This is a genomic window from Streptomyces sp. NPDC086023, assembly GCF_044540325.1.
Lineage (GTDB): Bacteria > Actinomycetota > Actinomycetes > Streptomycetales > Streptomycetaceae > Streptomyces.
The window spans coordinates 57,421-139,757 of sequence record NZ_JBITRX010000020.1 but is presented as its reverse complement, the minus strand read 5'-3'; the positions used below and the strand labels follow the sequence as shown (position 1 = coordinate 139,757).

The window sequence follows — 82,337 nt, the reverse complement described above, 5'->3', positions numbered from 1 at the left end:
TCACGGCCAAGCACTGCTTCGCCGACAACCCGGCCGACACCACCACCGTCACCGCCGGCGCCCCCAAGGACAAGACCACGGTCACCGTCGGCCGCGCGGCCCGCTGCCGGGCAAGCGGTCAGGGGCCCGCCGAGGCCGCCCTTGCCGCGCCTCCAAGCGGCATACGTGCGTCGGTCGGCGCCGCCGCGCAGGTGCGCGATGCGCGCTCTGGGGCGGGTTTTCGGGCAGTCGGAATCGGCGCGCCCTGCTTTGGTCCCGCCGCCACCCGTGCACGCTCCGGCAGGTGGAGCCGGCCGTCAGCGCGAGACGACGGCCGAGTCGTCAGTGGGGGATGTCGTCGATGAGTTCGCGGGCGCCCTGGCGCAGGAGGGCGACGGCCACTGAGGTGCCCAGGGTGGCGGGGTCGAGCGGTCCGGCCCATTCGTGGGCCCGCAGGGCGCGCTTGCCGTCGGGGGTGAAGACGGTGGCGTACAGGCTGAGCTGGCCGTCGCGCTCGGTGCGGGCGTACCCGGCGATGGGGCTGTTGCAGTGCCCTTGGAGGACGTGCAGCAGCATCCGCTCAGCGGTCGCCTCCCGGTGGGTGGCCGGGTCGCCCAGCGCGCTGACCGTCTCGATCAGGTGCGTGTCGTATTCCCGGCACTGCAGGGCGAGGATGCCGGCGCCGATCGGCGGGCACATCGTCTCGACCGGCAGCACCTCGGTGATGACGTCGGTCCGGCCGATGCGCTCCAGGCCGGAGACCGCCAGCAGCAGGGCGTCCGCCTCCCCCGCGGCGAGCTTGTCCAGGCGGCGGTTGGCGTTGCCGCGGATCGGAACGCAGGCGAGGTGCGGGTGCGAGGCGGCCAGCTGCGCGATGCGCCGTACGGAGGAGGTGCCGATCCGGGTGCCGGCCGGCAGCTCGTCGAGGGTCAGTCCCCGGGGGTGTACGAGCGCGTCGCGGATGTCGTCGCGCGCCAGGAACGCGGCGAACACGGTCCCGGCCGGCAGCGGCCGGTCCGCGGGGATGTCCTTGACGCAGTGCACGGCGAGGTCCGCCGTGCCGTCCAGCAGCGCGGCGTCCACCTCCTTGGTGAACGCCCCCTTGCCCTCCACGGCCGCGAGGTCGCCCATCCACCGGTCTCCGGTCGTCTTCACCGGGACGACCTCGGTCGTCGTGGCGGGGTAGAGCGTGCCCAGCTCTCGGCGGACACGCTCCACTTGGGCCAGGGCCATGGGCGAGTCGCGGGAGACGATGCGGATGTGGTCAGGGGCGGACATGCCGCCCACCATAGACCCTCAGACCCTTGCTCCGACGACAAGCCCGGAAGCCCATCTCAGCGGCGTGGCACGCAAGTTGCGCTGTTCGGGCAGGCGTGCGAGGAACCCGTCGACGCGCGGCTGGTGGTCGTCCGGCCAAGTGTCCTGGGGCAGCAGGTCGTCCACGACGTAGATGCCACCGGGGGCCATGAGGGACAGCAGGCGGTCGAGCAGGTGGAACTTGCCCGGCCGGCAGTCGACGTAGGCCAGATCGATCGCCGGGCCGCGGTACGCCCGCAGCCACCGGTCGGCGGAGAGCGCCTCGAACCGGACGCGCCGGTCGTGGCCGAGGTGCCGTACGGCGACCATCTGCGTGCCGGGGTCGATCTCCACACTGGTCAGGCGGGCGGTCGGGGCCATGCCGTGCAGGAGCCACGCCGCGCCCGCGCCGACACCGGTCCCCAGCTCCACCAGGGTCCCGCCCGGCTTGGTGGCGGCCAGGGTGGCCAGGAGGGACCCGGTCCGCTCCTCGCACGACATCGCGAAGCCCGCGCGGGCCGCGTCGGCCAGGATGCCGTCGAGCGCGTCGGGGCGGGCGAAGGGCGCGTCATCCACGGCGGGCCTCCAGGAAGGCGGCGACGGTCTCGGCGGCGAAGGTGAGGATGCTGTCTGCGCCGGCCCGCCTGAGCATCACCAGGTACTCCGTCATCCCCTCCACGCCCAGGGTCTTGAGGGCCGCCCACTCGCCGGAAGTCGAGTACGCCGTGATGGGTACGTCCTGGTCCGCGCGCAGGCGTACGAGCAGGTCGGCGGCCGTCATCACCGGCTGCAGGGTGAACGAGTCCGCCCCCTCCGCGACCCAGGCCCGCGCCTGCACCAGGGCAGAGCGGTCGCAGCGGCCCGGCTCCAGTTGCAGGCCCCGGCGGTCGCCGCCGGCCGGCTCGGTGTCCATCACCGTCTTGAAAGCCCCGTACAGCGTCGTCCGGATCGCGAGGTTGGGGTTCACGCCGACGTCGCGATGGCCCTGGTCGTCCAGGGCCCGCCGTACGGCGTGGACGGATCCGGTGAGCATCGCGGTCGGCGAGACGACGTCGGCCCCGGCGTCGGCGTGCTGCACCGCCATGCCCTGCATCAGCGCGTACGTGCCCTCCGTGTCGATGCTCCCGGCGTCCGTGCGCAGGACGCACTCGTGCGCGGTGGTCCAGGAGCAGCCGCAGACCTCGGTGGTGACGGCCAGGCCCGCGGCCGCGGTCTTGACCGCCTCGATCGCGCGGATCATCAGGTTGCCCGGCGCCAGGGCCGCACTGGCGTCCGGGCTGCGGTCCTGGCCGTGGGCGAAGATTTTCACCCCGGCGATGCCCATCGCATCCCAGCGGCGGACCGTGGCCGCGACGTCGGAGAGGACGACGGCCCCCGGCAGTGCCCCGGCCGACGGATGCCCCTCGGGCAGGACCAGGAGCGGGGCCGTCAGGTCGGCCGGAGTGAGGGCGGTGCGCGCGTACAGGTTCCGTACGGCCTCCCTCGCCCGGGAGGGGTCGACGCCCTGCGGGCCCCCGGGCGGTAAGGCCGCTCGGGGCGCGGGGATCGTGGCGGTACGAGCACCAGCACGCGCGCGTGCAGGGGACGTCGGGGACGTGGGATTCATGCTGGCTCCTCGGGGGTGGATGGCGAGGGGTGCCGCCCTGTTGTGGGCGACCGGCGCAGGGCCGACCGCCCCCGGCAGGGCAGGGGGTGGGAGTGCCTCGGTCGGGTTTGACGTTGCTCGGGTCGATCGGCAGGGCTGCGGCGGTACGGGCAGGCTGCCTACTCCGGCGTACCGGCCGCGCCGCGGTCTTCGGCGTCGCTGCGGTCGACGCGAGCGCGGTCGACGCGGTCGAGGAAACGGGCGAACCCGCGTTCCGCACGCGCCCGCAGCTCCGGGGACGGTGCCCCGTACGGGGGCTGCTCACCGCGGCGCGCAGCGAGGGCGCGGGGCGCGCTCGGAGCCCCTGACGGGGCGTCCGGAGCGTGAGCGGGCATGCGGCACCACCTCACTGTGTCGTCGGCCACGGGATTCATCCCACCAGCCGCAGGTTCTCGGGGGAGGTGGGCAGCTCGCGCCCGCCCGCCTCCGGGCGGATGTAGGCGCGGCGGGCCTCGTGGGTGCCCGTGTGCGTGGCGATCTCCTCACGGACGACGGCCATCAACCGGCCTTCCGTGCCGGAGGCGATGTCGCGGACCCGGCGGCCGAGCCACGGGTGCCGCTCGTGCCCGAAGGAGTCCGGAGCCGTCACGGCCTGCCCCCGCCGGTCGGCTCGCCGGCGACGACCGCGGGCTCACTCGGGAACGGGAACTGGAACGGGGTAGCCAAGAGGTCCTCCTCCGCCGCTGTTATGCCTTGGTGCCAGGCCAGGTCAGGCCTCGCACCAGGGACCGTACGAGCGGGCCGGCGAGTCAACGAGGACACTTCACCGGACATTTCAACGAGGAGTACCGTCGGGGTACGCCGCTACCGCTCCGGCGACGGCCGGGGGCTCGCGCATCTCCGACGGGGGGCCTGATGCCCGCGATGGGAAATCCCAGATTCACCGCTGCCTGCCGTGAGCGCGGCTGGCACACCCAGCTCGACGTCGTCACGGCCTACGAGCACCACGCCACGCTGCTGGGCGAGCCGGCCACCATCACCGTGCGCCAGGTCCGCCGCTGGCAGTCGTCCGCGCCGGGCTGGCCCCACACCCTCTCCCGCAGGGTCCTGCACGCCATGTTCGGCCTGCCGTTGCCGGAACTGGGCTTCACCCCGCCCCACACCGCCCGACAGCCGCCGCTGCCCGGCCGGCCGGGCACGACCGCTACCGAGGAGGATCCGGTGCGCAGGCGCTCCTTCCTTCAGGGCGTGCTCGGCGCCGCTCCGCTGCTGAGCCCGCTCGGCCGTGACCATCTCACCGCGGCGCTCGCCAATGCCCGCCGTTACAGCGACCAGGCCCTGGTCGCCCACCTCCGCAACGCGCTCGACGCCGCCGCCCGCACCGACGGACGTACCGGCCCCCGCCACACCCTGCCCACGGCGCTCGGCCTGCTCGGCGTCATCGACGAACTCGCCCGCGACGCCTCCTCGCCCGTACGACGCGAGCTGCTCGCGCTCGGTGCCCGGGCGGCGGAGTTCACCGCCTTCCTCCACCGCGACGCCGGAGCTCCCCCGCAGACCACCGCCTATTTCCACGACCGGGCCGCGGAATGGGCCACCTTCGCCGGCGATACGCCCATGCACGCCTACGTCCTGCTCCGCAAGGCCCAGGCCACCGACCGGGACGACGCCACCCGCATGCTCGACCTCGCCCACGCGGCCGCACACGGACCGTGGACGCTCCCTCCACGGGCGCGCGCCGAGGCTCTCCAGCAGGAGGCCCGCGCCCTGGCGCTGACCGGGGCCGCTCCCGACACCGTGGCGCGCACCCTCGACGAAGCGCACGCCGCCCTCGACGGCGCGCCTCCCGCCGAGCCGCCGACCTGCACGGGACCGCTGTGCGCGGCCTACAGCCTGGACCGGCTCATGGCCCAGGCGGCGATCAGCCACCGCGAGGCCGGGCAGCCCGCCCGGGCCGTCGACATCCTCCAGCGTCACCTCGGCCACGGCACCTTCGCCCCGCGCGACCGGGCCTTCTTCACCGCGCACCTTGCCGGTGCCCTGGCGGCGGCGGGCGAGCCCGAGCAGGCCGCCGCCACCGGTCTGTCCGCCTTGAGCCTGGCGGCGCGCCCCGGCTTCGGCCAGGCCCTGGGGGAACTGCGGCGAACCGCATCCCAGCTGCGCCCCTACGCCCGCCGGCCCGCCGTACGCGAGCTCCGGCAGGCGCTGACCGGGCTGACGGTCCCCCCTGCCTAACCGACCGTCAGGAAGCCCCGTACCCGCTCGATCACCGCCGCCTGCCAGGCCTGGGACTGGGGGTGGAGGTACTGCGGGTCCTCGTGCACGGCGAACCCGTGCTGGGCCCCCTCCAGCTCCATCAGCTCGGCGGGGCCGGGGAAGACCGGCAGGTACCGGCGCGAGGACTCCACCGGTACGAAGGTGTCCTTCGTACCGTGGACCAGCAGGACCGGGGCCCGGACCGCCCGGAGGTAGAGGTCCGGGTCGAGGTGGAACGCCTCGTTGTGGAGCGCCCGGCCGAGCTCGAACGGCGATTTCTCCGTGAAGCCCCGCTCGTCCAGGTCACGGGCCGCGTCCGCGCTGATGTAGTCGCCCTCGAAGTACGGCCGACTGTCCACGTAGCGCTCGCGGTAGTCCAGCCGCGGGTTGAGCAGCACGAGGCGTCCGACGTCCGCGGGGCGGTGCCCGGCGTGCAGCGCGGCCGCACCGCCGGAGAACGACGCGGCGACCACGTGTACGGGGCGCCGCGCGCCCGTCTCCTCGAGCAGCCGGTCGCAGGCGGCACGGATGTCGTTGGCGATGGCGGCCATCGTGATCTCCTCGGGCCGCCCACCGCTCTGCCCGTGGGCCCGCAGGTCGAACCGCAGGCAGTGCAGCCCCTCTGCCGCCAGCCCCGCCGCCAGCCGCGTGAAGAACCCGCCCTCCTCCCGCGTCACGCCGGCGCCGTGCACCAGCACGACGGCTGCCCCAGGCCCGGCCCCCGGCAGGGCCGAGGGAACCGTCACCGTCCCCGACAACGACGTACCGTCCAACGAACGGAACCGCACTTCCAACTCATCGGCCATGCCCCGATGGTAGGGAGCCGCTCGTGTCGGGGTGGGGGACATCGTGGAGTACACGGCCGCCGGCCACGCGCCTGCTTTCACGCCGATGCGTGGCTCCCCGCTCCCCTAGCTCGCCATCGCGGCCCGGAACGCGCTGCTGCCGTCTCCGAAAGGCACACCGCTACCCCAGGGGGACGGAGTCTCCGGAACTCAGAGTCCACCGGGGGGCGACGGCGCATTCGGGGGGTCTGGAATGCTCGGCTGCATCTGTTGCTGAGCTCTGTCTATGGCCTCGTCTATCCCCAGTTTGGGCTGCGGTTTAGGCTCCGGCGGCTTCGGCTTTTGCTGTTCCTTTGGTGGTTCCTTTGGTTCCGATGGCTTCGGCTTGTCGGGAGCTGGATCTTTTGCACCCTGCTGCCGCCCCCAAGGAGTTGGCTGCGCTCCTTCGTAGAGCTTTTTTCCGTACGGCGTCAGATCCTTCGGCGGCCAAGGTTGCTTGGGCTGCTCCTTGCCGGTGCCGGGCTTGGGCTGCTCCTTCCCGGTGCCGGGCTTGGGCTGCTCCTTCCCGGTGCCCGGCTTGGGCTGCTCCTTCCCGGTGCCCGGCTTGGGCTGCTCCTTCCCGGTGCCCGGCTTGGGCTGCTCCTTCCCCGTACCGGGCTTGGGCTGCTCCTTCCCCGTACCGGGCTTGGGCTGCTCCTTCCCCGTACCGGGCTTGGGCTGCTCCTTCCCCGTACCCGGCTTCGGCTGCTCCTTCCCCGTACCCGGCTTCGGCTGATCCTTGCCCTCTGGGCGCTTCGTCTGGTCCTTGGGTTTGCCGTGGTCAGACCGCTGGGATCCTTCTTTCCCGTCTTGTTTGTCTCTCGTGTGATCACTCATCGCCTTGTTCCCGTTGCGACTCGGGAGACGACTCGTCTATCAGCGAGTGGGTGATTCGTCTGACAGAACGGGGGAGTTCCCCTCCGTCCGCAGCGAGCATGTGCTGGGCAAAGCAGAGGCCCACCCGTCGTCTCGCGTTTTCGATCCGTGCGGCCTCTTCGGGCGAGGCATTGTCCTGGGGGTACTCGAACAGCTCGTACGCGGCCGTGTCGCAGACCTGCCAGGTCGCCTGCCGGTTTCCTTCCGACCGGTCGGAGGCATCCGCCTCGGCCCACATGTCGGCGAAGCGGTCCGCTGCCACGACGTCGGCTACCGCACCCCGGAAGGGGCAGGCGTGATCCGGGCTGATGATCGTGCAGCCTGGGAACGGCGGAACTCCATAGGCGTGGCGCTCCATCGCGAAGGCCCGGAAGGCGTCCCTGGCGGGTGCGTCCTGGGCGAGTAGGGCTCGGCGCAGATGCTCGGCGTAGTCGAGGGTGGCGGTGTACTCCCAGCCTGCTTGCGCGCCGCGACGTGCGGCGTACCAGTCGGCGCCGTGCGCCTTGAGGGAGAGCAGGACCGCCGTCTCGTCGTGGAACGGCTGCAGGCGTGCGCGGACCACCTGCACGAGATCCGGCTCGGTGCGTTCCAGGCTGTTGACGTCTGCCAGCAGGGACAGCACGGTGCGGGTGAGGGCTCGACGAACGGCGGCGTCGTCGAGCAGGGAGCGGGCCGCGGCGCATTCCGCCGGGTGGTTCGTGCACGCCACGGCACACGAGGGTGCGGGCATCCACAAGCTGTCCCATCCGCCGGCCGTGCGCCAGGCGGCCATCAGGTCGCGCACGGCCGCATCGTCGGTGCTGCGGATCAGGGCGTCGTCCTTCGCTGGCGGGACCTGTGCCAGTACGGGCGCGTCGGCTCCGTAGCCGAAGACGGCGGCCCTGCCCACCTCCAGTGCGACCAGTGCCTCCGACTGCGCGGCGTCCATGCCCATCGTGGTGGCCAGGGCGAGTCGGTCGTCCGCGGCCACGGTGCGGTGGGCGATCTTGAGCTGGGTGTTCTTCAGTACGTCCGGGGCCAGGCGGGTGGGTACCTGGTCTGCGATGACCACGCCCTGGCCGTAGGCGCGGATCTCGGAGAGGAGATGGGCGAAGGTTTCCACCGCGCCGCCTCGCGGGTCGGCGACGTTCTCCTCACGGATACGGGGTGCCGCCCCCAGGAGCCTGTGGGCCTCCTCGACGACGAACAGGTGCGTGAGACCCGGCTGCTGCCCCTGGGCCCGTCGGTATTCGGCGAGCCGGATGAGCAGGAGCCCGATGACGAATGCCTTGTCGTCGTCGCTGCCCATGGCCTCGAGTTCGACGACCGTGGGGCCCGCGAGCAGCTCCGACATGGGAAAGGAGCGCGGAACGTCGAGCAGTGCCCCTTTGCCCCCGAGGCGGAGGCTTCTGACGCGGGTGCTCAGCGCCGCCTCGATGTCCGCGGCGATCTTCTCTTCGTAGCCGAGGGAGCGGGCGACGACGGGGATCTTCGCCGCGAGGTCGCTGAGTGTCGGGCAGGCTGCCCAGGTCGGTGCTCGGGCGTCCAGGCGCCGGTTCGCCTCCGTCCGAAGCTCCCAGCCGCGGTCGCTGTAGATCTCGTGGAGGCAGCGTTCCAGTACGTGGGGCAGCGGCACCCACATGCCGAAGGCGGCCTCGAAGGTGGCGCGCAGCAGGTCCACGTGCTCTGCGACCGACGCGCCTTCCGGTACGTCGAACGGGTTGAGCCGCAGCGGCGCGACGGTCTCCCGGCCCAGGGTGAACACCCGAAGGCTTGGGCCGATGGCCGGATCCTGCAGCAAGGCCCGGTACTCCGCCTTGGCGGGTTCGACGACCAGGAACGGTACTCCGGCGGCGGCGACCTGCCGGATCAGGTGCAGGACCGTGTTGCTCTTGCCCGACCCCGTCACGCCCCCGACGAAGACGTGCCGGGAGAGCGAGTCGAGCGGTACGGAGAACTCGACCGGGCTCCTGCGGTCTCGTTCGATGACCGTTCCGATGACCGCGGCGGGCGGGGCCGCGGGAGGGGACAGCACGTCGAAACGCGGCACGGTCCGGACTCCGAAGCCGGCCGTCTCCACGGTCGGCAGGTGCACGTAGCCCGCCAGCTGAGGCGAGCTCAGAATCGTCTGGGCGGTGTAGGGATGCCGGTAGATGCCCGGCCCGGGCTGCTCCGGATCGCCCGGCAAGGCCCACTGCACCGCCAGGTCGGCCGTCGACGGCAGCGGGACGGTGCGAATCGGTTCGGATACGGAATGCGGGCCGGAGAACACCGCACGCCATGCACTGCACAGTGCGTTGAGGTCGGGGCCGGTTGGTCCCAGGAGGTAGACGCCCGTACGCCAGCCGCCGCGGGCATGCGCATCGGCCAGGGCATCCAGGCGGGCTTGCAGGAGGGCGAGGTAGTGCTCGGCCAGAGGGCTTCGCAGACCGGTGGACTGGACAGCGGCCGCGACGGCCCGCATCTCGTTCAGCACCCGATTCCGGTCCGACGCCAGCTCCGTCACGCCGACCGGTACCGCAAGGACGAGCGCAGCCCAACGCCTGCCTGCCATCGACCGCAGAAAACGGTCCATGGGGAGTTCGCCGTCGCGAGCCGGCTCCGTCCGTGCGGTCGGTACGCCCAACGCGAGCGCTCCGTGGGTGAACTTGGGGGTCGCGACGCTGGCCGGGGCGAGGTCGACGGCCGGGTAGCAGCCGTCGAGTACCGACAGGAGCATGGACTGCTGCGCGTCGAGCCCCGCGCCGTCCGTGCTCTCGCCGCCCCAGGTCCCGATGCGGATGGCGACTCCCTGGCCTTGGCTCTCCATCAGGCAGGCGACCGGCACGCCGGCACCGGCGAGGCCGACGAGGAGCGACGTGGTCGGCAGCTCCAGTTCCACGCTGTCCGGCCGAGGTTGCAGCAGCCGCGCCGACCGGCCGACTCCCGCGATGCGCGCGGCACGCCGGGCAGCCATGGAGGAGGTGAGTGCCGGGCCGCCCTGCAGCAGGGGGACCAGGCGGTTGCGCTGCAGGTAGTCGACCGCGTCCGTGCTGACCGGATCGACGCTCATCGCAACACCTCCTCCACTTGCGTCAGGGCTCAGGTGTCCACCAGGTCGGGGGCGTGGGCTCCGGCGGCCAGTCCGGCGGCGGTCCCCCGGGATCGGACATGGCGCTGATGACGAGGCTGACGATGCCGATCAGGATGCCCACCGCGATGAGGGCGATGATCACCCGGGCCGCCATCATCTGGCCGCGGTAGGCCTTGTTGTGGACGCGGGCCTGGGTCGTCAGGTTCTGGAGCTCGTCGGCCCGCAGGGTCCCGTCCTTCCACCGGCCCGCAACCTGCACCTGGTCGCCGTTGCTCACCGAGCCGGAGAAGGAGAGTGCCCGCATCTCCACCGGGATGGGCCGGAGTGCGTTGCCGTCCGCGTCGTGACGGGCGAGACGGAAGTGCCAGACTTCCTCGCTCCCCCCATTGCCCCACTGCTCCCGCTGCGTACGGAAGCCGTTCACTTCCCCGGTGTACTCCCCGCGGCTGCCTCCCCTGGGTTGCTCCTGCTGCCTCCCGTCCGTGCCCCAGCGCGGCGGATCGTCACGGGGAGGCTGTCCGCGCTGCGTTCCGTCGGGGTCCGCTGGCTGCTGGTCTCTCCCGTCGGAGGTGGTGCGCGGGGACCAGGCGGGCGGTGGGTCAGTATCAGTCGGAGGCGGGCTTGGGGGCGGCGGGGGCGGGCTTGGAGGCGGGGACGGGCCCACCGTCGTTCCACAAGCCAGGCAGCTCGGGGCCCCTGCCGGCACTGGCTCACCGCACGCCGCGCAGGGGCGGGTCAAAGGCCTCTGGCAGCCCTGGCAGTAGATGGCGCTGGGCGGGTTCTCGTACCCGCAGTCGATGCAACGCATGGCATCGCTCCTCCGACTCCACGCTAGTTCAGCCCGTGGCCGGACGCGCGCCGTGGCGAAAGAGCTGAAGGTCAGAGGACGGGCCGGCCGTCGTGGAGGTAGAGCGGCCGCTGGGACTGTGCGGCCTGGAGGGCTGCGTCCAGGCGGGTGCGGGTCCTGTCCCCCAGGAGCTCTCGGGCCCGGGCCGGGGTCACGAAGGCCGCCTCCGAGAGTTCGTCGTCGTGGGGCCGCAGGTGCGCCGCTCGGTCGTCGTCGAGGGTGCCGGCGTCGAAGATGAAGGCGAGCTGGTCGTCCCAGGGGCCGTGCGGGGGGACCCAGTCGACGACCAGGAGGGCCCGCAGCGTGATGTCGAGGTCGAGCTCTTCCTTCAGCTCGCGGGAGAGGGCCTCGTCCGGCGGCTCGTTGGCCTCCGCCATCCCGCCCGGGAGGTCCCAGCCGGGCTTGTAGGTGGGGTTCACCAGCAGGACGCGGCCGGACCGGTCCCGGATCAGGGCGTCAGCCGAGACGCGCTTGCGCGCCTGGGTGCGGTTCCCCTCCGCGAGGTACGCGTTCCAGGCCTGCGGGTCATCAGGCGTGGGCCTCATGTGTGGTGCCTCTCCGGGGCGTGACGATGTCGGCCATCAGAAGCATTCTGGCCCGCCTGGCGTCGTCGAAGCGCACCAGGTACTGCTGGACGGGACGGTAGGCCCGGTGGGCTTCCAGGGCCCGGCGGAGGTCGTCGAGTTGGTGGGCCACCCGTACCGAGCCGAGCGTGGGGCTGGTGGTGAGCAGGTCGTGGCCCACGTCCAGGGCGGCGTCCACATCGGCGCGGCGGAGGTGGGTGGCGGCCAGGGTGATACGGCTCATGGCCAGGGAACGCGCGGCGCCGGCCTCCCGTAGCGCGATGGCCTGCTCGGCGTGGTCGAGTGCCTCGTCGTAGCGGCCGAGGTCCTTGAAGACGAGGGCCGACTCGCTGGCGAGCGCGGCGTGGTCGAACGGGCTGAGCCAGGGATGGCCGGCCGCCCCGGCAGGGGCGTCGAGCTCCCGGCGTGCGGCCTCCAGCGCCTGCTCGGCGGCGGGCCGCTGGGAGGAGGCGGCCAGCGCCCGCGCCTTCATGGTGTGGAGTCTTGCGGTCAGGGAGGGCGTACGGGGGGCCTGGGCCGCGAGGCCGAGTCCGGTCTCCGCCCAGCGGGCCGCGCCGGCCGGGTCGCCGGTCTGGAGGGTGAGGTGGCTGCTGCTGGCGGTGATGTTGGCCGCGAGCGGCGCGTCACCGGAGGCCCTGGCCAGGGGCAGCGCGCGGGTGAGGTGGCGCAGGGCGAGTCCGTCGTCGGCCGAGTCGTGGGCCATCCAGCCGGCCATCTCGGTCAGGGCCGCCGCGGCCGCGAAGATCTGGGGGCCGCTGTCGGCGTCGACGAGGCGGGGCGCGATGTGGGTGGTGAGGTGGCGTACGACGGCCTGGTAGAGGCGGCTGCCGCCGGTCTGGCGGTCCGCGCTGCGGAAGGCGTCGATGGCGGCCAGGTCGTCATCGTCTGCGGGCGGGACGTCGGGGGTCGGGTGCGGCGCGAGTGCGTCCGGCTCGGGTTCCCAGGGGCGGCGGGCGAGTCCGAGGAGGTGGCCGGGGATGTGGAAGCCGTCCGCGATCTGCTCGAAGAGCGACAGCTTCTCCACCCGGCTGTTGTTGTGCATGTAGTCGTAGACGCGGCCCTGGGTGATGTCCGCGGCGGCCGCGATCCGGCGGGTGCTGACGCCCCGGGCGTTCAGCAGACGGAAGACGGCTCCGACGTCCCGCTCGGCGCAGGCCTTCAGCAGCCGCTGGTCGCCGAGTAAGCCCGTGAGAACGGCGCGCGGATCCGGCTGACGGTTCATCATCGGCCCCTCCCTGTGACCGCTTTCGATGCTACGGGCGCGGGGCCGTCCTGGGTGCCGTACTGACTCCATCTCGGGGTCACCCGCTGGAGTCTCCTGAGCGGGCGTGTGCGGCGTTCACTGGGCTTCAGCCGCTCGGACGCCGCTCCACCAGGGCGTTTCGACCGCTCCGGCTGCACGGACGTACCCGCTCTGCCCCCGCCATGGATTCGAGGAGGAGCCATGCCCGGCCACACCCTGCCGCCCCCGCCCGAGCAGCCCAGCCGCAGCCTGCTTGCGCGGGCCGAGTCGGGGTGGAAGCGGTTCCTCGGCGGTGAGGACGAGGCCGAACGGCCGGCGGAGGACGAGGAGGGCGGGTCGTGACGGCCGGTCCTGCTGGTGCGTACGGCCGCGAGGAGCACCCGTGGCTCGGCCGGCGGGTGACGGACATCGCGTCCAAGGGCCGCGGCGAGCTGACGGCCGTGGGCGAGGAGACGGTACGCGACCACCGCGGGCGGTGGATCACCGTACGGCTCGCCCACATCACACCGGACCGGGGCGTGCCGTGGAGCACGGCCGTCGAGAACGTCGCGCTCATCCCGTGACCGTGACGGGCCGTGCCCCTGACTTCCCGCCCGGCCCCGGGCGGGGGCGGGTCCCCTGAGGGCCCGCGTACACCCTCGTGCGAGCCGGCCGGCCCGCACGACTCATCGCGAAGGGAAGCAGCATGCACCAGTCCAAGTCCGAGGCCGCCGCGCAGGCAGCACCCGTACCGGCGCAGGGCGACATCGGCGAGATCGCCGACCCCGCCGCCGTCGTCCGCATCGAGGACGTGGAGAACGAGGGTCCCTGACCCTCCGCCGCGCGCCCGCGGGCGTGCCCCCTCTTGAACGCGCTGCCGGAGGCCTCGTCACGGCCTCCGGCACCGCTCTGCTCCGCTCCCCGTGGACGTCACCAGGAGGACTGGAAGTGATTCACGTGTACGTCGGACCGACACTGAACCGCGGAGAGGAACCGCTGCTGCACGCGCCGGGAGTCCGGGCCCTGCCCCCAGCCCGGCACGGAGACCTCTTCGACCCTGCGATCGCCGCCGGCGACACGGTCGTACTGATCGACGGGCTCTACCACCAGGCCCCGGCACTGCGGCACAAGGAGATCCTGGCCGCGCTCGCCCGCGGCGTACGCGTCATCGGCGCCGCGAGCATCGGCGCCCTGCGGGCCGCCGAACTGCACGCCTTCGGGATGACGGGCGTGGGCGCCGTCTTCCGGTCGTACGTCGAGGGGCTCGTCGACGGCGACGACGAGGTCGCGGTCGGCCAGGAGCCGGACGCCGGCCTGCGAGCACTGACCTGGGCCCTGGTGAACGCCGCCCACGTGCTCCGCCTCGCCGAGGGTGAGGGGCTGGTGTCGGGCCGGACGGCGTCCGAGCTGCTCGCCCACCTGCGCCAGGTGTACTACCCGCAGCGCACGACGGCCGCGGTGCTCGCGGTGTTCCGGCGGTACGGGTCGCGGGAACTGGCCTCGTGGTTCGAGGAGCGCCTCCGCGCGGACCGGCACTTCGGGAACCTCAAGCGGCTCGACGCCCTGGACGCCGTCCGGGTCGCGCTGCGGCCCGCCGCCCCCGGGGGCTTCGTACCGGCGGACGCGCAGTGGGACACCGGCTACTACCGACTGTGGGCCAACCGCTTCGCGAGCCGGCGGGTGGACGGCACGGAGCTGCCGACGGCTCAGCGCCTCGCGTACCAGCAGGTCTTCGACCCGCACTTCCCCGAGGTCTGGCAGGACCACCTCGATCACCTCTCGCTCCATCCGGGGGACGGCGGCGAGGGGATGCCGCTGGCCGAACGGATGGCACGCCTGACCGGCGGGCAGCCGGCCCCGCCCGTACACGCGGTGTTCCGGCCCCGGCCCGACCTCCGCGACGACGAGTCGGTGGCCCGGCTCCTGAGGAGGGAGACAGCCGCCGACCGGCTGTCGATCACCCGATACGGGGCCCTCAACGAAGCCCTCCGCCGCTCACGGCCGGGCTTCTCGCCCGAGGCCGTGCGGGACGACGTCACCGGCACCGCCCTATGCCGGCTGTGGGGGTGCCGGCCCGAGCGGCTGGACGCGTACGCCGCCGCCCGCGGGTTCGGCGGAGGCGCCCGCGCCGTCGACGAGACGAAGCCCTTCATGGCCGGGCTCCTCCAGGACCAGCCGGACGCGACCGCGAAGGAGCCGGCCCCCGATGCCGCTTGAACGGATCCACCTGGACGGCACCGTACGGGCCCGGACCCCCGAGGAAACCTGGTCCGTCCTCGCGCCCCGACTGGCCGGCTGGGGGATCACCCGGGTCGCCCGCCTGACCGGCCTCGACCAGCTCGGGTTGCCCGCCTGGACCGCCATCCGGCCGGGAGCCCAGACGTTGACGGCCTCTCAGGGGAAGGGCGCCACCGACCTGCTGGCCAAGGTCTCCGCGGTGATGGAGGCCGTCGAGCTGTGGCACGCCGAGCTGCCGATCGAGCCGACTCGGTACGGGCCGGCCCGGGAGGCCGGCCTGCCGTACCCGCTGGAGGCGCTCCCGGTGCACACCTGGCACGAGGCCCTGGTCGACGTACCGCTGGACTGGGCGACTGCCCGCGGGGTCCTCAGCGGCCGGGAGGTACTGGTTCCGCTCGGCCTGGTGCTGCGCCGCGCGCGGCGGCCGCTGTGGCAGCCCGACGTGTTCCGGGCCACCAGCACCGGTCTGGCCTGCGGCAACACCCGCGAGGAGGCGGTGCTGCACGCGCTGTACGAGGTCGTCGAGCGGGACGTGCTGGTCGCCGACGAGGCGGGCGACAGGGCGTGCCGGGTGCTGGTCGACCCGGGGTCGGTGGACGATCCGTACGCGGCGTCGCTCGTCGGCAGGGTGCAGGACGCGGGCTTCGCGCTGGAGCTCGTACTCGTGGACAACGCGTACGGCATCCCTGTGTGCCTGGCGTACCTGTGGTCCGAGGACTTCCCGGTCTGGTTCGCGGGGGCCGGCTGTCACACCCACCCGGACATCGCGCTCACGCGTGCCGTCACCGAGGCCGCTCAGTCCCGGCTGACCTGCATCGCCGGCACCCGCGACGACCTGGTGGCCACGGAGGCGGACTTCGGGGCGCTGCCGCCCCGGCCTCCTGCTGCCGTCGGCGGGCTGCGTCCGTGGGGACAGCTCGTCTCCGGCTTCGGTACCTGGCAGGGCGGCTTCGGCGACCACGTCCGGGCCGTGGCCGGACGGATCGAGCGCGTCACCGGCCACGAGCCCCTCTGCCTCGGCCTCTCCGGGCCCGGCGATCCCGTGGCCGCCGTGAAGGTCGTCTGCCCCGGTACGCGGTCGCGGACGCGGCGGGCGGTGCCCCGGTGAGCGCACTTTCCTCCGCCGAATCGGCGCAGCAGCGGCACTTCGACGCCTTCCACGCCGCCCGCGCGCGTACGCCGCTGGTCTCCCGGCTCTACGCGGAGGCGATGGGTGAGGCGTATCCCGTGGAGGTGGATGCGTCCAGTTCGGCGGACTGGACGCTGCTGGGGACGATGCTGGCCCGCCTCGGGCTCGCACCCGGGCAACGGCTGGTCGATCTGGGCTGCGGGACCGGCGGCGTCGGGCTGTGGCTGGCCCGCGCGCTCGGGGTGGGGCTGACCGGCATCGACGTCTCCAGCGTGGCGGTCGGCCTCGCCGCGGCCCGCCGTGAGGCCTTCGTCCCTCCGGTACGTACGGAGTTCCGCGTCGGCAGCCTGGAGGGCACCGGGCTGCCCGACGCGTACGCGCACGGTGCGGTGTGCGTGGACGCCATGGGGAACGCCGCCGACCGCGGCGCGGCCCTGAGGGAGCTGCGGCGAATCCTCGTACCGGGCGGCCGGGCCGTCGTCACGCGGGCGGTGCGCGGTACCGGCGAGGGGGCGTTGCGGGAGCAGGCGGAGGAGGCGGGCCTGGTGGTCGAGCACGTCGACGTACGCCCCGACGAACCTGCCATGTGGCAGCGCCTGTACGAGCTGTGGCTCGCCCACGAGGAGGCCCTGCGGCGCGACCTCGGCGACGTACAGGCGGAGAACATGCTGCGCGAGGCCCGGCGGGTTCTTCCGCTTCTGCCGTCCCGGCGTGCGTACGCGCTGACGCTGCGGCGACCCGGCCCCGCGCTCGCTCCGCGGCCGATAGGCTCGCGTTCGCGTCGGCGGTGAGGAAGGCAGCGGGAATGACTCGGGTTGCGGTGCTCTCCGCCGGCTCATGGGGCACGGCATTCGCGGCCGTCCTGGCCGATGCCGGTACCGATGTCGTCCTCCACGGCCGCCGGGCCGAGGTCGTCGACGCCGTCAACACGCTCCGCGAGAACCCCTTCTACCTGCCGGGCCAGCCACTGCCCGAGCAGCTGCGCGCGACCACCGACCCGGCCGAGGCGCTGGCCGGCGCGCAGTACGTGGTGCTCTCGGTCCCGGCGCAGTCGCTGCGCGGCAACCTGGCCGCGTGGGCGCCGCTGATCGGGGCCGATGCGGTGGTGGTCAGCCTCATGAAGGGCATCGAGACCGACACCGGGCTGCGCATGAGCGAGGTCATCAGCGAGGTCGCCGGTATCCCGCAGCGCCGGGTGGCGATCGTGTCGGGCCCGAACCTCGCCCGCGAGGTGGCCGCGCGGCGGCCGGCGGCGTCGGTGATCGCCTGCTCCGACGCGACGGTGGCCAAGGCGCTGCAGGACTGCTGCGCGACGCCGTACTTCCGCCCGTACACGAACACCGACGTCGTCGGGTGCGAACTGGGCGGGGCGGTGAAGAACGTCATCGCCCTCGCCGTCGGGCTCGCCGCCGGCATGGGCCTGGGCGACAACGCCCGCGCACTGCTGATGACGAGGGGCCTGGCGGAGACCGCGCGGCTGGGCGCGGCGCTCGGCGCGGACCCGCTCACGTTCTCCGGCCTGGCCGGCGTCGGCGACCTCATCGCCACGTGCTCTTCGCCGCTCTCCCGGAACCGTACCTTCGGGGAGTACCTGGGCCGGGGCATGACGCTGGCGGAGGCCACTGCGGCGACCAGTCAGACGGCGGAGGGCGTGAAGTCCTCGCGGTCCGTGCTGGCGCTCGCGCGGGAGCACGGGGTGGAGATGCCGCTGACGGAGGTCGTCAGCGCGGTCCTCGACGGCACGGCCTCCGTGCGGGAGGCGGCGGACATGCTGATGTCCCGGAGCCCTAAGCCGGAGCGGTACGGGCTCTGACGAGTCATCCCCGCGGGCGCGGGGAGCAGTACCGGCTGTACGTGGACGAGACCGCGCTGTGGGGTTCATCCCCGCGTACGCGGGGAGCAGAACGCCTCTGGGAGGAGAGTGGCCTCATCCACCGGGCCATCCCCGCAGTCGCAGGGGAGGAGCCATCATCCTGACCGCGGAATCTCGGCTTGTGGGGGTCATCCCCGCGGGGAGCGGGAGCAGGTCGCTATCGCCGTCGTCGCTGCGATCAAAACGGGGTCATTCCCGCGGGTGCGGCGGGCGTGATCATCAGCCAGGCTAACGGCTCATTCCGAGTACAGCTGGATTCGAGTCACGACGATCTGCGGCGGATCGGCGTGCTCGGCTATCACGTACTCAAGGACCCCCAGCGAACCGCCGGCTCCGAGGGCCATGCGCCGTTGCTCGGGCCACTTCACCGAGGCGGTGCTGCCGGGCACCAGGCCGCGGGTCTCGTTGATCGTCACGATGGTGGCCACGATGGCGCTGAAGACCTCGGTGGACAGCGCAGGGTCCATCAGCAGCTGCGAGACCTCCTCGGACAGCACGCAGGGAAGGCCGTCGGGCTGCTCGTGCGGCTCACTCAACGGGCAGTCCCGCCTTGTGGCGTCGGGTGAGGAGTTCGTCCACCGTGGTCGTAGGCAGGGTGCCGTCCAGCGCGGCCGCGGTGAGCCTGTCCCCTGCCGGGTCCACGTCGAGCATCGCCTCGCACCACCAGCGGCGTAGGACCGCTTCCGCCTCCTCGGGCGCGGCGGCCAGGAGCTGACGCAGGAACTCCATGCGCTTGACGGGCTCCAGCGCGGCGGCGATCCCGTCGGCATTGCGCGGCACCCGTTCCGCCTGAGGCTGGTGTGGGTGGATCGGCTGCGCACTCATGCGACGCTCCTTCGGTCGGTTGCTCCCCTGAGTCTGCCTGCTGGCTGGTGATGGGTCGACCCTCCGGGTGCTGAGGGACGCGGGGTGGCGAGTTCATCCCCGCACACGCGGGGAACAGGAAGCGGACATCGTCGCGGACGCCCTAAAAGAGGGTTCATCCCCACTCACGCGGGGTGCAAAAGTTCCCGACCCGGCACTGTAGACCGGAACGTGGCCATTCATCAGCAGATTCGGTGACACCGGCTATCTGGCCGTAGCACTCGCCGGCGAACGGACCGACGCGGATCATCCGCGCCCTCGAAACGCTCGGAACCTCCTGGCGGTCCTCCCAACCCCCACCACGCCCTGTCGCACCCCCGAGACCCCCCGTAATGTGCCCGTAGTGATCACCGAAGACGGGAGCGGGCGTGGTGGGGGGCGAGTTTCGGCGGCGCAGTGCGGTCGTCGGGTACTGGCGGGCCGTGGAGTTGTTCAGTCCGCAGAAGGTTCCGGGGCTGTCGGTGCGGGAGCACGTGTACGCGGTCGAGGCCGGGCGCCCCGCGCCCTGGGAGGCCGGGCATCCGCTGCGGTCCGTCCCGCTTGAGCCTGGGTACGGGTGGCAGCACGTCGTCTACGGCGGGACGTACGAGCTCCGCTCCGTACGCGACGCCCTCTTACGCGTCTTCGGCGAGAGCGAGGAGGACCACGACGGCCGGATGGACGGCGAGACCGCGCTGTTCGCCCTCACCGTCACCGACGACGGCCGGCTGTTGCCGGACTCGCCGGTCTTCTCCTCCTGCGCCTGGGCGACCGGCCGGGCGATCCACCCCGGCCCGGCCACGCGCGGCTGGCTCGACGGCTTCGAGGAGGAGGCCCGGGCGTGGGAGCAGCGGGTCGCGTCCCTCGGTAGTGATGTCGAGGGATGGCCGAAGGCCGGGCAGGCCGACGAAGGCCGCGGTGCCGAGGACACGGAGGACGAGGCGCCTGCCGGGGCGGGAGTAGTCACCGCCGGCCATCTGCTCGAGTTCACCCGGGAGCTCGCCCTCGCCTGGGGCGTCGACACCGCCCTCAGCCCCACCGGCGTACGCGTAGAGAGCGTCGCGGTCCGCCTCGACCGCGCCGCCGACGCGAACGCCGACCAGCAGGACTTCCTCAACAGCTTCTACGCCGCCGACCTCGACCTGGTCGCCCGCTCCCTCGCCGCGCACGACCCCGGCGCCTGCCTCACCGCCTACCTCACCCCCGAGGCGGACTTCAACAAGTCCCTCCGCACCGACCTGCGCCTCCACCCCGAAGCCGCACTCGCCGGCGTCGCCCCCGCCCGCACCCCCGCCGGCCGCTGGCCGGCCAACCCCGAGCACCCGCTCGCGCTCAGCCAGCAGTTCGCCGTCAACGCCGTGCACGCCGAGCTCGCGCCCGGCGCCGGGATCTTCGCCGTCAACGGGCCCCCGGGCACCGGCAAGACCACCATGCTGCGCGACTGCTTCGCCGCGGCCATCGTCGAGCGCGCCCGCCGCCTCGCCGGGCTCCGGCTGCCCTCCCAGGCCTTCGCCGACGGGAAGCCGTACACCTGGAAGAGCGGCGACCACACGCGTACGGTCACGCCGCTGCGCCCGGAGTTCACCGGCTTCGAGATGGTCGTCGCGTCCGCCAACAACGGCGCGGTCGAGAACATCTCCACCGAGATCCCCGCCCGCGCCGCCCTCGGCGACACGTGGCGCAAGGACGCCGACTACTTCGCCGAGCAGGCCACCCGGCTCCTCAAGGGCGAGCCCGCATGGGGCGCGGTCGCCGCGCGCCTGGGCAACAAGAAGAACCGCATGGAGTTCTTGAACCGCTTCTGGCACGGCAAGTACCGCCGCACCGACGCCGGCGCCCCTCCGCCACCACCCGTCCCGCCCCAGGCCGGTGGCAGTGACCGCCGGTCCCGCGACACCTGGATCGACAGCGGCAGCGGACTCTCCCACCTCCTCCGCCAGTGGCGCGACACCCCGCAGACCGGCGTGTGGCGCGAGGCGAAGCAGCGGTTCGAGGCGGCGCTGGCCGAGGTCGAGCGGCTGCGCGACGAACGTGCCGCTGCGGCCGAGGCGTACGCCGCCCTCCCCACCGCCCACGAGACGCTGGGCCGGGCCCGTCGGGCCGCCGAGCAGGGTGCGGCCGAGCTGGACCGCGTGCGCGAGGCGGTCCCGCCGGCCGAGGCGGCGCTGGCCCGCGCCGCGCAGGACCTCGCGGCGGCCGAGCGTACGCACCAACAGCACCTGGCCCGCCGTCCCGGCTTCACGGTGAGCCTCTTCACCCTGGGCCGAGCCGCCCGCACCTGGCACGAGGAGGAGGCCGAGGCCGCGGGCCTGGTGTCCGCCGCCCGGCAGGAACACGCCGCCACCCGCGCCCGACTCGACGGCGCCCGGGGCGCCGTGGGCGCGGCAGCCGCGCGCCTGCACGAGCACCAGCGGGCCCAGCACGCGGCGCGCGCCCGGGCCGAAGCAGCCGAGCAGGCACTCGCGGCCGCGGCCGCCCGCTGGGAAGGCTTCGTGCCGGACGAGTCCTGGCTCGCCGACGACTCCGCACGCGAACTCTCCGCCCCCTGGTCCGACCCGGAGATCACCACGGCCCGCTCGGAGCTGTTCCTCGCGGCCCTCGACCTCCACCAGGCCTTCCTCCGCTGCACCGCCCGCACGATGTACGCGAACCTGATGGCCGCGATGGACGCCGTGGCCGGCGGCGTGCCGAAGACCGTGCCGGAGACGCACCTGCGCGCCGCCTGGCAGAACCTGTTCCTCGTCGTGCCGGTGGTGTCGACCACCTTCGCCTCGCTCGACCGGGTCTTCGGCCGGCTCGGGCAGGAGTCGCTCGGCTGGCTGTTCGTCGACGAGGCCGGGCAGGCGACCCCGCAGATGGCGGTCGGCGGCATGTGGCGGGCCCGCCGCACCGTCGTCGTCGGCGACCCGCTGCAGCTGGAGCCAGTCGTGGTCCTGCCGTGGACGGCCCAGCGGGCGCTGCGCGACGACTACGGCGTCGCGGAGGAGTGGGCTCCGGGACGTACGTCGGTGCAGCAGCTCGCCGACCGCGCCAACCGCTACGGCACCCTGCTCCCCGCCGACCTCCCGGACGGCGGGCACGAGGTCTGGGTCGGCGCACCGCTGCGGGTGCACCGCCGCTGCGACGACCCGATGTTCTCGGTCAGCAACGCCGTGGCGTACGACGGCCTGATGGTCCAGGGCACGGATACGGACGCCCGCGGCCTGTACGCGTACCGGCCGGCCAGCAGCTGGGTGAACGTCGCCTCCACCGAGGCGGACGGGCACTGGATCCCGGAGGAGGGCCGGGCCCTCCGGCGCGTCCTGGAACGGCTGCGGGACGAGGGCGGCGTGGACCTCGGCCGGGACGTCTACGTCATCAGCCCGTTCCGCCAGGTCGTCGCCGGCGCGAAGCGGGCCTGCCGGGACCTGGTGCCCGCCGACCGGGTGGGCACGGTGCACACCACCCAGGGCAAGGAGGCGGACGTCGTCATCCTGGTCCTCGGCACGGACGTACGCCGCCCGGGCGCCCGCGCCTGGGCCGCCACCCGCCCGAACCTCCTCAACGTCGCGGTCAGCCGCGCCAAACGCCGCCTCTTCGTCATCGGCAACCTGGACTCATGGCGCGACCAGCGCTTCTTCAACACCCTGGCGGACTCGCTGCCGGCCCACACGTGGCAACCTCAGCGACGGGCATAGCGATCGTCCACCGCCCTGCGCGCGTTTCCTCCTCTCGTACGCGAGTGGGGCGGCCGGTTTTCGGCCGCCCCACGGGTCACCTCACGAGCCTACGGTCAGCAGGCGGTGGTGCTGCTGTACTTCCGCGCGGAGCTGGCCTCGTCGGAGTCCTGGAAGCTGAAGCTGTGGTTGCTGCTGTAGGGCTGTTCATGCACACGCGGCGGCCCGCGTAGTTGGCGTCGGTGAACCACGCGGAGTCGTACTTGTAGTTGCTGTAGAACGAGTCCGCGTTGCCGTTGAAGCCGTACGAGCTCAGGTGGGATATCGCGGTGGTGGTGTTGGTCAGGCTGACCTGACCCCCCTTGTCCCACGGCCACCTCCACGCCGTCGCCGCCCAGCCCAACAGCCGCCCACGCAAGACGCTCGGCTGGGGTTTCCCAGCCGAGCGTCTGCACAAAACTGCTCACGGCCTGATCAACACGACCACGTGTTGCGACGACCCCGGAAAGCACCAGAACGGGAGGGGCCGCTCAGAGTGCTGCGGGGTCCGCGGGGGCGTCCGGAGCCGCGGTCTCGGTGGGTGGTTGTTCCAAGGGAACCCAGCCCAGGCACGAGGGCAGCGGTGCCAGGCGCGACGCCGTGAGGACGTAGGCGGTGGTGCCCTGGTAGTCGGCCGGGTCCTTGCTGAAGCCGCCCGTCTGGTAAGAGACCAGCAGTTTGTCACCGTTGGCGTGCGGTACGCCGTCCTGGTTGAGGCGGGTCATGGAGTGCGACCTGAGGTCGGCGGCCCACAGCCCGGACTCGTCCTGCCACGTGATGAGGTTGCCGGCGATCTCCATCTGGTCGAAGAACTGGCCCTCGCCCAGGGTCGCCACCAGGGCGGAGGTCTTCCACCCCTTCTGCCAGGCGTACAGCTTGCGCATGTCGGGAGAGGTCCAGGCCCACGTGCTCCCGTCACTGCTGCCAGTGACGAAGGTCGTCCCCTTGATCTTCGCGAGCTGCTCCGGCAGCTTCGCACCGCGGCCCGTGGTCAGCGATGCCGCCTGCACCTTGACGGGAGCCGTGGCGGAGAACGCCTCCCGCCACACCACGAGGTCGCCGGACACGGTCACAGGGGAGACCATGCCGGTACGAACCACCTGGTCGTGACGGGACCGCAGGTCGTAGACGTGGACCTGCTTGCGTCCAGCCCCGCCACCTCCCTGTGTCCAGGCGGCCTTCCCACCCTGGGCGCGTAGGAAGAGGAAGGGCCCGTTCGCGGTGTTGCGAGTGATCCGGAACGGCTTCTCCCCGGTCTCCGAGTCCCAGGCGTAGATGGCCCAGTCGTTCATGTTCTCGGCGTCGTAGGACACCTGGTAGACGAGCCACCGGCCGTCGAAGTCCCACAGGACGAACTGCTGGAGCTTCTTGGACCGGGTCTGCGGCATCTGGTCGATGACCTTCCGGCCGCCTCCCGGCGTCCGCAGCACCACCCTGGTGAGGCGGTCAGTGGACTCCTCGGCGAAGATCTTCTTGCCGTCCGGGCTGACCACGCCTTCATAGGCGCGGGGGCTGGGAGGAGTCTTGTAGGTGGTGCGGGCGCGGTGCTTCTTCCAGGCGTCCGGAGTCCCCACCTTGCAGAACGCGTGAGTGGTGCGACCTGTGCGTCGCTTCTCGCCGCCCTTGCTCCCGGAGACGCCCGGTGCGCATGCGCCGATCGTGAGGGCCGCTATGGCGCACAACGCCGCGATCCGCTTACCACTGGTAGCCACGGCCGCCCATCATAATGACCAGATTGTCAGACGGGACAGGCGAGTTGGCCTTGACGCCGGGCCACACGCTGGTGGCCGGGTCCTGGACCTGGCTGTCGTTACCGCTGTTCTTGTAGCCGCGGATGTTCACCCAGTGGTAGATGGTCTGGTTGATCGGGTGGCCGGCCAGGCGGATCCGGCTGCCCTTGGGCTCCAGCACGTTCCCGGCGATGGAGTCGCTGTACCTGGCGATGTCGATCCGGAGGTGGGCCTTGTACTCGGCCTTGTCGCGCGCGCTGGGGCTGTACGCCAGGAAGGTGCCGGCGTAGTTGCCACCCGTGTAGGCCTTCAGCGTCCTGAGCATCGCGTCCCAGCTCGTGCCACCGTTGCCGGGGGTGATGCCGAAGCGGGTGGCGAGGCTGGCCTGCGAGAGGTTGTAGCCCTGGTGGCCGAGGGTCATCTTCGCGGTAGCGGGACCGCAGTAGTTGTTGTAGGCCTGAGCGACGTGGTTGTTCGCCAGGTACGAGTAGGACGGAAAGCCGGGCTGCGGTTCGAACGCACCCGGGTCGTCGAGGACGATGCGGCGCTCCTTCGCTGCCGTGTCGAGGGTGATGTCACGCAGGCGAGTCACTGGAAGGCTCCTTCTCCGAATGTGTTGACCGGCAGTGACATCGATCTTGCAGTGACGTCATGGTCATGGTCATGACGTACCTTTCGGTCAGCTCAGCGAAACGCGCGTTATCGATCACGCTCGGGGGTGGGCGGCCGCGTTTGCTCCGGATGTCCCGACGGGGCGTGAAAGCGGAACGCCGTCACGTGACCGGCCTCACGTTTTCGCCGCTGCCGCAGCGGTGAAAGGGGGACGGATCACTCCGCAGTTTGACGGAAAACGCCAGCTCCAACCCCTCTCGCCGACAGCGGGGTTCGGGGTCGGACCGTGTTCGCCAAGCACCGCCTCTTGTGATCGGCAACCTGGACTCATGGCGCGACCAGGCCGCCGCCGGAGTGACGGAGGTCGCTCCGGCGGCGGGACCGGACGGCGAGTGGACCGCACACCTCCGCCGTACTCGTAGGCCCGCTAGGTCCTGTCCGGCGGATCATGTGACTGTCGGATGGTTGGCTCGTTGTTCCCGGCATGGGGCGGGGTGATCTGACGAATGGCGAGTGGGGCCGATTGGAGCCGCATCTGCCGGTGCCCGGACAGCGTGGCGGACGTTGGAGCGATCACCGCAAGGTGATCAACGGGATCCTGTTCCGTGTGCGAACGGGCATACCGTGGCGGGACCTTCCCGAGCGTTTCGGCAGCTGGAAGACCGTCTATGAGCGGCACCGGCGCTGGTCGGCGGACGGCACGTGGGACCGGATCCTGCGGGCCGTCCAGGCCGACGCCGACCTCGCGGGCCGGATCGACTGGAGCATGGTCAGCGTCGATTCGACATCCTGCCGTGCCCATCAGCACGCGGCCGGGGCCCGCAAGAGGAAGCCGCGCGTCCCGAAAAAAGGACAACGCCCCGGCACCACCGGCCCGACGAGGGACTCGGACGGTCCCGGGGCGGCCTGACTTGCAAGATCCACCTCGCCGGAGAAGGCGGTTGCCGCCCGCTGGCGTTCCTGGTCACGCCGGGACAGTGGGGCGACGCACCGCAGATGATCGAGGTCCTGGAGCGGGTCCGGGTCCCCCGCCCGCATGGCGGACGGCCGCGAACACGGCCCGACCACCTCGGCGGCGACAAGGCATACAGCTCACGCCGCAACCGCCGCTACCTGCGAAGACGCCAGATCAAGCACACGATCCCCGAACCGAAGGACCAGCGGGACAACCGCAAACGCCGCGGCAGCAAGGGCGGCCGGCCCACCGGCTTCGACAGCGAGATCTACAAACGCCGCAACGAAGTCGAACGGGCAATCAACCGGCTCAAGAACGCGCGTGCCGTCGCCACCCGCTACGACAAGCGGGCCTATGTCTTCCACGGCACCGTCACCACCGCGGCCGTCCGGCTGTGGCTCGGGGGCTGAGGCAACCTGCTGTCTCAGTCCCCGAGGAACCACAAGTACAGGTGTTGTCCGCCGAGAACCATCTGGCACAGCTCGATGAGCTCGCGCGCGAACTCATCGGTGAGCACGCCCGGGGGCAGCCGCGGCATCTCCTCCAGCAGGGTGGACACCTGCCGGTGGTTGAAAACGGTATCCGCGTACGGCAACAGGTGCCCCAACATCGGAAACACCGACTGGTCGAGACCGGCCAGCTCTGGACCCCAGACCACACCATGCTTAGCGCGGGCCTCGATCGTGCCGCTCTCGCCGCGGACCTGCACATTAATCACGGTCAGATCCTATTGATCTCATGATCCGCCGGACAGGACCTAGCCGCGCTTCCTGAGTTGCTGAACGGCTGTCACGGTCGCCAGGCACAGGCCCGCCGCCGTGATGAAGCCGGTCCCGCCGGACCGGACCACTTCCAGCGGTCCACCGCCTGCGAGGCTCTCCAGGAGGCCGGCGGACAGGGCGACGACCAGGGAGAACAAGCCCATGATCAGGAGCCAGAGCACCCAGGTGGGCGAAGCGCTGCTCGGCGGTACCTGGGCGGAGTCGGGCGTGGCGGTCACAGCAGTGATTCCTCTCGAGCTGGTGGTGGGCTGAGACGGGCGAACGGACGAGAGCGGTCGGACGGGTAAGCAGCCCGCCGCGGGCTGAGAGCCCCTGAGTGCCGTCACTCCGCGGACATGAACTGCTCGACGAACAGGCCGCGGGTGCGAGCGACTGCCGCTGCCAACTCCTGGTGGACGTGCGCCTGCTCCTCCAAGGCGGTGAGGAGCGCGGCGATCCTGCGCTGCTCCGCGAGCGGGGGCAGCCGCACCTCCAGACGGCCGAGTGCCGTCGTGCTGATCGACGGGACCGCGGTGGCCGCGGACCGGTCCTTGATCCAGGCGAGTACGTGCGGCCGGTGCAGCCAAGCCAGCAGGTAGTCCGGCTCCAGTCCGGCGCCCTCGCGTCCCCGCAAGCGGATGAGGTTCTGGCTCATCAGCCAGCCCGCCTGCTGCCCCCGTACGATCGCGGGCGGCGCGGTCTTGCCGGCGCGGACGCACACCACGTCCCCCTCCTCCAGCCAGAAGCCCCGAAGACGGTCGGCCAGCTCCAGGGAGACACGTTCCTCACCCGTGTCGGTGACGCGCCCCTCCCTCAGGTGCTGCGGGAACACCATCGGCACCACACCGTCCGGCCCCCGGTCCTTCTTGCTCACCCGCGTGTAGGAGGGGCCGGCCTTGATCTCGCAGAGGTCGGCGAGCTTCTCGACGCGCCATGTGCCCCCGCTCGTCTCCGCGGGCGGAACCTCACCGCGCAAGGCAGCCACCACCGCGTCCGCCTCCCGGGCGCGCTCCGTCAGAAACGTCATGTGGTCCCAGGCCTCTGCCGCCGGGTCCTCATCGGAGCCAGGCACCACCTGTCCGTCCTGCTCCGTGGGCCGGATGTGGTCAAGAGGGTTGAGCGACCAGCCCTGTGCCTGGATCTCCTCCCTGCCCACCAGTGCACTCGGCACGGCCCGTTGCGGGTCCGGGGTCTCGGACGAGCACGCATTCGGCTGGCCGCTCTCCCCCGGCCTCCGGGACACGTACGCGTCGCGAACGGCGAGGACGTCTTCTTCCCCCAGTACGCGAATCCGCGCCCGCTTGGTGCCCAGGTGCCCCGCATCGAGGAAGAGCACTCGGTCGCAAGGGTCGCTCGGGTGCCGGAGCAGCCATACGGACACGGGCACTGCCGTACCGGTGAACAGGTTGGCGGGCATGGCGACGACACACTCCACGACACCCGCCTCCACCATCGCCCGGCGGATCTCCGTATCGGCGCGGCCGCCCGAGTTGCCGGCCTTGATCGGCATCACGATCGCGGCACGCCCACCTTCGCGGAGCGCGGCCAGCGCGTGCTGGACGTAGGCGAAGTTGTCGTTGTCCAGGGGTGGCGCCCCGTAGGCCCACTCTCCGCCCCGGCGGGTGTCCCCGGCGGAGTCCTTCATGTTGAAGGGCGGGTTGGTGAGGACGAGGTCGGTCTTGCCCAGGACGTTCGCCGCGTCGGCCCAGGGCTTCGCCTGCGTCAGCCGCACTCCGGAGCCGACGCCGTGCAGTGCCAGGTTGAGGCTCGCCAGCACCGCCGCGTCCCGGCCGCTCGTCTGACCGAACACCTTGGGTGGCGTGTGCCCGGGGCCGTGCTCCTGAGTACGGCTCGCCGCCGTCAGCGCGTGGGCGAGGAACTCTCCACCACGCACGTACGGGTCGTAGACCGTCCGCACCTCGCCACCGTGGGAGGCCGTCGCGAGTACGGCCATGAGCGCGACCGCTCCGTGGGGGGTGAAGAACTCGCGACTGCCCAGCCGGGCGTGCTTCTCGTACTCATCGATGATCATTTGGTACGCGTCACGGCTGAGCTCTCCGACCAGGTCGACGACCGTGACGACGTCCTGCGCGCTCCTCGGCATCAGCCGCGACAACACTTCCTTGAACCTGGGAAGTCCCCCCATGCGCCGGAGCTCACCGTCCAGTACGTCGCCGACGCGCCCCAGCAGCTCTCCCGGCGGCCGCTCGTCCGCCGCATCCTTCGCCGTGCGGGCACGTACCGCGGCCCACTGGTCGCGCCGTGCGACCCTCAGGAAGAGGAGACCGAGAAGGAGCTGCAGATAGTTCACCTCCATGCCGGGACCGCCCACACGGTCGGCCAGGGTGCCCATGAGTTCCTGGACCACTCCTCGGCGCTGCCGGGCGTCCTGCGGTCTTGGCGCCGTCGTCGGTCCGGGCGCCTCGGCGCTGGAGGGGGTTGCCTGGGGCGAGGCCTTCTCGCTGCCTCGGGCCAGGGACCGCCGGGCACGACTGCCGTAGGTGGTGTTGTCGCCCTCGCCCGACTGCCTGAGATGCAGTGGTACGGGGCGGAGGTCGAGCCAGTCGAGTACCTCCGACCGCAGGAAGTAGTCCATCTCGCCTGCGCTCCTGGGCGCCGGGAACCCGTCGGACTGCCGCTCCCATGACGTGACGGTCGGCCGTGACACCCCGGCCAGTTTCGCGATCTGTGAACGCGTGATGTGTGGGTCCTCGGTGTCGTACAGCTCATCGCTCATGCCCCTGCCGCCTCCCTCGAACTGCGCCCGTTGGGCGCCCCGTTGAGGAACAACCTAGGGCCTTGCAAGCTGTCGAACCTAGCGAGTACCTCAGGTACTCACAAAGCTGGTTGGCTGGCACGCGGACACGACGCCTCAAGGAGGCTGGGTCTTCGGGCTGGAAAATCAACACGGTCAGGTAAGTCCAGCGTCGGATCGGCCCCCTTCTGCTCACAAGGGGCTTAGGGCTTGCTCGTTGACGAGTGGTCAGCAGGCACAAGGGCTGAGAGGTCACGCTGCCCACTCCACAGAGCCATACAGGCCCATTTTTGAGCGTGTTCAAATATGCTGAGTCCGGCGGAGACGGGCGTCGGGCCAAGGGGGGTACTTCTGTGGGACGTACGAGTTGGTGGCGCACCGGGCTGGTGACGGTGGTCGGCGCGGTGATGGTTGCCTGCAATGCGGCGGCGTACCACGCGGTGGCGCTCTCCGCCGACGAGCTGGCGGGTCAGTGGCGTAGCCGGGAAGGGACGCTCTTGGCCTTCCGAGCGGACAGCACCTTCACCGGAGAGGACGTGGCCCGGCTGTCGGCGATGAAGTCCTGCGGAGGCGGCGTCTCCCAGTCGTCCTCCGGCAAGTGGACCTTTGGCAGCGCCGGCGAGGCGGCGGAGAGCGGGGCCATCCTGAGCCTCACGTTCCCCGATACCGACTGCAGGGTCTTCGTCTGGCTCTTCGGCGACGTGGACGACCCCGTCATGTGCGCGCCCGACGGTGATCCGGACGCCGGTTGCGAGTACGACGAATACCTGAACCGCGTCGCGCCCGCTCCCCCGGGAACGGAACCTCAGTTCCGGCAGGAGCGGCGGTGACGCTGGCGGTCGAGGCGCCCGCGAACCTGCCGGCGGTCAGGTCTGGTAGGGGTGGAGAGTGACGCATGCCGATGCGACGCGGATCTCCACCCAGGACTCGTCCACGCCGCTGGGAACCGGTGATGCCAGATCGAACAGCACCGGCCAGTGGCTCACCTGGAGGCAGGCCGCACCGTCCTCCGTGAGGCGGAGCAGGCCTCGCATGATCACCCAGTCGCCTTCCTGGCGTAGTTCCGCCTCGGCGAAGGAGGCCGGCCGGGTGTTCCGGCCCCAGTGGATGTCCTCGTCGACGGTCCATTCGACGAGGTGCTGGCCATCCGCCTCCTGCGGATCACCGCCCCAGCACACCACAGCGGCCCCGACGGGGGTGTGAACCTGAACCGTCATGGAGTCGTGCGAGTCCTGTGGCAGGCCCTGGGTGCGGACGAACATCACCCCATCATCCACGACGTGGTGTGGCGCCCTGGTGGTCACGAACGTGGCCGGAGCATGTCCCGCGGACACCCCCGTACGAGGTCCAGATCATCCCCGCGGACGCGGGAGCGGCAGTGCTTCATGAGCAGCCCAGGTCCCGTGAAGGGTTCATCCCCGCGCGGGCGGGGCGCATCAAGTTCTGCTCTGCGTGGATCGCGATGCACGGTTCATCCCCCAGGTGCTGGGGGTCGTGCCTACTGGACAGGTCCCGTAGCCGTCGCCCAGGGTTCATCCCCGCGCGAGCGGGAGCGGGTGTGGCAGTTGTAACTCTAGGGGCGCAGGCGGTGTCTCTGGGGAGCGACAGCCGGGATTGGGGGCTGATAGATCAAGGGTTGTCCGCAGATCGCCCCGAGATGCGAGCCGGCACGAGACGCGGTCGCCTCGTGTGGTGGAGTGCAGCTGCCGCGAGCGCGGGCCGGCGGATATAGTGAGGGCACCTACTGTTACTCAGGCGCTGAAGGCCCCCCACCTTGGTGGAGGGCCTTCAGTCATTTCGGGCATCTGCCCAGGTCAGGCGACCTGGAGCTTCGGGCGGCCCGTGGGGGCCGGCGGGGTCTGGTGGTACGTCGGGAGCTTCAGGTTGGGGAGGTCCCCCGCCTGGATGCGGGCAAGGGCGGAGCGGAACGCGGCCTCCATGTCCTCCGGGCTCTCGTACTTGGCCGCCAGCGGGTGGAGGCGGTACGAGTTGCCGTTGCGCTCCTCGCTGCGGGGCCGCAGCACGATGTTCAGGTCGCAGAGCGGCGCCATGAGTCCGCTGACGGCCTGGGGCGTGACCCCGTACTCGGCGGCCATGTCCTTCTGCCGTACCGGAAGGGTCCCGCCGAAGTCGCTGCGGGACACCAGGTACTGAAGGAACTTGACCGCGGACCCTGACAGCGGCAGGGCCCAGATGCGCTCCGCGACGATCGGAGACATGACGTTAGCCATGAGACGGCCTTCCTCGTGAGTCGTCGCCCGTACGCGGGCCTGGCAGCGCTATCACCCGGTTCGTTTCCTTCCCCCACGGTAGGCGCTTTCCTCGACCCCGAAGTCGAGTTCCAGCTCCTCCTGGTGGGCCCCCTCCGGACCCACCGCGTACGGGAACGCACCGGGGTCGTGCTCGTGGCGGTCGGCGATCTCGGCGAGAACGTCGTGCTGGGCCGTGCTGCTGCCCTGGAACCACAGCCGTACGTTGATCTGGATCCGGCCGTTGCCGACCTTCTCCACCCAGTTGTAGCCGCACAACGCCTGCACAGCACGGTTCACCGTCGAGCGCGTGATCATCTTGCCGCCCTTCTGGGCGGCGATGGTGTTGAGCCCGTCCGTGATCTCCTGCTGCGTGTACTGGGCGATGCCGGTGCCAGGCACCTGGCCGCCGGCGACGAACAGGAAGACGCACAGCTGGGACTTGGTGATGCTGTTCGCGACGGCGAGCTGGGCCAGGAGCTGGGTGAACCAGTTGCTGGCCAGGCTGTAGCCGGCGCCTCCGGCCATGTCGTGCACGGCCTTCGGGTCCGCCGCGTACTCAAAGTGGACTCCCTTGAGCCGGCGTCGCCCACTGGGATCGGCGGTGCTGGCCACCTTCTCCCCGAGCTGCTGGCCCAGCACGGCCAGGATGTCTCCGAACTCGGCGTCGTCCCCCGCGGGAGCAGGGGCCGGGACCGGCCGGGGCCCGCGCCGGCGACGGGCGGGCGGATCAGATGTCACAGGACCTCCTTGTTACTCAGGCGGTCCGAGACTATCCAAAAAATCAACCTGTGCTTGTCTTTTGGGGGTGTCGGCACGCCGTGAGGTGCCTGCGAACCGGGTCCTGTTCGAACGTGGCCTCAAAAGTACACGGTGGCTGAAGTTTTTCTGCGCCCATGCGGCAAAAGTCCACGGCTCCTTGATTTTGTGTGTCGTGATGGGCGCACACATGGCAAGGGCATGACAGTCGAATCTGACTGTCTGTCACTCGCAACACGACGCTCTGACCTGCGGCGGGCCGAGCGCCCTGGGCGCTCGCGAAAAGTACAGCGCTGCTTGATTTTTCGGCGAAATGTGCTCGCCAGGTACACATTTCACGAGGCCAAATGTGTCCTGGGGGACACATAGGGTGCGGCAAACCTGCAGGTCAGCGGCTCGCCGCGGCGCGGCTCTCTTACTACAAGAGCAACCCTGGTCGAGGCGGTAACCGACCCTCCCACCTAGGTGCACCGCGCTGCCCACACCTGAGCTGTGTCCTGGGGGACACAACCACTCCTGCCAGCGACGCCGAGGACCCCCCCGGCATCAGCAGGACACACGAGGACAGTTGCAACCCACCGACCTGTCTCGACCTGCACCACAGAAAGTCAGCCACGACGATGGCCGCACCCGGACGAGCAGGTGCATGGCACCGCAACCAGTTCCCGGCCTCAGCCACGCTGATGCTTTGTAGCCCCCCGGCAAAGCGTCAGCCGCGCACCGCGCTCAACCCACCCATCGGGGCACCGCAAGCCCGCCAGGGCTGAGGAGCTACCGACCTGGCGCGTTCGTGTGTGCCTTGCAACAGGGCACCACCAGACTTCACATCGCGACGCGGCAGTAAGGTCCCTGGTCGTGGGGATATCAATGTTGTCGCGCAGGGGCCTGGGCCGTCCGCCGCGGATGCCTGTCAACTGTCATGGTGACTACCACGTTCTGGGCACGGCACGGATGGTGTTGCACACGCCCCGAGATCACCTGGACTTGGAAATGGGATGGGCTACTGCGGCGGACGCAGAGGCTCAGCGATGGCTTGGATACCGCCCCGACTTCGTCGTCGACGACTCAACTGCTCAGCACCTTCTTTCGATCGACGACAGCAATCGCCGCGCGCGACTGCGCGCCTTCCCTTCCGATTCGCGTCGCTGGCTGACCTTGCCCTTTGTGCCCGAGGACTACCTCCCACGGATCCCGTTGCTGGCCATTGAAAGGGTGAGCGGTCGTCCCGTGGGCCTCAGCATGGTCACCCTGGGCACACAGACCGTCGGCCTCCACATCGCCCCGTCCTACAGGCGAAGGGGCCTGGGCCACGAGCTTGCCGAGGCAACCGCCCTGCTCGCCCATACACACCTCGGACTGGAGGTTGTGCGGGCGGGCACCGACAAGTCGCATGACCACTGTCGCGGAGCGCTCAGCGCCGCAGGCTTCGTCCCATGCAATGGCCCGGCTCAGCACACTCTTCCTGACGGGAGAGTCAGCGACTCTGTCTGGTACCAGCACGAAATGAGGGAGACCTCTCGCTGCGGCACACGCCGGCCTGCGTCAGCGAACACTCCCTAGACGAGGAGTCTGATGGCAGGGGACTGCACTTCGGTGGCGAGGGGCTCCGTGCAGTGGGTGCAGACGATGTTCCGGGGGCGGATGGCGTTGCTCTGGATGCTGAATGTTCCGGCCTGCTGTGACTCGGGGCAGTAGTAGCCGGCGTACAGGCGGACCCAATTCGTCAGCGCAGTCCCCGCTTGGTCCCGTTTTGCGTCGTGGAACGGCGCCCACCACCTGTCGACCAGCAAGCGGAGGGCCAGGGTGTCCCTGCCCTGCGTGACATCGAAGCCGCTGATGCGTGCCGGGGCGGGGTGCGCTGTTCTGCGGTTGCCCGTGCAGACCCCTGGTTCCTCTCCGTAGGAGAGAGACGTGGTCCGCCCTGTGCGTTCGCAGATGAAGCAGTCCAGGCTGACCTCGACCCTCTTCTGCCAGTGGACGTTGTGGAAGGGGCCGGTCGAGGGACGGTCCGTCAGTTCGACAGCTATCTCAAGGCTTCGCAGCACTAGGTGATCTTGTCAGGCGGATGACCAGCCCGAGAGGCCCGGACGCGACTGGGCAAGACATGCGACCACACCCACATTCGGGGCAAATCAACCTAGACCCCGGCAGGTTGTGCTGGCGCGCCTCTTCGCCTTTGGCCTTGAAGGTTAGTAAGGTACCCGCATGACCGCTCCATACGATCCGGAAGTCAGGGAAAAGGTAGTCGCCAAGCTGCCGGCGTCCCTGCGGCAGGAACTCAAGGTCCGCGCAGCGCAGTTGGGTGTGGACATCCAGGACGCCGTCACCGAGGGCATCCACGCCTGGCGTGCCGACGCATCCGCGGCGACGCCGGTGGACACCTCGGGTGCCGCCTCCTTCTCCACGTACCTCCCGACCGGTCTCTACGGGGACTTCAAGGAGGACTGCCGGGTACGGGAGGTCGCGTACAACCAGGGCGTCGCCCAGTCGATCCGGCTGTGGCTGGACACCCACCCCTCCCCCGCCGGGCGGCGACGGCCGGCCAACGAGGGCGCGCGCCGGATCGTCGTCTGCAACCAGAAGGGCGGCGTGGGCAAGAGCGCCATCAGCAACGGGCTCTCCCAGGCCCTTGCCGAGACCGGTGCCCGCGTCTGCGTCATCGACTTCGACCCCCAGGGCCACCTGACCCGCCACCTCGGCGCCGAGATGCTGGGCATCAAGGAGCCCAGCCTTGCCAAGCACATGCTCGGGGAGAACGAGGGCCGGATCCGCGAGCTGCTCGTGCCCATCGAGCACGGGGTGTTCGCCGGGCGCCTCTTCCTCCTGCCGTCCTGCAAGGACGCGTTCCTCCTCGACGCCAGGCTCGCGACCACGCGCCACGTGCGGACGAAGGAGACGGCCCTGGAGAAGGCGCTGGAGGAGCTTGAGCAGGAGTTCGACTACATCGTCGTCGACTGCCCGCCGAGCCTCGGGTACACCATGGACACCGCGCTCTACTACGCGCGGACCCGCGAGGGTGAGGCCGAGCGGACCTCCGGGATCATCGTCCCGGTCCAGGCCGAGGACACGTCCGCGGACGCCTACGACATGCTGAGCGAGCAGATCGAGGACCTGGTCGACGACCTCGACATCGAGATCGCCCAGCTCGGCTTCGTCGTGAACCTCTACGACAGCCGCAAGGGCTTCGTCGTCACCTCCTCCCTGAACAGCTGGAAGGAGTTCGGCGACCCGCCGGTCATCACCGTGATCGCCGATCTGAAGGAGCAGCGGGAAGCGGTCCGCGTGAAGCTGCCGCTGCTGCACTACGCGCCCGACTGCGAGCAGTCCGAGGCAATGCGCGAGATTGCCCGGAGGATCGCGGCATGAGCAAGAGCGATCTGCTGGGAACGGGTGCCGCGTTCAGCAACGCCCGGCGGGCCGGCGGCCGGAGCGAGCGGGGCCGGGCCAAGGCCATAGCGCAGGGCGACGTACCGGCGTACGAGCTGATCCGCGTCCCGCTCGACCAGGTGTCCCCCACTCCCCTCAACCCGCGCCGGAACTTCGGCACGGACGAGGAGAAGACCCGCTTCGGCGAGGAGCTGCGCGAGGCGCAGCTCTCCGCCTGTGTCGTCGTCAGCCGCACCGCCTACCTCTCGCTGTGGCCGGACCACGAGTCCCGGATCGGGACGGCCGCGTACGTCCTCATCAACGGCGAGCGGCGCTTCCGCAGCGCCCTGCACGTGGGGCTGGAGACGCTGGACTTCGTCGTGCGCGACGAGCTGGCCGGCTCGCGTGCCGACTTCATCGACCACCTCCTCGCCGAGAACCTCGAGCGCGAGGACTTCGATGTCATCGAGCGTGCTCGCGGTGTGCAGCAGCTGGTGGACACGTGCGTGGAGGAGGGCAGGGAGCACGGGGCGAAGTCACGGGCCGCCGAGCGGCTGGGCCGGTCGCCCTCGTGGATCACCAACCAGCTGGTGCTGCTGACCCTCCCGGAAAAGATCCAGGAGATGCTCAGCGCCGGCGAGCTGCCGGAGCGGGACGGGCGGATGCTCGCGCGCGTGGCCAAGGACCGGCCGGGGGCCGACAGCTCGGAGCTGCTGGAGGTGCTCAAGGAGAGCAAGGTCCAGGAAGCCCAGGTCAGGGCGGCGCAGCGGGAGATGCTGCGCGAGGCCCAGCAGTCGGGGCTCGCGCCTGCGCAGGCCGCGGCCGACCTCACCGAGCGAGTGCCTGAGGCGTCGGAGCCGGAGCCGGAGCTCCAGCCGGAGCCGCCCCGACTTTTGTCCGCGGACAAAAGTCGGCCGGAGGCGACGGCCGTGGAGAAGGCTCCCTCGGTGCCGCGGACGGAGCCGGTCCCGCGGACGTCGGCCGTCGCCAGGCCGGTAACGGCGACCCCGTCGGAGACCGTCATTCCCTCCCAGGGACGCGGCGCCGGGACGGGCGCTGTCGTCTGGGAGGACCCCCAGGCCGTCCACGACGCGATCCTGGCGAACATGTCCGGCGAACACCTGGAGCAGCTGACGATGCTGCTGATCGAGAGCAGCCAGAGCTGATTCGCAATGCTGACGGGCCCACCGCGATCATCCGCGGTGGGCCCGTCAGCGTTTGCGGCCTCCCTGCCAGGACGTGGGGCACGTCCCGCCTCCCCACGCCCGCCCACCCAACGGTGCCGTCGGCATCCGGGGTTACCGTGTGGGTACGCCCACTGGATCAAGACGTTATGGGGGCGACGGGCATGGGATTGCCCGCGCAGCCGCCTCCTCAGGAAGGCGACCGGCTCCATGTCTGCGTCCTCGACGCGACCCGCGAACCGTACCCGCGCTTCAGCGCCCTGCAGAGGGACATCGACACCGCCCGCCGACTGCGCCGTGACGCCTAGGTATGGCCGCCTCCACGACGACGACGGCGACTGGGAGTTGAGGAGCCGTACCACTATGACCTGGAGTGACCTGGTGGCGAACCGCGCTGGCGTGCTCTTCCCCCTCTACGACGAGCTGCCTCCGCTGACCGGGGTCCGGCTGCGGTCGGTGAACCTCGACGGCTGGGCACCGACCGTCACGCTGCGGCTGGACCTGCCGCAACTGGCCGTTGAGTCCGGCCATCTCGCGGAGGGCTTCGCCGTCGTGGCCGTCGGTCAGCCCCTGCGCCGCCCACCACGGTGTCCGCGCGGACACCCGGCCGAGCACGAACCGCGCGGCAACATCGTGTGGTGACGGCACGGAGGTGCTGGAGAACGGCTTCTCAGCGATCATCGTCGTGCTCCTGCGCGTCATCGAGTTCGCGGAGGGTGTCGGTGTAGTACCGGCGGCGTTCGGCGATGAGTGTGGTGACGTCGTCGTCCGTCACCTGTGCAAGTTCCTGGAGGTGCCCCAGCAGATTGTCCTCTTGTTCGTGGCCGGAGCCGGCGACGTAGGCAACCGTGAGGGTCGTTCCTCCCCCCGCGAGCAGCAGCTGGTGGGGCAGGCCGCACCATGTGTCGAAGCTGGTGGTGATGGCCTGCCACAGGTGCCAAATGTCATCGGGTCGGCGGTGCTCGGCGAGCAGGAGCGCGGCGGTCTCGATCGTGTGGCTGAAGCCCCAGCAGTGGCGGTGGAACCGTGTCTCCTGCTCCAGTAGGAAGCGGGCGAAGTCGTGGTCGACCGGTCCCGGGCTGAGGATGAGCGCGTCCAGGACGTCCCTGCGGTCCTTCCACCACGGGTCAAGTGGCAGGCCGGCAGCATCGTGGGCTGCTTCGAACTGCAGGAGGTCCCAGCGCTCGGAGTCCTCTGTCCACCAGGCGGGCCCGAGGGCGTCGTCCTTGGACGTGTGGGCAACCGTTTCGTCAGGAATGGCGATCTCCCTCTTCGCGGGGTGTTCCGGCCTGCGTCTGCGACAAGGCGATGCGACGCCGCGCGAGATCGACATCAATGATCTTCACGGTAAGGGCGTCGCCGACCGCGACGACAACGGGGGCCGACTCATCCAGCTCGCTGGTGTGCACGAGCCCTTCGAAGCCGTCCTCTCGGTCTTCGATGCGGACGAAGACGCCGAACGGGAGGATCTTGGTGACCGGTCCGGTGACCACCTGTCCGAGCCGCTGCGCGACGTGCGGCCACGGGTCCTCCTGCACCGCTCGCAGCGACAGCGGTACCCGTTCCCAGACCATGTCGACGTCGAGGACTTCAGCCGCGATCTCCTGGCCGATGCTGACGACGTCGGATGGGTGGCTGAAGGGACGCCAGGACAGCTCCGGAATGTTGATCATCGCGGTGAAGCCGCCGATGTCCACGAAGGTGACGCCGAAGGTGGCGATGGAGGTCACCGTGCCGGTGACGACCTGGCCGCGCCTGAGGGTCTTCAGGAAGGCCCAGTCCCGGTCGCTGGGTGTCGGCTTGGTCTGCCAGCGGGCGCGGAGAACACCGTCGCCGTCGGGCAGTACAGCGGTGAAAAACGGGAGATCTTCACCTGCATACATGGATACGACGCCGGCAGCACGTGCGCTGGCGAGCTGGGAGGCCACTTCCTGGAACTGGGTCTCGTCCACGACCGTGCTCGTGATCTGCCCGTCCTGGTCTTCCCAGACGACCTCCACCAAACCTTCGTCGGGTAGAGAGGCCACAGCCGTGTCGACGTCGGTGAGCAGGTCCGGCCAGACCGCCAGCTGGGAGCGCGGGGCCAGCCGGGAGCGCACGGTCTCGATGTTGTCGCGGGTCAGGCGGTGCCACCGGGAGGCGTTAGTGGCGAAGACCTCCTCCAGGAACACGGTGCGGTGGGCACTGACGGTCCAGCGCAGGCGGGCCCAGAAGTCGGCGTCGGCCGGGCGCTGCACGTACGCGGGGTCGTCGGGGGCGAAGTCGTACGGCGATGCGTCCAGGCGTTCGGGGAACAGGCCGAGCGCGCGGGTGCGAGTCAGCGCGGCTTCGCAGGGCAGGCTGCTGCCGATGTAGAGGTACTGGTCCCAGCCGACGTGCACCGTGAACGCGCCCTCCGCCTCCAGGCGGCACCAGGCGCCGTTGTCGCGGAGCATCGCTCGGACGAGTTCCACGCCGACACCGATCGGCACCAGTGCCCCATCGTGGAACCCGGCGGGGCCGACGGGCAGGAGGTCGGCCAGGCCGTAGCCGTCGACCGGTGGTTCGAGGCCGAAGTGGGCGAAGCCTCCGAGCTGCGGCTCGCGGATGGTCAGCTGGTCGACACCGCTGTCTTCGGCGAAGGCGGCGACGGCCTGCAGGTAGGCGGTTTCGACCGGCCCGTGGTCGCTGGTCGTGTCCTCAGTGCCGGCGTAGTGGCCGTGCTGGTCGCGGTCGGCGGGGTCGTACTTGGTGACCTGATAAACGTAGGGCAGCACGTCACTGCCCACCGGGAGTCGACGGCGTGGCAGCGTTCTGGTGGCGTTCAAGGACGCGGTAGACCGTGGCGCGGCTGACGGAGAAGGGCTCGGCGAGGTCGGCGAGGGTGTGTTCGCCGGACTGGTGCTGCTGGGCCAGGTGGCTCTGCTGGCGGGCGGTGAGCTTGGGCTGTTTCCCCGTGAGGTTGCCGTTGGCCCGCGCCACCGCCATGCCTTCACGGGTGCGCAGGGAGCCGGGCCGGTCGCGGTTGGTGCCGGTGAGCCCGTGGCCGAGATAGATGCACTCGTCGGCGGCGCCGAGGCCGAGCAGGATGCTGTGCTCGGCGGTGAGGTCTTGTTCGTCGAGCGAACACTTGGCGTAGCCGATGGACTCATTCACGGCCTCAAATGTACGGATAGCCCCCGCTCAGCGTACAGATCATCGGACACGCCAAATGAGACACCGTCAGCGAAGGTCGACCATCCCGACCGAGCAAGATCAAGATTGTCCGGTGAGGGTTCTTCTAACGCACGCTGACGGACGAAGCGCCCAGCAGGCGTCAGGACCCGGGGAGGTTGATGAGGTACCCCTCGCTGGAATCCCCGCGCATGGAGCGCGCCAGCTCGGAGACGTGCTTTGCCTGGGCGGCAGAGAGGCGCCGCGCCTCCCACAGCAGAGCCGCAGCATCGGCCACCTCAGGGGCCGGAGGCGGTGGTACCCCCAGCAGGGCTGCGAAATTCGGCACCAAGCGGGGCGTCAGCTCCTCCGCATGCTCCAGTACCGCAATCTGGGCTGGACTGCGACCGTCGCCGATCACACCGTAGGTGGCCGCCGACAGGTATGTGGGTGTCACCACCGCCAGGAGCTGCGCCGTGCCATCGACGCCCGAGAACTGGCCGGGCTGACGGGCGTCCAACTGCGTGAGGTTCCGCGCGCGAGGTGTCGCTCCGGCCGACCGGAGACGGCTTCCTCACCGTCTCCGTGGCCGGGCCGCACCGCGCGATGGAGTTCACCGCGGCCGCCGTCACCCTCGCAGACCCGGGAGTCCAGCTCCAGGGCAGTCCGTAACCGCTCCGCGGAGACCTTCGCGCCGTTTCGACTTTTGTCCGCGGACAAAAGTCTGCCCCCTGCCGGTCCGCCGAGAGGCCTTCAGGTCGGCTGCTCTTCCCTGTGGGGCCGGTGGATGGCGCATTCCTCCGGCCGCGGTGCGGGGATGCCCGCGCGCGGGGTCGGCGCCAAAGGCAGCGACCAGGCCGTGCGGACGCTGTCGATCAGCATGCGGGCGCTGTACGGGGAGATGCCCAGCTCGCGGCGTGCCTCCGCGAGTCGTTCGGGGTCGCCGGCCGCGCCTTGCTCCGCGGCCCGCCTCGTCCGGCGTTCCAGCCCTTCGGTGCTGAAGATGTCGAGGAGCGTCATGGAGAAGTACACGTACGCGGAGGCCTCTTCGATGATCTCCCGGGCGCCGTCGAGCAGGGCGGGGCGCGTCGTGGTGTCCGCCGGATCTGCGGCTCCGTGGAAGGCGAACCGCTCCAGGGAGGTGCGTAGCCTCTGCCCGATGCACTGGCACGGCTCGCGTACGTCCCGGACGAGGGAGCGGAACGTGGTGAGGACGTTGCTCGTCTCGGGGGTCCAGGGGTGCTTGCTGACCAGGATCCCGAAGCCCGCCAGGGTCTCCGACAGCTCCTTCATGATGAGGTGCCGGGAGATGTCGGTCAGCTCGAACGACCCGGCCTTCTCCTGCATCTCCCTGATCTGGAGCCCGTACCGGAGCAGGTCCCGCAGCACTCCCCCGGACAGGGCATGGGCCAGGGTGGCGTAGGGCCCGGTCAGGGTCTTGGCACGCTCGACGAGGATGCGCCGGGACTCCTTCAGAGTGCTGGGCTGTACGTGGATGACGTCGTCGAGGGAGCTGTCGGTCACGTCGCGGTGCGGCAGCCCACGACGGGTGAAGGCGGCGCCGACGTCCTCGGAGACCGCGATCAGGTAGTACACGTGCGGAACCCCCAGGATCGCCTTGATCTCGGCGAGGAAGGCACGGGCCTGGGCCTCCGAGCCCAGCCGGTCCACCTCGTCGATCGCGATCACGACGTCGTCGCCCTTCCTCTCCTCCTCGTGAGCGATCTGGGCCAGCAGCTCCCTGAAGTCCTCGACCAGTTCCGGAAAGTTCAGCGGGACCGTGGAGACGGAGGTGGCGTGCGAAGTGCCCAGACTCAGCACCTGAGAAGCGCCGGAGGTGAGGGTGTGCCCTGAGGTCTGGACCGTCTGGAGCCGGTAGAGGTGATCGCGGCACCGGGTCACCAGAAGGGAGTCCGCAGGCCGGGGCTTCCAGTCCGTGCTGAACAACAAACACCCGACGACAAGGATGGCGAGGCGGAGCGGGTTCTGCGCGTCCGCGAGGAGCCGGGACACATACGGATCGCTGAGGAGGTAGACGAGAAGGCCGGTGCCCGTGACCGCGGCCAGCCGCTCGAACGCCTGCTTGACCGGGAGCTTCCAGGTGCCCAATTGGAATTCTTCCTCCGACTCGCTCGCAGCGAGACAGAGACCGAACAGGAACAGCAGGACGAACGCAGTGAGGATCGTTCCCGCGGGAATCGCCTCGAGCAGGGGCTGTAGCTGTTGCCTGTCGTTGATCACGTCCATGATGCAGACGTAGATCAGGGCGGACCCGAGTCCTGCTCTCACCACCCACCACAGCAGCCCCGTCAGCTGACGCCATCCGGTGCTGCGGCGCAAGGCCCACCAGGCGATCCCCACGACGGCGACCGTCACGCTCGCCGCAGTCGATCGTCCCTGCCAGATGTCCGTGGCGTCGTCACGCACTCCTCCGGCCCACTCACCGAGTACGCCGGTCACAGAACCGGCGTACTCGGTGAACAGGCTGCGGACGGAGTGTCCGAGCCCGAGTGAGAGCAGTGCGGCGGCAGGCAGCGCGAAGGCGCTCCACCGTGCCAGGCGCCGCGTTCCGGCCGTCAGGCTTCGGGTGAGCCGTACGAGGGGGGACAGCCTCACGAACTCGGGGACCTTGCGGTCGCGCTTCCGCAGGTACGTCTCGCACAGCCGCACCGACAGAGCCAGCAGGAAGTCCTGCGGCGTGTACGTCGCGGGTGCCTGCGCGAGTATCCCGAAGCCGGCCTTCTCGACGCAGGCTCGAAGCAACGTCGACTTGCCCGAACCTCGGGGGCCGCAGACGGCGATCGTCCCGTACTCCGTCTGCGACAGCTTCTTCCGCAGCTGCAGCCAGGCCTCCGTGTCCACCAGATAGCCGGGCTCCTGCAGGGCGCGCAGTCCCAGGAAGTCGTCGGGGAGCAGTACGGAGTCGGGGTCGTCCCCCAGCATGCGCCGGGCCACGGCAGGTACGGATTGGTCCGTGACTTCGCGCAGGGCCTCGCCCCACTGCACGGCCCGCCGGCCCAGGTGGATGCGTTGTACCGCCCAGATCACGGCCCAGCCGCCGGCCAGCAGGCACTGCCTCAGGTTGAACCATGCCGCCGTACCCCGGTGGTAGAGGAAGGCGAACGTAGCCGCTGTCACGACAAGAGCTGTCCCCAGTGCCGGCAGGCCGTTGGACAGGAGCAGGGCCGGGACGGCGACGAGGATCAGGGCCCAGACTGCGCGCCAGTCCCACTCGCTCTCGGCCGCCGTGTTCGCGTGCCGCTGCCTGACCTCCGTCAGGTCGGTGACTGCCCTGTCGAAGGCGCGACGGGGTTCCTCCTCGCACTGGTCCATGACCCAGTTCCGGTAGGAAGGCCGGTGCATTCGGGTTCGTACCGTCACGCGAGTGACTCCGGGGCGCCTTCCCAGGAGCTGCGCCGTCTCGGGCCTGCCCAGCGAGGCCTTCACACACCGCTGGTAGATCGCGTCGGCGTCCGGTGCCAGGAAGTGTTCGGCCCTGGCCAGCCAAGGAGTGATCCGCGCGCGTAGTAATGGCAGCATCCTGTGACGCCCTCCCCCGAACCGCTGAAACCCGCGGATCGTAGTGCTTCGTGCCGACTGCGCGTACGCGTCCCGGGGCCCCGACTTTTGTCCGCGGACAAAAGTCGGGGCCCCGGGACGACTCGCGTCAGCGGGTCAGGACGAGCCCGCAGCTGTACGCACGGGCGTGGCCGAGGCCGTTGGACAGGACGCCCACCAGGGTTTCCGGGTCGGTGACCGTCAGCGAGCCGCGGATTTCCGCGCGGGCCACGCGCAGGCCCTTGTGCGGGGCGGGGCTGGTGACCGTGGGGAGCATGCGGATGCCCAGGGCGTCAGGGTCGGCGGTGGCGCCGATGCGGGCCACTCCGTCCTCGGACGTCGCCGGTTCGCCCTCGGCCTGGAGGCGGCGCAGGAACCAGTTCTTCACGTGCTCCGGTGTGGTGTGGGGGACGCGGGTGCCGCGGACCTTCTCCTCCGCCGGCCGGCCCGAGGGCCTGCTGCGGGTGGGGTTCACGACCGTACGGAAGCCCAGGACGTCGCCGGTCCTGATGGTGCGGTCCACGGTGATGGTGTGCGGCCTGCCGGTGAGGGCGTTGCGCGGGATGCGGCCCCAGTCCCCCGGTACGCGCGACTGCACGACCAGGACCAGGGCCGCCGCCTTCAGGTCCACCGACCAGGTCGACAGGACGCCCATCTGGGAGCGGGCGGTGGGGTCGCCGTCCTCGACCCAGCCGCGGAACCCGCTCATGACCGTGCGGTGCATGTCCTGGGCGTCCACGAGGGACTTCGCGACGTACGGGTGGCGGGCGTCCAGCGTGAGGACGGTGTGGGTGGCGACGAACCGGGCCGTCGCGGTGCGGGTGCTGGTCACGGGATGATGTCCCATTCGTCGGCGGTGGGGGCGATGGTGACCCGCGTACGGGTCTCCCACCGCGTGGTGTGCTGTCGGCGCCCCGAGTCGAAGCTGACCGGCTGGTCGTTCACGGGGGTGGCGCCCGGCGTGCCGGGCGGCGCCTGGAGCCAGGCCCAGGGGCGGCGCCCGGACGGTGCGGGCTCCTCCGCGCCGGGGAGCAGCCGCTTCGCGGCGAAGGCCTCCGCGAGGGTGCCGGGGAGAATTCCGGCCGCGATGGTGCCGGAGGGCGGGCAGGACTTCCGGCCGAGCCAGAGCAGCTGCTTCGGGTGCTCCAGGGCGTGGGCGATCTCCTCCAGCAGGCCCCGGTCGTCGTGCTGGAGTCCGGCGAGGAAGGCGGCGTCCGAGAGGTACCAGCGCTCGGTGATCAGCGCCGTACGGGAGACCTGCTCGGAGACGAGGGCGCCGGACACCGGGTCGGCGGCGATCTTCTTCGGTGCCCCGTACCAGCCCGCGAGTTCGTGGTGGCCGAAGGCGTCCCCCTCCCCCGCCTCCAGGCTCTTCGAGACGGCGGCCGCGCGCCGGTGGTCGGTGATGAGGTCGCGCGGCCGCAGTGGGTACCGGCCGGCGCCGACGGAGTGGTAGTCCCGTACCGGAGTGCCGGGATGGTCCGCCCGGACGCCGAAGACGATCTCGGCGAGGTCGTCCACCGGGTCGGTGCGGTCCCGGCCGAGGGCCGCCGCGCACAGTCCGATGACCGCCGACTTTGTGGGCCGGCTGTGGGTGTCGCGGCGCGAGAAGCGGGACACCGCCCCCCAGGACTGCAAGGGGGCGGCGAGCCGTACGAGCAGGACGTGCGTCACGCCGTCAGCCCCCCGACGGAGGTCACCGGGGTCGCACCGCGCGTCTTCAGCTCGCCGAGGAGGACGTCGATCTCGGGGTCGTACGTCAGCACGCGCCCGGACCGGATGTCGGGGCGGCGGTCGCTGACGAAGGCGTGGTGGGCCAGCAGCCGCCTGACCGCGGCCGGGCCGGCGGGGCCTTCGCCGCCCTTCTCCAGGGGGTTCTCGTCGATGGGGCGCTGGAAGGCGGCCGCGTAGTTGTAGGGCCGCTCCCCCTCGAAGGCGAGGACGAGGGCGGGCAGCGATCCGGTGGAGGCCGTGGAGTTCCGCTTCGCCTCGGGGAACGCGTCGACGAAGGCGTTCACGAACTCCGTCTCGGCCGCGGCCGCCGCCTCGTCGGCCTCCACGGCGGTCATGCCGGCGGCCTGGAGGTTCCTGCGGAGCCGGACGCGGTCCAGTACCGCGTGCCGGTAGAAGGTGCCGGTGATCAGCGACTGGTAGCCGGTCATGCCGGCGCCGGAGTCGTCGGCGGCGTCGAGGAAGTCCAGGGCGTTGCGCTTCCGGTCGAGCTTGGCGTCGTCGGCCGCCGCGTAGAAGTCGTCGACCTGCTCCGCCTCGTGCACGGTGAAGGCGTGGCTGCTCTGGACGGCGCCGTCGACGTTGGGCGAGTCGGCGATCTCGGCCAGGAAGCGCCCGTACAGCGCGATGTCGATGGCGTCGCGCGGCGCGAGGGCGGTGAGCACGGCGGCGCGGGTCCCGGACGGCAGCGGGTGCAGGGACTTCGCCTCCGTGCCGCCCTCTGCGCTCTCGCCCTCGGCGGCGTCGGCCGCCTTCCGGGCACCCCTCTTCGGCTTGGCGGCGGCCGCCTGTGCCGCCAGGTAGTCCGACGCCCAGGCACGGACCGCTTCGTCCTGCTCCGCGATGTGCGCCGCGATACGGGTGCCCGCGTCGGACGGCGCGAAGAGCAGCACCTTGGTCAGGTTGGCCACGGTCTTCTTGGCCGGGTCGCCGAACTTCAGGCCGGTGGCTTCGAGGACCGCGCGGGCAGTCCGTACCGCCTCGTCCATCTCCCAGCCGTGCTCGGCGACCAGGGCGCGCGCCGTGACCAGCGCCCACTCGCGGGTACGGGTGCCCGTGGCGTGGCCGGCCAGGGCTCCGACGCCCGCGTTGGCGCGGTCCCGCGCGTGGACCCGCTCGGCCCGGCGGCGGGCCTGGCTCGTGATCATGTGGCGCTCGGCCCCGCCGTACACGATCGACTTCGGCGAGCCGTTCTCGTCCCGTACGGGCAGCACGGCGACGAGGGTCTCCAGCAGGTGGAGCGAGAGGAACGGGCTGCCGGTGAAGACGGAGTCGCTGGTCACTGGGTGGTGCCCTTCTGGATCGTGTCGGTGGCCGGGGCGCTCGCGGCGGTGATGCTGCGGGTGCTCTTGGACCGGGAGGGAGGCGTGTGGAAGGCGACGGCCCAGTGGTAGGGGATCCGTGCCTTGCGGTCGTTCCACCGGGTGAGGTCGTCGGCGAGCTGGGACCAGGAGGGTGGCGGCTGGTCGCAGGCGCGCAGCCGGGCGACCGCGTGCTGGAGGTGGCGCCAGGGGATCCGCCGGCTGGCCACGATCCGGTCGATCAGGCGGGCGGCTCCCGGGTCGTCGGGTCCGCGGCCGACGCCGCTGCCGATCCTGCGGGCCGCGTCGCCGAGGGTTCCGGTGGCCTTCGGGGGCCTGGACAGGCCCCGGTGGTAGACGGCGAAGAGGAAGGCGACCTGCTCGTACACCTCGCGCTGGTCCGGGTTGAACCAGCCGGCGCGGATGTGGGTGTTGGTCCGTACGCGGGGACGGCGCAGCTGGGCGAGGTCCCCGTAGTTCCGGGTGTGCACGAGCGAGGCGAGCCAGTCGGCGAGGCGCTCGCTGGGCTGCTTCTCCTCCCATGCGCGGTACGTCGCGTCGTCGGCCGGATCGGCTGGGGTGCGGCGTCCCCGTCCCGGAGCGTCCTGGGAACTTTCGGTCTCGGTGCTCACACCGTCTCCCTCTGGAATTCCGCCGGGGCCTTGGGGCCCACCAGCTCTTCGTCGAAACGCCGCAGGGCTGCGGCCCGGGCCTGGGCGCCGCGGGAGTTCCTCGGCAGCGAGTCGAGGCACTCGGTGAGGAACTGCCTGGCCGCGGTGGCGAGGGTGGCGGCGTAGTCGCGGAGTGACTCCGGTACGGGCTCGCCGGCGGCGGTCTCGTCCAGCAGGAGGTAGAAGGGCTCCTTGGCCGCCTCCCAGTGCTTCCACCGCACGTCGAAGCGGGCGATCTGGCCGGCCTTGTCCGCAGGCTTGGGGTTCGGGTAGGCGATCGGCCAGGCCGCGTACGCCGCCTTGCTGAGGCAGGTGGCGACGTGCTCGGCGATCAGCGAACCGCCCTTGGACGCTTCGTGGAGCTCGGGCGCCAGGCCGGGGGCGAAGGGGTAGGTGCCGAAGACCCAGGTGACGGCGGTCGTCTGCTTGGCGACGAGGCCGACGGCCCAGAGGTGGATGGGGCGGGCCGGGGCCTGGTTCGCTCGGCGGCCGGAGGCTGCCTTGGGGAGGAGCGCGAGACGTCCGTAGAGGTCCATGCCCTTGTTCACGAAGCCGGGGGCGTCGGCGTCCATGACCGCGGCGTAGAGCGCGTGGGCGTCGCGCCACATGGCGCGGGAGGCCGACGCCCAGAGGGGCTTCTTCTTCTCGTCCTCGACGTCCTTGGCGTACACGGCGTCCTGGAGGTGGTGCTGTTCCAGGGCGAGCAGCTCGCCCGCGGCCATCAGCACGCGGTCGACGGCGCTGCCGTCAGGCGTGGGACGCATCAGGATCGAGCGGCCGAGGTAGCTGTGGAGGTCTGCCGGACCGCTCACGGCGCGGCCGGGAGGCTTCTTCTTGAAGCCCCGGCGTTCTTGGGTGCCGGCGGTCCAGGAGCGGTTGAACTCCCCGGGCGGACCGGCGGTCGGCGTCAGATTGAGCCGGAGGGTCTCGCCGAGGGTGGCGCCGAGGGCGACCACGCGGATGCGGGCGTTGAGCCGGCCGGTGGCCAGGTTGGTGATGGTGGGGCCGAGCGTGTCGCTGCAGCCGGATATCCGGGCCCGGCCGGCGAGGCCGTACACGTGCTGCGTGAGCAGGGCGCGGAAGGCGTCGGCGACGGGTAACGGCGCCGGGTGGTCGAGGTGGTGGTGGTCGAAGAACTGGTTGTAGTCGCCGACGTGCTCGATCACCAGCTGCGCGGGGCCGGCGCCGCGCTCGTCGAGGTAGGGCGCGAGGAGCGAGCTCTGGCCGAGCGGCTCGGTGGGGTGGAAGAGGTCCCACTCGTCGTCGGGCTGGCCGGCGAGCCAGGCGGCCGCCCGGTCGAGCGGATGCCGCTCCTCGACCCACGTCCGCCACTCCGCGGCGTCGGCGGGGTACGTGCCGGACGCGTAGCAGATGGCCAGCAGGTACTCGAGGAGGGCGACCTTCTCGCCCGGGGTGCCGGCGCTCAGGTCGAGCAGCTCGTCGGCCTCCCGTAAGAGCCCGACCAGGCCCCGCTCGACCCTGTCCCCCTTGAGTGTCAGTGCCTCGGCGCATGCTTGGCGCCGGGGGTCCCAGCGGGGGGGTATCGCTCCCGGCGGGTGGGTGTGTGTTTCAGCCAAGGTGCATCGATCGCTCTCTAGTCTCCACGGTTCCTTGGTGGAATGAGCCAGGAAGCTAGCACGAAGTGAGTGGGAGTATGAGAGGTTTGGGCTGACTCAACTGCCTTGTGTGCTTGGTGAGTTGGTGTGCTTGGCGTGAGGGGACAGGTCATGGCGCTGCCCCCTTTTGCACCCCGCTCTTCGGGGATGAACCCCAGTGGCGGGACCACATGGGCGGATTCGCGCCCTGCCCCGCGTCGGCGGGGATGAACCGAAGGAAGGCCCCCGTGGCCCGACGACTGCGGCCTGCTCCCGCAGCCTGCGGGGATGACCCAAAGGCCGACGACCTCCTGGACACGGTCAACGACTGCTCCCCGCGCGCGGGGATGAACCCACGCCCAGAAACTTGGGGTCGGGCGTCAGGAACCGCTCCCCGCGGGTGCGGGGATGAACCCCTTCAGCAGCTTCAGACCAAGTCGTGTATCGACTGCACCTCGCGTGTGCGGGGATGAGCCCGTCTTGGCCCCTGCGATGGTCTGCGTGCCGGTCTGCTCCCCACGCGGGGGATGATGCCCCCCAATGGGCGAAGTACAGCTACAGGTGGACCTTCTGCACCCCGCGTCTGCGGGGAAGCCGCCTCGTCGTTGCTGCCCAGCCTCGGGTCAAGGACTGGGATCCCCGCGCACGCGGGGCGAACGGCCGCTCTAGTCCCAACGGGGGCCATCCCCGCGGAGGCGGGGTCATGAGGGCCGAGCGTAGCCGTCCCTCACATGCGAAGACCAGGATGGGTCTGTGCCGGCCTCGCCTCTCCCTGGGGCAGAGCGGCAGGGAGAGGCGAGCGGACCTGACCTGTGCCTGGCGGGGCGCCCCCTCGGGAGGGCTACCGCGCCCCGCGCCGCCGCATGAGGATCATCAGCGTCTCCCGGGCGTCCCGGCGCCGCTCCGCGCTGCGGGAGAGGACCGATGCGGCGGCCACCGCCACCACGGCGCCGGTGTAGGCGAGGCCGGTGGCGGCGGCCACCGCGGCTGCGTCGTTGAGTACGGCCGGCAGGACGGACATGGAGGATCCCCCTCGGGCTGAGTACCCGGTGGCCTCGTGCCGCCGGGTTCGGTCCCCCAGACATTCGCCTTCCGGAGATGTTCCGACGATGTCCGGACAGCCTCGGGCCGCGTAAGTAGCCTGGTCAGGCAGGGGACCGCGACGTTTCCGTCGAAGTTCGCGCCGGGTGGGGGAGAGGGCCGGTCGGTTGGGGGAGAGGGATACCGCGTCAGGCTTCGCCGAGGAGCTGCGCACGCTGTACGAGGCCGCGGGCGGCGGCGCGGACTTCGGCCTGAAGTACCTCGTCAGCCTGGGCAAGAAGCACGGGTGCAGGGTGGCCGACTCGACGATCAGCGGTTGGCTGAAGGGGCCCTCCGTACCCACGGAGCAGAGCCACGTCGGCTACGTTCTCCGGCACCTGATCCCACACCTGGAAGCTCTGGCCGCCGACCGCTCGACGGCCCACCGGAGAACCAGCCCCGAAGGCTGGCAGTCGCGACTCCACGTGGCCCAGCAGGTCCGCAAGAGCCGCCAGGGCGGACGCGGCCCCCGCGTCCACGCCGAGTCGCCCGGCCGACTCCACGGCCACCCGGAGCAGATCCGGCAGAGCCTGCAGCCGCGGGACTTCGTCGGCCGGGAGCAGGAACTGGCCGACCTGTGGGCGCACAGCACTGCCCCGGTCGGCCAGGGCCCTGACTACCTCTACTTACAGGCCGGCCCGTGGGCGGGTAAGTCCGCCCTCCTGGCCTGGTTCGCCGACGACCGGCACCTCCCGGCCGGCGTGGAAGCCGTTCCCTTCTTCATCGCCCGGCGGCTCGGGACCGACAACCGCGCCGAGTTCCTCCGCGTCATCACGGAGCAGTTGGCCGCGGTCGCCGGCGAACGGCCTCCAGCGGCCGGCAAACGGAATCACGAACAGCTGGATCGCCTCTACGAGGCGGCCGCCCAGGCCTGCCGGGACCGCGGCCGCCGATTGCTGCTCGTGGTGGACGGCCTGGACGAGGACGCGGAGGCGGGCCCCGGCCGGGAGAGCATCGCCGCGCTCCTGCCCAAGAACCCTCCGGCCGGCATGCGCGTGATCGTGTCAGGACGCCCGAACCCGACCGTCCCCGAAGACGTCCTCGCCGACCACCCCCTGCGCGACCGCGCGGTCATGCGCCCCCTCTCCCCGTCGCCCGCCGCCCGGATCGTCCGGGACACGGCGACGAAGGAACTCAACACCCTGCTGGAGGACCGGGGCCTCGGGAGCGCCCTCCTCGGCCTGCTCACCGTGGCCCGCGGTGCGCTCAGCGGGAGCGACCTGGCCACACTGGCCGGCGCTGCGACGGGGACCAGGATCCGCCCGTACGAGGTGGACAGGCAGCTCCGCAGCGTCGTCGGCCGCAGCATGGCGCCGGACGACTCCTACCGCCTCACCTTCGGTACGGACGGCGATCCCGGCCGGCAGATGTACGTCCTCGCGCACGACGAACTGCGGGTGGCCGCGACCCAGGCCCTGGGCGACGAGGAGCTCGCCGAGTACCGGGCATGCCTGCGTGCCTGGGCCGACGGATACCGGAGCAAGGGCTGGCCCACGGAGACACCGGACTACCTCCTCACCGGCTACACCCGCTTCGTACAGGGCAGCGGAGACGTCGAGCACCTGGCAGCACTCGTCCTCGACCCGCACCGCCAGCTGCGCCTCGTGGCCCGCTCGGCAGTGGACATCGCGCTCTCGGACCTGGACCTCGCAGTGGCCGCGCACCCGGACACCTCCCCACGGAGCCTGGCCGTGCTGGCGGGCGCCGCGGTGTCCCGGGAGTTCCTGTTCCGCGACGTACGAGCGCTGCCGCGGTCCGTCCCCCGCGCCGTCGCCAGGCTCGGCGACGCGCGAAGGGCCAGAGACCTGGCCAGGGTCGCCCCGTTCGCGTCGGAAAGGGCGGCCGCGCTGGCCGACGTGGCCCGGGTGCTGGCGTCCATCGGACACGAGCAGGCCCGGGAAACCGCGCTGGAGGCCACGGAGTGGGCACGGAGGGCGTACGACCAGGCCCGCCCGATCGAGGGAGACGGCGATGACGCGGAGTCCGTCGCCGCACCGGCGGCGGTTGCGCTGATCGCGACGGGACAACCGGAGGTCGGCCTCAGGCTCCTCCGCTCCACTCGGGGCCCGCACACGAAGAGGTACGAAGCCTGGGCGGAGGCAGCCCGCGTCCTGGCACCGGACGACCCGGAAGAGGCCTCGGCGCTTCTCGACGAGCTGGAGGAAGAGGCCGGGGACTTCGCGGACGGCCACGAGTCCGGTACTCCGCACGCTCACGCCGTCGCGTTCCAGATCTGGGGGACCGTGGCGGCAGCGTGTCCGGAGCGCGCCGAGCGGCTCCGCGATCGCATCCGGGACCACGCCCGAGCGGTGTGGGCCGCCTCGCCCACCCTGGCGAACATCGGCGTCCTGTCGTCCGCCGCGTCGACGCTGGCAGACCCTCGACCTGACGAAGCGGCGGCCCTGGCCAGGGAGGCCGAGCAGCACGTCCGCACGATGTTCCGGCACCCGGAGTCCCTGCCGGCCAGAGACCGCGCGCACCTGGTGTTCGGGGCCCAGCTCACACTGCGAGCGCTCGCACAGGCGCTGATCGACACCGGATCGCCCCTCGACGAAGTGCGCCGGCTCCTCGACAGCGTGCCCGAAGAGTTCAGGGTGGACCGTACGGGCTTGCTCGGGAGCGAGATCGCGGCACTCGCCCGAGCGGTGCTCTCCCACGCGGAAAGCCCGGAATCCCCAGACAGCCCCGCGGAGCGACTCGCCGACGAGGCCTTCCGCCTGGCCGAGTCGGGCAGCGACCACGAAGCGAGGCAACTCCTGGACGAGGCCATGAGGCTGCTGCCGGGAAGCAGCCCGGCGCGGCGGGCCCGCCTGTGGGCGCCGGCGCTCGCGGGCGCCCTCGTACGACTGGACAGGCACACGGCAGCCCAGGCGCTCGCCGAGGCATCGCCCAAGGCAGGTGACCGGTGTCGGGCCCACGCGGCCATGTCCCTGGCCTACACGGATTCGGGCAGTGAGAGGCAGGCCACGGAACAGGCGCAGGCATCGGCCACGGCGGCGTACGAGGCACTCGACGACGGCGACGCCCTCTCCTACAACGCATGGGCCTTCGCCGCGCAGGCCTTGGCCTGCGCCGGAGAAGGGGACGCGGCGCTGGAACTCGTCGAGCAGAGCAGCTCCGCGGACCGCGCCAGGAGGGTGGAGTGGAGCACGAAGCAGCGGCGGGCCCGGATCGCGGTTGCGGACGCCTTGGTCCGGCGTGATCCGGTCGAAGGGGCAAGGCTGGTGGACGAGGAACGCGCATACCTCCTCCGCACGAGCGCCACGCCCCGCAGGGCCGGCCTGCTCGCCGGCCTGGCCGCGCTCATGCCTGCTGCGGCCCGGGCGGAGAGACCTTGCAGGGAACGCTTCGACCAGGCTGTGCAAGCCTCCTTCGCGTACACGCAGGGCAATCCGGAGACGTGGGACGAGGAAGCCGTTCTCGTCCACGCTCTGCTGCGCACCGGAGCGGGCGAGGATGCCGACGGGCTCCTGGACTGGCTGGAGCAGACGATGCGCCGGCGACGACCGGAGCACTTCCCCACTGCCGGGCTCGCCTTACTCCATGTCGTACGCGGCGATGTGGACCGGGCACGGCACGTGGCCGCGCAGCTGGGGGAGCCCAGGCAGCGCGCCCAGGCGTTCGCCGCCGTGGCCGCGCACCTGGCAGATGTGTCGGCCCGTCCAGCCCCGAGCGACGACCTGCCGGACCCCGATCCGTTCATCCACGTGATCCGCTCGCTGGCCCAGGCCGTTGCCCCACTCCAAGCGGCGGACCAGGACGCTGCGGCCGCGTTCGTACGGGAAGCCCTCGGCGACGCCGGCTGGTACCACGCCCTGGAGGTACTACCCCACATCGCACCGGAAGCGATCGTGCGGATCCTGGACATCGCCCTCGCTCATCTCCGGATCGACGGTTCGTCTCCATGACGTGCGAGCGGTGCGCACCACGTCACGGTCGCAGCATCCGGTCCTGCGGGTCGAAGCAGTTGAGGCCCATCGACGCCGCGACCTCCGCCGCGTAGGCCGAGGCCTCGCCAGCCATGCTCCAGCGCATCGGAAAGTAGACCAACGGGCCCCGGGCCTCCCTGATCAGGGGAGCGGTCGACCAGGGTGACGTGTCATCGTCGTCCTCGGTGAGGTCCGGCCACCGCTCCAGGAGCGCGGTGACGAAGGCCCTGATCCGGTCAGTCGGAGGAACCGCCGGCTCATCGGATTCCATGAAGCGGTCAAAGAGATCCAGGAAGCGTTGGGTCGCAGTGGCGTCATCCGCCGGCCGCTCCCCCTCCCAGACGGCAAGGTCGTAGCTCATGGCCGCACCCTCCCACGCCCCACTGGCAACCGGACCAGACCGGCCGGCTCGGTCCATGGCGACAGTTTGCGAACGTTTGATCGATAGCCTTGCGTCGTGACGTTGTGGGGGCCTGACGGGGAAGCCATGAGTGATGAGGTCCTGGCGATCATTCCAAGCGATCCGCAGTGGCCCTCAGCCGATTTCCTGCTGCTCAGCGCGTGCTCAGGTGAGAGCGAGGCCGAGTCGTCGGCCGTCTTCCCTTCTCAAGTCCCAGACTTTTGTCCGCGGACAAAAGTCTGGAGCAGTCCCACCGATCGTGCGCCAGGGGAAGTCGGTCAGTCCGTCACGCGTCCAGCACATGGTTGCGGTAGTCCTGGAAAGCATGCCACAGCCAGTCAGTCGCTCTGGAGGTCGTAGGCCCCGTCGCGGAACGTGAGGATCGAGGGCCTGCTGTCCCCTTCGTCCCGCAGGAATCCGCCGTATCCGGGATCTTCGACGTGGGGGGCCAGCAGGTCCAGGATCGTCTCGATCTCACCGATGGCGTCGTCCACCCAGAGGTTTCCGCGGGACTGGTGCTGCAAGGACGCGAACTCCCCGCGCGCCAGATACGTGTCTGGATCCGGTGCGAGCAGGGGATACGGGTGCTCATCCGCATCGAGATGCGACTGGCGGTCTGCCGTGGCTCCGGTGTGCCACCGCAGCGTGTCCAGGACCGGCTCCGGCGTCCCGTCCCGGAGAAAGCAGGCGAAGACAACTTCGTAGTGCAGGCTCACGAGCGCATTGCCCGATGGAGGTCCGACAACGCTCCGGCGGCGGGTCTATGCCGGCCACCAGGAGAGCGTTGTTGTATGGCGACACGTGCCTGTCGCAGCGAACTGCTCCTCCGTGTCATGGCTGCCAGATCCTGGGGACACTTGCTTGGCCAACGCCGTTGGAGGGCGCGGCCCACCGTTGCGAAGGTGCAGGCACCCCAGCAGGCGCGCTTGAAGTGGCCCGGGGACATGATGCCCCTCGTGACGAGCAGCCCGCAGACGCCTCCGGCCCGGATCCCGGGCTATGACGGAGGCCCCTTTCGCCATCAGCCCGAGCTCCTGGACGAGCACCTGTTCTGGCTGGTTCACCTGCACCTGGCCGATACGCAGGATCAGGGAGCGGGAGCATTGCTGTCCCATCTTCTGAAGGGCGACACCTGGCCCGTGTTCACGGTGCCGCTCACCGGAGACCACCACCTGTACGTGGTGTACCGGGCCCTGGAGGGTGAAGCCGGCATCGACTACCTCGTGCACCATCCTGACTGGGACGCGGCCGAGACCTTGGCACAGGACGACGGGCACTTCATGGGCCCCGGCCTGTCCTGGGCCGAGTTGACTGCCGCAGCCGACAACGGCCTGCACGGCGGCAGCACCACCGACCCCCACTCCCGACTGCTGCTCCTGCTCCCGGCATTCGGCGACGACGCGCTACCGGATGACGCCGTCGAGCGTGTATCCGCGGCGCTGCGTGCCCGCACCTGCGTCGAGGCGCCCGAGCGGCTTGCTGCAACGCTCCTCGACCATCAAGGGCAGTGCGGGCCCACACACTGGTCCACGGCCGAGGACGGCCGCCTGATCAACGACGGTCGCTACTCCCTCCGCAACCCCGCCAACCACTTCGCCTGGCCAGCCACTCGCCTGGCCCAAATCACCACCGCACTGACCCGCTGATGCGATTGCCGGGTGGCAGTCTCCGGAGACTGCCACCCGGCAATCGCTGGCTTCTGGAAGGTGGTTAGCACCCCAGGTATCTTCGATACAGATTCATGTGCGGAGAGATCGGCTGCGCGGCAGGAGGTGGGCGGTGGGGTACGCGACTCCGCTGTACGCCCCCGAGCAGGTCGAGTACCGGCTTGCCGAGAACTGTGGGTGTGATCGGGACGCCGACGCCCAGGTCGAGTACCGGCTCGGTGGCGAGAGCACGCTGCGGTGGATCGGGAGCGGGCTGGCGGAGCTCGGGCTGGTCGCCGGTGAGGGCGTCGAGCCGGAGGTCGCGCGGGCGTTGATGGACGGCCGGGACTGGCGGACCGGCGAGCGGCTCGTGACGCGGAAGCGGGTGCTCGATCCGCGCGGCAAGGTGGTCGCCCGGGTGCTGGTCGATGCGGTGGCCGCGGCCGCCGAGGAGGCCGGGCGCGATGTGGCCGCGTACCTCGGCCGGCCCGCGCTCGCCGCGCGGTTCGCCCGGGCCGAGCGCGGCATCCTGCGCGACGGCGAGCAGCATCTGATTCCGCTGGCCGACGCCGAGCGGTTGGCTGCTGCTGCGGGCCTGTCGGTGGAGGGGCTGTACGGCGCCGATGTCCTGGCCGAGGCGCGGCGGTGGACGGGGCGTCACATCGACGTCGGGCTGCGGGGCGTGGACATCACCCTCGACCTGCCGAAGTCGGTGTCTGCCGCATACGGTCTGGCCCCGGACGCGCTCGCCGGGCAGATCGAGGAGGCCTGGCTGGCGTCGGTCGGCGAGGCGGTCGCGGCGCTGGAGGAGTGGGCCGCGTACGGGATGACCGGCCACCACGGTGACGGCCGGCAGGCCCAGCGCATCGCGACCTCGGGCCTGTTGGGGTGGACCACCCTGCACCGTTCCGCGCGGCCGGTCGACGGCTCGCCCGGCGACCCGCACCTGCACGTCCACGTGAACCTCGCGCACCTGGCCAGGTGCGCGGACGGCAAGTGGCGCACCATCGCCGGCGGCGGCGAGGACCTGCACCGCTACGCGCACGTGATCAACGAGATCGCCGAGGCACGGCTGCGCGCCCGTCTCATCGAGGACCACGGGGCGTCGTTCGAGCGATCGGAGCGGACGGGTGCCTGGGAGCTGTCCGGCATCGACGAGTACGTGCGGACGGCGTTCTCGCGCCGGCACGAGCAGGTCGTGGGCCTCGCGGGGGAGGGGGCCACGCGCGAGCAACAGAAGGCCGCCGCCCGGAAGACCGCCGAGGCCAAGGTGGAGGACCCGCAGGGGGCGAGCCGCGAGAGCTGGCGCACTCGGGCCGCCGCGGTCCTGGGCGGCGAGGACGCGGTCGACGCGATGGTCGCGTCGGCGCTGCCGGGGCGGGGCGGCCCGGCCGGTCTGTCCTCGGGCCCGAGCGGGCCGCGGATGCCCGGGCCGGACGAGATCGCCGTACAGATCTGGGATGCGGAGCACGGGCTGACCGCGAGCCGGAAGACCGTGTCCCACACGCACGTGATGGCGGCCGTGGCCAAGACGCTGCCGTACCTGCGGTCCGTGGAGCAGCTCACCGCGCTGACCGACGAGGTCCTGGCCATCCGCGGGCACGCCGTACGCCTGCCCGACTCGAACCGCGCCCACCACACCCACCGCCAGCGCTATACCCACACCACGGTCGTGGCCGCCGAGCAGACCGTCGTCGAGTGCGCCTCCGCCGGGATGGAGCGGCGGCTGGCTCAGCTGACCGCCGAGGCCGCCGAGATGACCCTGGGTGCCGCCGAGATCGCCAACTCCACCGACGGGCGGCCCTTCTCGTTCAGTGCAGAGCAGCGCGCCGTCGTCATGCGGCTGCTGACGGCCGGGTACGGCGTGGACGCGGTGATCGGCGTCGCGGGCGCCGGCAAGACCACCCTGATGCAGGCCGCGCGGACCGGCTGGGAGGCCGCGGGCCTGCGCGTGGCCGGCGCCTCGACCGCCGCCGTCGCGGCCGCCAACCTCGAAGCCGAGGCCGGCATCGAGTCCCGGACGATCGCCGCCTGGACGCGGGAGATCAGCGGCGGCCGGGGCCTGCAGGGCGTCGGGGTCGTCGTCATCGAAGAGGCGGCCATGGTCGACGACCGGGCGCTGGCCGTCCTGCTGCGCCACGCCGCCGCCACGTCCACCAAGGTCGTGGCCATCGGCGATCCGCTCCAGCTGCGGGCCGTCGGCGTCGGCGGCGCCTTCGCGCGAGCCCACCGCGTCGTGGGCGGCCTGCGGCTGACCGAGAACCGGCGCCAGCGCGACCTGGAGGAGCGGGCCGCGCTGCGGGAGTGGCGGGACGGCGGCCGTACGAGCGCGCTGGCCACCTTCGCGCGGAACGGCCGTGTCCACGCCGAGGACAGCGCCACCGACACCCTGGCCGCGATGCTGGGCGCCTGGAACGAGGCCAGGGGCCGCTGGGCCGGCGATCCGCACGGGCAGGTCGCCGAGCTGCTGCTGCTCGCCGCCCGGCGGGCCGACGTCGAGGCGCTCAACGCCGGTGCCCGGGCGGTACGGGTGGCCGCCGGCGAGATCGGCGTGGGCCGTACGTACGCCGTCGCGGGCGGCAAGCGGCTGGCCTTCGCCGCGGGAGACCTCGTCCACATCCGCCGCAACGACTACCGCTCCCGCCGCGACGCGAGTGCGGTCGACGTGCTGAACGGCTTCCGCGGGGTGGTCCTGGAGGTCGACGAGCGGCACGGCGTACTGGTCCAGTGGCGACGCCCCCGGCCGACCGGAGGCTACCGGCTGCACGAGGCCTGGATGTCCGCCCTCGACATCGCCCAGGGCCGCCTCACCCACGCGTACGCGATGACGATCGGCTCGGCCCAGGGCCTGACGGCCGAGGTCGCGATCAGCTACGGGCTGCACGCCGACTCGCACACCCTCTACCCGGCCATGTCCCGGGCCAGGCAGGAGAGCCACCTCTACCTCCCACTGGAGGAGTTGGAGGACCACCCCACGCGCGTCCGCCTGGGCCCGGTGCGTTCCGCTACGGAGCGACTGGACCGCGCGGTGGCCGCGTACGGCCGGCTGCTCGAGGCCGACGGCGACGACAGGATGGTCAGCGACGAGCTCACCGGCTCCCGGGCCGCCGGGGTCGTACGCGCCGAGCCCGCCTTCACCCCCTGGCGGCAGCGGCTGCACGGCCGTCCCTCCGTACAGCGGCTGGAGGAGCGGGCGGCCGAGGAGCGCGCGGCTGCCGAGCGCGCCGCGGCCCTGGCGGAGCGGCACGAGCAGCAGGCGGACCGGCAGCAGGCCCTGCTCGACGCCGCTCCCACTCCCGGTGCCGCGTTCGCCGCGGAGGCGTACGGGCTGCTTGGCCGTGCCGGTGAGCTGGCCCGGAACGCCCAGGAGGAAGCGGCACGGAAGGCGGCCGCGGAGCGGCACGCCGAGTCCGTGCGCCGGATCAAGGAGCGGATCGACCAGTCGGCGGGCAAGCCGCGCATGGCGCTGCGGCTCGCGGGGACGTCCCGCCAGGAGATCCAGGCCCTCAGCGCTCAGTACGCGGGTCAGTACGAGGCCGCCCTGGCGGAAGCGCAGCGCGCCGACCGCGCGGCCGGTGAGCGGGTGCGCGAGGCCTGGCAGGCCGTTGCGTCGCATCCGAAGGCGGCGGTACTCGCCGAAGGCGTGACGGCCCCGGTCAGGAACGCCGGCTCGCTGCGAGCGGCGCTGGACGCGCTCCGGGAGCGGGTACCGGTACTGGCGGCACGCCTCGACGCGAGCGTGGCGGAGGAGGCACAGGGACACCGCACCGCCGCCGAGGCCCACCGCGCGACCGCTGAGCGGCACCGGGGCACCGAGACGGAGCTACGGGGCGAGCTCGCCCTACGGGAGCGGATGCGGACCACTGCGCCGGCCCGCCACGCGAGGGAGAACGAGGAACGGGCGGCCGCAGCGGGGGAGACCCCGGGGCCGCGGCCTGCCCCCGCACCCGTACCTTCCGCGCTCCCGGCCGTCCGGCAGCAGCTCCCGTCCCAGTCGCAGCCACCTCAGGCCTGGCGTCCGGGAACGTAGCCGAGGTCTGTCCGTGGCCCCCCGACTTTTGTCCGCGGACAAAAGTCGGGGCGCCCGGGTGCTGTATTGGGGAACACCCCCCGCGTCGGCGGGGAGCACGTCGGGAGGGGAGCGGCCGCGAGGCGGGCCCGCGGAACACCCCCGCGTCGGCGGGGAGCACGCGAGCCGTGCGAGCGGCAGCTGTCGTACAAGCGGAACACCCCCGCGGCGGCGGGGAGCACGAGGGGCCCTCCATGGCGACGAGGTCGGCGCGCGGAACACCCCCGCGTCGGCGGGGAGCCCCCCCGACCACTGCCGTAGCGGTTGACGCGACCGGAACACCCCCGCGTCGGCGGGAGCACGACACCCCCGCGTCGGCGGGGAGCACTCGGAAGCGCCCGCGGCTCGGGCGGCAGCCAACGGAACACCCCCGCGTCGGCGGGGAGCACTCGCCCTTGCCCAGGGACCGCTTCCCCCAGGACGGAACACCCCCGCGTCGGCGGGGAGCACCAAAGCCACGACCGCGTTGAATCCGGTAGGCATGGAACACCCCCGCGTCGGCGGGGAGCACCAGTCCATGGCCAAGATCGTTTTATCGGCCGGCGGAACACCCCCGCGTCGGCGGGGAGCACCCTGTCCGCGGCGGCTACGTCGTCCACGCCCGCGGAACACCCCCGCGTCGGCGGGGAGCACCGATGACGACCCCGAGTGAGCCGAGCGGCAGACGGAACACCCCCGCGTCGGCGGGGAGCACCGCACGGCGCCCGTGTTCACCGGGAACGCCGCCGGAACACCCCCGCGTCGGCGGGGAGCACCGGCAGTAGGTTCCGGACAGGGATGCGGAGGGCGGAACACCCCCGCGTCGGCGGGGAGCACTCCGGCGGTGCGGCTACTGCTCGGCCTTGGGTTCGGAACACCCCCGCGTCGGCGGGGAGCACGGATTCCACACGGGTGACGATCACGATTCGGCCGGAACACCCCCGCGTCGGCGGGGAGCACTCGTGGACCGTGACGGTCACGCCGGTCAAGGTCGGAACACCCCCGCGTCGGCGGGGAGCACACCGATCGCGACACCGTGACCGGCGCCGTGCGCGGAACACCCCCGCGTCGGCGGGGAGCACATCAGCTTGCCAATTCCGCCTCGGATGTACGTCGGAACACCCCCGCGTCGGCGGGGAGCACGTGGACATGTCGATCGCGCGGATGCTGAATTCCGGAACACCCCCGCGTCGGCGGGGAGCACAGCTCGGCGACAGTCACCAGGTACGGCGGCTGCGGAACACCCCCGCGTCGGCGGGGAGCACGACGTCCGCGACGCCTACGGCGAGCCGTTCGCCGGAACACCCCCGCGTCGGCGGGGAGCACCTGACGGTGCAGGTGCCGGGCGGGTCGGTCGGCGGAACACCCCCGCGTCGGCGGGGAGCACAACCCGATGCTGGCCGGCGGCTGGGCGGTGTCCGGAACACCCCCGCGTCGGCGGGGAGCACCGTTTCGTGGAGCGGAAGGGGGGCCGCGGACACGGAACACCCCCGCGTCGGCGGGGAGCACTGGCTGGCCGACGCGGCCAAGGCCGGGCAGGACGGAACACCCCCGCGTCGGCGGGGAGCACTTCTTCGGTTGGACCGGCGGATGCCTCTTCCTCGGAACACCCCCGCGTCGGCGGGGAGCACCCGGTGATGTCCTGGTGTTGCTGCTGCCACTGCGGAACACCCCCGCGTCGGCGGGGAGCACGAAGAGTGCTCACGCATATATGCGTGCACCCACGGAACACCCCCGCGTCGGCGGGGAGCACGGGACGTCGACCGGCTGGACCGGATCACGCCACGGAACACCCCCGCGTCGGCGGGGAGCACCTCGTCGGCGAGTACACCGGCGTCGGCATCAGCGGAACACCCCCGCGTCGGCGGGGAGCACCTCGGTGAGCGCGGCCTCGATGGCATGGTGGGCGGAACACCCCCGCGTCGGCGGGGAGCACGCGTCCGTGTTGCCGTTGATGTCCACGGCGAACGGAACACCCCCGCGTCGGCGGGGAGCACACTTCGCGACCTGCGCTTATCTAAGGGCTTTGTGAGTTCTTTGCGATCGTACCTTCGGGTAACCCTGTCAGTTTGATCAAAGTGAGGCCGTCGAAGTCGACTGGGACGCGGCGTCGGGTGCCGGCTGTGCGCAGGGCGTAGCCCTGTTCGTTGGCGGCGGGGTGGACGAGGACGGCTTGTCCGTCGCCCACGACGGCAGTGACTTGGTCCCACAGTTCGTCGCGCACTCTCGCTGAGACGCTGCCTACGAAGATCCCCGGCACTACTTCCGTAGCCCAGCGGCTGAGGGCGCCTCGGAGGTGGTCGGGCACGGCAGTGGTGGCGACGACGATCAGGGAGGGCATGTCAGCTGGGCTCCCGCGCGTAGTTGACCCCTGCGGGCAGTGGCCCTGCCGTGGGGTCCCACAGGTGCACCATGTCGACGGTGTGGCGGTCTGTGCATGCGGAGTCGGTGTCAGCGGTGTCAGCGGCGTCGGGGGCGAGTAGGGCTTGTACGTCGCGGACGATTCGAGGGAGCAGCTGGATGAGGCGGAGGCTCTCCCGGAGCTTGCGTCGCGCGTCCTGTTCCGGATTTGCCGCGCTGTGGAGGGCGAAGGCCAGGGGGAGTGTGACTTCGGCTTTGTACAGGTCGGCGATGTCGTAGACGAAGGCGTGCTGCTTGCCGGCGTGGACGAAGCCGAGTGCGGGTGAGCAGCCCAAGGCGAGCAGGGCCGCGTGCACGATGCCGTAGAGGCAGGTGTTCGCTGCGGAGAGGGCCAGGTTGACGGGGTCCTGTGCGTGCCACTGGTCGGGGTGGTAGTTGCGGCGGAAGCGGCCGATGCCGTGTTGCTGTGCCAGTAGGCGGTACAGGGCTTTCATCCGCTGCCCTTCCATGCCTCGCAGGACGTCGAGGCTGACGCCGGCCGGGACGTCGCCGAAGCGCATGTTGTACATGTGTACGGCGACGGCGAGGCGTCGGTCGGTGTCGGAGTATGCGTGGACCTGGCGTTCGAGCCACGTGGTGGTGAGGGAGTCCGGCAGGACGGAGGCGTAGGTGCGTACTCCCGCGGCTCCGGTCATGACGACGCTGGTTCCATGGCGGGCTAGCGTGGCCATGGCGCGGGTGGTGATCGAGACGCCCGGCCCGAGCAGGAGGCAGGACAGGGCTGCGGTGGGGATGTAGACGGTGTCGGTGCGCTGTTCGTCGACTCGGATCTGGGCACAGACGCCGGTGTCGTCCTGGACGACGCGGACCATGTCCAGGTAGAGGAAGGACAGCGAGTCGGCGATGCGCGGCAGCATGGCAAGGGTCGGGGCGGCCAGACGGCGTCGTGCCTGGCCGCTGCTGGATGTCGTCACTGCGCCGAGGCTGGGGCCAGGGTGAGCAAGCCCGCGCCGTAGGGCTTGCCGCGGCCGATGCCTGCCAGGAGTGCGGTGGAGAGGGCGTCGGCGTCGGTGACGGTGGCGGTTCCGTCGTAGCGGATGAGGCTGTGGCGTAGCGGGGGGTTGTGCTTTCCGTGGCCTCGGGCGGGGTCCTGGGGGGCGGGGAGCAGGGACTTCAGCTGGAGGCCGGCGTCGGCGGCTCGGCGGACCCACCATTGGTCGGCTTCCGGTCCGGTGAGCGGCACGACGCTGCCTCGCTTGTTCTTCTGCGTGAGGGGCAGCCGTTCGCGTTTGGCGGGGTTCACGGTGATGCGGTACCGGACGCCGAGGCCGGGGCGGAGGGCGGCGAACATGGGGCTGAGGTCCTTGACGTCCGTCTCGCCGTATCCGGCGGGCAGGTTCTCCGGGGTCAGAGGTGCGGCGGCCTGGACGAGGAGGGTGGTGGCGTGTTCGGTGACGTCGAGGCGGTAGAGCAGGCCGCTGCGCAGGCGAGGGCTGTCGCCGAGGCCGTCGGGGACGAGCCTCATGAGGGTGCGGTGCATTTCGGTGGCGTCGCGCAGGTCGCGATGGACGCCGCGGTGGCGGAGGTTGAGGCGGATCCGGGCGAGGGAGGCGTGGTGGGCGGTCATGCGGTCCTCTCTCGGGGTGCTGCGTCTGCTGCGGGGTGCGTGGCGTAGTCGATGAGTCGTTCGTGCACGGTGTGGTTGCCGTGGTGGAGCAGGGCGGCCGGCAGGTGTTCCACCGTTTTGTAGAGGTGGCGCTTGGAGTGGGCTCGCTGGTGCGGTGCGAACGTGACCGGGTGGTCTTGGCTGGTCAGGAGGACCGCGTCCTGGCCCGTGGGGCGTGGCCGTTCCCAGAGGAACTCGATCGGCACGGTGTCGGTTTCCTGCGGCCGCGTCCAGCCGCGTCGCTCGTCGGTGTGGGGCCTGGACAGGGGGACGTGGTGCAGGAGCTCGGCCACGGGGTCGGCCACGGACGGCCGCAGGACGAACGGCTCGTCGGGGACGCAGGACCGGCGGCCCAGGTAGGGGGCCCAGTGCGGCTGGTGCAGGGCGGCTGCGATCTCGTCGATCCGCTGGTCGGGGCCGGTGACGGCGACCACGAACACGGCGTCGGCGAGGTAGTGGCGGCGGGTGATGACGGCGTCGCCCTTGTTCTTGCCGCCGCTGGTGGCTGCGGTGCGGCGGGGTGGGAAGCCGCCCCCGACTGTGTGGAAGTCGGTGAGCAGGACTCCGGGCCGGTCGATGCGGACGGTGAACTCCAGCTCCGCGTACCTCTGGAGTGAGGCGCCGCGGGGCAGGCCCTCGGCGGCGGCGAGGATGCCGGTCAGGCCTGAGCGGGTGGGGAAGGGCGCGGTGTCCCGGACGGCGCTGAAGGCCGAGCGCTCCCCCCAGGACTGCAAGGGGCCGGCCAGCCTGAGGAGCAGGCCCGTCACCGGCCACCGTCCCCGGTCTCGGGCAGCGCTGCGTCCACCGCGGCGGAGAGCAGCTCGTCGTAGGACTGGTGAGCGGTGCCGAGGCTGTCGTAGGGGTCAGAGTCGATTCCGGCGTGGCCGTGGAAGAGGCGGTGGCGGTTGCCGGTGAGGCGGTGGACCTGGCCAGCGTAGTCGGCCAGCGCCTGGCGGGAGGGGCGGGAGAAGCCGCCGGCCCGGTCGGCCGTCACCGGGGTCTCGAACGCGGCCGCGAGGGAGACGGGGCGGTGGGTGCGCACGGCGAGGTAGGCGAGGTCGGGGATCGTGTGCGGTGCGGTGCTGTTCTTCTTCGCCTGCGGCAGCGACATGAGGAAGTGGTCGGCGAAGGACGACAGGACGGAGCGGGCCATCTTGGTGTCGCCGCCAAGATTGCTCAGGAGGTCGGTGATGTTGACCGAGGCGAAGCGGTAGAAGACACCTGCGCTGAACTCGGCCGTGTCGAGATGCCCGCTGCCGGTGTCGGCTGCGCCGAGCCAGTCGTCGACGGCGGTGAAGTAGTCGCGTTGCGGCTCGCTGGCGTGGGTGGTGAAGGCGTGTGCGACCTGGGCGGCGCCGTCGACGTTCGCGCCGGGGAGCTCGGCGAGCATCCGGCCGAGCAGGCTGATCGAGGCAGTGCGCCTCTTGAGCACCTCCTCGATCCTGTCGGACGGCAGCAGCGCCCCGGCCTTCTTCCCCTTGGCCAGCCCTTGCTCAAGGGCTTCGCGGTGTTCGGTGCAGATGCGAGCGAGTTCGTCGATGCCCGCTTCGGGGAGGAACAGCAGCACGGACGTGTGGCCGGCGGCCTCCGTGGCCAGGCCCTTCTTCGTGGCGCTCAGGACGACCTGGGCTCCTGCGAACGCGGCGAGGTCCTCGGGCCAGCCGGCTGCGACGAGGGCGCTCTTGACCTTGGCGGGCACCAGCCGGGTGCGGGCGGCCTTTTCCCCCAGGTCCTGCTCGACGCCGTGGCGCATCACGCGCTTCCACGACTGGCTCGAGACGCGGATCCGGTTGGCGTTGCCGTAGCGGACGCTCTTGGGGGAGCCGAGGTCGTCCCGGTTCAGGTTGGAGACGGGCACCGACTGGATGGCGCTGAGGTCCATGTACAGGGAGGTCACTGGTTCTCCTGGGGAGTTTCGTCTTGGCTGTCGTTGCGGTCGGCCCCGGACTCGGGCGGCTGTGTCAGCGACCGCTCGTGCCGGTCGCGCACCCGGAAGTACGCCTCGAGCCACCGCGTCGCGATGCGGTCCTGGCGGTAATCCCACCCGGTGAGGTCGTGCAGGAGCACCGCCCAGTCCAGCTCCACGCCGCGTCCGGTGATCTGGCCGATGAGCGCGGGCAGCCGGGTGTGTACGGAGTCGCTGCCGACACGCGCCAGCAGGTGCAGCTCCGACTCCGCCGACCTGGCCGCGATCAGCCCGCGGTTGACCGCCTCGGCGAGCGAGGCACCCAGGTTGGGGCGCTCCCACCACGAAGGCGTTCCCTCTGCTCCCGGCTGGGACGCGGTGCCGTGCGGCCGGGGTCCGGCCGTGGCCCGCTCTGTTTCCTCGTCGCGGGCACGGCGGGAACGGGCGGCGATCAACGCGGCGACCGCGTAGTAGTGCCGGCGCGCCTGCGGCACCTGGACGGTGTCGGGCATCAGGCGGACCAGGTGGCGGTGCATCCGCTGGCACCGGTCGTACGGCAGACCCAGCCCGCTGCGCAGATCCGCCTGAGCGCCCTTGCTGCCCGCGCACACCCCCAGGACGTCGCGCACGAACCGCTCCGCACGCTGCTGCCCGTCGGCGCCCCGGGGAAGGGCGGGCGTGGCCGGTGTTGTCATGCGTCACTTCCCAACGTGGTGGCTGCCTTGCGTGGGCCGGGCTGCTGCATCAGCCCGTTTAGGACCGCCCGGGCACGGCTGCGCGCCCGGGCGACGCGCACGTCCGCGGCGGTGGCGCCGATCGCCGCGTCCAGGGCGTCCAGTGCCGCCGTCACGAACCGCGGCCGCGGGTCGTCCTGGCGGCTGTCCTCGGCCAGCAGATCCCAGAAGACCCGCTCGGCGGCCGGCCAGTAGCGGGCGGCGGCGGCCTGCGCCCACGGGCCGGGCTTCTTCGCATCCAGCTTCACCTTCGCCGCCGGATCCACCTCGGGTTCGGTCGACAGCCGCCAGGCCAGCCGCGCTGCGAAGTGCAGACGGTCACCTACGAGCTCGGCGCACTCGCGGCAGTGCCCGACCCGCAGCGCCACCTCCGGCTGCGGGCCGTCCTCCCGCCACTGCAGCACAGGCGGGGTGGTCGCCTCGAACCAGGCGCTGTCGCGCTGCTGCCCGTCCTGGTCGAAGCCGTACGCCCGCACCCGCAGCCCGGTCCGCAAGGTCCGGGGCAGGTTCTCCAGCGCCGCCGGCCGCCGGCTCTGCCCACCGCCCTTGAGGAGCAGCGCGTCCAGGTCCCGCCACAGCGCCCTCGACGCGTCGGCCGGTCGGGCGAAGGGCTCGCCCCCCGCCTTCGGCATGTCGTAGATGACGTACGGGTCCCTGACCGCGTGTGGCGGCTGGTGAGTCGACCAGGTCAGATAGGCCTGCGCCACGGACCGGCCGTCCGGCGAGGGCTCCAGGAGTACGGCGTGCCGGGCCCGGCCCGTCAGCACCCGCCCCGGCCAGCTCATCGGCGGGAGCGGGCCGAGAGGATCGGGCAGCTCCTGCGCCTCCCAGGGGCAGGCATCTTCTTCCTCTTCCGACGCCTCGCCGCACATCCCGGGCTGCGGGACCGCAAGGACAAGCGTGGTGAACAGGTCGTCCGCCCACGGGTGGTACGAGACGCTCTTACGCAGAGGGCCGGCATCCCCGTTACCGGGTTTTACGGTGGTGATCCTGCGGGGCGTGCACTGTCCGGAAGGCCCGTAGTACAGCTGGGCGATCACATGCCAGGCGGCCTCCGCAGCCGGTACGGGAACCGGATCGGCGTCGTTGAAGTGCCCGAACAGCACCGCACCGTTGACACCCGTCGGCCGGCCCAGGACCAGCTTGTTCACGCCCGACGGATTGGGCCGGCCCTGGCCGTCCACGCACTGCGACCGCAGCCGCGGATCCTGAAGGAACGGCCGGTCGCCATCGAAGAGGTCCAGGTGCCCCTTCGGCACCTCCTCATCGAGGTAGGCGTTCACGCGCTGCGGATCAAAGCGGCCCTCAGCCAGGATCCGGTTGCGTAACCGCAGCCAGCCGTGGATGTCCTCGGCGAGGTCTTCGTCGTCCAGGCGGACCCCGTCATGGGCGGCGATCCTCGACGTCATCGCCGCCAGAATCCGCAGGAGCCCGGACGCCGCGGGCGGCACCGGCAGCTCCAGATCCACGATCTCGTCCGCGCGGTGGAACAGCTCCCGTAACCCCACCCGCAACGAGGCACCGTCCACTAGGCGCACCGGAATCCACCGCTCGTCCCGCAGGTCGAACCCGTCGGCCATGGCCCCCCTTTCGCGCATGACTGCACGACAGCGACACCGCGATCCGACCTCGGCGCGGCCCACCGTCTCATCCGCGCACAGTGAATCAGCCGCCACTGACAGTGACATCCGGAATGGGGAAAGCCGCAGGTCAGGATGCCTGGCAGGTGAGCTGAGACCGTGCAGTGTTCGCCGGCCCCTACCGCGGCAACCTGCCAGGGCGCCGCTCTCCCAAGCTAGAAGGCACCCTGCCTGCCGAATTTCCGAACACTCGTGCCGCCTTGCGGCCGTCACCGCTCCTACGGTGAAATCGCAACGTCGACGACCGCAGAACGACGAGACGCCCACGGACCTTCTTCAGGAGCCTGAGTTGAGCCGAGAACGCGACGCCCGACTGCCCCGCCACAACAAGCCTCGCTCGACAAGCATGCTCATCATCGCGGTGATCATCGTCATCCTTCAGAGCAGGCCGGACACCACGGTCACAGCCGCGTGCTGCGCGTTGCTCCTGCTTGCCGCAGCAGCTCACCACCGTCTGGCCTGACCACCCGGCCCGCAAGCCGGGGCGTCCGGCACATTAGGACGCAGGACTGACAGTCCCCACCTGCGTGGGGGTGTTCCGCTAGACGGCACGCCGCCGGCCGATGCCGTGTCGCTCTCCCCGCCGAAGTGGGGGTGCCCTGCGCTCACCTGTGCCCGCGTTCACTGGTGGCACAGGCCGAGTTCGTCGTCCAGCCAGATCTCGTGGCGGCCAATGGCCACCCTGCCCACCACACCGTCGCGCACGGGCTGTCGCAGGACCAGCAGCTCGCCGAGCATCGGATGCTCTGCCCAGGCGGCCGGAACGCCAAGATTTGCATCCCTCGCGTCGCGGAACCAGTCTGCGCTGACGGGGATCGTGCGCCCCATCACCTGCCGGACCTCCGACACCGTCGGCCGACCCCCGGTACCCGCGGCCGGCAGTGGCACCTGGCCCTGGGCGTCGAGCGTCGCGCGGCCGCCCTCATGGACGTACACGCACAGTAGACGCACCGAATCCGCACCCAGCCTCGTCGTCGCGTCCCACTCCTCCCATTGGCCGTCGCGATGCAGCTCATGGAGCGCGGGCACCATCTCGGGCTGCGGCACGACAACGAAGTTCCCCGCGGCCCGCTGGGCGGCCTCCTCGCCCAGGTACGCCGTCCACATCGCCGACTCCACTGGATCCGCCCAGGAAAACCGGTCCGGCCGGTCTCCATGGACCCGTTCGACAAGCTCCTGGACGTCCTCGGGCAAGGCGATCCACTTCCCCTCGCGCTCGGCCAGCACCTCGGACGTCTCCGTCAGCAGGGCCTCGTGGTACACGCCGAGCCACCGCTTCGGAACTGCCCCACCCCCGGCCACCGGGTCCAGCACAACGAGACGCGGCCCCTCGGCAGCCGCCCAGGCAGGCCGCTCCCGTCCGCCAGGGCGGCCGTGGGCTTGCCACCATGTCTCGTGTCTCCAGCAGCGGCCCGCCCGCTGCAGTAACAACGCCAGCGGGGCCAGGTCACTGACCACCACGTCCGCATCGAGATCCAGCGACTGCTCCACCACCTGCGTCGCCACGATCACCCGCCGGACGGGACGCGGACCCGACCTGCCCATGCCCGACGTGACGAGCCGGGTCCGCGCCTCCCGCACGTCCCCGGGAAACCGCGCATGCAGCAGCTGAAGGTCGACCGGGGGACCTCCTGCGGACGCCACTGCCTGCAGATGCGTGAAGGTCTCCTGGGCCTCGGCCACCGTGTTGCACACCACCAGCGCGCAGCCCTCACCGCCCTCCAGCACCGGGGAGAGCACCCTCTTGATCACCGCGAGCCGCGCCTCCCCGTCCCGCCCGACCGCGGCGGCCACCGGCTCCACCTGCACCTTCAACCGCATGTGCCGCTGTCGGGCCTGCTCCTGCCGCTTCGCTTCACCGATCCGCGTGCATTCCCCGGTCGAGCCGTCGACGTACAGCCAGCCCGGATACGGCACACCGAAGTTCTGCCGCACCAACGCCTTCCGCCGACGGCGATCCTCGCCGATCCGCGTCGGGACACCCTTCAGGTACTCCCTGACCAGCCGGTCACTCACCGACGACGGCAACGTCGCCGACAGCAGCACCACTGGCGCCCCGAAGGCGCCCAGCCAGTTGAGCAGACGACCAAGGAGCACCTGCATGTACGGGTCGTAGGCATGCGCCTCGTCCACGATGAACGTCTTCCCCGACAACGCCAGCAACCGCAGTGCGTTGTGCCGAACCGGCAGCACCGCCAGCAACGCCTGGTCGATCGTGCCCACCGCGTACTGCGCCAACAACGGCCGCTTGGCACCACGCAACCATCGCGCCGGCCTCATCTCCGCCTGGTGCCGAGCGGTCTCGCCGTCACCTTCCTCGGCCCCGTCACACACCAGTACACGATCGCCCCCGTCCGAAGCGTCGTCCTCTGCGTACGCGGTACTCAGCCAGGCCATGCTGTGCGTCAACGTCAGCCCGGCCCCCGCACCTTCTTGCCGTGCCAGAACCCCGGCCACGCGCGCATGCATCTGGTCACTGGTCGCCATCGTCGGCAATAGGAAGGCGAAACCACGCGTGCCGAAATGCCGCGCGAACACCCGCTCCGCTTCCAGCGCCGCCTCCGTCTTGCCATCGCCCGGAGCCGCCGTCGCCACCACGATCCCGGCCCCTCGCCCCCACTCCGTGCTCCGGCGTGCCCTCGACAGCGCCTCTTCCATTTCCGAGGCCAGCGACCCCTGCAACGCATTCGGCCCCGCACCGATGCCGTACGCCTCCGCGAAACCCTTCCGCTTCAGCGCCACGGGCAGCAGCCCCGCTTCCCTCACCAGCTGCTCGGCGTCCCGACACGACCTGGCGAAGTGCTCCTTCAGCCCCGGTTCGAGTGACCGCTGCCGCCGCAGGAGGTAGCTCTCCTGGCTCACCAACCAGTCCGCCAGGATCACCACCCCCGTCACCAGCACGGCCGACGACACCCCGAAGTCCTCGGGCAGCCGCGGAGCGCCCAGGAGATCGAACACCGCACCGGCGTGGGCGAGGCGCTGCTCGGCCCAGGTCGTCCCGCCCAGCAGGTCCTGGTACGCGGGACCTGCGTACACATCCTCGAACCGGTGGAAGCAACCGTGATGGCCACCCACCACCTCGGCGATCCGGTTGACCGCCTCCAGCTCCTCCTCCGTCAGACCGCCCGGCCCCCCACCCAGCACGGCCAGGACAGCCGGCACGGCCCGCATCCCGGCCACGTCATGCCGAAACCGCTCGAACCCGATCCGCCCCTGATCACCTACCAGCCCAGCACTCAAGCCCCCAGCGGCCCGCTCATTGCAGAACTGAAAACCTGACACCTTCCCGAGGTCATGCAGCCCCGCACACAGCCCCACCAGCAAGCGCGCCCGGCCCGGGTCATCAGGCAACCCGAGGCCCGCAGCGATGCAACGACGCTGGCTCTCGGACAGGTACCTGTCCCACAGGAACAACGCCACCGCCGCGGCATCCAACAGATGCCGCACCAACGGATAGGGCGGCAACGCCTCATCGAGCCCCCGGGCCTTCCCCCACAACGACTGATCAGGATCCAGCCGCGGATTCGGCATCACGCAGGACCACCCCTCGATTGCCGGAACGAACCACCTGCACTGTGCCACGCAACCCAAGCCAACGTGCTTGATTCCAAGCACAGTTAGAGTTCACGCATGGACCCGATCTCCTCCCTGCAAGGCGAGGTAAAGAAATTGCAAACCGACTAGAACGGTGCAGGTCGCAAAGTGTGCTCCCCGCCGACGCGGGGGTGGACCGCCGTCCCCGACGAAGGCCGTGTCGTACTCGATGTGCTCCCCGCCGACGCGGGGGTGGACCGCGGTAGCGCAGGTTGAACTCCCACACCTTCGGGTGCTCCCCGCCGACGCGGGGGTGGACCGGCCCTTGTCGTACAGCACGCGGTTGATACGCAGTGCTCCCCGCCGACGCGGGGGTGGACCGGACACCCCCACCCCGAGCCGGCCGAAGTGCGAGTGCTCCCCGCCGACGCGGGGGTGGACCGACGGGTGCCGAGCCTCCGGCGGCCCGGCCGATGTGCTCCCCGCCGATGCGGGGGTGGACCGCCGGCGGCGAAACGAGTCAGATGATGCAGATCGTGCTCCCCGCCGACGCGGGGGTGGACCGGGCTTGCGTAGGGGGTTGGTCCCGGTCTGGGTGTGCTCCCCGCCGACGCGGGGGTGGACCGGTGTACGCGAACGCTTGGGGCGACTCGACCGAGTGCTCCCCGCCGACGCGGGGGTGGACCGTCCCGCACCCTGATTCACCGGCTCGCGACGAAGTGCTCCCCGCCGACGCGGGGGTGGACCGGCCGGCCGCTGGATGTCGGCGGCGAGGGTGTCGTGCTCCCCGCCGACGCGGGGGTGGACCGTGTCCCCAGGTGTCCCCCGTGGGACGGTGGAAGTGCTCCCCGCCGACGCGGGGGTGGACCAGCGCGGCCTCCGCCTCTTCGGCGGTGAGGGCGTGTGCTCCCCGCCGACGCGGGGGTGGACCGTCTTGGCCGTCCGGAACGATCGAGGCTGTCCAGTGCTCCCCGCCGACGCGGGGGTGGACCAGGCGGTGGCGTGATGAGGGGGGCGAAGCCCGCGTGCTCCCCGCCGACGCGGGGGTGGACCGCCGTTCACCGACGACTTCCAGAGAACGTTCAGGTGCTCCCCGCCGACGCGGGGGTGGACCGTCGGCTTGATCAGCTCCGCATCGGTAGCAGCAGTGCTCCCCGCCGACGCGGGGGTGGACCGGCCGAGCGGATCCTGATGCCGGAGTTCTGCCGGTGCTCCCCGCCGACGCGGGGGTGGACCGAACGGTGCGTTCGCGAAGAACCAGCGCGTGCAGTGCTCCCCGCCGACGCGGGGGTGGACCGCACCCCAATAACGACCCACCATGAGAACACACGTGCTCCCCGCCGACGCGGGGGTGGACCGGCGAACCTGGGCGGGGTGCCATCCAGGTCGATGTGCTCCCCGCCGACGCGGGGGTGGACCGGTCGGGACCGAGGACTGACCCGCGCGGTTGTTGTGCTCCCCGCCGACGCGGGGGTGGACCGGCGCACGCCCCGGAGGAAACCGCCGGGGTTGAGTGCTCCCCGCCGACGCGGGGGTGGACCGGCTGATCGTGGAGACGATGCCGACGGACATCCGTGCTCCCCGCCGACGCGGGGGTGGACCGCCGCCGCATCCATGCTCGTCGCCGCCGGGGTTGTGCTCCCCGCCGACGCGGGGGTGGACCGCTGTGTGTACGTGGCGTGGGTGACCCAGGCGCGTGCTCCCCGCCGACGCGGGGGTGGACCGAGTTCCACCAGCATCACGCCGAAGTCGGCGGGGTGCTCCCCGCCGACGCGGGGGTGGACCGACTTCGTCGGGCGCGAAGACGCCCAGCGACCTGTGCTCCCCGCCGACGCGGGGGTGGACCGGTCCACGACCTCCCCCCGGACATCCACGTCGGGTGCTCCCCGCCGACGCGGGGGTGGACCGACTTCGTCGGGCGCGAAGACGCCCAGCGACCTGTGCTCCCCGCCGACGCGGGGGTGGACCGGGCGCGTACGGGTCTGCTGGGCGACCGTGGAGGTGCTCCCCGCCGACGCGGGGGTGGACCGCCGACCATGCGTGACCGGCTGACTGCGGAGGTGTGCTCCCCGCCGACGCGGGGGTGGACCGGAGCTGGCGCAGAGGTGGCGCACCACCACCAAGTGCTCCCCGCCGACGCGGGGGTGGACCGCCGGAGCGGTTGAGTCCCGCGACGCCGCCGAAGTGCTCCCCGCCGACGCGGGGGTGGACCGCCGCCTGGGAACCCGACGTCCTCGACGATGTCGTGCTCCCCGCCGACGCGGGGGTGGACCGGAGGGACAGGGGGTCCCGACCGGTCGCTTCCAGTGCTCCCCGCCGACGCGGGGATGGACCGGTGATCGGATCCGGGACGTCGAGCCCGAGGAAGTGCTCCCCGCCGTCGCGGGGGTAGACCGATGGCGGCTTCCGCCGTACGCGGCCGCATGTGCTCCCCGCCGACGCGAGCGGGGCCGGATCACCGCCCAGCGCGAGTCGGGTGAAGGTCAGTGCGCGGGGGCTCCGCCCCCGCACCCCCGGCCACCCTGCGGAGGAGGGGAACGGCAGGGGTTCCTCGTCGGGCGGCACCCAAGGGGAGCGCAGCCCGTGCGGGGGCGCAAGGCCGAGCCGCTTCGCGGTCGCCTCCGGCGAGCCTTGCGCCCCCGCACGGCCCGCACTCGGCTGGCGCCTGCCGCCCAACGAGGAACCCCTGCCGCTGTGGTCCACCCGTACAGGTGATCGTCGGCGAGCTGCTCGACCTGGTCCCACGCCGGAGCCGAACCACTGGAGGTCGCGGCGTCCGAAAAGGCTCTCGCACTCGCCCCCGTACACGTGTTTGAGTCCCGGGGTGCGGCAGGACTGATCTCGTACGTAACACGATCAAAGGGGGGTATGGCGTGTCGTATCGACGTCTTTCCGTGAGGCTCCGAGTATCAGGAGCCTTAGCGGCAGCGGTGGTCGGGCTGGGTCTGCTGGGCGCTCCAGGGGCGGCCGCCGCAGCCGGGAGCGAGCCGTCCGCGGTTGCGGTGATGCACAACGAACAGGCGCCGGGCGGGCTGGAGGCGTGGTGGACGCCTGAGCGGATCCGGCGGGCCCTGGCTCATCCGGCGGATCTCCCCGCCGCGTCCGCGAGCACCGGCAGCGGGCAGCCGCGGCCGGACGGCGCCCCGCAAGGTGTGCTGTCCGCTGACGCGGTCGGGCCGAAGGCCGGCTCGGGGGAGGTCTCGGGGGTGACGGCGGTGTCACGGTCGCAGCGGGTGAAGTACTCCTCGGCATGGCCCAACGTGGTGACCGGCAAGCTCCTGTACGCCGGGGGCGCCTGCTCGGCCGCGGTCATCGTGTCGAACAACAAGAACACCGTCTGGACCGCGGGGCACTGCGTGTACGACCGGAAGAACAAGCGGTTCAGGAAGAACTTCGCCTTCCTGCCCGCGTACAAGAACGGCCAGCGGCCGTGGGACCTGTGGGAGTACGCGCGAGCCTACGTGCCCCAGGAGTACATCGACTCCGGCGACGTGCGCTGGTCGGACCTGGGGGCGATCGTCCTCAGGCGCCACCGCACCTACGGCAACATCCAGGACAAGATCGGCGCCTACGGCTACCGGTTCGGCGGTGGCCCGAACCACTCCAACGTGCAGGCGGCCGGCTACCCCTACGCCGGCTACAACCGCCCCGACCGGGACTTCGCCGCCGGCGAGTACATGATGTACTGCCGCGGCAACACCACCGACGCCAGCCGCTTCAACCCGCGTGACAACCGACTCCGGATGGCCTGCGACATGGGCCGCGGTGCCTCAGGGGGCCCGCAGGTCATCGGCATCGCGTCCAACCCGCAGATCGTCGGAGCGAACAGCCACCGCAACGTCAGCACCAGCGGTGCCTACCGGGACCTGAGCCTGTACTCCTCCGAGCACACCACCCTCGCCAAGGCCGTCATCAACACCGCCGGCCGCTGACCCCACCCCTCCCCGCGGAACGCACCACGGCCCCTCACCCGGACATGGGTGAGGGGCCGTGAGTTCAGCTACGGGACCACCGGGTTCGGCATCTCGGCCGGGTTCCGGTTCGCCTCCCGTACGCGCTCGGGGGTCCAGTACGACTCGGTACTCCCGGCCGGCTCGGTGTTCTCGGACTCGGCGACGTTCCCGTCCTCCGTCACGACCACCGCTTCGCCGGGCGACGTCGCGACGGCCGCGTACGCCGCGCTCCCGGCGGCGGTGACGGCCACGAGCAGCGCGCCGGTCCATAACCAGCCGCGTCCGGTCATCCTCATCGGGCTCTCCTCGCGATGGACATGACGTGAGGATAGGGCCCGCTCCGCCCGGCCAGGGAGGCTGCGACCGACCAGTACACCGGCCTGACCGGGATTTCGGCCGGATCGGGTCCTGTCCTGGTTCACACGAGGCTGTTGTAGCCCTGCCAGCCGGTGCTGATCTTCGTTCGGGCGGCGAAGGGGGCGGAGGACAGGCCGCTGCCCTTGTAGAGCCACAGGGCGCCCGTGGCGTCACGGGCCAGCAGGTCGGCCTTGCCGTTGTCAGTGACGTCGCCGACGACGGTGAGCGCGTTGTACGCCTGCCAGCCTCCGCCGATCTTGGTGCGGGTGGTGAAGGGAGTCGAGCTCTGGCCGGTGCCCTTGTAGAGCCACAGCGTGCCCGAGGTGTCGCGGGCGACGAGGTCGGGCCTGCGGTCGCCGGTGAGGTCGGCGCCGCCGAGGATCTTGTTGTAGGTGTTCCAGCCTCCGCCGACCTTGGTGCGCGTGGTGAACGGGCTGGTGGCCTTGCCGGTTCCCTTGTGCAGCCACAGCACGCCGCTGCCGTCGCGGGTGAGGAGGTCGGGCAGCTTGTCGCCACTGACGTCGCCGGCCCCGGCGAGGAGCGTGTACGTGTTCCAGCCGGTGCCGACCTTGGTACGGGCCTTGTACATCTTGGCCGGTTCGTAGATGAACTGGCGCTGGTAGTACCAGAGAGTGCCGCTCGCATCCCGGGCGACGAGGTCGCCGTGGTTTCGCAGCGCGCCCGCCGGGGCTCCGTCGGCGTAGTCGACGTCCTCCGTCACGGGGCTGAGCTTGGTCAGCTGGTTGTACGCCTGCCAGCCGGGGCCGATCGGGCTGCGAGGGGAGAAGGGGGTGGCCGGCTTGCCCGTGCCGTTGAGGCGGTACAGGTAGCCCGCAGTGTCCCGGGCGAGCAGTTGGTGGCGCAGGTGGAGAGCGCCCGTGCCCGCGGTGAAGGTGGCCTTGCGGTCCAGGGCGCTGCCGTAGCGGGCGTAGTTGTAGATGTCGTGGATGACGTGAGTGTCCAGCCGCCAGGCGTCCATGCCGGCCGGGGCGCTCAGCGTGTACTCGATGGTGTGGTCGCCAGTGGCTGCCGTGCACTGGAGGTTGTTGCTGCCCCGCATGAGGGTGCGGGAGGCGACCGTGCACGAGATGCCGGGGCTGGTGCTCAGGTTGGTGATGAGCGCCTGGTCCCCGCGCCAGGTGGGCTGCCCGGGAGCAGGCAGGAAGTAGGTGTACACGTTGCCGGGGTCGGTGGCGTGGATGCGTATCCGGTGGCGTGCGGAGCGGCCTGCCGGGACTGCCGGGGTGTCGAAGGCGACGGTGTTGCGGGCGGCGGCCGTGGCCTTGGTGACGACCGTGAGGAGTGCGTGGCCGCGGGTGGTGTCCTCGGGCACGGTCTCGGACTTCTGCACGTAGCGCACCGCTTCGGCGATGTCGCCGCCGGCCGGGACCCAGGCGTACGCCCAGTGGACCGTCGTGTCGGAGGCGGCCTTGGTGATCCAGAAGCTGAGCTTGCTGTAGCCCTGATGGAGCGGGCCGCGCTCGCAGACGTACACGCCGTGGGTACCAGCCGGGGTGGTGCAGTCGTTGTAATGCAGGTCGAACGCGTCCGGCAGGTCCGCGTCCTCCTCCGTAACCGTTCCGTTCAGCGCTGCGGTGGACAGTGCGAAGACCATGTGGCCGCTGCGGTTGAGGCCGGACACCTGCTCGGGCTCGGCCAACCAGGAACTGTCGGGCGCGGCCACCGCGTCCTGGGTCGCGAGTACGAGTGGTTCCTCGGCTGCCAGCGCTGTAGGGGTGAAGGCCAAGGGGGCAGCGGTGAAGGCGGCAGCGGTGGCGATCGCCGCCGCACGCCGGAAGTGCGTACGCAAGGTGGTAACTCCGTTGAAAGCAGCCCCCGGCCCGAGGGCCGGGGGCGTCGTGATGCGTGCGGTCGGATCAGAAGATTCCGGTGATTGCGCTGGTCCAGGAGGAGGTGCCTACCAGTTGGGGAGAGCGGTGGGTGGTCTCGCCGCCGGGGTAGAAGAGCAGGCAGCCGGTGGGGCAGGTGGTGCTGCGTGCCGTCCCGCTGCTGGTGACGTAGTTGATCACCAAGTCGGGGTCGGCGGGTGTGGTTGCCCAGAGGTCACCGGGAGTCTCTCCCGGTGTGGGGACGAAGCCCTTGTAGGAGATGGCGGCTCCGTCGATCGAGTCTGGGAAGGTCTTGACCTGACCATGTGCGTTGCCGACGGACGTCAGGAGGGGCCGGCTGCCCTTGTGCCAGCCGCTGTTTCCGTAAACGGCCTTGCGGTCGAAGTCGAGGCTGAACACGCCGCTAGAGCTCATCTCTCCGGGGAAGATGATGAGGTCCTTACTCGTCTCGTCACGAGCGAGTATAAATACAACCTGGGTCTACCAGTGGAAAGACGACGCCGGAAAGCATTTCTGGTGGCGCGGACCGGATAGTTAAGAGTAACAACAATGATCCAAATCACCGTACGAGACGTTTCCATCGAGAACACCCCACCTCTTGTCATGATCGGGATGGGCGACTTCATTGAAGACGAAAATCGCGATGTCATCTTCATGGCGGACCTGCGCCACAACAACTACGCCGAGGTCAGCAATTGGCCCGAAGGGGAGTCCTACTGCGTCACGGACTCCGAAGGGAGAACAAGCTTCGGCGGAGTGCGAAGGGCCGTGATTTCAGAGAGCACATTCACTGTTCTATTTTCGGAGAGGACAGCCGAAGTCCTCGGTCTTTCTGATGCAGAGGTTTCTTTCAACATTGCGCCGCATGATCTAGATCACGCAGCATTCCGCAGCGCAATGAAGGAAATTCTCACTTGTGGCAGGCCCATTTATCATCCACAGCTGCACGGCTTTACGGCAGGGTAGGGAATCTGATTGATCCGGGTTGGGTTCCCTGGATCTCAAAGTGCCCGATCACTCTCTGAGTGACGAGACCGGGCGGGGACTCTACGTTACTGTCCCCGCCCGGCAATCGAGCAATATAAGGGATAACTGAGCAGTCGGGCCGCACTTGTCCTACCGGAGGTAGGTCCAAGCATTGGGGCCCCTCACCCACTCAAGCCCTCACGAATCTTGCTCTCCCCTCCCGATGAGATGGTCGCCGTGGGCCATGAGCAATGGCGGCCATCGCAGCCATGTGACGGGCCTGGAGTGCTGGGTGATCCCGATGCCGGGCGCAGCGCTGCGGGACCGTCGGCGCGTCCTGACGTTAACGCGGGTGGAGCTGATCGTGCTCCTGAAACTCGTTGAGACGCTGTTCGCGCCGGGCTGGGTCCACAGGACGACCGGATCACTCCGGCTGGGTTACTCGCGGACCGCACGGGTCGCGGTGCGGCAACCGACCGGCTCGGGCTGCTGCTGATGGTGCTGTCTTCGAACTCCAGGGGCTGGCTGCATCTGTGTTCAGGCGTGGAAACATCCCGGGGACATCCTGCGGCGAGGGAGGGGCGGCTGCTGGTGCTCGCCGACGGCCGGGGCGAAGGTATTGTCGCGGCTTCAGCAACTGGGCGTGTTATCGGTGGAGCGTCGCGGGTAGGCGGCCCTGGCAGTGGGCTACACCGACACCGACGAGAAGCACTTCGCAGCTCGGGGCCGCGAGGACCACGTCGACGTTCGGTAGTCCGGCAGCTACTGCACCACGGCCATCGGCCGCCGTGTGTGCGGGCCGTAACCCCGGCGCAGGTGGTTTCCTCAGGCAGACGAGAGCTCGGTGATGCGGCGGCGGGTCCAGCGGGTGGCCAGGGCGTTTTCGCCCTGGATCTCCGTGATGGTTGCGAGCAGGGCTTCCGCTGTGGCTCGGGCCTGGGGGGCGGGCATGTGGCGCCACAGGCTGTACGCGCGTCGGACGGCCTGGTCGGTGTCCTCCGCGTGGGGGCCGTGGAGCCGGGAGCGCAGGCGGGCCGTGTGCAGGTACCAGGCCAGGGCTGTGTCCGGGTGGCCGGCCAGGTCGGTGAGGTAGCCCCGGATCTCGCGTACCTGGATGGTGGCGAGGTGCAGTTCGCCGTGCGCCGCCGTGCTGGCGGTGTCGAGTTCCTCGGCGAGGAGTAGTGCCTTTTCGGGTTCGCCCGCGGTGGCCGCCTCGTGGATCCGGGCGAGGCGTCCGGGTACGTCGAGCGGCTCGGCCTCTGCGGTGTCCTCGGTCGTGGGGGCGGGGGTGCCGGTCCAGGATTCGGGGGTGACGGTGCCCCATGGGCGGTACAGCGGGTCCTGGTCCACGGGGGTCTCCTGCGGGGTGCTCGTTGCGGTCACCAGTCCACCACCCGTCGGACGCCGACCACCTTGGTCTGGTAGCTCGTGGAGTGCCGCCAGCTGCTGTACTTCACGACGCGCGTGCGGACGCCGGTGCGCGGGGCTTCGATGATCCAGCCTTCCGGCTCGGCGGCGGTGGCGCCGATGAACATGCCGACATGGCCAGGGGCGGACTCGTTGCCGTCGCTGCCGGGGTTGAAGACCAGGTCGCCGGGCTTGACCTTGTCGAACGGCACCGCGTGCGGGAGCTTGATCTGCACGAAGGTGGTGCGGGGGATGTCGATTCCGGCGGCGCGGTAGGCGTTCTGCATGAGCGAGCTGCAGTCGCACCAGTGGGCGGGGTCGGTGCCGTGTGCCCTGGTGCAGTCGCCGCCCAGTCTGTACCAGCCGCCCTTCTGGGCGAGGGCCCACGCAACGGCTGTGCGGACCTGCGGCGGAGTGCCGGCCGGGAGGGCGTAGCCCTCGGGGAGATCGACGGCTCCGCCTTCGGCGGGCGCGGTGTAGATGACGGAGCGTTCGAGGATCTTCTGTACGTAGTCGTACGTTTCCCCGCCCGCGAAGGAGCGCGGCGGCACGCCCTTGAACTGGTCGACCCTGCCCCATCCGGCGTTGTAGCCGGCCAGGGCCAGTTCGATGGGGGAGCCGTTGTACTGCGGGTGCGACTTCCCGCTCTTGAGGAGCTTGCACATCATTCCGCCCTGGGCGGGGATGGCGTCGGCCGGGTTCATCACGTCCCTGACCCCGTCTCCGTCACCGTCGACGCCGGCCGTTTTCCAGGTGGAGGGTATGAACTGCGCGATGCCGTAGGCGATCGGACGCCCGGCCGGGTCGTGGGAAACGGCCCCGGGGTCGAAGTTGGACTCGGCCCAGAGCTGGGCGGCGAGGATCGAGGGTTGCAGCCCTTCCGGGCAGGCGGCCGCGGCCTTGAGGATGAGCGGTGCGTACGCGGCGGGGACTCCGTTCCGTCCCCCTACCCGGAGCGTGCTGCCGGTCGGCCACGAGCCGCTGCCGCCGTCGTCGCGGTCCTGGGCGAGCGTGGCCACCAGCATCACCACGCCCAGCCCTAACGCGGCCGGCGTGGCGACGGCCCCCGCCGCGACCGCCGTGATCCAGCGCTTCGCCTGCACTCCAGCCCCCCGCCGTGCCCCGTCGGACATCCGGGGCAGTTCCTTGGCGATCAGTCGACTTTGCTCTACCAAACCACTTGCTTCGGTCATGCTGGCCAGAAGTGAGCGTGCTCACCTCTGGCTTGCGGTCCGTGACACTACGCCATCACTGCTCATCGGCGCTGCTGTTGATTATCTGCTCATATGCGCTGGGGTGGTGCGTGTAAGGTGCCTCTGCGTTTGATGTGGCACCATTCTTGCGCATAGGATTCACGTAAGCAAAGCTTTGCTGTGCTTGGGGGGTTCGATGGGGAAGCGGTCCGGCTTACTGGCTCCGCTGCCGCGCGACGCGCGGCTGATGGTGCCCGTCCTCGCGGCGACCGGCGGCGCGGGCCGGTCCACCGTGTCGTACCTGCTGGCCGCCGAACTGGCGCACGCGGCCGACACGGTGGTGCTCGACACCGGGCCCCGTCTCGCGTCGCCGTGGCCCGGGTGGGTCGGCGAGCCGGGTGGGGGTCTGAGTGCACTGCCGCCGGCCCAGCCGTTGTCCAGGGGCGCGGTCCGGGCCGCGTGCGCGGTCATGGGCGGACCCGTGCCCTGGCAGGCGCTCACCGACGTGCGGGAGTGGACGGCCCAGCCCCTCGACCTGCCTTCCGAGCCGGCCGCCTGGCACCAGCTGGCTGCGGTCGGGGGCTGGCAGGCCGCCGTCGTGGACAGTGTCTTCCCCCTGGCCCAGGACCTTCTGACGGCCCGTTGCGCCGGTACGACCGGCCGCGCGCGTGGCTGGTTCGAGGTGCCGTACGCGGTGCCGGTGCTGTGCGCGGCCGCGTCGGCCGAGGGGGTGCAGGCGCTGCAGCAGGCGGTCATGGCGATGTCCGCCGAGGGGCTGGCACTGCACCGTGCCGTCGCCGCCCTCGTCGCCACGGGTGAGGGACGGCCGCCCGCCGTCGTACGGGCGGCGGCCACGATGCTCTCCGGCCGGACGGCCGCCGTCGTGCACCTGCCCTGCGACAGCGGGGTCCGCGGCAGCGGCCTGCGGGCCGGCCGCGTCCAGCCCCGTACCCAGCAGGCGGCTGCGCAGCTCGCGGCCGCCGTGCTCTCCACCGCTCATGACGCGTGG

The 82,337-nt window shown here is 71.0% G+C and carries 71 protein-coding genes, 1 pseudogene and 2 CRISPR repeat arrays (1 of these 74 running past the window's edge); of the genes and pseudogenes, 23 read left to right on the top strand and 49 right to left on the bottom strand.

Annotated features, from left to right (window positions below; translation table 11 throughout):
- Window positions 1–321: 321 nt before the first annotated feature.
- The 5 genes from hemC to ACIF6F_RS30820 form a co-directional block, all read right to left on the bottom strand.
- Window positions 322–1,257 (bottom strand): hydroxymethylbilane synthase, encoded by a 936-nt coding sequence (gene hemC / locus ACIF6F_RS30840; protein ID WP_399954222.1) that lies wholly within the window; start codon window positions 1,255–1,257, stop codon window positions 322–324.
- 18 nt (window positions 1,258–1,275) lie between these two features.
- Entirely contained in the window at window positions 1,276–1,851 is a 576-nt protein-coding gene (locus ACIF6F_RS30835) for an O-methyltransferase (protein ID WP_399954219.1), read from the bottom strand.
- The gene (locus ACIF6F_RS30830; protein WP_399954216.1) at window positions 1,844–2,881 is read right to left on the bottom strand and encodes a hypothetical protein; all 1,038 of its coding nucleotides are present in this window, start codon (window positions 2,879–2,881) and stop codon (window positions 1,844–1,846) included. Before ACIF6F_RS30830 ends, ACIF6F_RS30835 begins: the two co-directional genes overlap by 8 nt.
- A 158-nt stretch (window positions 2,882–3,039) precedes the next feature.
- Window positions 3,040–3,255 carry a hypothetical protein gene (locus tag ACIF6F_RS30825; RefSeq protein ID WP_399954213.1) on the bottom strand — a complete coding sequence of 72 codons (216 nt, stop codon included), beginning with the start codon at window positions 3,253–3,255 and terminating at the stop codon, window positions 3,040–3,042.
- Window positions 3,256–3,290: 35 nt separating this feature from the next.
- A complete protein-coding gene (locus ACIF6F_RS30820; protein ID WP_399954211.1) occupies window positions 3,291–3,509 on the bottom strand; it encodes a hypothetical protein in 219 nt (72 codons plus the stop codon).
- 275 nt (window positions 3,510–3,784) lie between these two features.
- Between ACIF6F_RS30820 and ACIF6F_RS30815 the strand changes: the two genes are divergently transcribed.
- On the top strand, window positions 3,785–5,095 hold the full coding sequence (locus tag ACIF6F_RS30815) for an XRE family transcriptional regulator (RefSeq protein ID WP_399954208.1): 1,311 nt from the start codon (window positions 3,785–3,787) through the stop codon (window positions 5,093–5,095).
- On the opposite strand, the gene ACIF6F_RS30810 is transcribed toward ACIF6F_RS30815, so the two are convergent.
- The 7 genes and pseudogenes from ACIF6F_RS30810 to ACIF6F_RS30780 form a co-directional block, all read right to left on the bottom strand.
- Window positions 5,092–5,922, bottom strand: a complete 831-nt coding sequence (locus ACIF6F_RS30810) for an alpha/beta hydrolase (protein WP_399954205.1) — start codon at window positions 5,920–5,922, stop codon at window positions 5,092–5,094. The genes ACIF6F_RS30815 and ACIF6F_RS30810 overlap by 4 nt on opposite strands.
- A gap of 189 nt (window positions 5,923–6,111) precedes the next feature.
- Complete coding sequence (locus ACIF6F_RS30805) at window positions 6,112–6,777, bottom strand: hypothetical protein (RefSeq protein WP_399954202.1); 666 nt, start codon at window positions 6,775–6,777, stop codon at window positions 6,112–6,114.
- Entirely contained in the window at window positions 6,770–9,847 is a 3,078-nt protein-coding gene (locus ACIF6F_RS30800; RefSeq protein ID WP_399954199.1) for an ATP-binding protein, read from the bottom strand. Before ACIF6F_RS30800 ends, ACIF6F_RS30805 begins: the two co-directional genes overlap by 8 nt.
- A gap of 22 nt (window positions 9,848–9,869) precedes the next feature.
- Window positions 9,870–10,292: a hypothetical protein gene (locus tag ACIF6F_RS30795; protein ID WP_399954242.1), complete on the bottom strand. Its 423-nt coding sequence runs from the start codon at window positions 10,290–10,292 to the stop codon at window positions 9,870–9,872.
- 258 nt (window positions 10,293–10,550) lie between these two features.
- Window positions 10,551–10,676 (bottom strand): annotated as a pseudogene (locus tag ACIF6F_RS30790) (zinc ribbon domain-containing protein); the annotation flags it as partial.
- A 71-nt stretch (window positions 10,677–10,747) separates the two neighbouring features.
- The gene (locus ACIF6F_RS30785) at window positions 10,748–11,260 is read right to left on the bottom strand and encodes an NUDIX domain-containing protein (protein ID WP_399954196.1); all 513 of its coding nucleotides are present in this window, start codon (window positions 11,258–11,260) and stop codon (window positions 10,748–10,750) included.
- Entirely contained in the window at window positions 11,244–12,524 is a 1,281-nt protein-coding gene (locus ACIF6F_RS30780) for an XRE family transcriptional regulator (protein ID WP_399954194.1), read from the bottom strand. Before ACIF6F_RS30780 ends, ACIF6F_RS30785 begins: the two co-directional genes overlap by 17 nt.
- Window positions 12,525–12,743: 219 nt before the next feature.
- Here ACIF6F_RS30780 and ACIF6F_RS30775 point away from each other — a divergent pair, with 219 nt between their 5' ends.
- From ACIF6F_RS30775 to ACIF6F_RS30745, 7 genes are all read left to right on the top strand, one after another.
- Entirely contained in the window at window positions 12,744–12,884 is a 141-nt protein-coding gene (locus ACIF6F_RS30775; protein WP_399954191.1) for a hypothetical protein, read from the top strand.
- On the top strand, window positions 12,881–13,105 hold the full coding sequence (locus ACIF6F_RS30770) for a hypothetical protein (RefSeq protein WP_399954188.1): 225 nt from the start codon (window positions 12,881–12,883) through the stop codon (window positions 13,103–13,105). The genes ACIF6F_RS30775 and ACIF6F_RS30770 overlap by 4 nt, the downstream gene beginning before the upstream one ends.
- 122 nt (window positions 13,106–13,227) lie before the next feature.
- Window positions 13,228–13,353: a hypothetical protein gene (locus tag ACIF6F_RS30765; protein WP_399954185.1), complete on the top strand. Its 126-nt coding sequence runs from the start codon at window positions 13,228–13,230 to the stop codon at window positions 13,351–13,353.
- Window positions 13,354–13,469: 116 nt separating this feature from the next.
- Complete coding sequence (locus ACIF6F_RS30760; protein ID WP_399954182.1) at window positions 13,470–14,738, top strand: TfuA-like protein; 1,269 nt, start codon at window positions 13,470–13,472, stop codon at window positions 14,736–14,738.
- On the top strand, window positions 14,728–15,867 hold the full coding sequence (locus ACIF6F_RS30755) for a YcaO-like family protein (protein WP_399954179.1): 1,140 nt from the start codon (window positions 14,728–14,730) through the stop codon (window positions 15,865–15,867). Before ACIF6F_RS30760 ends, ACIF6F_RS30755 begins: the two co-directional genes overlap by 11 nt.
- On the top strand, window positions 15,864–16,679 hold the full coding sequence (locus ACIF6F_RS30750) for a class I SAM-dependent methyltransferase (protein ID WP_399954176.1): 816 nt from the start codon (window positions 15,864–15,866) through the stop codon (window positions 16,677–16,679). The genes ACIF6F_RS30755 and ACIF6F_RS30750 overlap by 4 nt, the downstream gene beginning before the upstream one ends.
- A gap of 14 nt (window positions 16,680–16,693) precedes the next feature.
- The gene (locus tag ACIF6F_RS30745; RefSeq protein WP_399954174.1) at window positions 16,694–17,701 is read left to right on the top strand and encodes an NAD(P)H-dependent glycerol-3-phosphate dehydrogenase; all 1,008 of its coding nucleotides are present in this window, start codon (window positions 16,694–16,696) and stop codon (window positions 17,699–17,701) included.
- A 296-nt stretch (window positions 17,702–17,997) separates the two neighbouring features.
- Here ACIF6F_RS30745 and ACIF6F_RS30740 read toward each other — a convergent pair whose 3' ends face one another.
- Window positions 17,998–18,297, bottom strand: coding sequence for a hypothetical protein (locus tag ACIF6F_RS30740; protein ID WP_399954170.1), 300 nt, complete (start codon window positions 18,295–18,297; stop codon window positions 17,998–18,000).
- The gene (locus ACIF6F_RS30735; protein WP_399954167.1) at window positions 18,290–18,586 is read right to left on the bottom strand and encodes a hypothetical protein; all 297 of its coding nucleotides are present in this window, start codon (window positions 18,584–18,586) and stop codon (window positions 18,290–18,292) included. Before ACIF6F_RS30735 ends, ACIF6F_RS30740 begins: the two co-directional genes overlap by 8 nt.
- Window positions 18,587–19,047: 461 nt before the next feature.
- Here ACIF6F_RS30735 and ACIF6F_RS30730 point away from each other — a divergent pair, with 461 nt between their 5' ends.
- Entirely contained in the window at window positions 19,048–22,281 is a 3,234-nt protein-coding gene (locus ACIF6F_RS30730) for a DEAD/DEAH box helicase (RefSeq protein ID WP_399954163.1), read from the top strand.
- A gap of 509 nt (window positions 22,282–22,790) precedes the next feature.
- Here the strand turns inward: ACIF6F_RS30730 and ACIF6F_RS30725 are convergent.
- Complete coding sequence (locus ACIF6F_RS30725) at window positions 22,791–24,011, bottom strand: hypothetical protein (RefSeq protein WP_399954160.1); 1,221 nt, start codon at window positions 24,009–24,011, stop codon at window positions 22,791–22,793.
- Window positions 23,995–24,621, bottom strand: coding sequence for a C39 family peptidase (locus ACIF6F_RS30720; protein WP_399954158.1), 627 nt, complete (start codon window positions 24,619–24,621; stop codon window positions 23,995–23,997). Before ACIF6F_RS30720 ends, ACIF6F_RS30725 begins: the two co-directional genes overlap by 17 nt.
- A gap of 504 nt (window positions 24,622–25,125) precedes the next feature.
- Between ACIF6F_RS30720 and ACIF6F_RS30715 the strand changes: the two genes are divergently transcribed.
- Window positions 25,126–26,006, top strand: a protein-coding gene (locus ACIF6F_RS30715; RefSeq protein ID WP_399954155.1) for an IS5 family transposase whose coding sequence is annotated in 2 segments (ribosomal slippage) — window positions 25,126–25,486 and window positions 25,486–26,006 — 882 coding nt in all. Because the reading frame shifts where the segments join, the coding sequence is not laid out codon by codon here.
- 14 nt (window positions 26,007–26,020) lie between these two features.
- Here ACIF6F_RS30715 and ACIF6F_RS30710 read toward each other — a convergent pair.
- The 3 genes from ACIF6F_RS30710 to ACIF6F_RS30700 all read right to left on the bottom strand — a co-directional run bounded on the left by ACIF6F_RS30710 (window position 26,021) and on the right by ACIF6F_RS30700 (window position 29,094).
- Window positions 26,021–26,314, bottom strand: a complete 294-nt coding sequence (locus ACIF6F_RS30710) for a hypothetical protein (RefSeq protein ID WP_399954152.1) — start codon at window positions 26,312–26,314, stop codon at window positions 26,021–26,023.
- Between the two features lie 39 nt (window positions 26,315–26,353).
- Window positions 26,354–26,596: a hypothetical protein gene (locus ACIF6F_RS30705; protein ID WP_399954149.1), complete on the bottom strand. Its 243-nt coding sequence runs from the start codon at window positions 26,594–26,596 to the stop codon at window positions 26,354–26,356.
- A 104-nt stretch (window positions 26,597–26,700) separates the two neighbouring features.
- A complete protein-coding gene (locus ACIF6F_RS30700; protein WP_399954146.1) occupies window positions 26,701–29,094 on the bottom strand; it encodes an N-6 DNA methylase in 2,394 nt (797 codons plus the stop codon).
- 404 nt (window positions 29,095–29,498) lie between these two features.
- Here ACIF6F_RS30700 and ACIF6F_RS30695 point away from each other — a divergent pair, with 404 nt between their 5' ends.
- The gene (locus ACIF6F_RS30695) at window positions 29,499–29,942 is read left to right on the top strand and encodes a hypothetical protein (protein WP_399954143.1); all 444 of its coding nucleotides are present in this window, start codon (window positions 29,499–29,501) and stop codon (window positions 29,940–29,942) included.
- Between the two features lie 36 nt (window positions 29,943–29,978).
- Here the strand turns inward: ACIF6F_RS30695 and ACIF6F_RS30690 are convergent, their stop codons facing one another.
- The 4 genes from ACIF6F_RS30690 to ACIF6F_RS30675 all read right to left on the bottom strand — a co-directional run bounded on the left by ACIF6F_RS30690 (window position 29,979) and on the right by ACIF6F_RS30675 (window position 34,165).
- Window positions 29,979–30,374, bottom strand: coding sequence for a hypothetical protein (locus ACIF6F_RS30690; RefSeq protein WP_399954140.1), 396 nt, complete (start codon window positions 30,372–30,374; stop codon window positions 29,979–29,981).
- 552 nt (window positions 30,375–30,926) lie between these two features.
- Complete coding sequence (locus ACIF6F_RS30685) at window positions 30,927–31,343, bottom strand: hypothetical protein (protein ID WP_399954137.1); 417 nt, start codon at window positions 31,341–31,343, stop codon at window positions 30,927–30,929.
- A gap of 51 nt (window positions 31,344–31,394) precedes the next feature.
- The gene (locus ACIF6F_RS30680) at window positions 31,395–32,102 is read right to left on the bottom strand and encodes a hypothetical protein (protein WP_399954134.1); all 708 of its coding nucleotides are present in this window, start codon (window positions 32,100–32,102) and stop codon (window positions 31,395–31,397) included.
- A gap of 1,574 nt (window positions 32,103–33,676) precedes the next feature.
- Window positions 33,677–34,165: a hypothetical protein gene (locus ACIF6F_RS30675; protein ID WP_399954131.1), complete on the bottom strand. Its 489-nt coding sequence runs from the start codon at window positions 34,163–34,165 to the stop codon at window positions 33,677–33,679.
- Window positions 34,166–34,325: 160 nt separating this feature from the next.
- On the opposite strand from ACIF6F_RS30675, the gene ACIF6F_RS30670 reads away from it, so the two are divergent.
- The 4 genes from ACIF6F_RS30670 (at window position 34,326) to ACIF6F_RS30655 (ending at window position 37,312) form a co-directional block, all read left to right on the top strand.
- The gene (locus ACIF6F_RS30670) at window positions 34,326–35,486 is read left to right on the top strand and encodes a ParA family protein (protein ID WP_399954127.1); all 1,161 of its coding nucleotides are present in this window, start codon (window positions 34,326–34,328) and stop codon (window positions 35,484–35,486) included.
- Window positions 35,483–36,652: a ParB/RepB/Spo0J family partition protein gene (locus tag ACIF6F_RS30665; protein ID WP_399954124.1), complete on the top strand. Its 1,170-nt coding sequence runs from the start codon at window positions 35,483–35,485 to the stop codon at window positions 36,650–36,652. Before ACIF6F_RS30670 ends, ACIF6F_RS30665 begins: the two co-directional genes overlap by 4 nt.
- A 182-nt stretch (window positions 36,653–36,834) precedes the next feature.
- Window positions 36,835–36,978, top strand: a complete 144-nt coding sequence (locus ACIF6F_RS30660) for a hypothetical protein (RefSeq protein ID WP_399954121.1) — start codon at window positions 36,835–36,837, stop codon at window positions 36,976–36,978.
- A 55-nt stretch (window positions 36,979–37,033) separates the two neighbouring features.
- The gene (locus tag ACIF6F_RS30655) at window positions 37,034–37,312 is read left to right on the top strand and encodes a hypothetical protein (protein ID WP_399954118.1); all 279 of its coding nucleotides are present in this window, start codon (window positions 37,034–37,036) and stop codon (window positions 37,310–37,312) included.
- Between the two features lie 28 nt (window positions 37,313–37,340).
- Here the strand turns inward: ACIF6F_RS30655 and ACIF6F_RS30650 are convergent, their stop codons facing one another.
- The 4 genes from ACIF6F_RS30650 to ACIF6F_RS30635 all read right to left on the bottom strand — a co-directional run bounded on the left by ACIF6F_RS30650 (window position 37,341) and on the right by ACIF6F_RS30635 (window position 40,322).
- Entirely contained in the window at window positions 37,341–38,003 is a 663-nt protein-coding gene (locus ACIF6F_RS30650) for a hypothetical protein (protein WP_399954115.1), read from the bottom strand.
- Entirely contained in the window at window positions 37,921–39,426 is a 1,506-nt protein-coding gene (locus tag ACIF6F_RS30645) for a S1 RNA-binding domain-containing protein (protein WP_399954112.1), read from the bottom strand. The genes ACIF6F_RS30650 and ACIF6F_RS30645 overlap by 83 nt, the downstream gene beginning before the upstream one ends.
- A 1-nt stretch (window position 39,427) precedes the next feature.
- Window positions 39,428–39,805, bottom strand: a complete 378-nt coding sequence (locus tag ACIF6F_RS30640; protein ID WP_399954109.1) for a helix-turn-helix domain-containing protein — start codon at window positions 39,803–39,805, stop codon at window positions 39,428–39,430.
- Window positions 39,806–39,965: 160 nt separating this feature from the next.
- Window positions 39,966–40,322 carry a hypothetical protein gene (locus ACIF6F_RS30635; protein WP_399954106.1) on the bottom strand — a complete coding sequence of 119 codons (357 nt, stop codon included), beginning with the start codon at window positions 40,320–40,322 and terminating at the stop codon, window positions 39,966–39,968.
- A gap of 23 nt (window positions 40,323–40,345) precedes the next feature.
- Here ACIF6F_RS30635 and ACIF6F_RS30630 point away from each other — a divergent pair, with 23 nt between their 5' ends.
- Window positions 40,346–40,474, top strand: a complete 129-nt coding sequence (locus ACIF6F_RS30630) for a hypothetical protein (protein WP_399954103.1) — start codon at window positions 40,346–40,348, stop codon at window positions 40,472–40,474.
- Window positions 40,475–40,555: 81 nt separating this feature from the next.
- Here ACIF6F_RS30630 and ACIF6F_RS30625 read toward each other — a convergent pair whose 3' ends face one another.
- From ACIF6F_RS30625 to ACIF6F_RS30595, 7 genes are all read right to left on the bottom strand, one after another.
- Window positions 40,556–43,135: a hypothetical protein gene (locus ACIF6F_RS30625; protein WP_399954101.1), complete on the bottom strand. Its 2,580-nt coding sequence runs from the start codon at window positions 43,133–43,135 to the stop codon at window positions 40,556–40,558.
- A 334-nt stretch (window positions 43,136–43,469) separates the two neighbouring features.
- Entirely contained in the window at window positions 43,470–44,192 is a 723-nt protein-coding gene (locus ACIF6F_RS30620) for a type I-E CRISPR-associated protein Cas6/Cse3/CasE (protein WP_399954098.1), read from the bottom strand.
- Window positions 44,189–45,034 (bottom strand): type I-E CRISPR-associated protein Cas5/CasD, encoded by an 846-nt coding sequence (cas5e, locus tag ACIF6F_RS30615; RefSeq protein ID WP_399954095.1) that lies wholly within the window; start codon window positions 45,032–45,034, stop codon window positions 44,189–44,191. Before cas5e (ACIF6F_RS30615) ends, ACIF6F_RS30620 begins: the two co-directional genes overlap by 4 nt.
- On the bottom strand, window positions 45,031–46,374 hold the full coding sequence (locus ACIF6F_RS30610; protein WP_399954092.1) for a type I-E CRISPR-associated protein Cas7/Cse4/CasC: 1,344 nt from the start codon (window positions 46,372–46,374) through the stop codon (window positions 45,031–45,033). The genes cas5e (ACIF6F_RS30615) and ACIF6F_RS30610 overlap by 4 nt, the downstream gene beginning before the upstream one ends.
- The gene (gene casB / locus ACIF6F_RS30605; protein ID WP_399954089.1) at window positions 46,371–47,024 is read right to left on the bottom strand and encodes a type I-E CRISPR-associated protein Cse2/CasB; all 654 of its coding nucleotides are present in this window, start codon (window positions 47,022–47,024) and stop codon (window positions 46,371–46,373) included. The genes ACIF6F_RS30610 and casB overlap by 4 nt, the downstream gene beginning before the upstream one ends.
- Window positions 47,021–48,640: a type I-E CRISPR-associated protein Cse1/CasA gene (locus ACIF6F_RS30600; protein ID WP_399954086.1), complete on the bottom strand. Its 1,620-nt coding sequence runs from the start codon at window positions 48,638–48,640 to the stop codon at window positions 47,021–47,023. The genes casB and ACIF6F_RS30600 overlap by 4 nt, the downstream gene beginning before the upstream one ends.
- 859 nt (window positions 48,641–49,499) lie before the next feature.
- Entirely contained in the window at window positions 49,500–49,679 is a 180-nt protein-coding gene (locus ACIF6F_RS30595) for a hypothetical protein (protein WP_399954083.1), read from the bottom strand.
- Between the two features lie 187 nt (window positions 49,680–49,866).
- Between ACIF6F_RS30595 and ACIF6F_RS30590 the strand changes: the two genes are divergently transcribed.
- A complete protein-coding gene (locus ACIF6F_RS30590) occupies window positions 49,867–53,646 on the top strand; it encodes an NACHT domain-containing protein (RefSeq protein ID WP_399954080.1) in 3,780 nt (1,259 codons plus the stop codon).
- 22 nt (window positions 53,647–53,668) lie between these two features.
- Here ACIF6F_RS30590 and ACIF6F_RS30585 read toward each other — a convergent pair whose 3' ends face one another.
- Window positions 53,669–54,028, bottom strand: a complete 360-nt coding sequence (locus ACIF6F_RS30585) for a hypothetical protein (protein WP_399954077.1) — start codon at window positions 54,026–54,028, stop codon at window positions 53,669–53,671.
- Window positions 54,029–54,405: 377 nt separating this feature from the next.
- Entirely contained in the window at window positions 54,406–54,783 is a 378-nt protein-coding gene (locus tag ACIF6F_RS30580) for a hypothetical protein (protein ID WP_399954074.1), read from the bottom strand.
- Window positions 54,784–55,023: 240 nt separating this feature from the next.
- Between ACIF6F_RS30580 and ACIF6F_RS30575 the strand changes: the two genes are divergently transcribed.
- Both ACIF6F_RS30575 and mobF read left to right on the top strand, forming a co-directional pair.
- Complete coding sequence (locus ACIF6F_RS30575) at window positions 55,024–55,713, top strand: hypothetical protein (protein WP_399954071.1); 690 nt, start codon at window positions 55,024–55,026, stop codon at window positions 55,711–55,713.
- Window positions 55,714–55,846: 133 nt separating this feature from the next.
- Complete coding sequence (mobF, locus tag ACIF6F_RS30570) at window positions 55,847–59,743, top strand: MobF family relaxase (RefSeq protein ID WP_399954067.1); 3,897 nt, start codon at window positions 55,847–55,849, stop codon at window positions 59,741–59,743.
- Between the two features lie 70 nt (window positions 59,744–59,813).
- A CRISPR array of direct repeats spans window positions 59,814–61,758; the repeat unit is 29 nt; unit sequence CGGAACACCCCCGCGTCGGCGGGGAGCAC.
- Window positions 61,759–61,778: 20 nt separating this feature from the next.
- Here mobF and cas2e read toward each other — a convergent pair.
- The 8 genes from cas2e to cas3 form a co-directional block, all read right to left on the bottom strand.
- Window positions 61,779–62,102, bottom strand: a complete 324-nt coding sequence (gene cas2e / locus ACIF6F_RS30565) for a type I-E CRISPR-associated endoribonuclease Cas2e (protein ID WP_399954063.1) — start codon at window positions 62,100–62,102, stop codon at window positions 61,779–61,781.
- A gap of 1 nt (window position 62,103) precedes the next feature.
- Window positions 62,104–63,039, bottom strand: a complete 936-nt coding sequence (gene cas1e / locus ACIF6F_RS30560) for a type I-E CRISPR-associated endonuclease Cas1e (protein WP_399954237.1) — start codon at window positions 63,037–63,039, stop codon at window positions 62,104–62,106.
- Window positions 63,040–63,092: 53 nt separating this feature from the next.
- Window positions 63,093–63,749, bottom strand: a complete 657-nt coding sequence (locus ACIF6F_RS30555) for a type I-E CRISPR-associated protein Cas6/Cse3/CasE (RefSeq protein ID WP_399954059.1) — start codon at window positions 63,747–63,749, stop codon at window positions 63,093–63,095.
- Window positions 63,746–64,555 (bottom strand): type I-E CRISPR-associated protein Cas5/CasD, encoded by an 810-nt coding sequence (gene cas5e / locus ACIF6F_RS30550; protein ID WP_399954055.1) that lies wholly within the window; start codon window positions 64,553–64,555, stop codon window positions 63,746–63,748. Before cas5e (ACIF6F_RS30550) ends, ACIF6F_RS30555 begins: the two co-directional genes overlap by 4 nt.
- Window positions 64,552–65,670 carry a type I-E CRISPR-associated protein Cas7/Cse4/CasC gene (gene cas7e / locus ACIF6F_RS30545; RefSeq protein ID WP_399954234.1) on the bottom strand — a complete coding sequence of 373 codons (1,119 nt, stop codon included), beginning with the start codon at window positions 65,668–65,670 and terminating at the stop codon, window positions 64,552–64,554. The genes cas5e (ACIF6F_RS30550) and cas7e overlap by 4 nt, the downstream gene beginning before the upstream one ends.
- Window positions 65,671–65,681: 11 nt before the next feature.
- Complete coding sequence (locus ACIF6F_RS30540; protein ID WP_399954052.1) at window positions 65,682–66,389, bottom strand: type I-E CRISPR-associated protein Cse2/CasB; 708 nt, start codon at window positions 66,387–66,389, stop codon at window positions 65,682–65,684.
- Window positions 66,386–68,071: a type I-E CRISPR-associated protein Cse1/CasA gene (gene casA, locus ACIF6F_RS30535; protein ID WP_399954048.1), complete on the bottom strand. Its 1,686-nt coding sequence runs from the start codon at window positions 68,069–68,071 to the stop codon at window positions 66,386–66,388. The genes ACIF6F_RS30540 and casA overlap by 4 nt, the downstream gene beginning before the upstream one ends.
- A 618-nt stretch (window positions 68,072–68,689) precedes the next feature.
- Window positions 68,690–71,599, bottom strand: coding sequence for a CRISPR-associated helicase Cas3' (cas3, locus tag ACIF6F_RS30530; protein WP_399954231.1), 2,910 nt, complete (start codon window positions 71,597–71,599; stop codon window positions 68,690–68,692).
- Between the two features lie 173 nt (window positions 71,600–71,772).
- Window positions 71,773–74,056: a CRISPR direct-repeat array (repeat unit 28 nt; unit sequence GTGCTCCCCGCCGACGCGGGGGTGGACC).
- A 551-nt stretch (window positions 74,057–74,607) separates the two neighbouring features.
- On the opposite strand from cas3, the gene ACIF6F_RS30525 reads away from it, so the two are divergent.
- Complete coding sequence (locus ACIF6F_RS30525; RefSeq protein WP_399954044.1) at window positions 74,608–75,534, top strand: trypsin-like serine peptidase; 927 nt, start codon at window positions 74,608–74,610, stop codon at window positions 75,532–75,534.
- 68 nt (window positions 75,535–75,602) lie between these two features.
- Here ACIF6F_RS30525 and ACIF6F_RS30520 read toward each other — a convergent pair whose 3' ends face one another.
- The 3 genes from ACIF6F_RS30520 to ACIF6F_RS30510 form a co-directional block, all read right to left on the bottom strand.
- On the bottom strand, window positions 75,603–75,806 hold the full coding sequence (locus tag ACIF6F_RS30520; RefSeq protein ID WP_399954041.1) for a hypothetical protein: 204 nt from the start codon (window positions 75,804–75,806) through the stop codon (window positions 75,603–75,605).
- A 167-nt stretch (window positions 75,807–75,973) separates the two neighbouring features.
- A complete protein-coding gene (locus tag ACIF6F_RS30515; protein ID WP_399954038.1) occupies window positions 75,974–77,722 on the bottom strand; it encodes an FG-GAP repeat domain-containing protein in 1,749 nt (582 codons plus the stop codon).
- A gap of 67 nt (window positions 77,723–77,789) precedes the next feature.
- A complete protein-coding gene (locus ACIF6F_RS30510; protein WP_399954033.1) occupies window positions 77,790–78,176 on the bottom strand; it encodes a hypothetical protein in 387 nt (128 codons plus the stop codon).
- A 135-nt stretch (window positions 78,177–78,311) separates the two neighbouring features.
- Between ACIF6F_RS30510 and ACIF6F_RS30505 the strand changes: the two genes are divergently transcribed.
- On the top strand, window positions 78,312–78,728 hold the full coding sequence (locus ACIF6F_RS30505; RefSeq protein WP_399954030.1) for a hypothetical protein: 417 nt from the start codon (window positions 78,312–78,314) through the stop codon (window positions 78,726–78,728).
- Window positions 78,729–78,972: 244 nt separating this feature from the next.
- Entirely contained in the window at window positions 78,973–79,224 is a 252-nt protein-coding gene (locus ACIF6F_RS30500; RefSeq protein ID WP_399954027.1) for a hypothetical protein, read from the top strand.
- A gap of 329 nt (window positions 79,225–79,553) precedes the next feature.
- On the opposite strand, the gene ACIF6F_RS30495 is transcribed toward ACIF6F_RS30500, so the two are convergent.
- Together ACIF6F_RS30495 and ACIF6F_RS30490 are read right to left on the bottom strand one after the other, a co-directional pair.
- Complete coding sequence (locus ACIF6F_RS30495) at window positions 79,554–80,111, bottom strand: hypothetical protein (protein ID WP_399954025.1); 558 nt, start codon at window positions 80,109–80,111, stop codon at window positions 79,554–79,556.
- The gene (locus ACIF6F_RS30490; protein ID WP_399954021.1) at window positions 80,108–81,268 is read right to left on the bottom strand and encodes an NlpC/P60 family protein; all 1,161 of its coding nucleotides are present in this window, start codon (window positions 81,266–81,268) and stop codon (window positions 80,108–80,110) included. The genes ACIF6F_RS30495 and ACIF6F_RS30490 overlap by 4 nt, the downstream gene beginning before the upstream one ends.
- Window positions 81,269–81,524: 256 nt before the next feature.
- Between ACIF6F_RS30490 and ACIF6F_RS30485 the strand changes: the two genes are divergently transcribed.
- On the top strand, window positions 81,525–82,337 hold the 5' portion of the coding sequence (locus ACIF6F_RS30485; protein WP_399954018.1) for a hypothetical protein. 75 nt of this gene lie beyond the right edge of the window; 813 of the gene's 888 nt are visible here — the first part of the coding sequence; its start codon is at window positions 81,525–81,527; its stop codon lies off the right edge, out of view.

Coding starts and splice junctions, on each gene's coding strand:
- cas3 (WP_399954231.1), bottom strand. CDS start 71,599: ATGCCGAATCCGCGGCTGGATCCTGATCAGTCGTTGTGGGGGAAGGCC.
- ACIF6F_RS30505 (WP_399954030.1), top strand. CDS start 78,312: ATGATCCAAATCACCGTACGAGACGTTTCCATCGAGAACACCCCACCT.
- ACIF6F_RS30685 (WP_399954137.1), bottom strand. CDS start 31,343: ATGGCTAACGTCATGTCTCCGATCGTCGCGGAGCGCATCTGGGCCCTG.
- ACIF6F_RS30800 (WP_399954199.1), bottom strand. CDS start 9,847: ATGAGCGTCGATCCGGTCAGCACGGACGCGGTCGACTACCTGCAGCGC.
- ACIF6F_RS30700 (WP_399954146.1), bottom strand. CDS start 29,094: ATGAGCGATGAGCTGTACGACACCGAGGACCCACACATCACGCGTTCA.
- ACIF6F_RS30775 (WP_399954191.1), top strand. CDS start 12,744: ATGCCCGGCCACACCCTGCCGCCCCCGCCCGAGCAGCCCAGCCGCAGC.
- cas7e (WP_399954234.1), bottom strand. CDS start 65,670: ATGGACCTCAGCGCCATCCAGTCGGTGCCCGTCTCCAACCTGAACCGG.
- ACIF6F_RS30785 (WP_399954196.1), bottom strand. CDS start 11,260: ATGAGGCCCACGCCTGATGACCCGCAGGCCTGGAACGCGTACCTCGCG.
- ACIF6F_RS30540 (WP_399954052.1), bottom strand. CDS start 66,389: ATGACAACACCGGCCACGCCCGCCCTTCCCCGGGGCGCCGACGGGCAG.
- ACIF6F_RS30490 (WP_399954021.1), bottom strand. CDS start 81,268: ATGTCCGACGGGGCACGGCGGGGGGCTGGAGTGCAGGCGAAGCGCTGG.
- ACIF6F_RS30745 (WP_399954174.1), top strand. CDS start 16,694: ATGACTCGGGTTGCGGTGCTCTCCGCCGGCTCATGGGGCACGGCATTC.
- ACIF6F_RS30815 (WP_399954208.1), top strand. CDS start 3,785: ATGGGAAATCCCAGATTCACCGCTGCCTGCCGTGAGCGCGGCTGGCAC.
- ACIF6F_RS30525 (WP_399954044.1), top strand. CDS start 74,608: ATGCACAACGAACAGGCGCCGGGCGGGCTGGAGGCGTGGTGGACGCCT.
- ACIF6F_RS30670 (WP_399954127.1), top strand. CDS start 34,326: ATGACCGCTCCATACGATCCGGAAGTCAGGGAAAAGGTAGTCGCCAAG.
- ACIF6F_RS30655 (WP_399954118.1), top strand. CDS start 37,034: ATGACCTGGAGTGACCTGGTGGCGAACCGCGCTGGCGTGCTCTTCCCC.
- ACIF6F_RS30765 (WP_399954185.1), top strand. CDS start 13,228: ATGCACCAGTCCAAGTCCGAGGCCGCCGCGCAGGCAGCACCCGTACCG.
- ACIF6F_RS30585 (WP_399954077.1), bottom strand. CDS start 54,028: ATGAGCTACGACCTTGCCGTCTGGGAGGGGGAGCGGCCGGCGGATGAC.
- hemC (WP_399954222.1), bottom strand. CDS start 1,257: ATGTCCGCCCCTGACCACATCCGCATCGTCTCCCGCGACTCGCCCATG.
- cas1e (WP_399954237.1), bottom strand. CDS start 63,039: ATGCTGCCGCGCATCGCCGACTCGCTGTCCTTCCTCTACCTGGACATG.
- ACIF6F_RS30825 (WP_399954213.1), bottom strand. CDS start 3,255: ATGCCCGCTCACGCTCCGGACGCCCCGTCAGGGGCTCCGAGCGCGCCC.
- ACIF6F_RS30755 (WP_399954179.1), top strand. CDS start 14,728: ATGCCGCTTGAACGGATCCACCTGGACGGCACCGTACGGGCCCGGACC.
- ACIF6F_RS30830 (WP_399954216.1), bottom strand. CDS start 2,881: ATGAATCCCACGTCCCCGACGTCCCCTGCACGCGCGCGTGCTGGTGCT.
- ACIF6F_RS30810 (WP_399954205.1), bottom strand. CDS start 5,922: ATGGCCGATGAGTTGGAAGTGCGGTTCCGTTCGTTGGACGGTACGTCG.
- ACIF6F_RS30625 (WP_399954101.1), bottom strand. CDS start 43,135: ATGGACCAGTGCGAGGAGGAACCCCGTCGCGCCTTCGACAGGGCAGTC.
- ACIF6F_RS30780 (WP_399954194.1), bottom strand. CDS start 12,524: ATGATGAACCGTCAGCCGGATCCGCGCGCCGTTCTCACGGGCTTACTC.
- ACIF6F_RS30555 (WP_399954059.1), bottom strand. CDS start 63,749: ATGACCGCCCACCACGCCTCCCTCGCCCGGATCCGCCTCAACCTCCGC.
- ACIF6F_RS30595 (WP_399954083.1), bottom strand. CDS start 49,679: ATGTCCGTCCTGCCGGCCGTACTCAACGACGCAGCCGCGGTGGCCGCC.
- ACIF6F_RS30650 (WP_399954115.1), bottom strand. CDS start 38,003: ATGTCGATCTCGCGCGGCGTCGCATCGCCTTGTCGCAGACGCAGGCCG.
- ACIF6F_RS30660 (WP_399954121.1), top strand. CDS start 36,835: ATGGGATTGCCCGCGCAGCCGCCTCCTCAGGAAGGCGACCGGCTCCAT.
- cas2e (WP_399954063.1), bottom strand. CDS start 62,102: ATGCCCTCCCTGATCGTCGTCGCCACCACTGCCGTGCCCGACCACCTC.
- ACIF6F_RS30690 (WP_399954140.1), bottom strand. CDS start 30,374: ATGTTCGTCCGCACCCAGGGCCTGCCACAGGACTCGCACGACTCCATG.
- ACIF6F_RS30665 (WP_399954124.1), top strand. CDS start 35,483: ATGAGCAAGAGCGATCTGCTGGGAACGGGTGCCGCGTTCAGCAACGCC.
- ACIF6F_RS30500 (WP_399954027.1), top strand. CDS start 78,973: ATGAGCAATGGCGGCCATCGCAGCCATGTGACGGGCCTGGAGTGCTGG.
- ACIF6F_RS30805 (WP_399954202.1), bottom strand. CDS start 6,777: ATGAGTGATCACACGAGAGACAAACAAGACGGGAAAGAAGGATCCCAG.
- ACIF6F_RS30735 (WP_399954167.1), bottom strand. CDS start 18,586: ATGAGTGCGCAGCCGATCCACCCACACCAGCCTCAGGCGGAACGGGTG.
- ACIF6F_RS30510 (WP_399954033.1), bottom strand. CDS start 78,176: ATGAGCTCTAGCGGCGTGTTCAGCCTCGACTTCGACCGCAAGGCCGTT.